This is a genomic window from Staphylococcus sp. FSL W8-1207, assembly GCF_038003745.1.
GTDB lineage: Bacteria > Bacillota > Bacilli > Staphylococcales > Staphylococcaceae > Staphylococcus > Staphylococcus equorum.
The window spans coordinates 1,780,979-1,893,016 of record NZ_JBBOPU010000001.1 but is presented as its reverse complement, the minus strand read 5'-3'; the positions used below and the strand labels follow the sequence as shown (position 1 = coordinate 1,893,016).

Sequence of the window (112,038 nt, the reverse complement as noted above, 5' to 3'; positions counted from 1 at the left end):
AAAAGGATGAAGTGCCTTTAAGACGTTTCTTGTGCGATTTATAAGACATTATAAAGAGATAATTGTATTGAACTTTTTCGTGTTTGTAACAATTAAGTTGCTTGTAGTTATAAATAAATAGACTCAGCTAAAGAGATTTGGAAAATTATGTGGTTCATGTTTGGTATTGTTTGAAATAGTGAAAGTTAAAGTATTACGCTTATTGAAAGATTATAGTATGTTATTAATGTTATTATAATATTCAAGTATTTAAATATTTTTTTATAGTTAAGGAGTGAATCAATTGGCTGAAACTGCACAACATATAAATAAGCATAAACAACAGTCTAAAGATAAGTCTAAGTCTCATGCTTACGGAAAAGTATGGCTCTTTTTTGTCTATTACTGGATTATTTTTGGCATTGGTTGTTACTTCGGACAATACTTGCCGTTGGAATTTAGAAGGCCTTTATCTTTCGTGTTACTTGGTTTAGTTCTTATCACCGTTATTTTTAACAGAGCGCGTAAATATGGTTTAGTAATTTCTCACATATATGCAATTGTAGTAGGATTGCTATCATTCGCAACATTTACGACATATATGCAAAATTTAGGACCTGAAGTATTCTATAAAAATGTGACTCTTGCCATTGCAGGATTTATGGTGTTTGGTATTATAGGCTTTTTTGTAATTGGCAATGCCGCAAGTATGGGTAAATACTTATTTGTAACATTAGTAGCCCTAATTGTTGCAAGCTTGATTGGTATGTTTATTCAAAATTCATTGTTCCACACGATTATTACTGTGGTAGGTCTATTATTGTTCCTGCTTTACACCTTATACGACTTTAACCGTATGAAACGGGGTCAATTCTCACCAAGAGAAATGGGCTTTAATTTATTCATCAATTTATTACACATTATAAAATACGTTTTAAGACTAGCGAATAAATTTAGAAGATAAAGTATGAAGTAATTACAGTTAAAGTACTTGGTTTTTGATAGTTAATTATTTAACATGTTAACACCCTTAAAGTAGATTTTAGTAATCAACTTTAAGGGTGTTTTTTTATATAGCAATTATATAGTGATGACACGATTTAAAAAAGAGCAATCTAATTAGTTCTTATTATAATTTAGTTAAATTAATGAAAAAGTGTTGACAAATTTAAAAATTTTATTCAAAATTGCGTAAAGATAAAAGTATGTTGATTCAAATAAAAAACATAAAAATAAAACAGTGTTATTTTTGTAAGCGTTAGAAACATTCATCATAATTTCATGTGGAGGTGTGATAGCAATGAATGAAGAGAAAAAGGCTCAATTTTTAAATGTTTATAAAAAATATAAAAGTTTAACGCATTACATAGAACAAAAATATAAATTGACAATAAATGATGTAGCAGTTTTAGAATTGGTTCAACAAAATTGTAGTGAAAAATATATGTTGATGCAGCCATTTTTAAAAATAGCTACTGCGGAATTGGATTTGAGTAGAACCAAAGTGCTTGCTTCAATTCGTCGTTTGATTGATCAAGATAGAGTGAGTAAGCTACGTTCAACAGAAGATGAACGTAAAGTATATTTATTAATGAATGAAAAGAACGCTGCACATTACGAAGCATTATTAGATGAAATTGAATCATATACTGAATAAAATATATAGTTTCAAGTAAAGAAATGTCCCTTGTTGATTCATATTTTAAGATGATTTAAAAGACTAGTGGTACACATGAAATTCAATTGTGTATGGCTAGTCTTTTTATTATGTAATATATAAGGTGCGATTATTTGTCATTTATATACGTAGTTCTATGTAATAGAGCGAAATTATTGTATAATATATCATGTTAATAAAAATATTTTTCGAGAAAGTGTGATGAAAGTATGGGACGTAAGTGGAATAATATTAAAGAGAAAAAAGCGCAAAAGGACAAAAATACAAGTCGAATTTATGCTAAATTCGGTAAAGAAATTTATGTAGCGGCTAAATCAGGTGAACCAGATCCGGAATCAAACCAAGCGCTAAGATTAACTTTAGAAAGAGCTAAGACTTATTCTGTACCGAATCATATTATTGATCGAGCGATAGAAAAAGCTAAAGGAGCAAGTGAAGAAAACTACGATGAATTAAGATATGAAGGTTTTGGACCAAATGGTTCAATGATTATCGTAGACGCATTAACAGAAAATGTGAATAGAACTGCTTCTGATGTACGTGCAGCTTTTGGTAAAAATGGCGGTAATATGGGAGTTTCAGGCTCAGTTGCGTATATGTTTGATCATACGGCTGTGTTTGGTATTGAAGGCAAATCAGCAGACGATACGTTAGAAGCGTTGATGGAAAAAGATATCGATGTGAGAGATATCGTTGAAGAAAATGGGTTAACTATTATTTACGCTGAACCAGATCAGTTTGCTCAAGTTCAAGATGCTCTACGTGAAACAGGTGTCGAAGAATTTAAGGTTGCTGAATTTGAGATGTTGCCACAATCAGATATAGAATTATCTGAAGAAGATCAAGAAGCTTTTGAAACACTAGTTGATGCTTTAGAAGATTTAGAAGACGTTCAAAACGTTTTCCATAATGTGGACTTGAAGTAATATGGGTGAAAATATCCAGTATTGGCTTAATCAACTAGATTTACAACCCCATCCAGAAGGGGGCTATTATAAAGAGATTATCAAAGCTAAATCAAATAATCTAAATGAAAGACCAGTATATTCAAGTATTTATTTCTTGTTAACACATGACAATATATCGTATTTTCATCGTATCGATGCAGATGAAATATGGTATTACCACGCTGGAGATTCTTTAACAGTGCATATGATTCATTCAGATGGACGTTATCAAAGTGTGTCAATAGGCAAAGACCTTGAAGCGGGTGATGTTTTACAATATGTAGTTCCAAAAGAAACGATTTTTGCTTCTTCAATTGAAGGTGAAAATGGTTATGCACTTGTAGGCTGTATGTGCCAACCTGCATTTGAATTTGAACATTTTGAACTATTGAGTAAAGAATGGTTGAATAATCAATTTCCAAGTTTAAAAGATATACATGAACGCTATGCTTTATCCGAAAGTGATATAGCTGGAAATTAATTGTTCTTTAATTTAAAAATTTAGATATTAATAAAGGCCTATCAGATTTTAAGTCTGATAGGCCTCTCAATTTTAATATTAATACTTCTTACGAGTTAGTATAGTATGTTTATTTTGCTGTTCCAAAGACTTCGTTTGCAATTTCTACAACGTAAGCTAGTTTTTTCCATTGCTCATCTTCAGTCAGTTTATTGCCTTCTTCTGTTGAAGCAAAGCCACATTGTGGACTTAAACAAATTTGATCTAAATCAACATATTGTTGTGCTTCTTTAACACGTGCAAGTATGGCAGATTTATCTTCTAAGTCACCTGTTTTTGAAGTGAAAAGACCTAATACAGCTGCTGAATTTTCTTTAGGGAAAAAGCGTAATGGCTCAAAATCACCTGAACGATCATCGTCATATTCTAGGAAAAAGCCACCTAAATTTTCTTTGAATAAATAAGGTGCGACTGGCTCATAGCCACCTGAAATTGCCCAAGTTGATTGATAATTACCACGACAAATATGTGTAGTAATGAGTAGATCTTCTGGTAAATCTTGGACTGCTTCATTTACAACACGATATGCAAGCTGACGTGCTGCTTCTTTGTCTGCTTCAGTACGGTCACGGCCACGTGTTTTCTGAGAACCAGAAGTTAGGTTAGCCCAATAAACATCATCTAATTGAATGTAACGTGCGCCTAATTCATAAAATTTGAGCAAACTTTCACGATATGCCTGAGCAACATCATGTGCATAATCCTCGATATCAGGATAGATGTCTTCATTTAAGATATTTGGATGGAACAGTTGGTTTGGACTTGGGATAGATACTTTTGCTGTTGCACGTCCATTAACCTTGTCATATAAAAATTTGAAGTGTTCAAAATGTGGATGATTTGGGTTAAAAGCGACTTTACTCTCAACTTTAACATTATGATTTCTAGTTTCAACGCCTTCAAATGCTAAACCACGCTCAGAAGTATAGCCATTGACACCGTCTAAATTTTCCAAGAAATCGAAATGCCACCAGCTTCTGCGGAATTCACCATCAGTGATGCTATGTAAACCTACTTCTAGTTGTTTCTCTATGATGTGCTCAATTTCTTCGTCCTCGATATCTCGTAATGCTTGTGCATCGATGACTTCATTTTGATAATCTTTACGTGCATCTTTTAGGCGTTGTGGTCTTAATAAACTACCAACATGATCCGCTCTAAAAGGTCTTTGAATGACTGCCATGTTACTATCTCCTTTATTTATAGAATTTTCAGAAAAATATAGATAAAATCTATCAAACTTTATTATAATTGTCAATTTCGCTTTTACACTATGAAATATAGTACAATAATAATAATTAAATTCGTGATACAAAATTGGAAGACGTTCAGTATAATCCATAAGATGACATAAAGTAAACAGTTTTATATAATAATGACAAGGAGTTGGTGACAGTGAAAGTAAAATATATTGATAAGCGTCACTGGCGTCGTATCATTGACAAAGAGTATACAGAAGTCAAAGTAAACAACAACAAGTTCAAGGGTATTATTGGTTTGGTGACGATGAAAAAAGTACGTGAACCATTAGAGGTGACAGTGGTGGGCCAAAATATTATTGTTGCGGATGATAACTATCAATGGCTACAAATCTTGCCCGAAAAAAAACGATATAGTATTACAGTGATGCTAGATGACAAGGGCAACCCATTAGAATATTACTTTGATATAAATATTAAGAATGTTACACAAAAAGGAAACGCACGTACAATAGATTTATGTTTAGATGTACTTGTATTGCCAAATGGGGAATATGAACTTGTAGATGAAGACGATTTACAACGTGCTTTAGATCAAGGACAAATTACTAAAAAGCAGTTTCACGAAGCATATATTATTGCGCATCAATTAATGATAAAAATTGAGGCTGATTTTTCAACGATGAAAGATAAAATCATGTATTGTTATTACAAGATTAAACAAAAATCAAAAAATCAACACCACCCATTACATGGTAAAGCCAAATATAATGAGCAAAAGCATAAACATAAACCATACAAAGCTAAACAACACGATCATAAACATCCAAATAAGCATATTAAAAGTGAAAACCACAATCAACAAAGTAGCAATCACAACCAAAATCATTCAACACATCGCGACTCAGAACCAGAACTTTAAGATTATTTGTACAAATTTAATTGAATGATACATGTATTGTGAATCAGTGTATGAGCATCATGTGAATCATGTTATAGTGACACTGCTAGATGATAAATGTTAAAAACGTATAATTTGAAATTTGAAATTATATTATGAAATGTTAAGTGAACATGAATAATAACCAATCAATGAAATGATTAAAAGTGCTTTTAAAATATAGGGGGATAATATGAAGATTGACGATTATCGCTTGTTAACCACTTTAGATGAAACAAGAACACTAAGGAAAGCAGCAGAAATATTATATATATCACAACCTGCAGTAACACAACGTTTAAAATCAATTGAAAATACTTTTGGTGTAAATGTTTTTATACGTACTAAGAAACAATTGATTACTACAACAGAAGGTTCGATGATTATAGAGCATGCTAGAGATATGCTGAACAAAGAGCGTTTATTTTTAGATAAAATGCAAGCGCACATTGGTGAAGTCAACGGTACGATTTCAATCGGTTGTTCTTCATTAATCGGACAGACTTTATTACCGCAAGTATTAAACTTATTTACACGCCAATTTCCTAATGTAGAGATTCAAGTTCAAGTAGGTTCGAGTGAACAAATTAAAGCAAACCATAGAGATTACCATGTGATGATTATACGTGGTAATAAAATTATGAACTTAAGTAATACACATTTATTTAATGACGATCATTATTTTATTAATCCTAAAAATCGTTACGATGATGTTGATAAAATGCCATTTATTGAATTTCAAGCAGATCCAATTTATATTAATCAAATTAAAGAATGGTATGGGAGTCAAATAGGACAGGATTATCATGCTATGATTACTGTTGATCAAGTGGCCACGTGTAAAGAGATGCTGTTAAATGGTGTCGGTGTAACAATTTTGCCTGAGATCATGATGAAGCATTTAGACCGTGACCAGTTTGAATTTAGACGCGTAAATATAGATGAAAAACCATTGATTCGTTCCACATTTTTAAGTTACGATTCTAGCATGTTACAATTGCCTCAAGTAGAATCATTTATCAATTTAATGATGGAATATGTTGAATAACATCAATAGTAGCTAATACATAATCATTTATACATTGCCTATTTAAGTGATATACGAGAATTGACACCTAATTTAGTAGAATAGAGGTTTGTTATATGTTTAGTGCTTTATTACATATTAAGAATTACAAACTATTTGTAGTCAATATGATGCTTTTAGGTATGGGAATTTCAATCACTGTACCTTATCTTGTTTTATTTGCGACCAATGATTTGGGTATGACTTCTACACAATATGGTCTGCTATTAGCATTAGCAGCAATCAGCCAATTTATAATGAACACAATTGTTGCACGCTTTTCTGATACACACAATATAAATAGGAAAGTCATAATCATTACAGCATTGTTAATGGGTGCTGTTAGTTTTTCTATTTACTTCTATATTCATGAAGTATGGATATTTATTGTTATGTATGCCGTTTTTCAAGGGTTTTTCGCGCCCGCAATGCCTCAAATGTATGCTTCAGCTAGAGAGTCTATCAATGTTTCGGCTTCAAGAGATAGAGCGAAGTTTGCTAATGCCGTATTGCGTTCCATGTTCTCATTTGGATTCTTATTTGGTCCGTTAATCGGCGCTTTATTATTAGGTGTTAATGGTTACGCAGGGTTATTTACTGGAACTGTTACCATTATTTTATTTACACTGATGTTACAGGTATTCTTTTTTAAAGATATCAAAACAAAACAAACCACAACTGATGTGAATCACATTGAGGCGAAAGCACCTAATATGTTACATGATAAGGCCTTATTCGTTCCATTTTTAGCCTTTATTTTATTACATATTGGTCAATGGATGTATACATTGAATATGCCGTTGTTCGTCACTAAATATTTGAATGAAGCTGAAGGGTATGTAGGTGGTTTAGCCAGTCTATGTGCCGGTTTAGAAGTTCCATTTATGGTCGTGTTAGGTATTTTATCTGCGAAACTCACGACACGTGTGCTACTGATGTTAGGTGGATTGTTTGGTGGCCTGTTTTACTTTAGTATTGGTGTGTTCGAAAATTTGGTGATGATGTTTGTCGGCCAAGTATTTTTAGCTATTTTCTTAGCGATATTACTTGGTTTAGGCATCAGTTATTTCCAAGATATTTTACCAGATTTTCCAGGATATGCATCTACACTTTTTGCTAACGCGATGGTGATAGGTCAGTTATGTGGGAACTTATTAGGTGGAATTATGAGTCACTGGGTAGGTTTGGGAAATGTATTCTTTGTATCAGCGACAGCTATATTTTTAGGTATGATATTAATATACTTTACAAAAGATCAAAAATTCACAGAAGAAAGTATGGAGTAGATAAAAATGACAGTAATTTTATGGATATTAATTATCGCATCATTTGTCTTAGCATTTGTAGGTTTAATTAAACCTATTATTCCATCAGTGCTTGTATTATGGGTAGGGTTTTTAATTTATCAATTCGCATTTCATAATGGCAATTTATCATGGATATTCTATATATCAATGATTTTATTCACCGTGTTTATTTTAGTAGCAGATTTTATCATGAATAAATATTTTGTAAATAAATTTGGTGGTTCTAAACTTAGCGAGTATGCGGCGCTCATTGGTGTAATCGTAGGTTGCTTTGTATTTCCACCATTTGGAATTATTATTATTCCATTTATCGCGGTATTAGTTGTTGAAATGATACAAGAACCCAACTTTTCAAAGGCTTTAAAAGCAAGTTTTGGGTCTATCGTAGCATTTTTAGCGAGTGCTGTTGCACAAGGGATTATCATGTTTATCATGGTAGTGTGGTTCTTTATCGATGCATTACTAATTAATTAAAATTAGCGAGTTAGCTATTGTCATAAGAAGGGTAATTGAGTGTTCTAAACACTGTTAACTTTTTTGACGATTGCTAACTTTTTTAATTTTCTTGGTAGTATTATGATGTAAAGCAATTTATTAAATGAATACAGCTAAATTAAATGTAAGCGAATTAATTTTAAAAATAGGAGAAAATCAAGCAACTCCCTTGTTTTTGGCAACTGTATTTTAGTATAATCACAAACATGTGAAAAAAATATGATTTCGGAAGGGAGTCAAAAATGAAATATCCAATTGCTATATGGATGCTTGCAATCGGTGCGTTTGCAATAGGTATGACAGAATTTGTAATTATGGGATTATTACCTAATATTGCACGGGATTTTGACGTAACTGTAAGTCAGGCAGGGCAACTGATAACTGGTTATGCATTAGGTGTTGCAATCGGCGGGCCTATCATAGTTATGTTGACGATTAAATGGAATAGAAAATATTTACTACTAGCTTTAATGGCTATTTTTATATTAGGGAATTTTGCTGCTTCATTTAGTACGAGTTATGGATTTATGATGACAAGTCGTATCATTACATCGTTGGCTCATGGTTCATTCTTTGGTATAGGTTCTATTTTAGCTGCGAATATGGTGCGGCCAGAGAAACGTGCAAGTGCGATGGCACTAATGTTTATGGGATTAAGTTTAAGTAATATTTTAGGTGTACCATTCGGGACATTAATTGGTCAAAACTTTGGCTGGCCGATGACGTTTATTATTATTTCTATTATAGGAACACTAGCACTTATAGGCATTATTATTTTTGTGCCTATGCAACGTGATACAGTAAAATCATCAATGAAAAAAGAACTACAAATTTTAAAAGAAAAACGTTTGTGGTTAACTTTAGCAGTGACATTATTTGGTTTCAGTAGTGTATTTGCATACTTCACTTATATTTCTACAGTATTGACTGATGTATCAAATGTACAAGAAAACTTGATTTCATATCTGTTAATTATTTTTGGGGTAGGTGTTACATTAGGTAACGTCGTTGGTGGTAAACTTGCGGATTGGAATTTAAATAAAGCGTTACAAATTATTTTCTCAATCTTTATCGTTTACTTCTTACTATTATACTTTATACAAATGAATGGTTTCTTAATGGTAGCAGGCATATTCTTCTTTGGTTTAATCGGCTTTAGTATGAGTCCATCATTACAATTTAAAAGTACGATTATTTCTAAAGATGCACCTACGCTTGCAAGTACATTAAACCAATCTGCATTTAATTTAGGCAATGCGCTTGGTGCCTTTATTGGTGGCGTTGTCGTGACGAATTTACCGATAGCATCATTAAGTCTAATTGCGCCAATACTAACTGCAATCGGTCTGATATTCTTGTTTATTAGTATCGCTGTGGAAAGAAAAGAAGGCATGGCACCATAATAACAATGCATATGACGTGACAATACGTACAAGAGTCTAAGATATATTTTATCCAGACTCAAAAAAAGATCTCATCATTAGTATTTAAACTAGTGATGAGATCTTTTTGTTTTAAAATAATTCACTTTTGAAAGTGGGTGCTAGTTGGTACGCAAAATTAGTGATTGAAGATATAGCACTTTATTAATAGGTTAGAGACTGTACCAAATAGCCACTATTATTTAAACAACAAGATTATAAAGATGTATTTGTATCTTTATTTGTATAGTGATGATCAATAAATAAAGCGATGGGTATAACGATAAATGAGATTATAATAAAGGTCCAATTACTTATTAATATATAAGGCCCAAATGCTAAAAATGATTGAGGAATGAAAAATACATAAAATATTGCATATAATAGTAATAAAATGACGACATACGTTAATATCCATGTCCAATGTGATTTTGTAAAGCACTGCATTTGTACAGTTCGGAATATCATCCATATAAATAGAAAAATGATGAAAATTCCTACTAATACAACAAGAGGAAATGAATATAAATATAATCGCTTCGCACCAATGAAAAAGCCAATAAATCCTTTAAGGAAACAAAAAATACCAAATAACAAAAAGATGTGCTGAATTATGTATTTAAATATATTTAAAATTGTTTCATTTGGTAATTTTTTAAGTTCCTTTTTGGCATGTGACTTAGGATCATGTTCAAAGAAATCCATGGCGAGTATACCTTCTTTTTCAGCTTCCAATAATTGATTTAAAATGCGATTCAACATTTTTTCAGAATCGTGAGGATTAACACTTAAATCTGCTCGGACGTATGTCATGTAATTTTCGAATGCATCTCTATCTGTATTATTTAATCGCAAAGCTTTTACATTATTTTCTCGCATTAATTTGTCAGTAGATTTCATTTGAATTTCGCAGTCCTTTTTATAGAATGTAATGATAAGGCTTATTATGACGAATATAACATTATAAATCAACTTTACTTTTTAAAGGAGAAAATATGGAAAAACTTTCACTTAAACAAAAACAATATATTACTGAAATTGCAGACATACATGAAAGTGAACTTGCAAAACAAAATGAAGATTATAGTAAAAGCCGGTTATCTGTTGGATTACGTGAAGAAATGATAAATCATGTGCTGAAATATAATACAGATTTAGTATGGCTCGAAACACAGAAGGAAGAACTTATAGGTTTTATTTGGGCACGCTATTTGAAAGATTATAATAAAGTGATAATAGAAATGCTATATGTTAATGAAGCATTTCGTAAGCAAGGGATTGCTACGCGTTTTAAAAATGAAGTCGAAGCATGGGCAAGAGCAGTAGGCGCTCTAAAAATTGAAAGCACAGTGGACAGTCACAATGTTCAGATGCAACAATTAAATCGAAATATGGACTATCAAATAAGTAAAGTCATAATGACTAAAAATTTAAGGGTAAATAATGAAGATAATAGAGAAAAATGATAAAATTAATTTATTATAATTGCATTAAAAAGGAGTATATATATGAAAAAGTGTTTAGCACTCATATTAGCATCGACGATTGCATTAACCGCTTGTGGTAAAGATGATGAAAAGGCTTCTTTAGAAAAAGATATAGATAAGTTAGAGAAGAAGAATAAAGATTTGAAAAAAGAAAAAGAAAAATTGGAAAAAGAGCAAAATAAATTACAAGACCAGTCGAAAGATTTAGAGAAAGAAATCAACGCTGAAACATAAAACATACGATGTTATAGTGTTTGTTGTTACTATACCTAGGCATTTACCATAGTAATAAATAGTGTGTTTGATTCAAAATTGACGAACAAATTTCTCGAAAAATGAAATATTATTTGTATAACATATAGAAATCACATTTAATGCTATTTCAGATGATATTTCTTTATTTCCTAGGAAATCATTGTATTATGGTTTTAGTAATTGGTATAATGGGTATCATTAAACATAATAAAGATTAATATAAAACATACAAAATAATTTTTTAAAATATGAATTTTGGAATATAGGTCGATTATTATTCAGTGATTTTCACTTCATAGGGCAACTGTAAGAATGAAGTAGATTAATAAGTCGTCTATATAGAAAGAGAGGTAAGCATTATGCATGAACAAGATTTTAATTTATTAGAAGGTCGTTCAATTACTTTACCTGAACTAGGTAGAGAATTAGAAAATATTACAGGTAGAGAAATAAAAGATTCAACAGGTGAAATCAAACGCGTGATTGCGCATTTACCTAACTTTGAATCTGATACAGATACGTTTGTTGCTACTTATAAATTAAACCATAAAAATGATTTTATCGATGCAACATTTACTGCACCGAAAAGTGAACGTAATCGCTTAAAAGAAGTAGCTGTTAATCTTGAATTAATTAGCTATATTACAAGAGCATAAACAAATTATAAAAAACAGTATGGTAGCGCGATATGAAAAGATTCATAACGCGTTACTTTTGTATAGAAAATTATTTTTCCAGTATAGAGGTGTAACATATGACAGTTTATATTGAAACTGAACGTTTAAGGTTACGAGACTGGCAAGAGGAAGACTTATTATCATTCCAACAAATGAATGCGAATCAACAAGTTCGTAGATATTTTCCGAGCTTATTAAGTTATCAACGTTCAGAACACGATATGAATAAAATGAATGAAATGATATTAGATGATGGTATTGGTTTGTTTGCTGTAGAACTTAAAGAAACTAATGGGTGGTTAGGTTTTATAGGCCTGAATTATGTGACAGAAGAGAGCAAGTTCCCATTTGAAGAGTTACCATTTTATGAAATTGGTTGGCGACTCATTCCGGAAGTTTGGGGCAATGGCCTAGCTACTGAAGGTGCAGAAGCGGTACTGAAGTATGCGAAACAACAAGGTTTAAATGAGGTATATGCTTTTACTTCGGAAAGCAATGAGCCCTCACTCAAAGTCATGGAAAAACTAGGTATGGAAATTTATGATTATTTTGAACATCCAGAATTAAGCAAACATCATCCGCTTAATAGACATGTAAGATATTATAAAAATTTAGCTATGTTAGATGATGAAAGCTTAAAATCTAGTAGTTAAATGCGAAAATTTGTGAATACACATGGATTTAGTGTATAAATAATCTTCTTTAAAATAATAGATCTCATCATTAGTATTGAACCTAGTGATGAGATCTTAGTTTTTTTAAATTGAGGAATGAGGAATTGACATGTTACAGCCATTAGCTCATGGGTTCTTACTCGCATTGGGATTAATCTTACCATTGGGTGCGCAAAATGTATTTGTATTTAATCAAGGTGCCAACCATAAGAGTATATATAAAACGTTACCCGTCATTATTACAGCAGGTCTGTGTGATACATTTCTTATTGTGTTAGCAGTATTAGGCGTGTCGGTTATTTTACTCTCATTTCCCATGCTGCAAGTTTCTATCTATTGTATAGGTTTAGTTTTTTTAATATATATGGCTTGGTCGTTATGGAAAGCAAGGCCAGATAAATTGAAGCGTTATCGACCAATGACAGCGAAGAAGCAAGTTGGTTTTGCGATTTCTGTATCGCTACTGAATCCACATGCAATTATGGATACAATTGGTGTCATTGGAACGAGTGGGGCGATATATGATGGTACGGATAAAGTCTTGTTTACTATTTCAACTGTAGTTATATCATGGGTTTGGTTTTTCTTTTTAGCAATTTCTGGAAAAATGATAGGCAACATTGATAAAACAGGAAAATACATTATGATATTAAATAAAGTATCTGCTATTATAATTTTAATTGTTGCGGTTATGATTCTAAAACAATTAATAATGCTTTTACTGTAGTGTAATGAGTGTTCAAATTTTATAATTAGAAAGTGCATAATAACATAAGACGGGGAGTGGGGCGGAAATCAAATTTTGATTTCTGTCCCACTCCCCGTCTATTGAAGTTTAGGATTTATATCCCAACGTTTTGTTTTTTAATACGATATATTTAATCATAAGTTCTAATACCAAGTGGTTTATAATTGTTTATCGCTTCGAATAGTGATTCTTTCGTATTGCACAAAGGAGCGAGGTTTTTGTATTTAGAATCTATGAAACCTTCTTGAATCATGTGATCTAAAAGTGCTTGTAAGGGCTCGAAAAACCCATTGATATTGAACACGGCAATAGGTTTTTCGTGAATACCAATTTGGGACCAACTATACATTTCAAAAAATTCTTCTAATGAACCTGCGCCACCTGGAGCCATTACAAAAGCATCAGCTAATTCAGCCATTTTATTTTTTCTTTCATGCATAGAATCTACTAATATCAACTCGCTTAATTTTCCACTTGTAATTTCTTTTTCATTTAACATATTTGGCATGATGCCTACAGCACGACCGCCATGATCTAATACGCCGTCTTGAATAGCGCCCATGATACCTACAGAACCAGCCCCAAATATTAATTCATAACCTTGTTCAGCCATATACTTACCCAACTGATAAGCTTCAGTAATATAGGTTTCATCGTTTCCTTTACTGGCACCACAATACACTGCAATGCTTTTCATATTTATTCCTCCTTGCTCGACATCTGATTTGCAATGATAGACGAAAAGATAGCTTCAAATTCAGCTACATCTTGCTCAGTAAAAGCTGAGGGACCTTTTGTACGTCCGCCACTTCTTCTAAATTGAGCACTCGCATGACGTTGCTCTAATAATGTATCAATGTTTTGTTGCGTATAGATGTAACCTTTATGATGCATAACTATTTTCGTCTTGTTTAAAAGTAAGCTAGCTAAGCCATAGTCTTGTGTGATCACAATGTCACTAGGGCGTACCAGTTTTACAATTCTAAAATCAACAGCGTCTGGTCCATCGTCTACATAGATAATATTCACGTGGTCTGGTTGTACTACTGTAGAAAAATGACTGAAGCTGCGAACAACAGTAACAAAAATGCCTGTCCCCTCAGTCAATTCAATTACTGAATTGGTTACAGGACAAGCATCTCCATCAATAATGACTTGTGTCATTAGGGTTATTTACCATTTTCTTCTTTGTTTTGTTTAACAACACTTTTGGCCACGTAGTCTTTATATTTTTTGAATTCAGATAAGCGTGCTTTTTTGTTTTTCTCTTGCACTTTTTCTTCTTCTTTATGACGTTTGTCTATATTCTTTTGCAGTAATTTATCAAGTTTGCTTACTTCTTTGCGATTTTCTTTTTCTAGCTTTTCGCCTTTTTTCTCTGTTTCATCATCAAGTTTACCTGGAGTTAAACCAACTTTTTCCATGTGTTTATTTGATTTTTTCATGTCTTTGATACGTTGTTTCTTATTATCTTGACGTGCTTTTTCTTCTTCTTTATGACGTTTGTCTATATTTTTTTGCAGAAGTTTGTTCATTTTATCTGCTTCTTTGCGATTTTCTTTTTCTAATTTTTCGCCTTTTTTCTCAATATAGGCTGGATCATGTTCTTTTGCGATACGTTTAAGTTCACGTTTTTGATCCATGTCATGTTTTTTATCTGCAACGTAGTCTTTTGCGTGAGAAGATTTTTCTACAACATTATCTTTAACACGTACAGATTTATCTGCAACTGCTTTAGAAGCACTAACTGTTGCGTCACTTGCTTTTTTCACATCAGGATGATCCTTAATACGTTTGCGTTCAACGATTAGCGGTACTAAAAACACAGGTGCTACTGTGATGATTGTTTTGATTAATTGCTTTTTGTCCATACTCGTTGCCTCCATTTAATTTTATACTATCTACATATTACCCTATAATACACGAAAATAAACGCTAAATACAGTCTATACAGAAAGTTAAACGTCATTTAGCATAGCGATAATAAAAAGAAGAGGCTAAGACAAATATACGCCTTAGCCTCGATTATTAATTTGGTAGTAGCTGACTGAACTAAAAATACACTTGCATTCTTTTGCTAGTCAACTTTATTAATCTGAGTTTATACAACGAAACTTTATTAGAAAAATTAGATTTCAGTCTCACTGTTTCAAAACATTTAGTTATATTGATGCATAAGCATATATAGTCCATTGAAATATTATTCGCCTGTAATACCTTGTCCAATACCGAAACCGAAATAAAGGATAGCGATAATAATAACTAAAACAATTCTATATATAGCAAAAGGAATTAATTTAACTTTACTAATTAAGTACAGGAATGTCTTAATTGCAATTAAACCGACAACGAACGCTGCGATAAAGCCTAATGCATAAAAACCAAAGTGGTCTAAATGAATATATTCAAAGTTTTTAACGAGTGACAAGCCACTAGCTGCTAACATAACAGGTACAGCCATAATGAAAGTGAAGTCTGATGCTGATTTGTGATCCATCTTCATTAATACACCCGTAGATATTGTAGATCCAGATCTACTGAAACCAGGCCACATTGCAACTGCTTGTGATAGCCCAATTACAAATGCTTGGATATAATTGATTTGGTCAACTGATTGTGGATTTGCAACTTTTTTACTATAAATATCAGCTATGATCATATATATAGCACCAACAAATAATCCAATCATTACAGTTGGAACACTGAATAAGTATTTTTGAATAACGTCATCAAATAATAACCCAAGAATACCTGCAGGAATCATACCGACAATAATATGTAGTAAGTTTAAGCGATTCGGTTTTTGACCAACGCCATCGATAGAAGATGCTTTGTACTTACCAATATGAAGCATTTCGAAATAACGTTCACGGAATACCCATGCACCCGCAAAAACAGAACCAAGTTGTATTACAATTTTAAAGGTGAAGGCTGATTCTGATCCTAAAAATTCACTTGATTTTAACCACATGTCATCGATAAGGATCATATGACCTGTTGAAGAAACAGGTGCAAACTCTGTTAAGCCTTCAACAATACCTAGAATAAGTCCTTTAATCAATTCAAGTATTAACATAATTTACCTACTTTCATATTACTAATTAAATTTCATAGATTTTCATTTTATAATGATAGCACAATAAAAATGTAATGCGCCACATCTAAATGTAATTTTAGACTAAAGACTGAGATTAATATAATAAAAGGAATTCAAGCATTGAAAAAGAGAAAATCCTAATTATGTCTGAAATATGAAATTAGCATAAAAAATTACTAATAATAATGAGCGAATTCATTTAATTTTCAATGAATCAGTTTATAATATGTGGCAGGTGATAATTGTGAAAAGATTAACAAATTTAGCATTTAAATATAAAATATACCCAATGTTTATGTTTGTAATCAGTACATTATTAGCTATTACCGTAGTCGTTCAGAATATTGCTATTGCAGAAATTTTAAATGCAATGTTATTGGAAACGAACCAAAATTTGTTAATACTATTACTGTTTACATTATTTATTTTAATCGCACGCGCAACATTTAATACAATAAATCAAATGATCGGTAATCGCATGTCTACAAAAGTGAAATATGATTTGCGACGCCAACTTATATTCAAACAGTCAAAAGAGCCAATTGGCGTTCAAATGAATACTTTGACTGAAAGTATTGATGGTATTGTTCCATTTTTTAATAGTTATTTCCCACAAGTATTTAAATCAATGATGATTCCATTGTTTATCATTGTTGCTATGTGTTTTATTCATTTAAATACGGCTTTAATTATGATAGTCACTGCACCATTTATTCCTCTTTTTTATATTATTTTTGGATTAAAAACACGTGATGAATCTAAAGATAAAATGACCTATTTAAACCAATTCAGTCAGCAATTTTTAAACAAAGTTAAAGGACTTATCACTTTAAAACTTTTTAATAAAACAGCTCAGACAGAACAAGAATTATATGAAGAAAGTACGACATTCAGAGATTTAACTATGCGTATTTTAAAAAGTGCTTTTCTATCCGGACTCATGCTTGAATTTATTAGTATGCTAGGGATTGGTCTTGTAGCTTTAGAAGCTGGATTAGGATTGATTTTATTCAATAGTATTGATTTTAAAACAGCTGCGATTGCAATCATATTAGCGCCTGAATTTTATAACTCTATTAAAGATTTAGGGCAATCGTTTCACACAGGAAAGCAAAGTGAAGGATCGAGCGATGTTGTGTTCGATTTATTAGATAAACAAGAAAAAACGCTGAAACCTGAGATTCGTACAAATGGACAACAATCTGCATTAATTAAATTAGAGAATGTTAGCTTTAAATATGATGATGCACAACAAAATGCTTTAAATAATATTAATTTGAATATTTCTAGAGGAGAGCAAATTGCGCTCGTCGGGAAAAGTGGTGCGGGTAAATCAACACTTGCACAGGTTATTGTACAACGTTTCGATGCCCAGTCAGGTGAAGTGACTTATCAAAATGCTAATTTGAAATTAGGTTTTTTAAGTCAGATGCCTTATATCTTTAATGCCTCTATACGCGATAATATTACTATGTTTCAATCGATGGATGAAAATAAAATATTAAAAGTATTAGATGATGTTGATTTAAAAGAAAAAGTACTATCTTTAAAGGATGGATTAGATACATGGATTGGAGAGGGCGGTGAGATGCTCTCAGGCGGTCAAATGAGACGTGTAGAACTATCTCGAGTACTAATGATTCAACCAGACGTACTTATCTTTGATGAGCCTGCTACTGGCTTAGATGTGAAAACAGAAAATATTATACAAGATATAATTGCACAACAATTTGTGGATACAACTGTTATTACGATTGCACATAGAGAAAATACTATTAAAAATGCTGATAGACGTATATATATTGAAAATGGCTATTTGACATCGATAGATACACAAGAGAGAAGAAACAATGATAAAGGTGGTGACGTAACATGAAGCCACATATTCAATTTAAAATAGATAGAGATTTGATACTTTCGATTATTGTGGGAGTTATAGGAAGTTTAGTAGCACTTAGCATGTTCTTTTTAAGTGGTTATATGGTAACGCAAAGTGCACTTGGCGCCCCGTTATTTGCATTGATGGTTCTGATAGCTTCAGTAAAATTATTTGGATTTATAAGAGCAATTGCCAGATATATTGAAAGGTTGTTATCACATAGAGCGACTTTTACAATGCTTAGAAACGTTAGGGTTCAATTTTTCAAACATTTAATTCCGGTCGTTCCCGACGTATATCGAAAATTTAATTCTAGTGATTTAATCGCACGAATGATTGGCAGAGTTGAAGCTCTGCAAAATATATACTTGCGTGTTTATTATCCACCTGTAGTAATAGGTGTTACAGCAATCATTTCTACAATCGTAATGATTTACTTCTCATATGTACATGCGATTATCATATGTATTAGTATGATTGCTACCTTAGTAGTTATACCGTGGTTAAGTGCTAAGCGTGCACGTATACTGAAAAGGCAAGTTAACAAAGTTCAAGGCGATTTTTTAAACCAATTTTATGATTATAAAGAAGGTTATGAAGAGTTGGATCGTTTTGGTCGAACAGAATTTTATAAAAAACAAGTGCTTCATCAACTGGATGACTATGAAGCAGCACAAGCAAAAGAGCAACGATTTTTATCACTATACGAATATAGCTTAAATATTGTTTCGATGATTGCACTATTTTTCACACTGTATTTAGGTGTAGTTCAAGTACAAAATCAAGAATTAGACGTTGTTTATTTAACAAGTATCGTATTAATGATGCTGACGCTTTTCGAACAAGCGATACCTATGAGTAATGTAGCTTACTTTAAAGCGGATACTGACGAAGCTTTCCATGATATTGATGAAGTGATTGCTCATCCTATGAAGCAGGGCGTGGAAGCAATGCATTTAGAAGTCTTACCTACCGAGCCATTGTATAAGGTTCGAGACCTCAACTTCAAGTATTGGAATCAATCAAGTTATGTATTACAAGATATCCAATTATCAATTGATAAAGGCGAGCATGTTGCTATTATTGGACCTTCAGGATCTGGTAAAAGTTCGTTATTGCAACTCATGTTAGGTTTGTATCAAAGTGATAAAGGTGAGATACTATTAAATCATCAAGATATTACAAATATTGTAGATGAAGAAAAATATAGTCAAATCAATGCCCTATTACAAACACAACAGTTATTTGACGGTACAGTGAGAGAAAATTTGTTTACTGACAAAGATGATGTTGAACTACGCAACGTTCTAGCTAATTTAGGTTTGGATCATATCGATTTAGATCGATACATTACCATATCTGGTAATACATTATCAGGCGGTGAAATACAGAGACTTGGTATTGCAAGATTATTATTAAGAGACGTACCGATTTGGATCATGGATGAGCCTACAACAGCACTCGACATATATCATACAGATAGTGTAATGGACATCATTCATACCAAAGCTCAAACCTTAATTGTTGCAACACATGATTTAAGGTTGCTACCGTATTTTGATAAAATTGTAGTTATGAGTGAAGGGGAAATCGTAGAAAGTGGAAGTTATCAGTCTCTAATTACAGAAAGAGGCTATTTATATCAAATGGTTGAAATGAATGTTTCTTAAACGAAACGTTACATTATTTTTCTTATAAGTTAAAAAAATGGAGCTCAAACACATTTGTGTTTGAGCTCTCATTATAAATCAAGTATATTTAATGAATAAATTTAGATAGAAGAACTATCTAATGTTTACCATTGCCATTGAAAAATTATTTTGCTTTTTCTTCTGTGAAGGCAGTGATTACTTTTGAAAGTAATCGATTTAGTTCTTTAGATTCATCTGAGCTTAATGAAGATGCTACTGCAACGTCTTGACAAGCTGTATCTAATTCAGGGCGAATTGCTTCGCTCTTATCAGTTAAATGAATGAATACTTCACGTTGATCGATTTCAGAACGCTCGCGTTTGATTAGGTCAACTTGTTCCATTCTTTTAAGTAATGGAGATACAGTACCTGTATCAAGTGCCAATTCAGTAACGACTTTCTTAACATTGACAGGTGACTCAGCCCATAAGATTGTTAAAACTAAAAACTGTGGATAAGTCAATTTGTATTTCTTAAAGACATTATTTGAATAATAGCGATTTACTTGTCTTTGAGCATTATACAAACTGAAACAAAGTTGTTCTTTTAAATTAAGTGGTTCAGACATAAAGTTCTCCTCCAGACATTCTATCCGTTTTCTTCTGTATCGGACCTGAATCCGTCTTATGATGTGTGTGTGACACTTCCTCAAACACTTTTGCACTGTGCCATGCTAAAATGTAGTGTACGTATAAAGTTTAGAAGAAATTTAAAATTTTATCAAGTAAAAGTTTAATTATACGAATAATTGTACTTTTATGCAGACATTTGTATCAAGAAATGAGTGGTTATATGAAAAAAATTAAAAATCCAAAAACGTCAATTACAATCATAACAGGTTTTTTAGGTAGTGGAAAAACTACATTTCTCAGTAATTATGTAAAATATTTACTAAGTAATGATGAAAACCCGAGTATCATCGTAAATGAATACGGTAACTTAGATGTAGATAGCCGTGCAATCAGCGATGATATTGAGGTTGCGTCAATATTAAATGGTTGCGTATGTTGTGACTTGCAACAAGATTTAATAAAACAATTAAAACATTTTCTAAACAAAAGTGCAATGCACCATATTATTATTGAAGCGACAGGTATAGCACACCCAATCGAAATAATTGCGGCATGTCAAGATCCTGAAATCGTCGCAAGCGTTAATCCACCAGTGGTTATTGGCTTAGTCGACGCTCCAAGATTTTTAACCAGAGCCCAATATACTCATAGTACAACACAATTGATGGAAGAACAATTATATGCAAGTCATACAGTTGTAGTCAATAAAATGGATTTAATTGATGAAAAAGAGAAAGAACGTATAAATGAAATTTTTGAAATTAATCCATATGCACCGACATTTTATACGAGTTATGCAAATTTAGATATGGAGCAATTAATTTCAGTAACGCAAAATAAAGGACAAAATATAGAACAACATACACATCATCATGGGATAAATAGTATGCAATATCAGTTTTCTGGACCAATAGATAGGCAACTATTCTATCAATTTATTTTACGCTTGCCAGATAATGTTTTAAGATTAAAGGGATACGTAAAGTTTCGTGATATGCCAAATGATACATATGAATTTCAATATGCGTTTGGTTTGCCAGACTATCAAGTTATTGATGCATCCATGCCTTTAACCATTGTGCTTATAGGTGAACAAATAGATGTTAATCGCATACGCAATCAATTAGACATGCTACAATTCACTTAATTTTTTAAATATTAAAAGGGGTGTTGGTAATATGGATAAAGTAAAGATTAATCAACATGTTTCATTTTCAAAAGTAATACAAGGATTCTGGAGAGCAAAAGATTGGCAGTGGACACCACAACAATTAAATCGTTACCTTAATGAATTAGTAGAACGAGGTATTACTACTATGGATCATGCTGATATATATGGTGGGTACTCATGTGAAGGTATATTTGGAGAGGCATTGAAATTATCTCCTCAATTACGTGAACAAATGGAGATTGTTACTAAATGTGGTATTGTGCTGCCATCAGAACGTATACATGAAGCAGACGGTCACCGTTATGATCATAGTAAGCATCATATTCAAAAGTCTGTAGATCGTTCTCTACAAGAGTTGCAAGTAGATTATCTGGATTCACTACTTATTCATAGACCATCACCTTTGATGGATCCACAAGAAGTGACTGAAGCAATCACTGCTTTAGTTAACGAGGGGAAAGTGAAATCATTTGGAGTTTCTAATTTTAATAAATCAGAATATGATTTATTGAGCAAACATCTTGTTTCTGATAAGTTGCATATTACATTAAACCAATTAGAAATTTCGCCATATACTATAGATGTACTTGAAAATGGCCTAATGAATCATATGTATAAAGATAATGTTAAAATGATGTCATGGAGTCCTATGGCAGGCGGTAAATTATTCGATTTAGAAGATGAAAAATCTGTTCGAATTATGGCCGTGATTTCCCCCCTAGCACAAAAATATCATACTAGTGTGAATGGCATTGTAATGGCATGGTTAAATAAACATCCAGCAACAATAATGCCTGTATTAGGCACTCATAAAATAGAACGTATTGACGAAGCAATAAAAGGTTTAGAAGTTACAATTACAGATCAAGAATGGTTTGATATTTATACAGCGTCCCTAGGCCACGATATCCCTTAAAGTACATATTGAAGGAGCGTAACTAATGAATACACAGAACGAACAACATCAAAGAAACCAACTTAAATTTCAACGTAATTTTATTAATTTCCCATTTTTAGGATTTGCACTTGTCATCGCAATTTTAAATTTAGCATTTCCTGATATAACTTTAATGATGACGCTATTTGGATTGTTTTTCTTTTATAACGCGGGTATTTTATTTGTAGCGTTTATAAAACATTACAAACGTACTGCAATACTAGCGTTAATATTAACGATTTTATCTATGGCATTATTTGGTGCATCACTATATTTATATGCAGCGGCAAATAATTTACTTTAATTTATGAACGTCCAGAGAAATAAAGGTTATGTATTATCGAACAAAATAGGAGGAAGTAAATGGAACAGTGGATTACACAATTTATGGAACAATATGGATATTGGGGCATAGGCCTACTTATCTTTTTAGAAAATATATTTCCACCAATTCCATCTGAAATCATTTTAACGTTCGGTGGTTTTATGACTACCCAATCTGGATTAGGCTATATTGGTGTTCTAGTTACCTCAACAATTGGTTCTGTAGTCGGAGCGATTGTGTTATATGGTATAGGCGCTTGGATTGGTGAACGTAATCTCTACCGTATTGTAGATAAATATGGAAAGATTTTACGTTTGAAGACGAAAGATTTAGATAAGACAATTCAATGGTTTGAAAAATATGGTTATTGGACAGTCTTTTTCTGTCGCTTTGTTCCTTTATTGAGAAGTTTAATTTCAATACCAGCTGGTTTAACACGTATGAATATCCCCTTATTCATACTATTTACTACAGTAGGTACTATCATTTGGAACGCAGTGTTAATTTATTTAGGCCAAGCCGTAGGTGGTAATTGGCACACGATTGTTTATTATATGGATATATATTCTCGTATTATTTATATTATTTTAGCTATTTTAATTATTTTTGTCATTTGGAAATGGTTCAAACGACAAAGAACGCAAAAATAAGATTGATATTCTCCCCAGATTAAATTTTAGATTCTTATGATTTAAATAGCGCGATACATATTTTGAATGTTATAATAAACATACAATATGTATTGACGATATAGGGGGATTGCATTATGACAAAGCAAAAAGTTTCGATAATAGGTGCTGGAAATACTGGCGCAACATTAGCTTTTATTGTGGCCCAACAAGAACTCGCAGATGTCGTACTCATTGACCGTCCAGAGAGTGAAGGCCTTGTGAAAGGAAAAGCACTAGATATATTAGAAAGTAGTCCGATATATGGTTTCGATGTTAATGTAACAGGTACTATTGATTATGCTGATTCAGCGAACTCTGATGTAGTTGTCATCACTGCTGGTGTGGCACGCAAACCTGGTATGAGTCGTGACGATTTAGTTCAAGTCAACGAAGCTGTGATGCACGATGTAACGAAAGAAATTGTAAAATATTCACCTAATTGCAAAATAATCGTACTTACAAATCCTGTAGATGCCATGACTTATTCTGTATTACAAGCCTCTGGTTTTCCAAAGGAACGTGTAATCGGACAATCGGGTGTCTTAGATACAGCTAGATACCAAACATTTATTGCAGAAGCACTTAATGTATCGGTTAAAGATATCAGAGGATTAGTGTTAGGCGGCCATGGCGATACGATGTTACCTTTAATAACATCAACAAATGTAAACGCCGTGCCTCTGAATAAACTTCTGAACAATACGCAAATTACACAGATTGTAGAGCGTACGCGAAAAGGAGGCGCAGAAATCGTAGAATTACTTGGAAGTGGTTCAGCGTATTATGCACCTGCATCAGCGGTCTACAGTATGGTTGAAGCAATTTTAAAAGATCAGAAGCGTTTATTACCAAGCATTGCATTATTAGAGGGAGAATACAGTTTCTCTGATATATGTTTAGGCGTACCAACAATTTTAGGATCTAAAGGTATAGAGCGTATCGTAGAATTACAATTATCTGAAGACGAACAGGCACAATTACAAGTTTCTGCAAACGCAGTTACAGAAGTAAAAAAATCACTCAAACAATAAACAATAGTGAAATATACTAAGAAAGATTATTAGAACTATGAGGCTGAGACAAAATACATGTCTCAGCCTCAATCATTAAATTAGCAGTGGCTGAGTGAATTGAAAATGCCCTTTAGTTCTTATGCAAGAGTTTAAGCTCTTGTATGCCATTTGCTAGGCAGACTTGTGGGGCGGGCATATTAGGTCAAATTACAACTTTTGATTTATGTATTACCACCCGATTTTATTTCAATATAAAAAAGGGCTATTAAGGTTCCGTTATGGAACCTTAATAGCCCTTTATTCAATTTAAAATTATGATCTAGATTTACTTACTTATACTTATAATCCAAATTCGAATTAATTACAATCTAAAAATACAGATGTATAAAGCAACATATTCAAAAAATGTTAATATATACATATATTTTAGTCTTACTCTTACATTTTTTGGTACGTCCCAATTAGGGAAACGGCGTTCGTAATAAAATAATTGTAAATAAAATAATCCAATACCTAAAGGGAGACACATGAGTATGATACTACGAGTATATGAAAATCCTATATCATGCAATAGATGTCCAATAATTAATTGAAATACGATAAGCACAATAAGCAAAATTATAATGTTAAATGTCATCTTGCACTTCGTACCCCTTTCGCAAATAAAATTAATATGCCTTGTAATACTACAAGCAACAGCACAAAGCATATTGCTTCAAGATTTAAATTTGACCATACTTTATTGATAATGCGAAGCGGTTCATTAATAAGGTAGACTGAATGTAAACGTAAGAAACGTCCAATATAAATGCCTAAACCGTTTAAAAACATCATTGCAATGATTATTGTTCTATTTAACCAGAGGTAAGGCGTGAATTTTTCCATTTCTAAAAACATTAAAATTAATAAATACAATGCAAGTAACACTGCTGATACTAGAAAAGTGAAATATGCCCATTCTACTAATATTAAACCTTGATAGAAATTGAATGTAAATTGATTTAAGTGAATTAAATCTGTAACCATATAAAGTGTGTTAGGCACCATAAATAAGAAAATAAGAGCAAAAATAATAAATAGTGGCCATTCATATTTATGTACAGGTTTAAATAGATTTAAGAGTAAGCATAGTTCAAATGGCACATATGCTAGAAATAAATTTAAAGTCATAAATTGATAGTAATCATTAAAGAAAATAGAAATAATGATTAATATTAGAAATACCGTTCTAGCGATATAACGAGCCTTCATAAATACACCTACTTTCTTTCTGAATAAAGCATTTAAATATATTGTGGAAATTACTAGTAATAGCAATTTTATTGAAAAAATGCCAATAAAAATTCCCTCTCTCAATATTAAAAAAGCTAAGGGAAAATTAACTCGTATTTTTGAATATGAGATTATATAATACATTTTTTGAATGTAAATATCAATGATAATGATGAATTGTTATTAACTAAATGATTTACGGTTGAATAAAAAAAGAATGATTGTAGTTATAAATACATTTTAAAAAAACGACTAAATGAAAGGTTAATTGTTTTAGCTAGAAAAGAAGTAAAGACTGATGAATCCATATATGCGGAACCTTTCATCAGTCTTTAATGAGTCGATAGTGCAATTAATCTACGTGTGATCCACTGGTTAGGATGCAGTTATAAATTTAATAAATTAAGTCCAATTGCTTCATCATGTTTACGGTTAATATCTAAGTCGGTCATAGTGATTACAATTTCGGCTGTAGCTGAAACGACCGCTTTCGTTAAATGACCACTAAGTGTTGCGTAAGTTTTAGTCCCAAAGGTTGCATGTAAATGCGCAAATGGTTTGTCATGGATGTGAGAGATATTACCTAAAAGACTAATTAATTCTAATGGTTCTTCAAAGGATTTTTTCTCATAAGTTTTAGTGTCGATGTTATAAAAATTAAGTTCTACATCATCACAAGCACCAATGCCACTTACTGTACCGAATTTACCGCCTTGTTCTTTAGCTATATCTGTCACTGCTTCTACAATGTCTTCGCCACGTTCTAAAACAAGCACAATTGTCTTTCCGTCAACTTGATATACCATGTGAAACCTCCATTCTTAAAATTGATTACAACTATAGTATACAAGTTCTTTTTTATAGTTTATATAAAAGTGTTTAGATGAACAAAATTTTCTATTGTATTTTGATGTATAAATGTTATAAAATACTCTAATATTATATATATATTAAAAGAACGTATCATGATATGAATGGTATAAACGAATGGAGTGAGAAACGTGAATAAGCAATTTGTAATTTTATATTTTAATATTTTCCTAGTCTTTTTAGGTATTGGTTTAGTTGTTCCAGTTCTTCCTGTTTATTTGAAAGATTTAGGATTAAAAGGTAGCGATTTAGGGGTTCTTGTTGCCGTCTTTGCATTAGCTCAAATGGTTATTTCGCCATTTGGTGGGACGTTAGCAGATAAATTAGGAAAGAAATTAATTATTTGTATTGGGTTAGGACTTTTTGCAATATCAGAATTCTTGTTTGCCGCTAGTCATACTTTCTCACTCTTAATTGTGTCTAGAATTCTTGGTGGGTTCAGTGCTGGTATGGTTATGCCTGGTGTTACTGGAATGATTGCAGATATTTCAATAGGTAAAGATAAAGCTAAGAATTTTGGCTATATGTCAGCAATTATTAACTCTGGCTTTATTTTAGGGCCAGGTATAGGTGGCTTTCTTGCAGAATTTTCTCATAGGCTACCATTTTACGTAGCAGGATTTAGTGGCTGTTTAGCATTACTGCTTTCTATTATCTTGATTAAAAATCCTAAAAACGAAACACAAGATGGATTTACAGTGTATCAACCTGAATTACTTACAAAAATTGATTGGAAAGTCTTCCTTACACCAATCACCTTAACACTTGTGCTCGCTTTTGGATTATCAGCATTTGAAACATTATTCCCATTATATACAGCAGATAAAGCACATTATTCACCTTTAGATATTTCATTTGCAATTACAGGTGGGGGTATATTAGGTGCTGTATTCCAAGTATTCTTCTTTGATAAATTTATGAAACATTTTAAAGAACTCACATTTATCAATTATTCGTTGATATATTCAGCAATTGTATTACTCGCTTTGACATTTGTGGATGGTTATTGGTCTATCATGGTAATCAGCTTTATTGTGTTTATTGGTTTTGATATGATTAGACCTGCAATCACGAATTATTTTTCTAATATTGCAGGAGATCGTCAAGGTTTTGCAGGTGGTTTAAATTCCACTTTTACGAGTATGGGGAATTTTATAGGACCTTTAGTGGCTGGGACGTTATATGACGTTAACTTTGAATATCCTTTATATATGGCAGTTGCAGTAATGATACTTGGTATGTTTGTTATACTAGTTGAAAAAATGATAAGAACGAATCTTAGAAAATCATAACTTAAAAAGATAAATAAAGTAGAACGTACGTAGACTCATTCACGTACGTTCTTTTTAATTTATATAATTTTAGCGTTATATGACTCGCAATATGACATTAAGATTAAATAAAGTCATATTGCGTAATATTAATGTTACAGAGATTACGATTGGTTTAAATTGTGGTCTATATAAGTTTTAAGTTAATAAAATATGCTAATATGTAGGAAATATTAAAAAAGTAATGTAAGTAAGGGGATGAATTTGAAAAATTTAATTTTATCAATTATGGCATTCCTTCTTGCTTGTTGTTTATGTTTTCTCTTATTTATAGCTACAAATCAACAAGCACTAGCAAAAGTTCATGAAACAATTTCTAGTTGTTCAAACAATGATAAACGAACTGAAACTAAAGGTGACGACAATCACAACAGTGATAATACTATTAGTGCAGCAGTGAAAGATGTTGAACAAGAAGAACCTTATAATGCCGAAGCATATGTACCAATAGCTAAAAAAACGACACACAATTTAAAAAATAATGAAATCGGGAATTCTAATTTACCCAAGTTCTCCGAAGCACAAAAAGAAGCACAAACACTTGTGAATAAAGATAATAATGCTGCTAATGCATATAATGATTATGGTATTGATCGCACATGCCAAGGTGCCTATTATTATATTTTTACTTTTGAAAACAAAGAACAGCCCAACACTTTTTATAGAGTTACGGTAGATAAAAATAATAAAGCGCACATTTTTGATAAGTCATATCGCGTGAAAGAGCAACAAACTTCTAATACACCTAGTATTTCACCTCAAGAATCAAAAGTAATTGCTGAAAAGTATGCTAAAGATGAACTCGGTGAGAATGCAGTTCTCAAAAATGTTAAAACATCTAAAGAAGGTATGTTTTATACTTTTTATGAGTCTAAAACAGAAAAAGAATATAAAGTGGTAGTAAACAAAGTGGGTGACGTAGTTCGTCAGCCATCGTTAAATTAAAAGTAAAATATAAGTCGCGTAAACTGATGATAAAATGGAGTTGCGCGGCTTTTTTTATGCTATGAAATTAGTATAAAGCAGTAAGTATCAATGTTATGATAATATTATCAATTGAAATGAGTGCAAACTATATAAACCAAGATTAAAATATTTTAATGAAAAGGATGAGCATTTTTGAAAAAGATAAAAAAAGCAATCATACCTGCAGCTGGCTTAGGAACAAGATTTTTACCAGCTACGAAAGCTATGCCAAAAGAAATGTTACCTATATTAGATAAACCTACAATCCAATACATAGTAGAAGAAGCAGCACGAGCAGGCATCGAAGATATCATTATAGTTACTGGTAAACATAAACGTGCAATTGAAGACCATTTTGATAATCAAAAAGAATTAGAAATGATTTTACAAGATAAAGGAAAAACGGACTTACTAGAAAAAGTAAAATATTCTACAGAACTTGCTAATATATTTTATGTAAGACAAAAAGAGCAAAAAGGTTTAGGTCATGCTATTTATTCTGCACGCCAATTTATAGGTGATGAGCCATTTGCGGTGCTTTTAGGTGATGATATTGTTGAATCTGATAATCCAGCCATTAAGCAATTGATAGAAGCTTACGAAGAAACTGGAAAGTCTGTGATCGGTGTACAAGAAGTAGAAGAAGACCAAACACATCGCTATGGTATTATCGATCCATTAGAAAAATTAGGTAGAAAATATGAAGTGAAAGAATTCGTTGAAAAACCGAAACAAGGCACTGCGCCGTCTAATTTAGCAATTATGGGTCGCTATGTTCTTACAGCTGATATTTTTGATTATTTAAAAACTCAAAGCAAAGGTGCAGGTGGAGAAATTCAACTTACGGACGCAATTGAAAGATTAAATAAACATGATCAAGTTTATGCTTACGACTTTGAAGGTGATCGATTCGATGTAGGTGAAAAATTAGGTTTTGTGAAAACTACAATTGAATTTGCTTTAAAAGATGAATCTATGCATGAAGAATTAACTCGTTTTATAAAAAAATTAGACTTAGATAAATAAATCTTAGATTTTAAATAAAAGTATGAATGATATCAGTTATAACTTAGTGAACTATTACTAACATATGATACGAGGTGTTGTAATGAAGGAAGTTAAAACAAATGCAATGCGTATGCTCGATCGCTTGAAAATTGAGTATTGCGTCAATACTTACGAGGTATCAGAAAGTCATATGGATGGAAAGACTGTAGCTGAAAAAGTCGGCGTAGATGTATCACAAGTTTATAAAACACTCGTGTTAGAAAATGCTAAACATGCGCACTTTGTATTTATTATTCCTGTAAATGCCTCTCTTGATATGAAGTCAGCAGCGCAAGCAGTTAATGAAAAGAAATTACAGTTAATGCCACTTGATGATTTAAAAAAAGTGACTGGCTACGTCCGTGGCGGTTGTTCTCCGATTGGTATGAAACGGCAATTCCCAACAATTATTGATCGACAAGTTGAAGAAATAGATGCTATCTATGTCAGTGGTGGAGCACGTGGTACACAAATTAAAATAGATGTAGCGCATTTAATTAGAACAACACGAGCCAAAGTTAAAAAAGTGACACATGATGAACATAATTAAATATTATTAAGCTAATGACCATAAAGTAACGGATTATTTCCTGCTTTATGGTTTTTTGCTTTATGAAATAAAAACTGATTTGATTTTTAAAGCAGATAGCTAAATGAAGAGATTTTGAAAAAATGTGTCATATTTTTGATTGATTTTGATTGTTTTTGGTAAATAATGATTGAAAAATGAAAACGGAAACATTATAATGGTGTTGAGATGAGGTGAAGCGATGATTACGGAAAAACGCCACGAGTTAATATTGGCTGAATTGTCACAAAAAGACTTTTTAACACTACAAGAATTGATTGATCGAACAGGTAGTAGTGCCTCAACAGTTCGTCGCGATTTATCAAAATTGCAACAAATGGGAAAGTTAAAAAGAATACATGGTGGCGCAAAGCTAAATCAATCATCTTTGTTAGAACCTAATTTGGCTGATAAAAGAAGTACTAATCTAAGAGAAAAACAAGAAATTGGGAGATTAGCAGCGAGCCAAATAGATGATGACGATTGTGTGTTTTTAGATGCGGGTTCAACAACTTTAGAAATGATTCCATATATTAATGCAAATGACATTATTGTAGTGACAAATGGTTTGACGCACGTAGAAGAATTATTAAAACGAGGTATTAGAACACTCATCCTTGGTGGAGAAGTGAAAGCAACAACATTTGCTACAGTAGGTACGAGTGCACTGAAGACGCTGAATCGATATCGTTTTGATAAAGTGTTTCTCGGTATGAACGGTATTGACATGAAATATGGACTGACTACACCAGATGAACAAGAAGCAATCATAAAGCACCATGCTATGGAATTAGGAACGCAAGTTTATGTATTAGTAGACCATGCTAAATATGAAAAAGTATATTTCGCACATGTGCCTTTACTAGAGAATGTGGCGTTAGTCACTTCTGCAAAAGCGATGCAAGGCGTGACTTTTCAATATTATGCTGAAAAATATAATTTTATTGGAGGAACATTATGATTTATACAGTAACCTTTAATCCTTCTATTGATTACATTATGTTTTCAAATGAATTTGAACTTAATGGGTTAAACAGAGCAACTGAAACAAATAAATTTGCAGGTGGTAAGGGCATAAATGTTTCAAGAGTTTTAAAAACATTAGGTGTTCAATCTACAGCGTTAGGTTTTACCGGGGGATTTCCAGGTCGATTTATTGAAGAAACATTAAAGCAAGCAGAAATTGATACAGATTTTGTGCATGTTGATGAAGATACGCGTATTAACGTCAAATTGAAAACAGGTCATGAAACAGAAATTAACGCGCCAGGACCTAATATAACTCAATTACAATTCGAAGCCTTATTAACACAAATCAGCAGTACTTCAGAACACGATACAGTTATTGTTGCGGGTAGCATTCCTAAAAGTGTACCTGCTAACGCATACGAACAAATTGCGGAAATCACACAAGATACAGGCGCGAAACTTGTCGTTGATGCTGAAAAAGAACTCGTTGAATCTGTTTTGAAATATCACCCTTTATTTATCAAGCCAAATAAAGATGAATTAGAAGTGATGTTCGATACGACTATCAATTCAGATAAAGAAGTAATGAATTACGGCCGTGAAATTTTGAAAATGGGCGCGACTTCAGTCATTATTTCTCTCGGTGGAGATGGAGCTGTATACGTAGACAAGCAACATAGTTACAAAGCACTTGTACCAAATGGTCAAGTAGTAAATACAGTAGGCTCAGGTGATAGTACTGTAGCGGGGATGGTTGCAGGGCTAAATTCTGGTTTATCTATTAAAGAAGCATTTAAACAGGCTGTATCGGCTGGGACGGCAACAGCATTTAACGATGACTTGGCAACGAGGACGTCTATTGAAAATATTAAATCACAAGTAATGATTACAACATTAGGTGGGAGTGAATAAGATGAGAATAACCGAGTTATTAACAAAAGATACAATTGCAATGGACCTTTCTTCAACAGAAAAAAATGGTGTTATTGATGAGTTAGTGAATCAACTCGATAAAGCGGGCAAACTCAATAATGTAACAACGTTTAAAGAAGCAATTCATAATCGTGAATCACAAAGTACTACAGGTATTGGTGAAGGTATCGCGATACCCCATGCAAAAGTAGCAGCAGTAGACACACCGGCGATTGCATTCGGCAAATCAAAAACAGGTGTTGATTATCAAAGTTTGGATATGCAACCTGCACATTTATTCTTTATGATTGCAGCGCCAGAAGGTGGGGCACAAACTCATTTAGATGCATTAGCTAAGCTATCAGGTATTTTAATGGACGAAAAAGTGCGTGAAGATTTACTTCACGCAAATTCTCCACAAGAAGTGCTTCAAATTATAGATAAAGCAGATGATGAAGCGACCGAAGAGGAAGAAGCAGAAACACAAGCAGCTGCGACTACACCAGCAACAGATTCGGATGAACCCTATATCTTAGCTGTTACGGCATGTCCAACAGGTATTGCACATACTTATATGGCTCGTGACGCTTTAAAAAAACAAGCTGAAAAAATGAACGTAAAAATAAAAGTTGAAACGAATGGTTCAGGTGGCATAAAAAACCACATTACTGATGAAGATGTTCGTCGCGCAACTGGCGTCATTGTTGCAGCAGATGTAAATGTGGAAACAGACCGTTTTGATGGTAAAAATGTTGTGGAAGTACCAGTTGCAGATGGTATTAAACGCCCTGAAGAACTGATCAATATAGCACAAGATACTTCTCGTAAACCATTTGTAGCCAAAGGCAATCATAAAGCATCAAATCAGTCTGGAAGTAATGAAAAACAAGGCTTTGGTAAAACAATTTATAAACACTTAATGAATGGTGTTTCCAATATGTTACCGCTTGTTATTGCCGGTGGTATTTTAATGGCAATCGCTTTCTTATTTGGACCAAACTCGTATGATCCAAATAGTTCTGAGTATAATGCATTTGCTGAACAATTATGGAATATTGGTAATCAGAGTGCCTTTGCGTTAATTATACCAATTCTCGCTGGTTATATTGCGCGTAGTATTGCAGATAAACCAGGTTTTGCAGCTGGTTTAGTTGGTGGTATGTTAGCAATTTCAGGTGATGCAGGTTTTATCGGAGGTATTCTTGCAGGTTTCTTAGCAGGTTATTTAACACAAGGTATTAAGAAACTTGTCAGCGGGTTACCTCAATCATTAGAAGGTTTGAAACCTACATTAATTTTCCCAGTATTATCAGTAACAATCACAGGTTTAGTAATGGTTTATGTATTAAACCCTCCAGCGTCGTGGTTGAATAATTTACTACTTAATGGTTTAGAAGGTTTATCAGGAACGAATATTATGCTCTTAGGATTAGTCATTGGTGCAATGATGGCTATCGATATGGGTGGACCATTTAATAAAGCAGCATACGTATTTGCGACTGCAGCGTTAACAGAAGGCAATGCTGCACCAATTACAGCTGCAATGATTGGTGGTATGGTACCACCAATCGCAATTGCAACAGCGATGTTAATTTTCCGCAAGAAATTTACTAAAGAGCAAAAAGGTTCTATCGCACCAAACTATGTAATGGGATTATCTTTCATTACAGAAGGAGCAATTCCGTTTGCAGCAGCTGATCCACTAAGAGTTATTCCATCAATGATGGTGGGTTCAGGGGTTGCAGGTGCAATCGCATTAGGACTAGGTTCTTCAATTCAAGCGCCACACGGTGGTATCTTTGTGATAGTAGGTACTGATTTCAGTCACGTGATACAATCACTTATTGCAATTGTTATAGGATCAATCGTAGGTGCAATCATTTATGGATTGTTAAAACCAAAAGTGACGGAAGACGAAATACAAAGTTCTTAAGTTACAGCTAACTAGTGTATAAAGTTTTATAAAATGAATAAACTTAGAAAAACCAGTAGAAGCTCACAAGTTAATGAGTATTTCTGCTGGTTTTTATTTATATGTAATACTGAAATTCAAAAACTTTTGAATATAATAAAAGACTTAAGTTTGGTAAAATAAAAAGCGAAGTGTTGAAATAGACACATTGGGTAAAACAAAGAAAAGAAGGTAGAGAAATGGCTGAATATGTGATTGAAAATGGGAGAATTTATACTGAAGAAGAAATAATAGAACGCGGATATATTATTGTTAAGAACGATAAAATTACTGACGTAGGCAAAGGGGATTATGAAGGTGCGTTAACAACTTATGATGCTCAAGGTCAGCATGTTTTACCAGGGTTTATAGATATTCATATGCACGGTGGCTATGGAGAAGATGCGATGGACGCATCATATGATGGATTGAAACATTTAGCAGAATCACTATTATCTGAAGGCACAACAAGTTTCTTAGCCACAACAATGACACAATCTGACGAGAATATTACAAAAGCATTAGAAAACATCATCGAATATCAGAAACAACAGAACGTTCTAAAAGCAGCCGACATCGTAGGCATACATTTAGAAGGACCATTTATTTCTGAACATAAAGTAGGAGCGCAAAACCCAGCCTATGTGCAAAGACCCTCTATAGAAAAAGTACAACAATTTCAAAAAACAGCTAACAACCAAATTAAAGTGATCACATTTGCTCCTGAGGTTGAAGGTGCTCACGAAACATTAGAGGCGTTACATGATCAAATACGTTTTTCTATTGGTCATACGGTTGCAACTTTTGATGAAACAAATGAAGCGGTAGCACGTGGCGCTAAACATGTGACGCATTTATATAATGCTGGAACTCCATTCGAGCATAGAGAACCAGGTGTTTTTGGTGCGGCATGGACCAATGATAGCTTAAGTACTGAACTTATCGTGGATGGTATTCATTCACACCCTACAGCGATTCAAATTGCTTATAAACAAAAGGGGAATACACGCTTTTTCTTAATTACTGATGCAATGAGAGCGAAAGGTATGCCAGATGGTGAATATGATTTAGGCGGACAAAACGTTATAGTAAAAGGTTCTGAAGCTCGATTAGCATCTGGCGCACTGGCGGGTAGCATACTGAAAATGAATGAAGGACTGAAAAATCTAATACAATATACGGGTGATTCACTAGATAATTTATGGCGAGTAACAAGTTTAAATCAAGCAATCGCATTAAATATTGAATCGCAAAAAGGGAGTTTGAAGGTCGGAAAAGACGCAGACATCGTTATAGTAGATGATGAAATTACAGTCCAAACTACTATAAAAGCAGGCGAAATACACAAATTTTCTTAATAACAATCTGAAATTTAACTCACTTTAAAACGTGTTATGTAAAGTGTAAATTGAATCAAAAAGTTGACGCGACTTAAAATTTGCGTTTAAATGTTAAGTTAGAGAAATAAAATTTCGTACGTACAAATTACATGATGACTTAAGATTGTGATAAAATAGAAGAAATGCGTATTTTTCGGGAGGTGTCACAAATGGGAAGGATTTAGTATATAATATGAAAATGCAACATAGCAATAAATCTTATGTACGGTCACCTATTGTGACACGATATTTGGAGGTGAATCCCTAGAAATAGGGAACTAATTGGAAACTGTGACCATAATAAATTTAGCATTATTTGTTTTTTTAATAGCATTAACAACGGTATTCGTAGGATCGGAATTTTCATTAGTGAAAGTCCGCGCGACAAAAATTGAACAACTCGTAGCAGAAGGCAATGGTAATGCACGTATAGTAAAAAAAATGATTAAAAACTTGGACTACTACTTATCAGCGTGTCAATTGGGTATTACAGTGACATCTTTAGGATTAGGTTGGTTAGGTGAACCGACCTTTAGTAAATTATTACATCCATTATTTGAAGCAGTTAATTTACCTGAAGCCTTAACAACGACAATTTCATTTATTGTCGCATTTATTATTGTGACCTACCTGCACGTAGTACTCGGTGAACTGGCACCAAAAACGTTGGCCATTCAACATACTGTGAAAGTAGCATTGATATATGCTAGACCATTGTATTACTTCGGTGCCATTATGAAACCGTTGATCTGGCTAATGAATGGTTCTTCAAGAATGATTATACGTATGTTCGGTGTAGATCCTGATGCGAATAACGATGCAATGTCAGAAGAAGAAATAAAAATTATAATAAACAATAGCTATAACGGTGGCGAAATAAACCAAACAGAATTGGCTTATATGCAAAACATCTTCTCATTTGATGAGAGACAAGCCAAAGATATCATGGTGCCTCGTACACAAATGACTACATTGAACGAACCCTTTAATGTAAATGAGCTATTAGACACAATTAAAGAACATCAATTTACACGTTACCCGATTACAGAAGATGGGGACAAAGACCATGTAAAAGGTTTTCTTAATGTAAAAGAGTTTTTAACAGAATATGCTTCAGGCAAACCTATTAAAGTAGGTAATTACATTCATGATTTACCAATGATTTCTGAAACAACACGTATTAGCGATGCGTTAGTTCGTATGCAACGTGAACATGTTCATATCAGTTTGATTATTGATGAATATGGTGGTACAGCAGGTATCTTGACGATGGAAGATATTTTAGAAGAAATCGTTGGCGAAATTCGTGATGAATTTGATGACGACGAAGTAAACGATGTTGTAAAAGTAACAGACAGCAGATATCAAATTAGTGGTCGTGTATTATTAGACGATTTAAATGATGAACTCGGCATTGAATTTGCTGATTCTGAAGACATTGATACAATCGGTGGTTGGTTGCAAGCACATAATACAAACTTACAACAAAATGATTATGTCGATACTGAATATGATCGTTGGATTATATCAGAAGTCGATAACCATCAAATTATTACTGTTTTATTAGAAGTTGAATACAATGCAACACGTCCCACACCTGAAGATAATGAAGACAATGAAGATAACGATTAATCATTGTCTTATATATTTAAAGCTATCGATAAAGTCTCTGATTTTGTCGATAGCTTTTTTGTATATGTGTTTCACATGAGAAGGCTTAGGTTACTACCATAATAGTGGTGGCGTTGATATTGAAACAATTATGCGTGATACATGTATTACGTATTGCTATAATGATTAGAGTATAACGATATATCTTTATAATAATTTCAACTTAGTTGAAGGGGGATTAATTATGTTAGAAGACGTGTATTATTTAAATAATGGTTATCCAATGCCGAGAGTGGGTCTTGGAGTATATAAAATTGCAGATGAAGAAATGGCACCTGCAGTAACAGCTGCTTTAGAAGCGGGTTACCGTGCATTTGATACTGCTTATTTTTATAAAAATGAAATAGCGTTAGGCAAAGCATTAAAACAATCTGAAATAGCGCGCGAAGATTTATTTCTTACATCAAAAATTTGGAATGATTACCAAGGTTATGACAATACAATCGAATTTTTCACAAAATCGATAGAAAACCTAGGAACAGATTATTTAGATTTATTTTTAATACATTGGCCATGTGAAGCGGATGGTTTATTTGTTGAAACTTATAAAGCAATGGAAAAATTATATGAAGAAGGCAAAGTCCGAGCAATTGGTGTCTGTAACTTTAATGCGCACCATTTAGAAAAATTAATGTCCCAAACTGATATCGTACCTGCTGTGAATCAAATAGAGGTGCATCCATACTTTAATCAACATGAACTACAAACTTTTTGTAATAGGCATGATATCGCTGTGACAGCATGGATGCCCTTGATGAGAAATAGAGGTTTATTAGAACACGAGTTGATCACAGATATGGCAAGCCGCTATGGTAAAACACCAGCCCAAATTGTATTGCGTTGGCATTTGTCACATGATCGCTTAATTATTCCGAAATCAAAAACACCAGAACGCATTAAAGAAAATTACGATATTTTCGACTTTAATTTAGAATTGACAGATATTGCTGAGATAGATCGTTTGAATTGTGATGACCGTCAAGGAAATGATCCAGATAATGTACGTATAGGTAGTTTGAAATAAGAAGTGATACAAGAACCTAGAGCATAAATATTTCAAGCTCAAATAGAAAGCATCAATCTATTAGTTTTTTCTAATGGCTTGGTGCTTTTAATTTTTATAATATGGATTGAGTCAGTAGTTCTGACTTATTCTATTCCTTATGCGCCAGTACTTTTAAAAAGCGATGTGCTATATATATGTATAATAATAAGTATTGAAATAGTTCTAGTAGCGATAATAAAGGGTTTTGTTTCCAAATTCATCAAATAGTTGATAGACTAAAGTTACAAATTATAACTTTTAATGATTTTAATACTGAACAATATTAGTAACCATATTTAAATTTCAATGTATTATCTTATTTTGTAACGCTTAAATCATTTTACTCTGTTTTTTAAGATCTATCTAATTTAAATGATTATATATTTTTAAAAAATAAGTTGTTTAAGTTAAGTTTGGGCAATAAATATTAAGGCTATATAAAGATTGTGTAAATCTAATTGGTTAGTATAGCATTATAGTGATAAAAATTGATAAAGTGAAATTGAAGTAATTGAAATGAAGGTGTTTAATATGCAAATAAGAGTTATAGTGCCCTGTTATAATGAAGGTGAAGTAGTATTAAAGACTTATCAACGTTTGACTGAGATATTATCAAAAGATAGTCAACATCATCAATATGACTATGATTTACTATTTGTAGATGATGGTAGTAAAGATCAAACAATAAAATTTATTCAAGATGTAGCGACTAAGGATAATCATGTGAAATTTATTTCGTTTAGTCGCAATTTTGGAAAAGAGTCTGCGATGATTGCAGGTTTCCAAAATAGTGAAGATTGTGACGCAGCAATTATGATAGATGCTGATCTGCAACACCCGCCTGAATTAATACCCCAAATGATTGCTGGCTATATGGACGGTTATGATCAAGTTGTTGCGAAGCGTGACAGAAAGAATGAAAAACCAACTAGAAAATTCATGACAAGATTGTATTACAAAATGATTAATCGTTTTGTAGAAGATATTAAATTGGAAGATGGTGTCGGCGATTTCAGATTGCTGAGTCAACGTGCAGTGCATTCATTGACTGATTTAGATGAATACAACCGTTTTTCAAAAGGGCTATATGAATGGATTGGGTATAACACCAAAGTGTTTACTTATGAAAACGTAGAAAGAGAAGACGGGGAATCTAAATGGTCATTTGGTAAATTGTTAAATTATGGTATTGATGGCTTGATATCCTTTAATAACAAACCCTTACGTGCAATGATTTATCTTGGTTTTATTGTGTTCTTTATCAGTCTATTGTATATCGGTTATAGTTTTGCAGGAATTGTGTTTAATGGTATTGAAACACCAGGTTATTTCTCAACTATTGCTGCAATATTACTATTAGGTGGTATACAAATGATTTCAATTGGAATCGTTGGTGAATATATTGGACGTATTTATTATGAGGTCAAACAACGACCGAAATATATTGTACAAGCATCGAACTTAAATTGTTCAAGTCAACGAGTGGAACGTAGCTTTGAAGAAACTATGAATGAGCGTTTTAAACAAGATCATCAAAATTATGAAAGTAAGATAAATGAAAGTGAAGAAGAGAAAAAACTTGTTAAAAATAGATAATAATTAAAACTTAGATGTTTTAAAGTGCGAGTAGGACAAAAATTTATTTTTAAATAAGATTTCGTTGTATGAGCCAAGCTCGGCAAAGATGACTAGAAAATGGAATACAAGAGCTGAAGTGCGCGCATAATAACAACTTAACTTTATAGATGAAGTAGTGTGGTTATTTAAAATATTGATATGAGTGCATTTTCAATTCAGTCAGCCACTGCCAAATTAAAAAGTGAGGTTGAGACAAAATACATGTCTCAACTTCACTTTTTTTTGTACACTTTCTGTAGGCGCAGTATCAGCATTTAGTATCCGTCTAGTGCTTTATTAACTAGTAGTTAGGAGTCAGTCATCATCAATAGCCTTTTCAATTGGCATTAAATAATGGAATTAATAAACACAGATTGACTCAAGAGAATTAATAGCTATAAAAAATAAACCAAGTGCCTTTGCAGCATTTGGTTTATCGCCTTGATTTAAATTATTAATGTTTTAGATTAGTAATTTTATTTTTTACGTAATTTACCGAAAATAAATGAAACAATTGCTACTAGAATAATTGTCCCAATAAGTGCTGGGAATATTGCGATGCCACCTAAATGCCAACCCCAATCACCAAGTAACCAAGAGCCTAGTGCGGAACCTACAATACCAGCGATAATATTACCTAAAATACCACCTGGTATATCTTTACCTACGATGCCACCAGCTATCCAACCGATTAAACCACCGACTATTAACATAAGTATAAAGCCCATATTGTTTTGCCTCCTTTATTATTCGTTCGACTTCTAATCTATACCACGAAATATAAAAGGTTAATCATTTATGTGAAGAAAATATATTCTGCCATAATAAGAATGATATAAATAATAAATGAATAATTAAAAAAGCATACCAATAAGGTGTTAATAGTGTCATTACTGATGATGATGCAATAATTAATATTTGGCCCACAAAAATAGGGCGTCGAATACGATTCATAAATTTAAGTTGTTCTTTTTCCTTTGGTTGAAATGTGCTATAAAAAAGCATGATAGCGCCTATGATAAAAATGGCTGGGGCTAAATAAGGAATAGACATATAAAATGAATCATGACTTGTACTATAAGTAAGTATTAAGGATGTACTCATTATAATAGTAAGAACAATCGCAATAAATTTTTGATCTGTTATAACGTATACAGTTACTTTTCTATTTATATACAATTGTAATATGGCCCAAATGATGAGTTGCGCACTTGTATAAAATGCGATGTAGTCATATTCACCGACGAGAAATAAATTGATGAGACCATTTACAGATAAAGCAATGAGTATAGAGCTAAACTTAAGTTGTTTGAAATTCTGACGATATAAATCAATTCCAAGAATAATTAATACCGCAGCTATATTTATAATTATATTTATTAGCATGTTGCTCTCCTAACCTAGATACTTCACTGCAACATTATACCAATTAATATTACGTTAATCATTTAATAACAATTAATTATTTAAATTTACATAAAATATTAGGTCAAATAGAAATAAATATGTTTTTCTTATATATATTAGCAGTGATAGTTATCCTAACGATTTAAAGTCACTAAAATGAGTGACACCGTTATGTGGATAAGAAGCATTATACAACGTATCGTACGAAATACTCAATTTAAACACCTTTTTTATTACTCCATAACAATGTGTGTAACTGTGGTAAGACGTAAACATTATTCATATCACTGCTTGCCATTACACGATCGACGAGTGTTTCATATAATGATAATAACTTTTCAGTATGTGATTCAACGTAATCGCCATCTAGATAAGGATTACCTACTTGTAAATAAAAAGGAATCGTAGGGTATCTATGGTGTATCATTTTAGCAAAATCGTAATCCTGGTCATCAAAAATTACTACTTTTAAATTTAAAGAAGCAGGTATACAATTTTCAATAACTTCATCTAATATTGGTAGATTAGGTTTCATTTTTGAACTTGGGGGTTTCGGACTAATAGTTAAGTCATCAATTTGTGTCATCCAAGGTTGGAATTTACTCCCTTGAGTTTCTAATGCGCTATAAATGTTTTTAGTTTCAAAAAGATCGACTAAATCCTGAATGCCTTTTATAAGAGAAGGGTTACCTCCAGAAATTGTTACGTGATTAAATGAGTCACCAGCAATTTCATAAAGTGAGTCGTATATTTCCTCAGCGGTCATCATGCGTATATCTTCTTTAGCACTACCATCCCAAGTGAAGCTTGAATCACACCAACTACAACGATAATCGCAACCAGCTGTGCGAACAAACATCGTTTTTCGTCCAATCACTCGGCCTTCACCTTGAATTGTTGGACCGAAAATTTCTAAAACAGGAATTTTACTCATATTTGGACTCCTTTGGTCTATAGACCACATAACTTGTTGGCGTTTCTCTAACATAAACTTGTAGACATTTAGGCTGGTTGTCTCGTTCATTTAATGAAGTTTGCACCATTTCATAAATAGTCTGTGCAACGATTTCTGTTGATGGACTCTTGCCTTTGAATTGAGGTAAATCATTGAGTAAATGGTGGTCGAATTGGTCATGAACTAATTTTTTTAAGTCGCTAAAATTCACTAAAAAACCATTATGATCTAATGTGTCGCCACCAATTGTTAAATTTACGAAGTAGGTATGACCATGTGTACGCATACATTTTCCAGCATCTTCACTAGGAATATAGTGGGCTGCAGAAAAGTTGAAGTCTTTATTAAGTTCAAAGCTATAAGGATGTTGAACGTTAGGATAATTTTGTTGGAACACGTTATTCAGCTCCTTTTTCTTTTAGATAAGCGTCTAAACCTCGTGCTCTTAATTCACAAGCAGGGCATTCTCCACAACCTTCACCGATAACACCATTGTAGCAAGTGAGCGTATTGTATCTAATATAGTCTAGTACGCCAAGTTCATCGCTTAGTGCCCAAGTTTCTTTTTTATCTAACCACATTAATGGTGTGTGTATAACGAAATCTTTATCCATAGATAGAGATAAAGTAACATTCATTGATTTTATAAAACTATCTCTACAGTCAGGGTATCCAGAAAAATCAGTTTCACAAACGCCAGTAATAATATGTTTCGCGTTTGTTTGATATGCAAGCGCACCTGCAAATGATAAGAATAAAAGATTTCTAGCCGGTACAAATGTATTTGGCACGCCGTCTTCGCCAACTTCAATATCCATATCATGCTGCGTTAATGCGTTTGGTGTAAGTTGAGAAAGTAAGGACATATCTAATATGTGATGTTTTACATTTTGTGTTTCAGCAATTTGCTTTGCTACTTTAATTTCTGTATCGTGCCTTTGTCCATATTCAAATGTCACTAATTCTACATCATCGTAATGTTGTTTAGCCCAAAATAGGCAAGTCGTGCTATCTTGTCCACCACTGAAAACCACGATGGCTTTATTACTGTTTAAAGATTGTTGCGTCATAATATCTTGCACTCCTTAATAATGTCATACTAGCTTTGACTCATTTTCGCTATGACACCATAAAAAAACGCCTATCCTTATAAAAAAGATAGACGTTGTTTACGTGTCTAGTTTTTTATAGAGGGTGTCAGCTAGGAACCTCTTTATATTCATTTATACGGTGATAAGAATAATACATTTAAACTGTAAAATCAAGTTGAGATTTGGGATAATGAGTATAATAGGTAGTGAAAGATACATAACGAGGTGAAGAAATGATACTAATCATTGATAATAAAGATTCATTTACATACAATATTGTAGACTATATTAATCAAAGTTATAGTGGGACAGTTAATGTAGTAGATGTTGAAGAGGTTACTACTGAGAAGATTACGCAAATGTCTCCAGATGCTATAGTTATTTCTCCAGGACCAGGATCACCTGATGATTATCCTATATTAAATGAAGTTATAAAAGTTTTTTCAGAACAAGTTCCAATTCTAGGTGTATGTCTAGGATTTCAACAAATAACGACTTATTTTGGCGGAGATATTATAAAAGGTGATAAACCGATTCATGGTCACACAACTCAAATTCAACATGATAACAGTGGTATTTTTAAAGGTTTAGCCGATACATTTTATGTTATGCGATATCATTCTTTAATTGCTGATACTAAGACATTTCCAAAAATATTAAAAGTTACAGCAACAAATCAAGAAGGTATCATTATGGCGTGTGCACACAAAACGTTACCTGTTTTTGGTGTACAGTATCATCCTGAATCTATCCTGAGTGAATATGGTATTGAACAAATAAAATTATTTATAGAAATCGTGGAGGGTTCTCATGCAGATACAATTTAATTATCGCTATTTATTAGACGAATCAGAATATGAATCCCATCAATACCAATTTACGCAGTGTAAAGATAAATTAATCGCATATCATTTAGACGAAGTAGGCAGCGTTATACAATTTGCAGAAATGCATCAACACCAAGGTAGCTATGTAGCTTTGTATTTACCGTATGAAGCGGCACCTTTTTTTAATGAACAGATGGCTACAATACAAATACAGGGTGAATATGTTTTTGCAGCTGCTTATGTTTTTGACAAAAAGGAAGATATAACATTAACTGACAAAAAAGATCAATACATACCAAAATGTGATTTTAAATTTCAATTAAATAAATCTCAATTAATTACTCATATTAAAGCAGTTCAATCCGCAATTATTGAAGGTAATACATATCAAGTGAATTATACGACACGTTTGACTGATGACATTCATTATTCGATTTCTACATTATATGAAGTGTTACAGCAGCAAAATCATGGTTTTTATTCTGCTTTAATCGATACAGATGAAGTACAGTTAGCTTCTCTTTCGCCAGAATTATTTTTCCAACGTGGTCCGTTTGAAAATCGGAAAGATGTATTATTAAGTAAGCCCATGAAAGGTACTATAGCTAGAGGACATTCAGAAACGCAAGATCAGCAAAATTTACATACGTTAATGAATTCAGTTAAAGATAAAGCGGAAAATGTCATGATTGTGGATTTGTTACGAAATGATATTAGCCGTATTACAGAGACAGGAACTGTAAAAGTCTATAAACCATTTCATATAGAACGCTACAGCACTGTATTTCAAATGACGTCGATGGTCACAGGGGCGTTACATCAAGAGACTAAACTCATGCATATCTTAAAAGCATTATTTCCGTGCGGTTCTATTACAGGAGCACCAAAAATCAATACTATGAAGTATATTAAAAAGTTAGAGCAAACCCCGAGAAATGGTTATTGTGGTACAGTTGCCTTGTTGTTGCCTGAAGGGAAGTCCATTTTCAACGTGCCTATTCGAACGATTCAATACATGGATAACCAAGCCATATACGGCGTGGGTGCAGGTATTACTATAGACTCTAAGCCTGAAGATGAAGTGCAAGAATTTAAGGATAAAACAAAGATATTGGAGAGGTTATAATGCAGTTATTTGAAACGATGCGTTTGGAAGAAGGAAAGTTTCCGCGCCTGCCTTATCATAAAAAAAGAATAAAACAGTCTGCTGAGCAACTTAAATTTAACTTGGATGAAGCGAAATGGAATCAGTTAATCGAAATGTTAATGGATGATTATCCAACAGGTGCGTATCGCATAAAAATATTATTAGACCAAGATGGATCACTAGATTATGTTGTTGCAACCTTATCTGATAAAAATAAATTTACAGCAAAATTAGTACCTTTACCAGATAATGTAAATAAACCTGAATTAATAAATAAGACAACTATTAGAAAACATTTATCACATAATCATCAGACTGACCTTGTGTTGTTGTATGATTCAAATGGAAAAATATTAGAATTTGATATTGGAAATATCATGATAAAAGAAGATGAATGCTATTATACACCTCTATATAATGAAGATTTCTTGCGTGGTTGTATGAGACAATCACTTATAGATGATGGGAAATTATCACAAAAAAATTATGATATAAATGATTTTAAAGATAAAATATTGAAAAACCAGATACAGGTTTTTCTTATAAATAGTTTGCGAGAGGTTGCCGAGGTTGAAATTTATCTATAGAATATAGAAAGTATAAACATTGGGTTTACTATGAATTCAGAGATGGGACCCATTATAGAAAATCGTCAACGTGAAAATATGTGAGTTGTGACAAATTAGCCTTTGATTTACATAGGTAAAATAAGGCGTATCATAGTATTAAATTTAGTGATACACAAGCATTCCCAATAGACTATATACAAGGGTGCACTTAAATAATTACGTAATAAATTATAAACAGCGAGTGGGGCATAACGATGATATTAGTTTGGATACTGACAATGATTTTAATAACCTTGCTTTCAAAATGGTATGTAAATCGTTTGCTGAAGAAACAACAGATTTATATTGCAAGATTCGTAATTACCATCTCTTGCATGGTTCAATTTGTAATAGTCTATTTTCTAGTGAAAGCACTTGTGGGTTATTTGGTACAAGGGTTAAATGTGTTTTATCATTAGTAAGAATATAAGAGGTGAGCCTATGAAAATATATAGCCAGGGAGACCAAGCAATTGTAGTTTCTATTGAAAAAGAAGTCTCTAAGGATTTAACAGAAGATTTATTAGCATTAAAAACGTATTTATTAGAAAAAGATTATCCTTTTATAACCGAAATTGTACCTACTGAATCAGATATGATGATTTGTTATGATGCGCGAGACATGATCAAACACTACAATATTAAATCACCATTTTTATATATGAACGCATTAATGCAAACCGTACAATTAGAGATTAAACACGAAGAGCAAACGATTGAACCGATGGAAATTCCAGTTGTTTATGGTGGAGAATTTGGGCCTGATTTAGCGGCTTTATTAACGCATTACAAATTAGATTTTGATAAATTTGTGAAGCTACATACGAAACATACGTATTTTGTCTCAATGATGGGTTTTACACCTGGATTTCCTTATCTTACCGGAATGGATAAGCGTTTATTTGTTAATCACACAGGTGGCAAAAAAACATTTATTCCAGCAGGTTCTGTCATAATAGAAGGGAAAAAGACAGGTATTACTACAATAGATACTTATGGCGATTGGTTAGTCATTGGCTATACACCTATTCGTTTGTTTGACCCAGAACTAGCAGATTTTACTAAGCTAAAATTAGGCGATAATGTTAAATTTAAAGCAATAACAGAAGAAACGCTGGATCTAGGAGGCTTCGAACCATGTCAATCATAATAGAAGGTGAAGGATTATTCTCAAGTTTCCAAGATTTTGGTCGTAAAGGCTACGAGCACAACGGTGTTATTCCTGGTGGCGCACTAGATCCATTATCTCATGAAATAGCGAACAGACTCGTTGCAAATGATAAGCGTGAAGCTACGTTAGAGATGACAAATAGAATGGCGAGCATTCGCTTTACTGAATCGACATTGATTGCGTTAAGCGGTGGTAGTTTTAAAGCTAAAACAGAGCATATGAAAGTATTACCAAATAAATTATACTTAATGGAAAAAGGTGACGTACTTGTATTTACAGAGACAAATCGCACTTCTAGAGTATATTTAGCAATCGGTGGTGGTTTCGAATTAGATGAATGGTTAGGCTCAACCTCCACCGACTTCAAAGTCAAAATTGGCGGTTTTCATGGACGTAAATTGCAAAAAGGCGACGAAATTAATATGAAACGCGACTATACTGAACGTCACCTTAAATTGTTTGAAAATCTAGAAGAAAAACATCAAACAGACTGGGGTATTGATGGTTATGCACTTTCCTTTAACTATATGTCCGATGTTTTTCATGTCATTAAAAATAAAGGGACAGAAGACTTCGAACAAGAAGCGTTAAGTCACTTTACGCTTGGAGAATATAAAGTCACGAGTAAAGCAAATAGAGTCGGGATGTATGTAGAAGGACAGCCCGTGAAGGCTTTTTATGAAGATATGCCGGCACATCAGTCTGTTCAAATAGGCACGATACAAGTTAAAAGAGATGGCACACCGATTATTTTACTCAATGACCATTATACAATAGGCAGTTACCCACAAATTGGGACAATAGCGAGTTATCATTTAACTAAGTTGGGTCAAAAGCATCAAGGTACAAAATTAAAGTTCCAATTTATAGATATTGAAACTGCAGAAAAGAATTTAATTAAATATACGAATTGGTTAAACCAATTGCTTCATGGTATTGAATATAGAATGCAGTTAGAGATGTTGAAATAAAAAATAGCAAGTCTATATATTACTGAATAAAGGATAATATATAGACTTGCTGATCAGCTGTAACGCCTCAAGTTAATTTTTCGAGGGTTACAGCTTTTTATATTGCGCATATTTAGATATATAACTTTTGAGTTTTTGTAGAAAGCTTTCTAGAAGGGCATTATTATTTCGTGAAATATTAAAATAAAAATTCATTTCATATACGACTCTAGTCCGATTAATATAAAAACCAAGCAGAGTATAATTAAAAAGCATATTATTTCTTAATGATATATTCACAGCCAATTAACAAGCCTTTAACAAAACGGTGGCAAAACGTTAAATTATGTTTGAAAGTGTGTTTTTACTTGAAATTTGACCGGAATTGCTTTATATTTATACATTGAACTATATGCGTTTTGTTACGGAAACATTACAAAATGATAAAAACTGTGAAGATGACGTTAAGCAATAATCGAAAACGTTAACACAATTTACACTATATAGACAAATGAAAAGTTTCTAAATTAGAATATATAAAACTTAAAATTTCAAAAACTATAACTTTAGTTCACAATTGAACAAGCTAATAAAATTCTAGTGTATAGAAATTTAAATTACATACACAGCTGATCAGGATTTTAAAAAACTTAACCTAAAGAAGATAACTTTTGCCAATAACGACCTTTGTTTAGTTAGGGATACTAACATCGCTAACAACATATTGAACACAGTAACTTTGCCAATTTTTTACTAGGTATGGATTATTTTCCAACCTATATTAATCTATATCGGGGGAAACAAACATGAGTCTACACAAAAAGAAATTAACTCTTTTTGCGTTTTTTATTCTGACCGTGCTTACTGTCGCATTTAAAACGTATTTTTCATATTATGTTGATTTTTCTTTAGGTGTTAAAGGGTTAGTACAAAACCTAATCCTATTAATGAATCCATACAGTTTAATCGCTTTAGTATTAAGTATTTTCTTATTCTTTAAAGGGAAGAAAGCATTCTGGTTCATCTTTATTGGTGGCTTTGTTTTAACTTTCCTACTATACGCGAACGTTGTTTACTTCAGATTCTTCTCTGATTTTATAACGTTTAGTACATTGAACCAAGTTGGAAATGTTGATTCAATGGGCGGCGCAGTGACAGCTTCATTTAAATGGTATGACTTTGTATACTTTATTGATACAATCATTTACCTTTTTATCTTGATATTTAAACAAAAATGGTTAGATAAACGTGTATTCAGTAAAAAGTTTGTGCCAGTAGTTATGGCAGCTGCAATTGCCTTATTCTTCCTGAATTTAGCTTTTGCTGAATCAGATCGTCCTGAATTATTAACACGTACATTCGATCACAAATATTTAGTGAAATATTTAGGACCGTATAATTTCACTGTCTATGATGGTGTGAAAACAATTCAAAATAACCAACAAAAAGCTTTAGCAAATGAAGATGACTTAACTAAAGTGTTAAATTATTCGAAACAAAAACGAGTTGAACCGAACCAAGAGTATTTTGGTGCAGGTAAAAAGAAAAATGTTATAAAAATACACTTAGAAAGTTTCCAAACTTTCTTAATTGATAAAAAAGTCAACGGAGAAGAAGTAACACCATTCTTAAACAAATTATCATCAGGGAATGCAGGTTATAGATATTATCCAAACTTCTTCCATCAAACGGGTCAAGGTAAAACATCAGACTCAGAGTTTACAATGGATAATAGTTTGTATGGTTTACCTCAAGGTTCAGCCTTTTCATTGAAAGGTGATAACACTTACCAAGCATTACCAGCAATTCTTGATCAAAAACAAGGTTATACTTCTAATGTAATGCATGGTGACTACAAAACATTCTGGAACCGTGACCAAGTGTATAGACACTTTGGTATAGATAAATTCTATGATGCGACCTATTATGATATGTCTGAAGAAAATCTTGAAAACCTAGGTCTTAAAGATAAAGAATTCTTTAAAGAATCAGCAGATTACTTAGCTAAAGAAAAAGAACCATTCTATAGTCATTTAATTACATTAACAAATCATTATCCATTTACTGTATCACCGGAGGATGCAACAATAGAATCGCCAAACACTGGAGATTCAACGGTAGATGGCTATGTTCAAACAGCTAGATATCTAGATGAATCATTAGAAGAATTTGTTAATGAATTGAAGAAAAAAGGTCTTTATGAAGATTCCGTTATAATGATTTACGGAGACCACTATGGTATTTCTGAAAACCATAATAAAGCTATGGAAAAATTATTAGGTGAAGAAATTACTCCAGCTAAATTTACTGACTTAAACCGTACAGGTTTCTGGTTGAAAATACCAGGTAAAGAAGGCGCAGTAGATGAAACCTACGCTGGTCAAGCAGACGTTATGCCTACACTGCTTCATTTAATGGGAATTGATACGAAGAATTACCTAATGATGGGTACAGATATGTTATCGAAAGAACATAACGACACAGTGCCTTTCAGAAATGGTGACTTTATAACGAAAGATTATAAATATGTTAATGGCAGAATTTATGATAATAAAACGAATGAACCAGTAACAGAAGAACCGAAAGATTTCGATAAACGTAAACAACAGGCTGAAAAAGATCTACAAATGAGTGACGATTTGATTAATGGTGACTTATTGAGATTCTATGACAATCCAGATTTCGAAAAAGTGAAACCTTCTGAGTACGAATATAAGCCAGGTCCAAAAGGAAATGAGAAAAAATAATAGTTAATTTATAGAGCCCATATACCTAATTTAGGTGTATGGGCTCTTTTTAAATTTCACTTTAGATTCATTCGACTACATATTTAAAAAATGACACAAAAATAGCTATGGTACTTTTTCAAGTGCCATAGCTATTTTTCTAATTAGGTTTATGTCTAAACCATTTTTATTACAAAATTTACGTCCTTATCCAAGTGCGACATCAAGTATCATCATGAGTGTGAATCCTAACATTAGACTTAACGTTGCAAGGTCTGTATTATTACTTGCTTGAGAATCTGGTATAAGTTCTTCAACCACAACGAATATCATTGCACCTGCAGCAAATGCTAAAGCATATGGTAACATAGGGGTGATCATTATCACCGCAGCAGCGCCGACTACAGCAAATATAGGCTCGACGATGGCTGATGCTTGTCCATAATTAAAAGCTTTCCATCTTGATGCACCTGCAGCGCGTATTGGCATTGACAATGCTGCACCTTCTGGAATATTCTGTATCCCGATACCGATGGCTAATCCAACAGCGCCTAAAAATGTTGCTTGGCCATTACCAGAAACAATACCACCAAAGGCTACACCTATAGAAAGACCTTCTGGAATATTGTGTAACGTAATTGCCAATACAAGTAATGTATTTTTGTTGAGTTTTTTAGTACCTACACCTTCATGAAATTGATTAGTGTCTTTGGTATTTGGATGTATATGAGGAATAACTAAGTCTAATCCACGAATAAATAATCCACCCAATAAAAAACCAATAGCAGCAGGTAACCATGGGAAAGCTGTGCCTTCACCATAAGCAATGGCTGGCTGTAATAATGACCAAAAACTTGCAGCAATCATAATGCCTGCAGCAAAACCTTGCATTGAGTTCAATAACTTATCATTAACTCTTTTGAAAATAAATACCGATGCTGCTCCTAATGCAGTAAGTAGCCATGTGATAAGACCAGCTATTAATGCTTGGATATAAGGAGGTAAGTTTTGGAAAAATTCCGACATAAGCTTCTCTCCTTTGTATCATTTGAGTTCAAAAAGGTGTATAATATATAGAACTGAAATTAAGTTTAACAGATATAATTACTATTTTCGATATTTAAAAATTTCGATATTAAAAAGGATGTAGAATGATGGAAGCATACAAAATTGAACATTTAAATAAGTCATATGCTGATAAGACTATTTTCGATGATTTACATCTCTCTATTTCTGAAGGAGAAAAAATAGGACTCGTTGGTATAAATGGGACTGGCAAGAGTACTTTGTTAAAAGTAATAGCAGGACTAGACGAAGATTACGATGCGGAAATATCACATCCCAATTCGTATCGCGTCCGTTATTCTTCTCAAAAACAAGATTTTGATCGAAATATGTCTGTTTTTGAAGCAGTACTAACCTCAGAAACTAAAACACTTCAAGTTATACGTGCATATGAGTCTGCACTGAATCAATATAGTACGACCCAGAGTGAATCAGATTTACAAAAAATGATGCAAGCACAAGATGCAATGGATGCGAATCAAGCATGGGATTACAGTGCAGAAATCAAGACGATACTTTCTAAATTAGGTATTCATGATACGACAAAAGAGGTAAGTGAACTTTCAGGCGGTCAACAAAAAAGAGTGGGTCTTGCGAAAACACTTATTGAACAACCTGATTTATTACTTTTAGATGAGCCTACTAACCACTTAGATTTTGAATCTATCAATTGGTTAATCAATTATGTGAAACAATATCCACACACGGTGTTATTTGTCACACATGATCGCTATTTCTTAAATGAAGTATCCTCACGAATCATCGAATTAGACCGTGGGAAATTACGCACTTATGCTGGTAATTATGAAGCTTATATAGCACAACGTGCAGAAAATGAAATTATCGAACAAAAACAACAATCGAAACAACAATCTTTATATAAAAAAGAACTTGCTTGGATGCGTGCGGGTGTAAAAGCACGAACTACAAAACAACAAGCACGTAAAAATAGATTTAACGATTTAGAACAAGACGTCAAAAATCAGCATCAACAAGATAAAGCATCTTTAAATCTTGCTTATTCAAGATTAGGTAAACAAGTCTTTGAATTCGATGCTCTGACTAAGCGCATAAATGATAAGACATTGTTCGAAGACATCACTCAAATAATTCAAAGTGGTCAGCAAATTGGTATTGTTGGGCCTAATGGTGCTGGTAAAACAACATTGTTAAATATATTGAGTGGCGAAGATCAAGATTTCGAAGGTAATCTGAAAATTGGGCAGACCGTAAAAGTTGCTTACTTTAAACAAAGTGAAGAGCGATTAGATCGTGATGTAAGAATGATTGATTATTTAAGAGAAGAAAGTGAAGTAGCTAAAGAAAAAGATGGTACTTCAGTTTCAATTACACAATTACTCGAACGCTTCTTATTTCCAAGTTCCACACATGGTAAAAAAATATATAAATTATCAGGTGGCGAACAAAAAAGACTATATCTGTTGAGATTATTAGTCCATCAGCCGAATGTCTTGTTATTAGATGAGCCAACAAACGACTTAGATACTGAAACGCTCACAATACTAGAAGATTATATTGAAACATTTGGCGGCGCTGTAATCACAGTAAGTCATGATAGATATTTTTTAAATAAAGTAGCCCAAGAATATTGGTATATTCACGATGGTACAATGGAACGTATTATAGGGACATTTGAAGATTATGAAGCATATAAAAAAGAACAAGATAAAGCCCAAGCACAGCAAAAGCAACAGAAACAACAAACGCATGTAAAACAAAATACGAATAAGAAAAAAGGGCTATCTTTTAAAGAAAAGCAAGAATATGAAACAATTATTGAACGTATTGAAACCACTGAGCAAAGATTAGAAAGCATCGATGAAGAAATGATTGCAGCAAGTTCAGATTACGCTAAAATCAAAGAATTAACTGAAGAACAACGTCGTCTTAACCAGACGTACGAAGATGATATGGCAAGATGGAGTGAACTAGAAGAACTAAAAGAACAATGAGGGATTGTTAACATGGAATCAACATTATCGCATTATTTTGGCTACGATACATTTCGTCCGGGTCAAAAAGAAATTATAACAAAAGTAATGAATCATCAAAATGCGCTAGGTGTATTACCTACTGGCGGGGGAAAATCAATTTGTTATCAAGTTCCGGGATTAATGTTGGGCGGTACGACAATCGTTATCAGTCCATTAATTTCGCTAATGAAAGATCAAGTTGATCAATTAAAGGCCATGGGTATACGCGCGGCGTACTTAAACAGTAGTTTAACTCAGAAACAACAAAAAGAAATAGAGGCACAACTTAGAAAAGGTGAAATCCAATTTCTATATGTGGCTCCTGAACGTTTCGATAATGCTTATTTTGTTCAAATGGTGCAACAATTAAATATACCATTAGTTGCTTTTGATGAAGCACACTGTATTTCTAAATGGGGGCACGATTTTAGACCGAGTTATCGAGATGTGATTCATAAGGTATTTGCATTACCACAAGATTTTACAATTGTAGCACTTACTGCAACTGCGACAATTGAAGTTCAAAAAGACATTATGGATCGCTTGAATATTAATAAAAATGACGAGATTAAAACAAGTACAAAACGTCGAAATCTAGTCTTTCAAGTCAATCCTACATATCAACGACAAAAATTTGTGTTGGAATATGTTAAAAAATATCAAAAAGAATCCGGCATTATTTATTGTTCAACACGAAAACAAGTTGAAGAATTACAAGAAGCGTTAGCGATTAATGATATTAAGAGTACAACCTATCATGGTGGACTATCGAATAAAGAGCGTGAAGCTGCCCAAAATGATTTTGTTTATGATCGTGTACGCGTAGTTGTAGCTACGAATGCTTTTGGTATGGGTATCGACAAATCCAATGTAAGATTTGTTATTCATTATAATATGCCTGGTGATTTAGAATCATACTATCAAGAAGCAGGTCGTGCAGGTCGTGATGGTTTAAATAGTGATTGTATTTTATTATTTAGTGAACGTGACATCGGCTTACATCAGTATTTTATATCTTCATCGAAAGCAGATGATGATTATAAAGATAAGATGGGCGAAAAATTAAATAAAATGATACTTTATACAAAAACTAAAAAGTGTTTAGAAGCAACACTTGTTCATTATTTTGAGCCGAATGAAAAGCTTGAAGAATGTGAACAGTGTAGTAATTGCGTAAGAGAAAATAAAACGTACGATATGACAAATGAAGCAAAAATGATTGTGAGTTGTATTGCACGTATGAAACAGAAAGAAAGCTATAGCGTCATTATACAAGTATTAAGAGGCGAAGAATCTGATTATATTCGCTACTGTGATTATAATGAATTGTCGACACATGGTATTATGAAAAACTACACTACATCAGATTTAAGTCATCTTATTGATGAATTGAGATTTAAAGGCTTTTTAAATGAGTATGATGAAATATTAACTTGTGATAACTCTGTGAAAAGTTTATTGAGTGATCAAGTCACTATATTTACGACGCCATTTAAACGTAAAACTACAGAAAAAGTTAATATCAATACCGTTGAAGGTGTGGATCGTGCACTATTTGATGAACTTATAGCTGTACGTAAACAGCTAAGTGAGGACTTGAGTATTCCGCCAGTAAGTATCTTCTCTGATTTTACACTAGAAGAATTTGCTAAAAGAAAGCCAGAATCAAAACAAGATATGATTTTAATTGATGGCGTCGGTAGTTACAAATTAAAACATTACTGTCCAATGTTCTTAGAAACCATTCAATCATATAAAGCAAAAATATAATCAAGTTAGTTGTTGTAGTGCCACATAGCTTTCTGCTTTTAATAAATATAACCATAACCGCGAAGTTAAATTTCAAATTTTAATATACTATGTAACAAAAATCATAGGTATATTTTTGATTTGAGTTAACTTCGCTTTTTTGTAAAAACAAGTTATTAATGAAGTAAAACAAAAACTTTGATAATTGCTTGATAAATACATGAATTATATGAAAATAGGGTATAGTTGTAGTAAATGTGAATTTAATCTAATTTTTTAAAATAGAGGACAGTAAAGTGAAGGTGACAAAGTGATAGAATTTAAAAATGTAGTGAAAAAATATGGAGATAAAACTGCAGTCGATGACATCAGTTTTAATATAAAAAAAGGCGAATTTTTTGTGCTAATTGGTCCTTCAGGTTGTGGAAAAACAACGACCTTAAAAATGGTCAATCGCTTAATTTCGTTATCTGAAGGATATATTTATTTTAATGATAAACCAATTAGTGATTATTCTATTTATGAAATGCGTTGGGATATTGGCTATGTACTGCAACAAATCGCACTTTTCCCCCACATGACAATCAAAGAGAATATCGCTCAAGTACCACAAATGAAAAAGTGGAAAGAAAAAGATATTAATCAACGCGTGGATGAATTATTGAATATGGTGGGTTTAGAACCTGAATTATATAAAAATCGTAAACCAGATGAGTTGTCAGGAGGTCAGCAGCAACGTGTAGGCGTGGTTCGTGCATTGGCTGCCGATCCGCCAGTGATATTAATGGATGAGCCATACAGTGCGCTAGACCCGATTAGCCGTGAAAAGTTACAAGATGATTTAATTGAATTACAACAAAAAATTAAAAAAACGATTATTTTCGTAACACATGATATTCAAGAAGCAATGAAACTGGGCGACCGTATATGTTTATTAAATGAGGGTCGAGTTGAACAAATTGATACACCAGAAGGGTTTATTAAAAATCCTAAAAATGACTTTGTGAAACAGTTTATGGGAGATAAAGTAAAACGTACGGTTAATGATATGAAATTATCTGAACTGGTTAGCAATTTACCAAACAATAAATCAGAAATGGCTCATGAAAGTTATCCCGTTGTACAAAGTGATTATTTTGTACGCGATATTTATGAGCATTTAATTGACCATGAAGCAATTATTGTCGATGACGAAGCAGCTTCTACACAACATGTGCTAAAACGAGAAGATATATTTAAAGTTTTGTCAGAAGGCAAAGGAGGTCATAATGGATGAATGAATTCATTAACACTCTTGTAGAGCGCAAAGGTCAATTATTAACAACTATTTTTGAACATATGCAAATATCATTTATTGCTTTATTAATAGCGACTCTGATTGGTGTTCCCTTAGGCATTCTGCTTACAAAAACGCGTAAACTTTCTGAAGTCGTGATGAATATTGCTGCTATACTACAAACGATACCATCACTTGCTTTACTCGGTTTGATGATACCGCTATTTGGTATAGGTAAAGTGCCAGCCGTGATTGCTTTAGTCGTTTATGCTCTACTACCTATTTTGAGAAATACATACACGGGTATTAACGAAGTTGATGCTTCGTTAATAGAAGCAGCAAAAGGTATAGGTATGAAACCAGGACGCCGTTTGAGTAAAGTAGAATTGCCAATTGCGATGCCGGTAATTATGGCGGGTATTCGCACAGCTATGGTATTAATCATTGGTACGGCAACATTAGCAGCTTTAATTGGTGCAGGTGGTTTAGGTGACCTTATATTATTAGGTATCGATAGAAATGATACGTCATTAATACTTATCGGTGCCATTCCAGCGGCCTTGCTCGCAATCTTATTTGATTTAGCCTTACGCTTTATGCAAAAAATGTCATACAAAAAATTACTGATTGCATTAGGTGCTATCGTATTAATCTTATTATTGTTTATAGTTGGTCCGTTGTTAGCGCAAAAAGGAGATAAAGTGACTTTAGCAGGTAAGCTTGGTTCAGAGCCTTCAGTGATTACCAATATGTATAAAATTTTAATTGAAGAAGAAACAGATCATACTGTTGAAGTTGAAGACGGATTGGGTAAAACAGCTTTCTTATTTAACGCCTTAAAATCAGATGATATAGATGGTTATCTTGAGTTTACAGGGACAGTCCTCGGTGAATTAACGAAAGAAGATCTACAGTCTAAGAAAGAAGACGAAGTATACGAACAAGCTAAATCGAGTTTAGAAAGTAAATATGATATGACGATGTTAAAACCAATGGAATACAATAATACGTATGCCTTAGCAGTGAAAAAAGACTTTGCAGAAGAGCATGATATTAAAACAATTGGTGATTTAAATAAAGTCAGTAGCAAAATCAAGCCTGGCTTCACATTAGAATTTAATGATCGTGAAGATGGCTATCCAGCTGTGAAAAAAGCATATGACCTTGATTTAGGAGACGTCAAAACGATGGAACCTAAATTACGTTATCAAGCAATTGAAAGTGGCGATATCAATTTAATAGATGCATATTCAACAGATGCTGAATTAAAACAATATGATATGGTCGTTCTAGAGGATGATAAAGATGTCTTTCCACCATATCAAGGTGCGCCTATGTTTAAAGAATCCTATTTAGAAGAACATCCTGAGATTAAAGCACCGCTAAATAAATTAGCAGGTAAAATTTCAGATGAAGAAATGCAACAAATGAACTACGATGTGACTGTGAAAAAAGAAGACCCATATGAAGTTGCAAAAGCATATCTAGAAAAGCATAATTTAATAGATTAAACATTAACTCTTTTATTACGGGTTCGGATGATGAGCGATAAGAATAACACGCTTAATTTATCTGAACTCGTTTTTTTACTAATTACAAATCAAACTGTTTGATGAGGACACATTGATTTTAAACTATTATTGGGTTTATAATAGTTATTAAGTTTTGAAATTTCTGTAAATTTAAGGAGGTCCGAAGCAACAATGAAAAAGCAAATTGAACAATTATCAGCATATGAACCAGGTTTATCGCCTAGAGCATTGAAAGAAAGTTACGGGATTGAAGGTGAATTATATAAATTAGCTTCAAATGAAAATTTATATGGTCCGTCACCAAAAGTTAACGAGGCGATTCAAGCACATTTAGATGAATTGCAATTTTATCCTGAGACCGGTTCTCCATTAATCAAAGAAGCAATCAGTAAGCACTTAAATGTTGATGCATCACGCATATTATTCGGAGCAGGCCTAGACGAAGTCATTTTAATGATTTCACGTGCGGTACTCACTCCTGGAGATAAAATAGTAACAAGTGAAATGACGTTTGGACAGTATTATCATAATGCAACCGTAGAAGCTGCAAATGTAGCACAAGTGCCTATGCAAAATGGATGTTTTGATTTAGAAGGTATATTAGCAGAGATTGACGATGATACGAAACTCGTATGGTTATGTAATCCAAATAATCCAACAGGCACTTATTTTACGCATGAAGAGTTACAACATTTCTTAACACGTGTACCAAGTCATGTTCCAGTAATTATAGATGAAGCCTATGTAGAATTTGTAACTGCGGAGGATTTCCCTGATACATTAGCCTTACAAGAGCAATTTACAAATGCATTTTTATTACGCACATTCTCTAAAGCATATGGCTTAGCAGGCATGCGTATTGGTTATGTCGTTGCAGCTAAAGAAGCGATCGAAAAATGGAATATTATACGTCCACCATTTAATGTAGGACGCTTATCTGAGTATGCAGCGTTGGCAGCATTAGAAGATCAAGAATACTTAGCATCTATTCGCGAACATAACGCGCAAGAGAGAGCAAAATTCTTTGAATTAGCTGTAAGTGATAGATTTTATCCAAGTCAAACAAACTTTGTCTATATCAATACAGACAAACCGCATGATTTATATGAAGCATTTTTAAATGTTGGTTGTATTACAAGAGAATTTCCTAAAGGGGTTCGAGTGACAATCGGTTTTCCAGAACAAAATGATAAAATGATCAAAGTACTTAAAAGCTTTGAATTTTAATTATAATCAATGATGATGACGTTCAACGAGACTAAAGTGTGTATGTAAAGATAAATATAATAAACCAATTCATTTAAGATGATGAGAAGTGTTATGTGAATAGCATTTAACATGGTTTAAATTATATTTATAAGTACAATTTTGGTTTAGTTGAACGTTATTTGCTATACTTAGAAGTGAAAAAAGGAGTTATATGTAGTCGCTTTTTACATAGTGTTTAGGCTATATATAATAAAGATTGAAGCTATTGAAAAGGGAGTAGAGTAGTAAATGACGAGAAAATCGATTGCTATTGATATGGATGAGGTACTTGCTGATACAGTAGGTGCATTACTTGATGACGTGAATAAACGCACGGATTTAGGGATTACATATGAGATGTTAGACGGGATAAAATTAAGACATGCAATGCCTGAGCATGATGGCTTACTAACAGAAATTTTAAGGGAACCTGGCTTTTTCAGAAGATTACAAGTTATGGATGATGCACAAGATGTCGTTAAAAAACTAACTGAGCATTATGATGTATATATTGCAACTGCGGCAATGGATGTACCGACTTCATTCCATGATAAGTATGATTGGTTAAGACACTTCTTTCCATTTTTAGACCCTCAGCATTTTGTATTTTGTGGTCGAAAAGATATTGTTAAAGCGGATTATTTAATCGACGATAATCCTAGACAGTTGAGCATCTTTACTGGTACACCGATTATGTATACTGCAACGCACAATATCAATGATGACAGATTTGATCGTGTGAATAATTGGAAAGATGTTGAGAATTATTTCCTAGGAGATAGTGAGTACAACATTTAACCATTTAAGTGTTTGAGATATGCGTTTTAGATACAAATATATAACAACATAAAAACGGTGTTTTCTACTTTATTTCACGTAGAAAACACCGTTTTTTTAGTTAATTGAGAAACTTATATCTCAGCCACTTTGCTAGTTAAAATATAACGATTTTTGAAACTAAGTGGTTGTTTGTAATTTAAAACATCGCGTTAAAGCTTAATTATTCTGATTCAGTATCGGTCACTTGTTTATGTTCTGGAAGTGTTAGTATTTGAATAGCATCAGGCACAACTTCGATTTGAAGCGGTGTTTTTAAGTCAACTTCACCATCAATGTCAACTTTCATCTGTGGGTCAGTAGCGATGGTGATTTTCTTCGCTAATACATGTTTAATACCATCCGTCATATCATTCCAATTCATACTGTCACGTTGCTTAAATATATCGTTTAAGACACTGGTTCTTTCTTCTGTGAAGATAAATGTATTTAAATAACCATCATTGGGAGATAAATCAGTTAAAGGTATACGACTGCCACCTATGAACGGGCCATTCGCTACTACAAGCATTGTGGTATTACCTTCAATTTCATTTTCATCGACAGTTATTTTATAGTCAAAGTGTTCTGGATTAAGTAATGTTTTCACTGTAGAACCAACGTAACTTAGTTTACCAAAGACATCTTTGTTACCGTTTTGTACATTCTCTGCGTTTTGTACAATCAGCCCCATGCCTACAAAGTTTAAAGCATATTCATCATTTACTTTCATAACATCATAAGATCTTAGTTCTGCTTCTTTAAGTTGTTCACTTGCTACTTTATGACGTGGGTGCAAATTTAATGTTTTTACAAAATCATTAAACGTCCCGCCAGGTATAATACCGATTGGGATATCGAGCTGACTTTGCATCATGCCATTAACGAGTTCATTTACCGTGCCGTCTCCACCTAAAATAAAGATAATATCTACATCATCACTATAACTTTGTTCTTTTATTTTTTTACAATAAGTAATTATGTCTCCTTCATTTTCACTTAATTGGATAGAGAGATGTTTACAAAATGTTGTCAGTGAGGATGCTACATCTCCGAGCCCGTTATATATATCTTTTATACCTGAGTGTTCATGGTAAAATAATACGCCGTGTTTAAATTTTGATTGTGTCAATTTATTCACCATATTTCTTAGAATTTTGATTTACCTATTAAGTTTACCCGATTTTCACTAAAAATAAATAAAAAAGAGCGGAGAATACGAAATCAAAACTTGAAATTTGATTTCGTATTCCCGCTCTCATAGGGCTGACTAAATATCGGGCAGCTACTGTGCAAACTTAAATCATTAAATTATTATTTAACCCCGCGCATACCTTTGACGATTTTTGGTACAAAGGCAAGGATGATTAGGCTGACTACAATCGCAATTACTCCTAGGAATAGGAAATAATTTTTATAGCCAAGTGGTTCGATAAGTTTTACTAAGGTACCGTTAATGGCTTGAGCACAGGCGTTTGTTAGTAACCATAAGCTCATCATTTGTGTGTTAAAGGCTTTAGGTGCAAGTTTTACTGCTGCACTATTACCAGTAGGTGATAAACATAATTCACCAATTACACAAATAACATATGACAAGATAATCCAGTTTACACTTATCATTGCACCACCGGATGAAATGCCAATTAAGCCAATCATTATGTAAGAAGCCCCAGCTAAAAATGCACCTAAGACAAATTTCGTAGCTAAACTTGGCTGACGTCTTGCCATTTTAGCCCAGATAATTGAAAGTACTGGCGCAAGTAATACGATGAATAGAGGATTAATAGATTGGAACCAGGTTGGTCCAAAATCTGTTGTCCATCCAAATATATTTAAAGACATATCACTACTTTCAAGCGCGAAAATGTTGAGCACATTTGCACCTTGTTCTTGAATTGACCAGAAAACCACACCTAAAATAAATAGGGGGATGAAGGAAATGACACGTGAACGTTCATCAGATGTAACTTCTTTACTGCGAATCATAATTGTAAAGTAAATGATAGGTAACGCGACCCCAAGTATCAATACAGTGGTACTTACAATGTTAAATGAAAGTGTTCCAGTTAATCCAGTGATGATTAATACGGCTGCAATAACTATGGCTGAAGCTGCGAATATTAGACCGTATTTCTTTTTCTCACTTTGATTTAAAGGATTCGTAGGCTTCGTTCCTACATCGCCAATGTTTTTCTTATTGAAGATCATATACCAAACTAAACCTAGTGCCATACCCACTGCTGCAATTAAAAAGCCAGCATGGAAATCGCCTGATTTAACAAATTGATCTAATATTAATGGTGAAAGTAGCCCACCTAAATTTACAGACATATAGAAAATAACGAATCCAGCATCCATACGTGTATCATTCTCAGGATATAGTCTACCTACAATATTAGAAATACTTGGTTTCATTAATCCTGAACCCACGATAATAAAGAACATGGAGATGAATAAACCGACGATATCTAACGGTAAACTTAAGAATATATGTCCAATGATGATCAATACGCCACCGTAAAATGTGGCTGAACGCGTACCAGTGATTCTATCAGATATCCAACCACCAAGTACTGAAGTCATATAGATTAGAGCACCATAAACAGCCATGACTGATTGTGCAGTACCCTTGTCCATGCCGAGTCCACCATCTTTGATTGCGAAATACATATAAAAGATAAGTAACGCGCGCATCCCGTAATAACTAAATCTCTCCCAAAATTCAACGAAAAATAAAACCCCTAGACCTTTAGGGTGACCAAAGAATCCTTTTTGTGGAATGGATTGGATGGCTTGGTCTTGGGTTTTGTCCTGATTTTGCATAAAAATTCCCGTCCTTTATTGCTCCCAATAAAAAAATGTATAAAATAGATTTTACTCCTAATAAAACTAAATTTCAATAATATTCTCACAATAACAATATTCGGAAAATTCTGTTAATATTTTAAAGTTATTTTATTTGATTTTAATTTTAAAGCATTAACATTTAGTAAAATTAGTCTTTGTTGATAATGTACACAAAAAAGTAGTGGCACAATGAAGTGACACTACTTTTTTAAATCGTATTTAGTTTTGATTGTTTAGTAAACGCCTTTCATAGCACGTCTTACTTTTGGTGAAATCATAAGTAATAGAATACCAATGATTACAGCGATAAGACCTGAGTACATAAAGTAGTCACTTTGATTCATCTTTGTATAGACAACAACAAGTTGAGCGTTAAGCCCTTGTGCAGTTGCATTACTTAGCATCCATAGGCTCATCATACGTGCAGTGAACGTTAGTGGTGCTAATTTAGTAGTTGTAGATAAACCTACTGGTGAGATACAAAGTTCACCAATCGTAATCAATAAGAAACTTAGTACAAGCCATAATGGATTGATTAACGCGTTGCCTGTAGCTAATGGAATAATCATAATTAAATAGGAGAAGCCCGCGATAATCGTGCCGATAGCAAATTTATGTACGGTAGGCGGGTTGTACTTTCCTAATTTCATCCAAAGTGTTGCGAAAATTGGCGCCAAGAGCACAATGAAAATTGGATTTAATGACTGCGCCCATGCTGCAGGTATTGAAAAATCAATTAAACCATTTGTTAATTCTGACATTTCTAATTGTGTTTTTTTATCTGCAAATGTTGCAAGTATCGTTGAACCTTGTTCTTGAATCATCCAGAAAGCCACGGAAGTAATATATAAAGGTACATAACTATAAACACGTGAACGTTCATCTTTTGTTATATTCTTACTTAATATCATATTAAGGAATATGTATACCGGTAATACAATACCTAACAGTGTAATTAAGAAACTAAAGTTACCTAATGTTAAGGCATTATTTAAATGTAGAATCCATAAATATATTAAGAATAATACGATAACGCCAACAGTAATAAGTACGAATTTTTTGATTTCTGGTCTTGTTAACGGTATTGGCACATTGCGACCAGCTAACCCTAAATTCTTTTTACGTTTGAGTGCAAAAACGATTAGACCAAAAAACATTCCAATTGCTGCTGCTAAAAAACCAGCGTGGAAACCAATTCTAGTTTGCAATTGCCCAGTAATTAAAGGTGAAAGCAAAGCCCCTAAATTAATCCCCATGTAAAATAACGTAAATGCTGCATCACGTCTTGGATCATTGCGTTCGTATAATTCACCAACGGTAGTAGAGATATTTGGTTTTAATAACCCTGTACCTGCGATAATTAGAAGTAAAGCTATCATTGCTGCTGTTAAATTACCCGGAATGGATAATAGGATATGTCCAAACATGATGAGGAACCCACCATAGAAGACGGCATCTTGCGTTCCAGTAATCCGATCTGCAATCCACCCTCCGATAAGACCAGACATATAAATTAAAGTTCCGTAAATAGCAACAATTTGCATAGCGACTGCTTGGCTAAGCCCGAAGCCACCGTCAGCAACACTATAATATAGATAGAAAATTAATATGGCTTTCATACCATAGTAACTGAATCTCTCCCAAAACTCAGTCAAGAATAGTGTGCTTAGTCCTTTTGGATGTCCGAAGAAACCTTTGTTTGGAATGCTTTTCATGATTTCTTCGTGACTATGATTAACTTTTTTCATAATTTCCCTCCCCTTAAATGGTTGGATTTATTCTATACTGTTTTCATAAAAAAAACAAGTGTGTCCCTGAATTATTCAAATGTAAGTAAATTTTACACTATACATTTAAAAATTATAAAAATAGGGTGAGAATATCATATTAGAGTTTAGTAATTTATCCCCGTGAAAGCATACAAAAAACCATCGGCTAAATCATGTGACTTAGTCGATGGTTTAATGATGGTAGACATATATTAATATCCCAAAATTTCAATCCTTGTAGGTGAGGAGTAGAAAAAAATAGTAATTTATTATCTATTATCTATTTTTTCTGGATAAAGGTCATGATTCATTAAACGATGTTCTGCCATTTTTTCATACTTAGAATCAGGACGGCCATAGTTTGTATATGGATCTATTGAAATACCACCACGCGGCGTGAATTTGCCCCAAACTTCAATATAATGTGGATCCATTAAATCAATTAGATCATTCATTATAATGTTCATACAGTCTTCGTGGAAGTCACCATGGTTTCTAAAACTAAATAAATAAAGCTTTAACGATTTAGATTCTACCATTTTAATATTAGGAATATAAGAAATATAAATCGTTGCGAAATCAGGTTGGCCTGTAATAGGGCATAATGATGTGAATTCTGGACAATTGAATTTCACAAAATAATCGCGTCCAGGGTGTTTGTTATCAAATGATTCTAAAACATCAGGTCTATAATCAAAATCATATTTATTGTTTTGATTACCTAATAATGTAATATCTTCTAATTCTTCTTTATTGCGTCCTTCAGTCATTGCATATCGCTCCTTTAGCGTTTAGGTTTTTGTTCTTCTTTTTGAATTGTAAGTGGTTGTCGACGTGCTTTTTCAAACATATAGTAACTGGCACCTATAATAATAATATAGCCTAAGATAGCGAATGAATCTGGTGTTTCGCCGAATAATATAAAACCAAATACTGCGGTAAATATAATAGATGCATACGTGAATATTGAAATATCTTTAGCTGGTGCGTAACTATAAGCCAGTGTTATACCAATTTGTCCTGCAGCAGCTGCTAATCCTGCACCGATTAAATAAACAACTTGCATCGTAGACATGGGTTCAAATGTAAACACAGTAAAAGGTATCAATACTATAATGGAAAAGAATGAAAAATAAAATACAATAGTGTAAGGTGCTTCACGTGTACTCAATGCTCTGACACACGTATAAGCACTTGCTGCAAAAATACCAGAGAATAACCCGCCCAATGCAGGAATCATAGTGGAGGAGAATTCTGGTTTAACAACAAACAACATACCAAAAATGGCTACAATCATAGCTACAAATTGATAATTACGTACTTTCTCATTTAAGAAGATAATACTTAGTAGTATCGTCCAAAATGGATTGAGCTTCATTAATGTATCTGCATCACTTAAAAGCATGTGATCGATAGCGTAGATATTAAGTAACACACCAATCAATCCCAACGTTGAACGAGAAATCAATAAAGGTTGACTACTTAATTTGCCAAATAAGGGCTGTTTATACTTTAAAATAAAATATAATGGTATAAACATTGCTACTAAATTTCGAGCGAGAGACTTTTGAAATACAGGCAAGTCACCGGCTAATCGGAAGAAGACAGTCATAAAACTAAAGCCAACTGCTGAAACTAAGATAGCAATGATACCTTTAACTTTAGGATTCACATGTATCGCCTCAATTTTTAATTTTTAACGTATTCATATTAGCATATATGCTCTGAAGATGTATATATGGTTGAAAATCGAAGAGAAATATATTAAGATATAAATACGAACAAACGTTCTATTATTTAGGGTGAATCTTTTACTTATAAGAATAGAATATATGATATTGACACATTGTATTTCACACAATGTATAAAATGATTTTGTGTAAAAGACGACACATCAAGCATTGCAAGATTTTTATGAAAAGCAAATAATAAAACCTTAAAATCACAAAAAAATAATTTTTGATTCATGAATATCACTTTAAGGTTGAATTGGTGCCATTTCTATTGATTATTCAACATTTTGTCGTAAATAAAAGCCTTTTAATAATCTTCTGAGTTATGTATAATGAAACACATAATATAGTATTGATGACTAGGACGAAACACAATATATAGTGTTTTATTACGTGGTCAATTTATTTATAATAAATCAAAATTTATGTAAAATCACACTGTTTTAGGCTCTTAAACATGACAAATCAAGCATTAATACTTAATTATTGAGTTTTTACATAACTACATATAGATATAGAAATTACTATATATTGTGGTTAGTTCGAGAAACTAAGTTATTTTGATTTTTCAAAGTGTCTTTAAGCATTTAAATATAATACATGATTTTATCATAATAAGATAAATATATTTTAGAAAGTAGGTGATCCGATGAAGGTTGTATATTTTTCATTTTCTGGCAATGTGCGTAGATTCATAAAGCGAACTGAACTTACCAACGTAATGGAAATCACACAAAATAATTGTTCTGAAAGAATGGATGAGCCTTTCATATTGGTCACTGGAACAATAGGGTTTGGCGAAGTACCGCCACCTGTTCAGTCATTTTTAGATATTAATCACGACTTATTACAAGCTGTTGCAGCTAGCGGAAACCGAAACTGGGGACAAAATTTTGCAAAAGCTGGGCGATCTATTTCGGAACGGTATCAAGTTCCATTATTAATGAAGTTTGAATTACATGGCACAACGAACGATATAAGCGAATTTAAAGATAAGGTGGGGCATTTCAATGAAGATTATGGACGAGAAGAAATACAATCATATTGAATTAAATAACGAAGTTACCAAGCGCAAAGAAAATGGTTTTTTTGATTTAGAAAAAGATCAAGAGGCATTAGCAGTCTATCTAGAAGAGATACAGGATAAGACAATTTATTTTGATACTGAACTTGAACGTCTTCACTATCTCGTTGATAATGATTTCTATTTTGATGTATTTGCTAAATATTCAGTGGCAGAATTAGAAGAAATCACTGATTATGCTAAAAGCATTCCATTCAATTTTGCGAGCTACATGTCTGCAAGTAAGTTTTATAAAGATTATGCATTGAAAACGAATGATAAAAGTCAATATTTAGAAGACTACAAGCAACACGTTGCAATTGTTGCATTATATTTAGCAAATGGACATAAAGCTACAGCTAAACAGTTTATTTCTGCAATGGTTGAACAACGTTATCAACCTGCAACACCAACATTCTTAAACGCTGGACGCGCACGCCGCGGAGAACTTGTATCTTGTTTCTTACTTGAGGCAGATGACAGTTTAAATTCTATCAACTTCATTGATTCCACAGCGAAACAATTAAGTAAAATTGGTGGCGGTGTTGCGATTAACTTGTCTAAATTACGTGCGCGTGGTGAAGCAATCAAAGGTATTAAAGGTGTAGCAAAAGGTGTACTACCTGTTGCAAAATCACTTGAAGGTGGCTTTAGTTACGCAGATCAACTAGGACAACGCCCAGGTGCTGGCGCAGTATATTTAAATATCTTCCACTATGATGTTGAAGAGTTTTTAGATACGAAAAAAGTAAACGCTGATGAAGATTTACGTTTATCTACAATATCAACAGGTTTAATCGTGCCGTCTAAATTCTTTGATTTAGCAAAAGAAGGTAAAGATTTCCATATGTTTGCACCACATACTATTTATAAAGAGTATGGTGTGACATTAGATGATATTGATCTTGATGCATATTACGATGAACTTGTCGCAAATCCAAATATTGATAAAAAGACAAAAGATGCACGTGACATGTTAAACACAATTGCTCAGACACAATTACAATCTGGTTATCCTTATTTAATGTTTAAAGATAATGCTAATAAAGTTCATGCAAACTCAAACATTGGCCAAATTAAAATGAGTAACTTATGTACTGAAATTTTCCAATTACAAGAAACTTCAATTATTAACGATTATGGCACAGAAGATGAAATTAACCGTGACATCTCTTGTAACTTAGGTTCGTTAAATATCGTTAACGTAATGGAATCAGGTAAATTCAAGAATTCAGTACACACGGGTATGGATGCATTGACTGTAGTAAGTGATGAAGCAGACATTCAAAACGCACCAGGTGTAAGAAAAGCAAATAGTGAGTTACATTCAGTTGGTTTAGGTGTAATGAACTTACATGGTTATTTAGCGAAAAATAAAATTGGCTATGAGTCTGAAGAAGCAAAAGACTTTGCTAATATCTTCTTTATGATGATGAACTATTATTCCATTGAACGCTCAATGGAAATTGCTAAAGAAAGACAAGAAACTTATAAAGACTTTGATAAATCAGATTATGCCAATGGTAAATATTTTGAATTCTATACTTCACAAACATTCGAAGCGAAATTTGAAAAAGTACGCAAATTATTTGATGGTTTAGAGATACCATCTCCAGAAGATTGGAAAGCATTGCAAAAAGAAGTTGAAGCAAATGGTTTATTCCATGCATATCGTTTAGCAATTGCGCCAACACAAAGTATTTCTTATGTACAAAATGCGACAAGCTCTGTTATGCCAATCGTCGATCAAATTGAACGTCGTACTTATGGTAATGCTGAAACATTTTATCCTATGCCTTTCTTATCACCAGAAACAATGTGGTACTATAAATCAGCATTTAATACAGATCAAATGAAATTAATCGATTTAATCTCAACGATTCAAACACATGTGGACCAAGGTATTTCTACCATTCTTTATGTTAATTCAGAAATATCAACGCGTGAACTGTCTCGACTATATGTTTACGCACATCACAAAGGATTAAAATCGTTATATTATACTAGAAATAAATTGTTAAGCGTTGAAGAATGTACAAGTTGTTCGATATAGAATTTTAAGTAACGGATAAGCAATGTGGTTTTTTACAAACAGCCTAGTCTTTTATATAGATTAGGCTGTAAATCACTGCTTAATTAAATTTTTACTGGATAGGGGAATTTATCTAAATGAAAGCAGTCAATTGGAATACGCAAGAAGACATGACAAATATGTTTTGGCGACAAAATATTTCACAAATGTGGGTAGAAACAGAGTTTAAAGTATCAAAAGATATTGCAAGTTGGAAGACTTTATCTGACGCAGAAAAGAACGCCTTCAAAAAAGCTTTAGCAGGTTTAACAGGATTGGATACACATCAAGCAGATGACGGTATGCCACTTATCATGTTACACACAACGGATTTACGTAAAAAAGCGGTCTATTCATTTATGGGTATGATGGAACAAGTCCATGCTAAAAGTTATTCGCATATCTTTACAACGTTACTACCTTCCAGTGAAACGAACTATTTATTAGATAAATGGGTTTTAGAAGAACCACATTTAAAATACAAATCAGATAAAATTGTAAATAACTATCACAAACTTTGGGGTAAAGATGCGTCTGTATATGATCAATATATGGCACGTGTATCAAGTGTATTTTTAGAAACATTCTTATTCTATTCTGGTTTCTATTATCCACTTTACCTTGCAGGACAAGGAAGAATGACAACATCGGGTGAGATTATACGTAAAATCCTATTAGATGAATCTATCCACGGTGTATTTACAGGTATGGATGCACAAAGTATGCGTAATGAACTGTCAGAAAGTGAAAAACAACAAGCAGATCAGGACATGTATAAGTTGTTAGATGACTTGTATAAAAACGAAGTAGCGTACACACATTCACTATATGATGAAGTAGGAATAGCAGAAGATGTACTAAATTATGTTAGATATAATGGTAATAAAGCATTAGCTAACTTAGGCTTTGATTCATACTTTGAAGAAAAAGAATTTAACCCAATTATTGAAAATGCGTTAGATACTTCAACGAAAAACCATGACTTTTTCTCAGTTAAAGGTGACGGTTATACGTTAGCGTTGAATGTTGAAGCATTAAAAGATGAAGACTTTGTATTTGAAGATTAAAATAAAATTGTTGCAGTTATGTAATTTGGTTAAGTCTGTTTAAGACTGCCCAGATAACATGACGCTACAAGAAAATACTAGGAACAATGCTTCCTATTTTAAGAGCTGCTAGATTTTCCGAAAGGAGAATTTGGTGGCTTTTTATTTGGTGAAAATAATTTGGAAGGTCATTTTTTTACATAATTTACGAATACTTTTACTAAAATGGCCTATTGCTATTGAATTTACCGCCAAAAATGTTAAAATTTTAATATAACTATTGATAATGATTATCAAAACCAATAGTGTTTATGAATTTATTGTACATCGAAAGGATTAGGTTACCTCATTATGAAATTCTTACTTAATGGTATTGTCCTATTTATCATTTTATTATTATTAACTATCCTTTCTCTATTTATTGGTGTCAGTAATGTTTCAATTACAGACATATTCCACTTATCTAAAGAGCAAATAAACATAATTGTATCTAGTAGGATTCCGAGAACGGTAAGTATATTAATTTCTGGAAGCACGTTGGCACTTGCGGGATTGATTATGCAACAAATGATGCAAAATAAATTTGTTAGTCCAACAACTGCAGGAACGATGGAGTGGGCTAAGTTAGGTATTTTATTATCGCTGATCCTATTTCCAGAAGCAAATATTATTATTAAATTAGTATTTGCGGTCACGCTAAGCATTGGTGGCACCTTCCTGTTTGTGAAATTAGTTCAATTTATTCGATTTACTGATGTCATTTTTATTCCACTCTTAGGGATTATGCTCGGTGGTATCGTTTCTAGTTTCGCTACATTTATTGCCTTAAGAACGAATGCGGTACAAAGTATCGGAAACTGGATGAATGGGAATTTTGCCATTATTACAAGCGGGAGATATGAAATATTATACTTAAGCATTCCTTTATTAATACTTACATATATATTTGCGAATCAATTTACGATTGCTGGGATGGGGAAAGATTTTAGTAATAATCTAGGTGTTAATTATGAAAGAATAATTAACGTCGGTTTATTTATTACTGCAACAATTACTGCATTAGTAGTTGTGACAGTTGGAACACTTCCATTTTTAGGTTTGATTGTTCCCAATATCGTTTCTATATTCAGAGGAGATCATTTAAAAAACGCATTGCCACATACAGCAATGTTAGGTGCTATTTTTGTAATGTTTTCAGATATAATCGGCAGAATTGTTGTGTATCCTTACGAAATCAATATTGGATTAACAATTGGTGTTTTTGGCACTGTTATTTTTATAATCTTGCTGATGAAAGGACGACATAACTATGCAAACTAGCCCTAAAACAAAACTATCTATTTTATTTGCAGTAACAGTGGTAGCTGCAGGTCTTTACCTTGTGATAGGTATTGATTTTGATATTTTCCAGTATCAATTTTCTAGCCGATTAAGAAAATTAATACTGATGATATTAGTCGGAGCCGCAATCGCAGCTTCAGTAGTGATATTCCAAGCGATTACAAGTAACCGGTTACTAACACCTTCAATTATGGGACTTGATTCTGTATACATGTTTGTGAAGGTTCTAATCGTGTTTGCATTTGGCGTACAGTCTGTATTTGTTACTAACTTGTATCTCAGTTTTGCTATTTCATTATTAGTAATGATTGTTTTTTCATTACTTTTATTTCAAGGTATCTTCAGAATTGGTGATGTTTCTGTTTATTTCATCCTACTCGTAGGGGTTATACTCGGGACCTTTTTCAGAAGTATTACTGGATTTTTAGAATTAATAATAAACCCAGAAGATTTCTTGGCTGTACAAAGCTCCATGTTTGCAAACTTTGACGCATCTAATACTAAATTAGTAACGCTCTGTGGTGTTATATTAGTTATTCTCATTTTGATTACGATGCGGGCTATACCATATTTAGATGTGCTTTTATTAGGAAAAGATCAAGCAATCAATTTAGGTATTTCATATAAAACGTTAACGAGATTATTGCTAATACTCGTTTCAGTGCTTGTATCTGTTTCAACAGCACTCGTTGGTCCGATTACATTTTTAGGATTATTAACTGTTAACTTAGCACATGAATTGATGAAGACATATGAACATAAATACATATTACCAGCAACTATTCTAATGAGTTGGCTAAGTCTATTCATAGCACAAGGTGTAGTAGAGAATTTATTCCAAGCAACGACGCAAGTAAGTATAATTATTGATTTAGTAGGTGGAAGTTACTTCATTTACTTATTAATAAAAAGGAGACATGCGAATTGATACGAGTACAAGGGCTTAATAAAAATATTCAAGATAAAGAAATTTTAAAAGATATTAATGTTGATATAAATAAAGGACGACTCACTTCTATGATTGGACCAAATGGCGCTGGGAAAAGTACATTGTTAGCCGCAATTACACGCCTAATGGACTTTGAAGATGGCTCTATAGAAATCGAAGGTAAATCAATTAGTGATTATAAAAGTAATGAATTAGCTAAAAGATTATCGATACTTAAACAATCTAATCATACCGAGCTCAATATTACGGTAGAGCAATTAGTCAATTTTGGACGATTTCCATATTCTAAAGGTCATCTCAAACAAGAAGATAAAGAACAAGTTGAATATGCGTTGGAATTGTTACATCTTAAAGAGATTAGAAATCGCTATATAAAAACACTATCTGGTGGGCAACGTCAACGTGCATATGTAGCCATGACAATTGCGCAAAATACAGATTATATCTTGTTAGATGAACCATTGAATAATCTTGATATGAAACATTCAGTTCAAATTATGCAAACATTACGACAACTCGCAAAAGATTTAAATAAAACTGTAATCGTTGTTATTCACGATATTAACTTCGCTTCTTGTTATTCAGACGATATTATCGCTTTAAAAGACGGTGAAGTTGTCAAAGCAAGTACAAAAGATGAGGTTATTCAAACAGATACATTAAAAGCTTTATATGACATGGATGTAAGAATTGAAGAAATCCGCGGTCAACGCATTTGTGTGTATTTCGATGAGCTCACAGCAACTCAAGATTTAGAGCTCGCATACTCAATGTAATTCCATTCGTAACATTTGAAGGGAGTGATGCAACTGTAACGTGGTTATACTTTTTAAGGGCATAAAAGGAATACATCATTAGGAAAATCAGGAGGCGTAAGAAACATGAAAAAATTATCTTTATTATTAGTTGTAGGTTTAATGTTTTTATTAGTAGCATGTAGTAATGGTGGATCAGAGGATAAAAAATCATCTGATGCAAAATCAGAAAGTGAAGGTTCAAATAAAACTGTAAAAGTTGAAAATAATTATAAGGCTAGTGGGGAAAAACGTGATGGCAGTGATGCTAAAACGGTTAAAGAAACAGTAGAAGTGCCTACAAACCCTGAAAAAGCAGTTGTTTTTGATTATGGTACATTAGATACATTGAAAGAATTAGGACTTGAAGATAAAGTTAAAGCACTTCCTAAAGGTGAAGGAGCTAAGTCACTACCTGATTTCTTAAGCGATTTTAAAGATGAAAAATACTTAAACACAGGAAGCCTAAAAGAAGTTAATTTCGACAAAGTTGCAGAAGCTAAACCAGATGTAATTTATATTTCTGGGCGTACAGCAAATCAAAAAAATCTAGATGAATTCAAAAAAGCAGCACCAGATGCAAAAGTTGTATATGTTGGCGCTGACGACAAAGACCAAGTGAATTCAATGAAGAAAAACACTGAAACATTAGGTAAAATTTACCAAAAAGAAGACGAAGCAAAATCACTTACTAAAAAATTAGATGATAAAATTGCTGGCATCAAAGAAAAAACAAAAGACTTAAAAGATGAAAAAGCATTATTCTTATTAGTTAACGAAGGTGAATTATCAACATACGGTGCTGGAGAACGATTCGGTGCAATGATTTTTGATACAATGGGCTTCACAGCTGCAGATGAAAATATTAAGAGTAGTAAACACGGTCAAAACGTAACGAATGAGTATATAGCAGAAAAAAATCCTAATATCATCTTTGCTATGGACCGTGGACAAGCAATTGCTGGTAAGTCAACAGCTGAACAAGCTTTAGGTAACGACGTTATCAAAAATGTAGATGCTATAAAAGAAAACAAAGTTTATGAATTAGATCCAAAACTTTGGTACTTCGCAAGTGGTTCTACAACTACATCAATTAAACAAATTGAAGAAGTAGAAAAAGCAATTGAAAAATAATATTTAAAAAGGATAATCGTGGGGGATACAATTCCTTTCAGAAAGTCGACAAAGCCATATGGCTTTGTCGACTTTTTATGTTTCAAGAAGATAGTTTGGGGTGGCTTGGAACTTTAGATTAAACATTTTCTTTGTTATGCTAAAAATGAATTGATTAAGTACGTGAAAATTCATTTTTAAAACTTGTATAATAAACTAAAGAAAAGGGTGAGTGAAGTATATGATTTTAGATAATGTAAATCCAAGTGATTTATTTCCAACTGAGAAAAAGGGGCCAAGTGTATTAGGAACAATAGAATATTCAGTTCAAGGTTCTTCAGAATTTGAAGGTGCTTTTATTGCAACAAATGAACGTATTATTTTAAATGTTGATATGAATGGGGAATTTTATTACAGAAGTATTGCTTATAAAGAAGTAGAACAAATTAGTTACGATGGTGAAAAAATTGATTTTACTTTTAATATTGGACCAATGCCAATGAAGCAAATACAAAAAGGTGATGCAGAAGCCTTTGTACAATTTGTAAAAGAACAAATAAAATAGTATGAGAATTTTAAAATAAAGTACATAGTGCCAAGCCTTAAAGTTATTTTATATTTGTTTGCTTAGTTAAGCATGTACTTGAAAATCGGTATAAGTCTATTTTAAATATATAAAAAGGTACTAATCCATTAATTAACGGATTAGTACCTTTTTCAATTCATTATTAAGCATAACGCATGAAATTTATATAGAAAAATAAAGATGGTAATGATATTTACAACGATTATTAAAGTGGCCATCACACTTAGGACAGGCTTCAATCATCATATATTCATTGATTGTCATTTCATGTCTACATACACCACATAAAATTGCTTTTTCATTAAATTCACTAGAATCCCATCTTTTTATAGCATGTGATTCATGTTCGTTATGACATTTATAGCATGGATAGTATTTACCGCAACACTTAAATTTAATTGCGATGATGTCTAATGGTGTTGGATAATGCGTGCAACGTGCTTCATTGTCTACAGTAGAACCATATATATTAACCATAATCAATTCTCCTAATTATCGTTTGGGTGTTCGCCAATAATTCTAACTTCTCGATGTAGTTCAACATCAAATTTCTCTTTTACTACTTTTTGAACGTGGTGGATTAGATCTTCATAGTCTGTTGCGCTTCCATTGTCTACGTTCACCATAAAGCCAGCATGTTTCTTAGACACTTCGACGCCACCAATACGATGACCTTGTAGTTCAGCATCTTGAATCAATTTACCGGCAAAGTGGCCAGGAGGACGTTGAAACACACTACCACATGATGGATATTCTAAAGGTTGCTTAGATTCTCTTCTTTCCGTTAAATCATCCATTTTTTCTTGGATAGCTTGTTTGTCACCAGGCATTAAAGTGAATGCTGCTTCGAGAACGACTAAATGTTCTTTTTGAACAATACTATTACGGTAATCTAACTCTAAATCTTTATTAGTTAATGTAATGAGTTCACCTTTATCATTTACACACAGCGCATAGTCAATGCAATCTTTGATTTCGCCGCCATATGCACCAGCATTCATAAAAACAGCGCCACCAATTGATCCTGGGATACCACAAGCAAACTCTAAGCCAGTTAGCGCATGGTCTCTAGCAGTACGAGATACATCGATAATCGCTGCACCACTGCCTGAAATAATAGCATCATCTGAAACGTCTATATAATCTAGTGAGAGTAAGCTAATTACAATGCCTCTAATACCGCCCTCACGAATAATAATGTTTGAGCCATTGCCTAAATAAGTGACCGGGATATCATTTGTATATGCATAGTGAACGATAGATTGGACATGTTCATTTTGGGTAGGTGATAAATAATAGTCTGCTTGACCACCAGTTTCAGTATATGTATAACGTTTTAATGGTTCGTCTATTTTAATAATTTCTTTTGGAACAATTGCTTCTAATTCTTTTAAGATGTCATCTTTATGCAAGTCTAGAACATCCTTTCCTGTTGAATTCATTTTGTTTATTATACCAATGATTACCCGTCTTTGCTAAATAGTAAAGCAATTTATTAAAGGTTTTATAGTTTTATTCAAATTTTATGCTGTTGATTAAATTAATAAGTCATCATAAATCATTTTAATAATGACTTGTGGTCTGTTTGTTCAATGAATTGTTGAAATAACATTAGTTTGTGTTTTCATAATCACGAATGGTTACGTTATGACTTGCTAAACGCTGTTTTTTTATTATTAAAATGCATAGCAATCATACTGTTTGAAGCCAGTAAATCATCCATCTCTAAATAATCAGTGTAGAGTGGCGTGTCTTTTTGAATAATATGTAGTCGTGTGATTTGTTTTAACTCTATAAGATTGTTAAATTGAGCCATGACTATTTTTTCTTATATGGATGGTGTAATCGATATAAGCCTTCATAATTCAAACGCTTTTCGTCTAAAGAAGTCACGTTATGTAAATTATTTACCCCAACTAAAATATCTAATATAGGTTCAGTAGGATACATGAAGTGTCTTGTGCCTCCGATGTGATGTGTTGATTTGACAGGTTTATCTAATAAAATGAATAAAACATTTTTGAGATAATTATATCGCTAGGTGAAATGATTATTATTATCTTCAGTTATAAATAATAGTCTGCGTGAATACATATAGGTTGACCACTCCTTTAAATGTTATTATATAACTGTTAAACTGTAAATTCTGAAACAATATATCATATATCATTTTCAAGTTAAATAAGTTTCTGTATAATATGGAATGATAAGGAGTTCAGAAATGAAAAAAATACTGTACATTGTTTTATTAGTTTGTTTTTCTATTTCACTAGCTGCTTGTAACAACGAAGGAGAAAACGAATTCAAAGATTTTGATAGTTCGTTAAATGACGTGAAAAATAAAGAAAAAGAACTAAGAAATGCTATGGATGACATACAATTAAAACGTTTAGATAATTTGAGTAAGACAGATATGACAGATAAAAACAAGAAAGCATTTAATGATTTGCAAAATGAATTAAATAGCAAATTGATTCCTAAACTAGAAGAATACGAAACAGCAGCAAAAAATTTACCAACGAGTTCAAATGAAACAAAAGAGCTTAAATCTACTTATTTAGATTCAGTAAAAAAGAAAAAATCAGCAATCAATGAATTGAAAACGTTTATTGATTTATGTAATCAATCGATTAAAGCAAATGAAGATATCTTAGAATACACAAAACTATTTGAGAAAAACAGATCACAAGTAGAGGACAATATACAAAAAGCTAGTACAGTTGGTAATAGTACAGATGTTACTAATTTCAAAAATAAATTAGAACAAAACAATAAAGACTTAAAAAACACTGCAGAAGAAGAGGCTGATTCTACAGATTCAAATGAAATAAAAAAATCTATTAAAGAGCAAATTATGCCATTAATTACTAAGCAAATTAGAGACTTGAATAAAGCTGAAATAACAGATGCCTATGTCAATGACGCTCGAAAAAATGCTATTGAGATGTATTATAGCTTGCAAAATTATTATGAAACAAGAGAAGAAACTATTGAAATTAGTGAGCAATTAGCGAAAATAGATTACAATAAGTTACCCCAAAAAGGTGAAGAACTAGAACAGTATGAAACTACTTTTAATAAGAAATATCAGCAAGCTAATGATAACTACAATTAATAGATGTATAAGTTAAGTTATAAGAATTTGAATAAACTGTTAACAATAAAAAGAGAATTGTGTATAATTGGAAACAATGATATGAGAATATCGTGGAACTTTCACACTTGGTGAGACTTAGGGTGTGTTAAATATTTTTAGAGGTGAATAGAATGGCTATAAAGCTGAGTTCGATTGACCAGTTTAAGCAAATTATTAAAGAAAACAAATATGCATTTGTATTGAAGCATAGTGAAACATGTCCGATTTCAGCAAATGCAATGGACCAATTCAACAAATTTTTATATGAAAGAGATATGGATGGTTACTACTTAATCGTACAACAAGAGAGAGATTTATCTAATTATATAGAAGAACAAACAGATGTGAAACACGAATCGCCACAAGCATTTTATTTTGTTGAGGGACAAGCAATTTGGAATGCAAGTCATGATAAAATTAATGTTGCTTCTTTGGCAAACGCTGAAGAGTAAAACAAATTTAATTACATTTAGAAACGCTTGTTAATCTTTTATCAACACTAAGAGATTAGCAAGCGTTTCTTTTAATGTGAAAAATTTCCTAATGGCATGTATAATAAATAAGTGAATGAGAAATATAGACTGCTATTTGGTAGTGAACGAATTTATAGAGCTAAACTTTATAATTTATAGCGTTGGTTATGAGTTAGAACGCTTAATTGCAAAGCAAGTGTGTTTTAAATGCTCGCATAGGGATATAAACCAACATATGTACTATTATAATAAATAAGTCTACAGAGGGAAGATGATTTTCTTAGAGTTATGTATAATCATCATAAAATAACAGTTATTAACAAAATAATTTGAGGTGACAAATATGAAAGTTTTAGTAGCGATGGATGAATTTAATGGTATTATATCTAGCTATCAAGCCAATCGTTATGTGGAAGAAGCGGTAGCTAGCCAAATAGAAAAAGCAGATATTGTTCAAGTGCCATTATTTAATGGTCGTCATGAACTTATGGATTCTGTCTTTTTATGGCAGTCAGGTACGAAATATAAAGTGCCAGCACATGATGCAGATATGAATGAGGTAGAAGCGGTTTATGGCATTACTGATAACCATATGACCATTATTGAAGGTAACTTGTTTTTAAAAGGGGACAAGCCAATCATTGAGCGTACAAGTTATGGTTTAGGCGAAATTGTGTTAGATGCATTAGATAATGATGCAGAACATATTATTATGTCTTTAGGTGGCATAGGCAGCTTTGACGGTGGTGCAGGTATGTTACAAGCACTTGGAGCTAAATTCTATGATGATGAGGCTCAAGAAGTGGATTTACGTCAAGGTAGTAAGATGTTGAAATATATACGTAAAATAGATATTTCTGGCATTCATCCACAATTGAAAAATGTACGTTTTCAGTTAATGTCTGATTTTGACAGTAAACTATATGGTAAAAATAGTGAAATTATGCAAACATATGAACTATACGGAATGACACGTCAAGATGCTGCTGAAATAGACAATTTACTGTGGTATTTAAGTGAAATTTTCAAAAGTGAGCTAAAACTGACAATGGGTCCTGTTCAAAGAGGTGGCGCAGGTGGTGGTATTGCTGCAGCCTTAAATGTACTTTATGATGCCGAAATTATGACAAGCCACGAACTTGTTGATCAAATTACTCATTTAGATAATTTGATACAACAAGCGGATTTAATTATATTCGGTGAAGGTGTAAATGAAGCAGACCAAATCTTAGAAACAACAACAGTGCGTCTTGCAGAGTTAGCAACCAAACATAATAAACCATCTATTGCCATATGTGCAACAGATGACAAATTTGATTTGTTTGAATCAATGGGTGTTACTGCTACATTTAATACGTTTATAGAAATGCCTGAAAGCTTTACAGACTTCAAGATGGGTATTCAAATCAGACACTATACAGTACAAGCAATTAAATTATTGAAAACACAGTTTGAAGTGTAAACAGATAGGTGTTAATCATTTTAAACACATGCTAAATAAATGATTGTAAGTAGACACGGAATGAATGTAAGTATATATGAGTAATAGAAAAAGCGTAGATTTCTCAAAGTGAGAATCTACGCTTTTTATTGAACATGGATCTATATAACAAATTCATTTTACTTTTTATAAGTGTTTACGACTTCTTGCGCAATGCCAATAATGACATCTACAGCTTTTTCCATAACATCAATGGAAGCATATTCAAAAGGGCCGTGGAAGTTAGCGCAACCTGTAAAGATATTAGGGGTTGGTAGTCCCATATATGAAAGTTGAGACCCGTCTGTTCCACCACGAATAGGTGCTGTATTAGCAGGGATTTCTAACTTTTCAAAGACACGTTTAGGTATATCAATTACATGTGGGTTTGGTTCGATTTTTTCACCCATATTATAGTATTGATCATTGATTTCGATTTCTATTGGTGCATCAGTATAATGCGTATTAATATCATTTTTAATCTCAACAAGACGCTTCTTACGTAATTCAAAATGATTTCTATCATGATCACGAATAATATAGTGTAATGTCGTTTTTTCAACATCACCGTTCATTTTCATTAAATGATAGAAACCTTCGTAATCTTCTGTTCTTTCGGGTACTTCATTTTGTGGTAATAATGAATTGAATTGTTGACCCAAGAGAATAGCGTTAATCATAGCATTTTTAGCAGAACCAGGATGTACATTGACACCGTGACACGTAACGATTGCTTCTGCTGCGTTGAAACTTTCATATTGTAATTCGCCCAATTCACTACCATCCATAGTGTAGGCGAAATCCGCATTAAAGCGCTCAACATCAAAGGCATGAGGACCTCTGCCAATTTCTTCATCTGGCGTAAAAGCAATACGAATAGGTCCATGTTTGACTTCTGGATGTTCTGTTAAATACTTCATTGCTTCCATGATTTCAACGACACCAGCTTTGTCATCAGCACCTAATAGTGATGTGCCATCTGTGACCATTAACGTATGACCTTCTACGTGTTTCATAGCAGGAAATAGATCTTGGCTCAATATACGACTCGTTTCACCTAATTTGATAGGTTGGCCATCATAATTTTCTATAATTTGTGGATTTACCTTTGATGCATTGAAATCAGGTGAAGTATCAACATGTGCCAAAAAGCCAACAGTAGGTAAAACTTCGCCAACATTACTTTCTAATGTTGCGAATAAATAACCTTGTTCATCAATGTCAGTTTCTAAACCTAAATCCGTTAATTCGTCATTTAACAAATTTAGTAAATCCCATTGCTTCTCAGTAGAAGGCGTAGTATTAGACTCTGGATCAGATTGTGTATCTATTGTTACATATCTTGTTAATCTATCAATTATATCAGTTTTCAAAAAAACACCCCTTAAGCTCTATTGTTCATATTGTAAGATTTTTTATATGTTTTACCATTCATTCTACCATAATGTTGTTTAATCCGTGTATTGAGATGATAGATGATTTCTGCACATAGAATACCAAAAGCAATCGCGCCTGAAATCAACGTGACTTCAAGAAATGTATTTGTAGCGAGTGTATATTGATTACTAACTAAATAACGCGTCGCTTCATATGCTAAACCACCTGGTACTAATGGGATAATTCCTGGAACAATAAAGATAATAACAGGTCGTTTGTAACGTCTACTCATTACGTGACTCATAATTGCTAAAATAAAGCTTCCTAAAAATGAAGCCATTACTTTACCGAAATCCAAGTCCACAGTAAGTTTGAAGATAATCCAGCCCATTGCGCCAACGAAACCACAAGCTAAAAGGAGTCGACGTGGTGCGTTAAAGATAATCGAAAAAAGCATTGTTGCTAAAAAGCTGACAATAAATTGTAAAACATAATAGCCGATGAGCATATAAGCACTCCTTTTTAAAATATTAATAAAACAATGGCAACTCCGGCACCAATTGCAAATGCTGTGAGAGCTGCTTCAACGCCACGAGACATACCAGCAATCAATTCTCCAGCCATTAAATCACGAATAGCATTGGTGATTAATATTCCTGGTACAAGAGGCATGACGCCAGCTATGGTTATAAAGTCTTGGTTTTCTGCCAGACCTAATTTAGTGAATGTGGCGGCGACCGTTATAACAACTACTGCACTAAGGAATTCTGAAAAGAATTTAATTTGAATATAGCGTTGTACAAAATCAAAAGTTAAAAACGCACCAGCTCCGGCAATAATTGCGAAAAAGAAGTCGTTAATTCCGCCGCCAAACATGATTAAGAAGAATCCACATGCGACTGCTGCTGCGAAGAATTTTGTAATAGATGAAAATTGTAAAGATGCGTGATGCAAATGTATGAGCTCTGATTTTGCCTCGTCTATATCTAATTGATTATTTGAAATTTTACGCGATAAACTATTGGTTAAGGCGATCTTTTCTAAATCAGTCGTTCTTTCACGAATACGTACGAGTCGTGTGTTCGTACGATCATTAAGGGAAAAAATAATTGCTGTAGAAGTTACAAAGCTATATGTATCATCTAAACCATAATTGGCAGCAATTCGTGTCATCGTATCCTCGACACGATAGGTTTCAGCGCCACTTTCTAGCAAAATTCTTCCCGCAATAAGTACGACGTCAATCACTTTGTTTTCATCGATGATAGTGATTGTATCTGACATAGTTGGTCACCTCCTGAAATGATTTTATAACAATTGAAAGTTTACAGCGTACAACAGTAACTTTCAATAATGATTCATACTATGTTATTAATTTTTGAACTTTCATTATATATTGTAACAAACATAATTTTGCAATTGTTGTTTTTAAGTTAAAAAAATAACAATTGAAATATGCGCTTGAATCTAGATTTTAATTTTAACATATAGATTCTTTGAGTGTTGACTGTGTCTGTTTTAGACGTATTTATTTTTTTGAAACTGGAGATAAATTAAATGATTTGAAACGTCTCTACAAAAAGCGAGCACAAAAAAAGAGTGGATGTATGAAATCAAAGATTGAACCTTGATTTCATACATCCACTCCCAGTTTGAACAGTGTTAAATTTGGTAATATTTTTATAATTTAACAATTGGATTAAACATAACTTGATTACGGCCTTCATTTTTTGCCATATGCAGCATGTCATCCGCAATTTTGAATACTTTACGTTGAGATTTGTAATCTTCTTGAGTTAAGTAACCTACACCAATGGATACAGATAATTTGATGACTTCTTTATTTGGCATATGGAAAGTAGATTGTTCAACCCCTGAACGAATATTTTCACTAAGTTTTACACATTGATCTAAAGTATAATCGTATAAAACAATTGAAAATTCTTCGCCGCCATTACGATAAATACTAAATTGTTGAGGTACATAATTTTTTAATAGTTGAGCTACTTGTCTAAGCACGGCATCGCCAGATTTATGTGAAAATTTATCATTTACATCTTTGAAACCATCTATATCAATGAGCAATAATCCTAAGCTCTCATTGTTTTCTTCAGCGATACGCGTCGTTTCATTTAGATGTCTGTCAAATTCTTTAACATTTCCCAAGCCAGTTAAATAGTCCAGTTTATCTTCATTTTCATAACGATTAACTAATGAGAAAAAATGCCAAATATCAACAAATGTGATAGAAGAAGTAATCGTTAAAATAAAGGATAAGGGTATTAAGAACAACACTTCTGTTAATTCATAATAAGGGCTAATAAGTGATAAAATAACCAAAATAACTAATGTAATTGCATTAAGGATTTGTAATGAAACAATATCGCTTTGTTTTAAAAATGGTCCAACTGCACCAACTACGATGGCTATAACAATGAGAATCGTAGCAATAATAATAGTGAAATCACCAATTAGCACATTGACTACAGAGACAATGACTGCGGCTAGAACGGTGTATACCATATTTGTGTATCTACCTAAGAATAAAATAGGCACAAATGATAAATAGAGTGCGTATTCATTGAATAGTGGCACTGGATAGGCGGATAGTAAAAGTGCTACTATCGTCATTAAAATAGTGACGTATTCTTTTGAAAAAACCATGTTTTTATTTTCTGAATACTGTAAGCGATGGAATAAGTAAATTCCTGCCACAATAACAGAGATATTGTAGATAATAGCTTCAAACATTTAACGTTACACTCCTTTGAATAAACACTTAGTTATTGTAAGTGAAAACTTACATTTTGTCATCACTATAGAAATAGAAATTTATAACATTCACTTAATATTCATGTTAAAATATTTGTCTGAGTGATTATATAAAAATCACTTAGTTTATAATTAAAAATCAAAACGAATTCGTTTATAGATTATTAATTATCTCATTACTATTTGTATAAGTAAAAGCGTATGAGGTATTATGGTATTAAGTGCATAAATATTTAAATATGGTAGGTGTGCAATTTATTAGAGTTGCATCAACATCACAGACCATTTTATAGATAATATAAATTTGCAGTTTAAAGTTAAAATTATTTTCAATGTAACGACTTTGAAATTCAAAATAATCAAGAATTATATTAATGAAGGTGAACTGATGTATACATTATTATTAATCATTTTTTCAATGATTGTCAGTTTAATACTAACACCAATAATTATAAAGGTTTCTCATAAACTAGGCATTGTAGATAAGCCGAATTTTAGAAAAGTACATACAAAACCCGTTTCTGTATTAGGCGGAACTGTAATACTTTTTGCGTTTCTATTAGGGATATGGCTAGGACATCCGATAGAAATCGAAGTTAAACCGCTTGTTATTGGATCAGTATTAATCTATTTGGTGGGACTTGTAGATGATATCTATGATTTGAAACCCGTTTTAAAATTAATTGGCCAAGTAATTGCAGCACTCGTCGTTGTCTATTATGGAGTGACGATTGATTTTATCTCCTTACCAATTGGGCCTACGATACATTTTGGCGTATTTGGGATCCCTATCACAGTGATTTGGATTGTAGCCATCACTAATGCAATTAACTTGATCGATGGATTAGATGGATTAGCGTCTGGTGTATCGATGATTGCCTTAATGACAATTGGCTTTATAGCAATATTACAAGCAAATATTTTTATTATGATGATTTGTAGTGTCTTAATAGGTGCGCTTTTAGGATTCTTATTCTTCAATTTCCATCCAGCTAAAATATTTTTAGGTGATAGTGGTGCATTACTTGTAGGATTTATTGTAGGATTCCTATCATTACTCGGATTTAAGAATATAACTTTCATTTCACTATTCTTCCCGATTGTTATCTTAGCAGTTCCGTTTATTGATACGTTGTTTGCGATGATACGTCGAGTGAAGAAAGGTCAGCATATTATGCAGGCAGATAAATCGCATTTACATCATAAATTATTAGAATTAGGTTATTCACATCGCCAGACCGTAGTACTTATATATTCTATAGCATTACTATTTAGTCTTGCTAGTATTATATTATATTTGTCTCAACCATGGGGTGTACTCATGATGCTCATTCTTATTTTAGTTACAATTGAGCTTATTGTAGAATTTACTGGTCTCATTGATGATGATTACAGACCTTTAATGAAATTAATTGAAAACAAACAACAGAACAAAGACGATGAACATCATTAATAAAGAGGCTTCCAAGACGGAGGCCTCTTTATTTTATACTCACATACGTATAATTTGGATTTTAAGATTAGGAAGTAGGAATATCGAACGGTAAGCGTACCACTTCATTTTCTATTAAATCGTAATTCCCTGAAGTGTTACGATTTAAAAAATCTATAAATTGATCGTAGTCTGTTTTAACAACATCAATGTGATAACTTACTTTATCGGTATAATTTGTTTCGCGTAATAAGTAAGGTGTGCTCGCGAGTTCATATTCAAACTTACCCGTTAAATCATAAGCAATGGTAACCGTTGTAGGTATAGCAGGACGCATAGCTACTCTACCAATATCATAAATTACATCTCGTACTGCACCACTATACGCACGTATTAATCCGCCACCGCCTAATTTAATACCACCAAAGTAGCGTGTAACAACCACGGCAGCATTATGTATCTCTAATTTCTTTAAAATATCGAGCATAGGAACTCCCGCTGTGCCACTTGGTTCGCCATCGTCGTTTGCTTTTTGGATATTCATTTGGTCTCCAATCGTATATGCTGAACAATTATGAGTTGCTTCTCGGTGTTCAGATTTCACTGCGTCGATAAAAGCTTTAGCTGCATCTTCAGATTCAACAGGTTTAATGTGCGCTATAAAACGTGATTTACTGATTATATTTTCAATTGTATGTTCTTGTTTAACTGTGATTATTGCATCATCCATTTATCGTCACCTCATCTTTGTATAGTCAGACAATCATTTATGTATGTTTTAAAAATTCATTAATTACACATATTATACACTGTATTGTATTATAGATTAAATACAAAAATAAATTTTCTTTTTACTTAAAATAGGGTATCATAGTTGTGAGTATAATTGAGGAGGATTAAGATGAAGATTGCTGTCTTGACAGATTCAACGAGCTATCTATCTCAAACACTAATAGAAAAATATAATATAAGAATTGCGCCGCTAAGCGTAACTTTCGATAACGGTGAAAACTTTGTGGAAAATGCAACAATATCAACGGAAGCATTTTATAAAAGAATGGAAACTTCAAATACAATTCCTACGACAAGTCAACCTGCCATTGGAGAGTTTATAAAACATTTTAAAGAACTCCGAGAGGAAGGTTATACAGATGTCATATCTGTTTTTATATCATCTGGAATTAGTGGCAGTTATCAAACAGCTACGCAAGCAGGAAAAATGGTGGAAGGAATCAATGTGCATACATTTGATTCAAAATTAGCTGCGATGGTAGAAGGTGGTTATGTACTACTTGTAGTTGAAATGATAGAACAAGGATATGAGCCCCAAGATATTATTAAAGAGCTTGAAGCTATGCGTGAAGTGACTGGTGCAATCTTAATGGTAGATGATTTGAAAAATCTACAGAAAAGTGGTCGTATCACCGGAGCGCAAGCATGGGTAGGTACAATGTTGAAAATGAAACCTGTTTTAACATTTGATGACGGCAAAATTGTACCAGAAGCAAAAGTCCGTACTAAAAAACGTGCACTCAATGAAATAATTAATAAAGTTACCGCTCAAGTGAAAGATTATGATGGAGTAACATTATATATTATTGAGGGAGATAAACCAGAAGATGCAGATTGGATGGAAAAGGAATTATACGAAAAATATCCACAATATAATCTTCACCGATCTAAGTTAGGACCTGTTATTGCAGCGCACTTAGGTTCTGGTGGTATGGGACTAGGATTTACAGGGAGAAACATACGTTTATCATAAATATTAACTCGTTTAAAGACATGTTGTGCCAAGAATGGTATGCATGTCTTTTTTTATTGGAGGTTATTTGAAATAAAACATTATGGAAAATTAATCATCGAAAAAAATATGTTATCAAATGAGAAAATCAGACATATTTCTCCTGGTGTGATAAACAAAAAAGGGTGTTGGTATTGTATACAGTGTCATACACAAGAGAAACGTCATTTTTACAAATACTTTTCAACATTATTAGATAAAGAAGTTGTGTATTGTAGAAATTGTATCAATTTGGGCAGAATGGATAATATTAATGAAGTATATATTACTGAAACAAATGTAAATATTTCCCAAGGGATATATCATTTACCATTTAAATTGTCAGAACAACAACGTTTTGCTTCAATTAAAATTTTAGAAGTGGTTAAAAATTTAACGTCTATTTTATTATATGCTGTGACAGGCGCAGGTAAGACAGAAATGATTTTTGAAGGTATTAGCTTTGCGAGAAGAAAAGGCTATAATGTTGCGGTTGTATCGCCCAGAGTTGATGTTGTTATAGAAGTGAGTTTGCGTATTAAAGCAGCTTTTAGAGATGAAGCAATAGATGTACTCTATCAAGGTCAGAGACAATGTCATAATGGACACTTTGTGATTGCTACGGTGCATCAATTATATCGATTTAAACATCACTTTGACTTGATTATTGTAGATGAAGTTGATGCATTTCCATTATCAATGGATCCAATACTCTTTGATGTCATAACACATGCTTCAAAAGAACATCATGGCCACATTTATATGACTGCAACACCGCCAACTAAATTACTTAGAAAAATGAAAGAAGGGTCTATAATAACGCTACCCGCCCGTTTTCATAGGCAACCTTTGCCAGTTCCTCAGTTTAAATATCACAAAATAAAATTTCACAAAATACAACGCTTTCTAATGAAACTATTGAAACAACAAATTGAGGCAGATAGATATACGCTCGTGTTTTTTAATGACATACAGCATATGAAACAAATGTATCATTGTTATAAAACAGAAATAACTTCATTGACCTATGTGCATAGTGAGGATGTACTTCGTTTTGAAAAAGTGAGCGCTTTAAGAAAAGGTGAATATAAAGTTATGTTTACCACTACAATTTTAGAAAGAGGATTTACTATGGAAAACTTAGACGTTATTGTGCTCAATAGTCATATGTTTGAAAGCAGTGCACTTGTTCAAATTGCTGGAAGAGTGGGTCGTAAATTAGAGGCACCATCAGGATTAGTATTATATTTACATGAGGGAATTACGATGGACATGCTTAAAGCACGAAAAGACATTAAGAAAATGAACGCATTAGCGCATAACAGGGGATGGTTAGATGGCTAGATGTATTCAATGTCATCATACTTTTTCTGAAGCGTTTAATGCTTTTACATTTTATAAAAAAGCATCTAAATTATGTGAATCATGCATAGAACAATGGGATGATATCAATATTAACCCCCTCAATCGCTGTGTCAGATGTTTAAAGAAATTAGACGAAAATGAGAAGAATTGCTTAGACTGTTTATTTTTAGCAACAAAATATAACTTAATGAATCAGTTATATTGCCAATACCAATATAAAGGTATGTTAAAGACGCTTATTCATCAATATAAATTCAAGAAAGATGTCGCAATTTGTGAAATATTAGCAACACAGCTTCAGTTCCCTAAAATATCATATGATTACATTGTACCTATACCGTCACCGTTAGTTAGAGATAAGGAGCGAACGTTTAATCCCGTGCTGGCCGTGTTAGATGAAATGGGTGTGAATTATGAACCTTTACTATATACACGGGTCCGTCCAAAGCAATCACTTTTAGGAAAACAATTACGCGCGCAATCAAAAAATCCATTTGAAATCGTAAAAAATATAGATTTAGAAAATAAAAATATTTTACTTGTAGATGACATTTACACTACAGGATTAACAGTTCATAATGCCGCAGAGTTGCTGTTTGTTAGAAAAATCAGAAAATTCGATGTGTTTACGTTTGCACGGTAGGAGAAACATGGTATTATAAGAGTAAGCAATATTACCAATATAGAGGTTTTAAAGGAGTCGATTATTATGATCAGATTTGAAATTCACGGGGAGAACCTCACTATTACTGATGCGATTCGCAACTATATTGAGGAGAAAATTGGTAAATTAGAAAGATATTTTAACGATGTGCCAAATGCAATCGCACACGTTAAAGTAAAAACGTATCAAAATTCGGCAGCAAAAATCGAAGTAACTATTCCATTGAAAAACGTTACTTTAAGAGCTGAAGAACGCCACGATGATTTATACGCTGGTATTGATTTAATTAACGGTAAACTTGAAAGACAAGTTAGAAAATACAAAACGCGTGTAAATCGTAAAAATCGAAATCGTGGAGAACAAGAAGCATTTGCATCATTACCACAAGAAAGTGAAGCAGAAGAAATTCAAAATGATGACAATGAAAGTGATATCGAAATTATTCGTTCAAAAAATTTCAGTTTGAAACCTATGGATTCAGAAGAAGCAGTATTACAAATGGATTTATTAGGACATGATTTCTTTATTTTCACAGATCGTGAAACTGATGGTACGAGTATTGTTTATAAAAGAAGAGATGGAAAATATGGTTTGATTGAAACAACTGAATAATTTGTTTTAATTAAGTCCAATATTAAACTAACCGTAGCGTTCATGATTGAGTTAAATCATGGACGCTCATTTTTTGTTGTGTTACTATGAAATAATTTGAAAGTTAGGTAAGATCTTGTGTATATTTTTATTGGATAAGAGATAAAATAAAAAACGAAAACTATTAATAAATAAAAAATAGCATTAACAAGCGAGAAAACTGTTTAAATGGAAAGTTAATAAGTGTAAATTTAAGCTTATAAATGATATCATAAATTGTTGTAAGCAAAGAGTTAAAAAGCTAAAGGAGCGAACAAAATGGGTTTTTTATCAAAGATTGCAGATGGCAATAAAAAAGAAATAAAACGCCTTGGTAAATTAGCCGACAAAGTCCTTGCGTTAGAAGAGGATACGTCGATATTAACTGATGAAGAAATTAGGGAGAAAACAAAAGCATTTCAAAAACAATTACAAGCAGAAGAAGATATAAAAAAACAATTTAAAATGCTCGATGATATTTTACCGGAAGCCTTTGCGCTCGTAAGAGAAGGTTCAAAACGTGTGTTCAATATGATTCCATATAAAGTTCAGGTTATGGGTGGTATTGCAATTCATGGTGGCGACATTTCTGAGATGAGAACAGGTGAAGGTAAAACGTTAACTGCTACAATGCCAGTTTATTTAAACGCATTGTTAGGTCGTGGTGTGCATGTTATTACAGTAAACGAATATTTATCTAGTACGCAAAGCGAAGAAATGGCAGAACTATATGAATTTCTTGGGTTATCTGTAGGATTAAACATCAATAGTATGACAACAACTGAGAAGCGAGAAGCATACGCAAGTGATATTACGTATAGTACGAATAATGAGTTAGGATTCGATTATTTACGTGATAATATGGTGAACTATGCAGAAGAACGTGTTATGAGACCTTTAAACTTTGCTATCATTGATGAAGTTGACTCAATTTTAATTGATGAAGCACGTACGCCACTGATCATTTCAGGTGAAGCTGAGAAATCGACTTCGCTTTATACACAAGCAAATGTCTTTGCTAAAATGCTTAAAAATGAAGACGACTATAATTACGATGAGAAAACAAAAGCTGTTCAATTAACAGAGCAAGGTATTGATAAAGCAGAACGCATGTTTAAGATTGATAATCTATATGATGTGAATAATGTGGATATTATTAGCCATATTAATACTGCGTTACGTGCACATGTAACATTGCAAAGAGATGTGGATTACATGGTGAATAATGGTGAAGTCTTAATTGTTGACCAATTTACTGGTCGTACAATGCCAGGACGTCGCTTTTCAGAAGGCTTACACCAAGCCATAGAAGCGAAAGAAGGCGTGAAGATTCAAAACGAATCTAAAACAATGGCCTCTATTACATTCCAAAACTATTTCAGAATGTACAACAAACTTTCTGGTATGACAGGAACAGCTAAAACTGAAGAAGAAGAGTTCAGAAACATTTATAATATGACTGTAACTCAAATTCCTACTAACAAACCGATACAACGTGTGGACAAACCAGACTTAATATACATTAGTCAAAAAGGTAAATTTGATGCAGTTGTTGATGATGTTATTGAAAAACATAAACTAGGTCAACCTGTACTATTGGGTACAGTTGCAGTTGAAACCAGTGAATATATTTCTAATTTATTGAAAAAACATGGCATACGTCATGACATTTTAAACGCTAAAAATCATGAACGTGAAGCAGATATAGTTGCTAATGCAGGTCAACGTGGAGCGGTTACTATCGCTACGAACATGGCAGGTAGAGGTACAGATATTAAACTTGGCGCAGGTGTTGAAGAAATTGGCGGCCTTGCAGTAATCGGTACAGAGCGACATGAATCTCGTCGTATTGATGACCAATTACGTGGTCGTGCTGGACGACAAGGTGATAAAGGGGACAGTCGCTTTTACTTATCACTACAGGATGATTTAATGGTACGTTTTGGTTCGGAACGTTTACAAAGTATGATGAATCGTTTAGGTATGGATGATTCTACACCGATAGAATCTAAAATGGTGTCACGTGCTGTTGAATCTGCTCAAAAACGTGTAGAAGGTAATAACTTTGATGCGCGTAAACGTGTACTTGAATATGACGATGTATTACGTAAACAACGTGATATTATCTATGGTGAACGTAACCGTATTATTGATAATGATGAAAGCGGAGATTTAGTAAATGAAATGCTCCATTCTACATTAGATAGAAGCGTTCACTATTATATAAATGAAGATGAAGAAGATTTAGATTATGAGCCATTTATCAACTATATTGATGATGTATTCTTAAATGAAGGTGACTTAAAACTAGAAGATATCAAAGGTAAGGATCAAGAGGATATCATTGATATTGTTTGGTCGAAAGTTGAAGTCGCTTTAAAAGATCAAAAAGAGAAAATTGGTACGCAATTTGATGAATTCGAGCGTATGATTTTACTTCGTTCAATCGATTTACATTGGACAGACCATATAGATACAATGGATCAATTACGTCAAGGTATCCACTTGCGTTCTTATGGTCAACAAAATCCATTACGTGATTATCAAAACGAAGGACACCAACTTTTCGATACAATGATGCAAAACATCGAAGAAGATGTCAGCAAATATATCTTGAAATCAGTAGTTACCGTTGAAGATGACTTAGAACGTGATAAAGCAACAGATTTCGGTAAAGCTGAACACGTATCTGCAGAAGATGGTAAAGAAAAGGCTAAAGCATCGCCTTATGTTAAAGATGAACATATCGGTAGAAACGATCCTTGCCCTTGCGGTAGTGGAAAAAAATATAAAAACTGCCATGGTGCATAATTTGAAAATGATTTTAAATAAAACCGGAAGCCTTGATAAAGCATATATCAACTTCCGGTTTTTATTTATCAAAATTAAAATTAACTTGTTTTGATAAATAAAAATAGCGGCAGAGTTGTAATTAAACTGCAAACTTTTGTAGAATAGATATATTGAATAAAATGACATAATTTAATAGTAGTATTTCAATCGTACGATAACAGGAGAGATGCAGTGATGGAACTATCAGAAATTAAACGTAATATAGATTATTATAATGAAAAATTAGAGCAACTTAGGGGGTCTCTTTGACTTAGAAGAAAAAGAGACAAATATTCAAGAATACGAAGAAATGATGGCTGATCCTACTTTTTGGGATGATCAAGATAAAGCACAGGAAATTATTGATAAGAATAATGCTTTAAAAACGATTGTAAATGCATATCGAGGATTAGAATCTGAAATAGAAGACATGGAAACAACAAGAGAACTATTATTAGACGATGACGATGATGATATGAAGTCAGATTTGGAACAGAACGTAATAGATTTTAAAGCAAATTTAGATAAGTTTGAACTACAATTATTACTTGATGGTCCATATGATGCGAACGATGCCATTATGGAACTACATCCTGGCGCAGGCGGTACAGAATCGCAAGATTGGACAAATATGCTTTTAAGAATGTATCAACGGTATTGTGAACAAAAAGGGTTTAAAGTTGAGATTGCAGATTACCTACCTGGTGATGAAGCGGGCGTTAAAAGCGTTACACTAATTGTTAAAGGTCATAATGCCTACGGTTATTTGAAAGCTGAAAAAGGCGTGCATCGACTTGTCCGCATTTCACCGTTTGATTCGTCAGGACGTAGACATACGTCATTCGCTTCTTGTGATGTTATACCGCAATTCAATAATACAGAAATTGAAATTGATATCAATCCAGATGATATTAATGTTGATACATTTAGAGCGTCTGGTGCAGGTGGTCAACATATTAATAAAACAGAATCAGCAATTAGAATTACCCATCAACCTACAGGCATTGTAGTAAACAACCAAAATGAGCGCTCTCAAATTAAGAACAGAGAAGCTGCAATGAAAACATTGAAAGCTAAGTTATATCAATTAAAAATTGAGGAACAAGAGCAAGAAATGGCAGAAATTCGTGGCGAGCAAAAAGAAATTGGCTGGGGAAGTCAAATAAGATCTTATGTTTTTCATCCTTATGCAATGGTTAAAGATCATAGAACAAATGAAGAATCAGGTAAGGTAGATGCAGTTATGGACGGAGATATAAGTCCATTTATAGAAGCATACTTACGTAGTCAAATGGATCATTCAGAAAGTTAAGCAAATGAAAATTAGAAATCTCGTCGTTAGTATTTAAACTAGTGACGAGATTTTTTGTTTTTTTAAGAATGAATAAAAGCATGTAAAATGCAATTTTAAATATTACACGTTAGATTTGGATGATGTATGTATATAGCCTCTATAAGGTTGTAATATCAATGTTTTAAGCGCTATTTAAGCTAATTGAATTGACCCATATTAAGTATCAATTGTCTATTACATTACAGTATAATAACAACCGCAAAAGACGAAATGTTTTATGCTATATTATGATTGATTAAAATTTAAGACAGTAAAGGGTTGAACATGTAATGAAGAAAGGATTAACATTTTCTGTAACATCGGCAGCATTGTTTTTTGGTTTTAATGGTATTGCATCAGCAGACCAAATTCACACAGTAAAAGAAGATGCTAAATTATCTGATATAGCGCATGCATTTGCCACAACAACAAATGAAATTCAGTCATTAAATCAATTGAATGAAAGAGTAACTGTACAAGCAGGAGAACAATTAGTACTTCCAGACAAAGATATAGTGGAAATAAAACATGGAGATACAGTTTTAAATATTGCTGAAAAATATCAACTTAATTTAGAACAAATTTATCAGTTAAACCCAAATCTAGGTGAAGTTATTTACCCAGGCCAATTAGTGGCAGTATCTGAAAAGGGTTCAGCACATTTAAATAACCAGCTTCATAGTATTTTTAACGAACAACAAGTACAGAATGAAACAAGAGAAGGTAATGATGTTCCAGTAACATCAAATAACCTTGTACCAACGACACAACATACTTGGAATTACGTGGAAAAAGAAGCAGCAAATAATCAAAATGAAAGTAAACAAATGTATTCTAGTCAATATAAACCAACACAAGTCGCTTCAAATGGTAGTAATTATTATAGTTGGGGACAATGCACATATTATGCATTTGATCGCCGTCAACAATTAGGAAAATCAGTAGGTAACCTTTGGGGTAATGCGAATAATTGGGCTTCAGCAGCTAGTAATAGTGGCTACAAAGTTAACCATACACCTGAAGTGGGTGCGATTATCCAAAGTAATGCCGGTAACTATGGCCATGTAGGTGTTGTAGAACGTAAAAACCCAGATGGCTCAATTGTAGTATCAGAAATGAATTGGCAAGGTGTAGGACAAAAATCTTATAGAACGATTCACAACACTGGTCAATATAATTATATTCATTAGCAAATCATAAATTGGTATATACCTACAATATCATCTGAATACCTAAAGAAAAGGTGCTTAATAGTGAGATTATATTAGAGGTAAGTTTTGCTGAGTATAATAAATGGTACATCATAGAACCACTCCTGCATGTTTTGGAGTGGTTCTATGTTTATAGATCAATGTATTTAAATAATATCATTAATAAGGTAATGGGAGAGAAATATAATTTTTCTAATAATATTTCGTAGTATATGCCCAGCCAATTACTGTCAAAATAACAACGGAGGCTGAGATATAAGTTTATGTACTAGACACCCCATAAATTGAATTAGTTAAATTCAATTACATTGATAAGACATTTTGATTGTTGAATGATATTATAAAATTAAGTATAATCATTCATTAAACAAACTAGGAGGCGATGTCATGGGAGTACATCAATATTTTAAACGCTTGTCTGATTTAGAAAAATTAATTAGATTACCGGGAAAATTTAAATACTTTGAGCATAATGTCGCTGCGCATTCATTTAAGGTGACAAAAATTGCCCAATATTTGGCTACAGTAGAGGAATACCATGGTAATGAAGTAGATTGGAAAAGTTTATATGAAAAGGCGTTAAACCATGATTTTGCTGAAATTTTTACGGGTGATATTAAAACACCAGTTAAATACGCAAGTGGCGAATTAAAAAAACTCTTCTCACAAGTAGAGGAAGAAATGGTAGATCATTTTATAAATGAAGAAATTCCAGAAGCCTATCAAGATATATATCGAGAAAGACTTCAAGAAGGTAAAGATGACTCATTAGAAGGTCAGATACTTTCTGTAGCTGACAAAATAGATTTATTATATGAAACATTTGGAGAAATACAAAAGCGTAACCCCGAACAACTATTTTTTGAAATATATGAGATGTCCTTAGAAACGATTATGCAATTTGATCATCTAAGTTCGGTACAAGATTTTATAGATAATATTATTCCAGAAATGTTAACGGAAAAATTCATCCCAAGATCAGAATTACGTGAAACAACAATGGCTATTTTAAATAATAGGAATGGGTGAAGTGAATGATTTGGTATGTGCTCGCATCCTTTTTTCCATGTATTTTCGTGGTATTTTTTAGCGTGCTAACACGAAGTAAATGGGTAGGAACGATTTTAACATTAATTATAATTGGTGCATCCGTTCAAAAAGGTTTTTTTCATAATGAATGGATCATTTTTATAGATGTCGCCTCGTTGCTGGCTGGTTACCTTATTATCGATCAATTAGAATTTCATAAAAAAGAAGATGACTGAGTAATAAATGTTAAGCAACTTAATTGCTATAGTTAAATATGCATTTTATAATTGTATAACTTCAACAATATAGTTTATTTTAGAATAAACAAATATAACTTAGGCAAACATGGTGACAGAACTATGTTTGTTTTTCTTTATATATAGCAAGATAAAAGCGAACAAATGTTTGCTTTTTCGTTTGTAAATCTGTTAAAATATGTAACGAGAATATGAATCTGCAAACTTGATGCAGACACACAGCAACAGTAGTATATACATTTTAAACATAGACACATCAGGTATGTTCGTATCGTTAGAAATTATATAGGAGGCATGTGTCACTATGGAACATCATCAATTTAAATTACAATCTGATTTTACACCTCAGGGTGATCAACCAGATGCGATAAAGAAAATAGTTGAAGGCGTTAATGAGGGCAAACGTCATCAAACCTTACTCGGTGCGACAGGTACAGGTAAAACCTTTACGATGAGTAATGTTATTAAACAAGTAGGCAAACCCACACTCATTATCGCCCACAATAAGACATTAGCAGGTCAATTATATAGTGAGTTTAAAGAATTCTTTCCAGAAAATAGAGTAGAATACTTTGTTAGTTATTATGATTACTATCAACCAGAGGCATATGTGCCATCAACTGATACATTTATTGAAAAAGATGCTTCAATAAATGATGAAATTGACCAATTACGACATTCAGCGACAAGTTCACTTTTTGAAAGAGACGATGTCATTATTATTGCGAGTGTCAGTTGTATATATGGTTTAGGTAATCCAGAAGAATATCGAGATTTAGTAGTCAGTGTTCGCGCTGGTATGGAAATGGACAGAAGTGAACTTTTAAAAAAATTAGTAGACGTTCAATATTCGAGAAATGATATTGATTTTAGACGTGGTACATTTCGTGTAAGGGGAGATGTAGTTGAAATTTTCCCTGCTTCGAGAGAAGAAATGTGTATTCGTGTAGAATTTTTTGGTGATGAAATTGATCGTATCCGTGAAGTAAATTATTTAACGGGTGAAGTTTTAAGAGAGCGTGATCACTTTGTGATTTTTCCAGCATCCCACTTCGTAACACGTGAAGAGAAAATGAAATCTGCAATACAAAGAATTGAAAATGAACTAGAAGAAAGCTTAACAGAATTACGCTCAGAAAATAAATTATTAGAGGCACAACGACTAGAACAACGTACGAATTATGATTTAGAAATGATGCGAGAAATGGGCTTCTGTTCTGGTATTGAAAACTACTCTGTGCATTTAACACTAAGACCAATGGGTTCAACGCCATATACGTTATTAGATTATTTTGGCGATGATTGGCTTGTAATGGTTGATGAATCACATGTGACATTACCTCAAATTAGGGGTATGTATAATGGAGACCGTGCACGTAAACAAGTACTTGTAGATCATGGTTTCCGTTTGCCGAGCGCTTTGGATAATAGACCTTTAAAATTTGAAGAATTCGAAGAAAAAACCAATCAACTCGTTTATGTATCTGCTACACCTGGTCCATTTGAGTTAGAACATACAGATGAAATGGTACAACAAATTATTCGTCCAACAGGTTTATTAGATCCTGAGATTGAAGTGCGACCAACGGAAAATCAAATTGACGATTTAATAAGTGAAATTCATGAGCGCATTGAACGTAATGAACGTGTGCTAGTTACAACATTAACTAAAAAAATGAGTGAAGATTTAACTACTTATTTAAAAGAAGCTGGCGTTAAGGTCAATTACCTACATTCAGAAATTAAAACATTGGAGCGTATAGAAATTATTCGTGATTTACGTATGGGAACTTATGATGTCATTGTTGGAATTAACTTATTAAGAGAGGGTATCGATATACCAGAAGTATCTCTTGTTGTTATTCTTGATGCTGATAAAGAAGGTTTCTTACGTTCACATAGATCACTTGTTCAAACAAGTGGACGTGCAGCACGTAATAGTCGTGGTGAAGTTATTATGTACGGTGACAAGATTACAGATTCCATGCGTTATGCCATTGATGAGACAGAGCGACGTCGTACAATTCAAAAAGCATATAACGAAAAACATAATATTACGCCTACTACGATTAATAAGAAAATTCATGATGTTATTAGTGCAACTGTCGAAAATGATGAAACAAATGAACAACAACAAACTGAAGTACCTAAGAAAATGACGAAAAAAGAACGCGAAAAAACAATCGCAAATATAGAAAAAGAAATGAAACAAGCAGCTAAAGATTTAGATTTCGAAAAAGCAACAGAGCTTAGAGATATGTTGTTTGAATTAAAAGCAGAAGGGTGACAAATATGAAACAACCATCCATTGTAGTAAAAGGGGCTCGTGCCCATAATTTAAAAGGTGTAGATATTGAAATACCGAAAGATAAACTCATCGTGATGACGGGACTGTCTGGATCAGGAAAATCTTCACTTGCCTTTGATACAATATATGCTGAGGGTCAGCGTAGATATGTAGAGTCATTAAGTGCTTATGCAAGACAATTTTTAGGTCAAATGGATAAACCAGATGTTGATACGATTGAAGGTTTATCACCTGCGATATCAATTGACCAAAAGACTACAAGTAAAAATCCAAGATCAACTGTAGCGACAGTAACTGAAATATATGACTATATACGGTTGCTCTACGCACGTATAGGCAAACCATTTTGCCCCAATCATGGTATTGAAATAGAATCGCAAACTGTACAACAAATGGTAGACCAAGTGATGCAACTTGAAGAGCGTTCTAAAATCCAACTATTGGCTCCTGTGGTTTCTCATAGAAAAGGTGCACAAGAAAAACTCATAGACGACATTAGCAAAAAAGGCTATGTACGTGTACGTGTTGATGGTGAAATTATGGATGTAAACGAAGTGCCAAATTTAGATAAAAATAAAAATCATACTATCGAAGTCGTAATAGATCGCTTGGTGGTTAAAGCAGGTATTGAAGGACGTCTTGCTGATTCTATAGAAACTGCGATTAGACTTGCTGAAGGTACATTAATCGTTGATATAATTGGGGGAGAAGAATTAAAATTCTCGGAAAACCATGCCTGTCCGATATGTGGTTTTTCAATTGGTGAACTAGAGCCTCGTATGTTCAGTTTTAACAGCCCCTTTGGTGCATGTCCAACATGTGATGGTTTAGGATTGAAATTAAAAGTAGATTTAGATTTAGTGGTTCCTGATACAAACAAAACTTTAAATGAAGGTGCAATCATAGCTTGGGAATCTTCAAGTTCTGATTTTTATCCAACATTATTAAATCGTGTTTGTGAAGTATATAAAATTAATATGGATAAACCATTTAAAAAATTAACAGATAGACAACAAGATATCATTTTAAACGGTTCTAAAGGTAAAGAAATTGAGTTCACTTTTAAACAACGCAATGGTCAAACACGTAAACGAACAATGGAATTTGAAGGTGTGATTAATAATATTAATCGTCGTTATCATGACTCACCATCTGAACTTGTTAGAGAGATGATGAGTAAATATATGACTGAGCTACCTTGTGAAACTTGTAATGGTAAACGTTTAAGCCGTGAAGCGTTATCTGTATATGTTTCTGGTCAGAATATTGGTGAAGTTGTTGAACATTCAATTAAAGATGCTTTGCATATGTATGAACATATTGAATTGTCAGATCAAGATAGAAAAATTGCAGATCAAATATTAAAGGAAATTAACTCACGTTTAGAATTTTTATACAACGTTGGTTTAGAATATTTAACACTCAATCGTGCATCAGGATCATTATCAGGTGGGGAAGCGCAGCGAATTCGTCTTGCTACACAAATTGGTTCTAGACTGTCAGGTGTACTTTACGTGTTAGATGAGCCTTCTATCGGACTTCACCAAAGAGATAATGATCGACTTATAAGTACATTAAAAGAAATGCGTGACTTAGGTAATACTTTGATCGTTGTAGAACACGATGAAGATACAATGCGTGCGGCTGATTATTTGGTTGATGTAGGACCAGGTGCAGGTGAACATGGTGGCGAAATTGTCGCGAGTGGTACACCTAAACAAGTAATGAATCAGAAAAAATCACTCACTGGTCAATATTTAAGCGGGAAAAAACTGATAGAAGTACCTGAGGAACGCCGTGAAATAACTGATCGTAAAGTCAGTGTTAAAGGCGCAAGAAGTAATAACTTAAAAGATATCGACGTAGATTTTCCATTATCAACAATGACAGTAGTTACAGGTGTTTCTGGTTCAGGTAAGAGTACGTTAGTTAATGAAGTGCTGTATAAATCATTAGCAAAACACATTAATAAATCAAAAGTAAAACCAGGTGATTGTGACGAAATTCAAGGAATAGAAGAACTTGAACGTATAATCGATATTGATCAATCACCTATTGGAAGAACACCGAGATCAAATCCAGCAACTTATACAGGCGTATTCGATAATATTAGGGATATCTTCGCGCAAACAAACGAATCTAAAGTAAGAGGATATACTAAAGGCCGTTTTAGCTTCAATGTGAAAGGCGGTCGTTGTGAAGCTTGTAGAGGTGACGGTATTATAAAAATTGAAATGCATTTCTTACCAGATGTGTATGTACCGTGTGAAATTTGTGGTGGTTCTAGATACAATAGAGAAACGCTAGAAGTCACGTATAAAGGTAAAAACATTGCAGATATTTTAGCAATGACAGCTGAAGAAGCGACTAATTTCTTTGAAAAAGTGCCAAAAATTCATCGTAAATTGAAAACATTAGTTGATGTTGGACTAGGATACGTTACACTCGGACAACAAGCAACAACACTTTCTGGTGGGGAAGCACAACGTGTTAAACTCGCATCTGAATTGCATAAACGTTCTACAGGTCGCTCCATCTATATTCTTGATGAACCAACGACTGGTTTACATGTTGATGATATTGGTCGGTTATTAAAAGTACTCAATAAACTAGTGGAAAATGGTGATACTGTGGTTATTATTGAGCATAACTTAGATGTTATTAAAATGGCAGATCATATTATTGACTTAGGTCCAGAAGGTGGCGATGGGGGCGGTACGCTTGTAGCTACCGGTACGCCAGAACAAATTGCAGAAGTAAAAGAAAGTTATACAGGACAATACTTAAAGCCTGTGCTAGAAAGAGATACAGTAAAATAAACAATATAAGTATGTAACTCCACTCAAAAAGGCGGGAACATAAGTATAAATGGCTCTCTTCAAGGTAAGTACTTTAACGTGCAAACTTTGAAGGGGGTATTTTTGTATTTATTACCAACAAATACCTAGAAAATGATTTGTAGTAAATTAAATGAATAAATTGAAAATATAATCAGTCACTGGTGTGTGATATCGTTTATAATTGATATAATGATAGATATTATAGATATGTGTTGAATTATCGATCTTCTACACTTTTTGATATGGATTATCATTTCTTTTTGATATGATAATATCATATTGCAAATGTAAGAGAAATACTGATAGAGGTGAACTATGTTAACTACCAAGAGTTTAGTAGACCGCTTTGAACTTGATCTTATTGTTGGAGAAGCAGGTTTAAACAAACAAATTAAAAATACAGATATTTCAAGACCAGGTTTGGAAATGGCAGGTTATTTTTCTCACTATGCTTCTGACCGTATTCAATTATTAGGTACGACGGAATTATCTTTTTATAACTTATTACCAGATGAAGAACGTAAAGGTCGTATGAGAAAGTTATGTCGTCCAGATACACCAGCGATTATTGTGACGAGAGATTTAGAACCACCAGAGGAACTTATCGTTGCAGCAAAAGAACTCGACACCCCTTTAATTGCGTCGACGATTGCTACTACACAATTAATGAGTCGTTTAACTACATTTTTAGAACATGAACTAGCACGAACAACATCACTGCATGGAGTACTTGTCGACGTTTATGGTGTAGGTGTACTGATTACTGGTGATTCTGGAATCGGTAAAAGTGAAACGGCATTAGAATTAATAAAACGTGGTCATAGATTAGTAGCAGATGATAATGTGGAAATTAGAGAAATTAGTAAAGACGAATTGATTGGGAGAGCACCTAAATTAATAGAACATTTATTAGAAATTAGAGGCTTAGGTATCATTAATGTAATGACATTATTTGGTGCAGGCTCGATTTTAACTGAAAAACGATTGCGTTTAAATATTCATTTAGAAAACTGGCATAAAGACAAATTATATGATCGAGTCGGCTTAAATGAAGAAAAATTACGTATCTTAGATACTGAAATTACGAAAAAAACAATTCCTGTACGACCTGGACGTAACGTAGCGGTTATTATTGAAGTTGCGGCAATGAATTACCGACTGAATATTATGGGCATCAATACAGCAGAAGAGTTTAATGATCGCTTAAATGCTGAAATATTACGAAATGGTAGCAATAGTGAGGAGAAATAGGTAATGATGACATTAAATTATATCAATCCAATTGCACTTGAGCTTGGGCCTATTTCAGTACGTTGGTACGGAATTATTATCGCTGTTGGGATACTCTTGGGTTATTTTATTGCTCAAGAAGGTGTGAAACGAATTGGCTTTGATACAGATACATTAGTTGATATCATTTTTTGGAGTGCAATATTTGGATTTATTATGGCGAGACTTTATTTCGTTGTATTCCAGTGGCCGTATTATATTCAAAACCCAATTGAAATTCCGATGATATGGCACGGTGGTATTGCAATACACGGTGGCTTAATAGGTGGATTTGTTACAGGGATTATCATCTGTAAACAAAAAAATATTAACCCGTTTCAAATTGGTGATGTCATTGCACCAAGTATGATTTTAGGCCAAGGTATTGGAAGATGGGGCAACTTTATGAATCATGAAGCTCATGGCGGTCCTGTTTCAAGAACATTCTTAGAAAACTTACATATTCCAGATTTTATTATTAATAATATGTATATTAATGGCAAATACTACCAGCCAACATTCTTATATGAATCTATTTGGGACATTTTAGGCTTTGTTATACTAATCTTTCTTAGAAAACATTTACGTATAGGAGATACTTTCTGTCTATATTTGATATGGTATTCAATCGGCAGATTTTTCGTAGAAGGCATGCGTACAGATAGCTTGATGTTAACTAGTGATATTCGAGTAGCGCAGTTAATGTCTATTATACTGATTATAGTAGGTATTGTGATTATGATTATAAGAAGAGTGAAATATAACGCACCAAGATATAAAGATGTTGGCCCGTTAACTTGGTCAAATCAAAAAGTGAAGTGATAAAATATCATGCGTAATTTAAAAAAGGTTAAAGTTAAAGGCAATAACCCACTTTGGCATATGTATCGTTATATTAGATACTTTAAAATATTTAAACAAACGATAATTATTGAAATTTGCAGGTACTTGCCTCACGTGAAATTAAAACATTGGGCGTATCGCAATTTATTGAAAATGAATATTGGTAAAAACACAGCATTTGCTTTTAAAGTAGTTCCCGATTTATTATACCCAGAGTATATTTCCATAGGGGAAAATTGTGTGATTGGCTATAATACTACAATTTTGACTCATGAATTTCTCGTTGATGAATTTCGAACGGGGCGTGTGCAAATTGGTGATAATACTTTAATTGGCGCGAATGTTACAATATTACCAGGTGTAAGCATAGGATCAAATGTTAAAGTCGGAGCGGGTGCTGTTATTTCAAAAGACATACCTGATTCGGCATTAGCATATGGAAATCCCATGCAAATAAGAACTTAATTAATATTTAGGAGGTGATAATGGATGGCGCATAACGGCAAAGTAATACCAATGAAATTAGATAGTCAATTTTATAAAAAATTGGGAGACCAAAAATTTCTGCACCAAGATTATAAAAAGGCAGCAGAATATTATGGCAAAGTGCTGGATATGTCACCTCAAGATTTTGATGTAAAAGTAAAATACGCGGAATGTCTTGTGAATATAGGACTAAGTGGTAAAGCAGAGCATCTATTTTATGAAAGTATTGCGCAACAAGAGTTAGTAGAAGAAAGTTATTATCAGCTTAGTCAATTAAACATTACATTAAATGAAGCAAATAAAGCATTTTTATTTGGTATAAATTATGTCACGATGTCTAACGATGAAGATTATAAAGAAGAACTTGAAGAAATGTTTGAAGTTTCTTATAATTCAGCTGAAAAAATAGAGATAGAAAGTCAGCTATTTGCAGTACAACTTATTTTCCAATACCTATTTTCTCAGGGAAGATTACCCGAAGCACGAACATTTATCTTAAATCAAAACGATGAAATTCAAGAACATCGCGTAGTGCGTAATTTACTTGCGATGTGTTATTTATACATGAATGAATATGACATTGCTAAAGAAATGTTTGAGCGATTGCTTAGTGAAGATAATACGGATGTACATGCATTATGTCATTATACTTTATTACTTTATAATACGAATGATAAAGAAAAATACCAACGCTATTTAAAAATTTTAAATAAAGTCATGCCGATGAATGATGATGAATCATTTAAGCTAGGCATCGTTTTATGTTACTTAAAACAATATGAAGCTTCGCAAAAAATATTACAGCCACTTTATAGAAAAGGAAAATTCCTTTCCATCCAAATGTATAATGCGTTAAGTTATAATAGTTACTATTTAAACAATATTGAGGATAGTAAATATTATTGGTCGAAGTTGCAAGATATGACTAAAGTAGATGTAGGTTATGCACCTTGGGTTATTGCAGAGAGTAAAATGTATTTCGATGAACAAGTATTACCATTATTACTCCATGACGATAGCCATCATAGGTTATATGGTATTTTCTTATTAAACCAGTTAAAGGGACGCGAAGTGCTTTTGACACAAGAAATTTGGGCAGTTCTAGAATCTATGGAAGATTACGAAAAGCTATATCTTACCTATATTATTCAAGATTTAAAATTAAACAAATTAGATTTCATTCATAGAGGCTTATTGATGTTGTATGGTGTGAAATCATTGAAAAATAATGAGGATTTATTTATTGTATGGATTGATCAAGCAGAAGCGATTATATCTGAAAAAGTAGATTTAACAAATGTAAATGAATATATTGCAGCATTTGTGTATATGTATTATCGTAATGCTGATAGTAAAATAACAAAACAACAAGTAATCGAATGGTTTGATATATCTTCTTACCGTTTAAATAAAACGATAGATTATTTAGTGAGCATATAAGTTTAAGAAATGCAAGAAATCATATATACTGCGCATAATGAATTATTAAACAGGAGGCAATTTAAATGGCTGAACAAGTGGATTTTGATGTGGCAATTATAGGTGCCGGACCAGCAGGAATGACTGCTGCAGTTTATGCATCACGTGCTAATTTAAGCACAGTAATGATTGAACGTGGTATGCCAGGTGGACAAATGGCAAACACAGAAGAAGTTGAGAACTTCCCAGGATTTGAAATGGTAACAGGTCCGGACTTATCAACGAAAATGTTTGAACATGCGAAAAAATTTGGTGCTAAATATCAATATGGCGATATCAAATCAATAGAAGATAAAGGTACTCATAAAGTGATTAACCTTGGTAATAGTGAAATTACAGCTCGCGCCGTAATCATTTCAACAGGTGCAGAATACAAAAAAATTGGTGTACCTGGTGAACAAGAACTTGGCGGTCGTGGTGTAAGTTATTGTGCCGTATGTGATGGAGCATTCTTTAAAGGTAAGAAATTATTTGTTATTGGTGGCGGAGACTCAGCCGTAGAAGAAGGAACATTCCTTACAAAATTTGCTGATAGCGTAACAATTGTTCACCGTAGAGATGAATTACGTGCTCAAAAAATCTTACAAGATCGTGCATTTAAAAACGATAAAATTGATTTTATTTGGAGTCACACTTTAAAAACAATTAATGACAAAGATGGCAAAGTTGGTTCGGTAACATTAGAATCAACAAAAGATGGCACAGAACAAACACTAGATGGCGATGGCGTATTTGTGTACATTGGTATGAAACCATTAACAATACCTTTCCAAGATTTAGGTATTACTAATGAAGTTGGCTACATTTTAACGAATGAAGACATGAGTACAAGTGTACCTGGTATATATGCAGCAGGCGACGTACGTGAAAAAGGGTTACGTCAAATTGTCACTGCAACTGGTGATGGAAGTATTGCTGCACAAAGTGCCATTGCATATATCGAGCATTTACACGATACAATTGAAGCATAAATAAATTGAATCATTGATGGGATAAAGTCATAGATTATAAAATATTGTATAAAATATCATAGATAAATTCAGTCATAGCTAGAATGTTATACTTACGATCTATAGTAAGTTATAACATTCTAGCTTTTTTACATAATGAAACAACTATAGCGTTATAATATTGATAGATAAAACTACTACCTTAGTCGTTTTTCATGTAAAATATAATGTGATAATATTAACTCGTTAGACTTATATTGAGAAAAATGAAAGATATTGTATAAATGCCAATATAAATAAGCTATTAACAGCGTAGAACTAATTTTGCGATTAAAATAATCAATGGATGGTGTAAAGAGATGCAACGAGAAGAAAAAGAAATAGTAAAGAGTGAATTGTTGGTTGTAACTGGTTTGTCAGGCGCCGGAAAATCTGTGGTCATTCAGAGTTTAGAAGACATTGGATATTTCTGTGTAGATAATTTACCACCGATTCTTTTACCAAAATTTGTAGAATTAATGGGGCAAGGAAATCCTTCTTTACAAAAAGTAGCGATTGCTATTGATTTAAGAGGTAAGGAACTATTTAAATCTTTAATTAAAGAAATGGACCAAATTAAGAGTAACTCAGATGTTATTGTTGATTTAATGTTCTTGGAAGCATCGAATGAAAAACTGATTTCTCGTTATAAAGAAACACGTCGTGCACATCCTTTAAATGAAAAAGGTCAACGTTCATTAATTGAAGCTATTGAAGAAGAACGTGAGTTGTTGACTGAAATACAAAGTTTAGCGAATTATACGATTGATACATCGCAAATGACACCGAAAGAATTGCGCAAACGTATGGGAGATTATTTTAATCAAAGTAACTATCAAACATTTAATATTAATGTAATTAGCTTTGGTTTTAAACATGGTATACAAATAGATGCGGATCTTGTATTTGATGTAAGATTTTTACCTAATCCGCACTATGTTGATGAGTTGAGATCATTAACTGGCGAAGATGAAGCAGTATATAAATATGTAATGAAATGGAAAGAAACAAACATTTTTTATGAAAAATTAATGGATTTATTGAAATTTATGATACCAGGATATAAAAAAGAAGGAAAATCTCAACTTGTTATTGCAATAGGTTGTACTGGTGGCCAACATCGTTCTGTCGCACTAGCCAAACGTATCGGAGCAGAACTCAGGGAGAGTTTTGACTATAATGTGTATGTACAACATAGGGATGCACATGTAGAAAGTGGCGTGAAACAAAAAAATGAAAAGAATTAAACTTGTACTTATAGGTGGAGGTACGGGTTTATCCGTTTTAGCACGTGGTTTAAAGGGTTATCCGATCGATATTACGACGATTGTCACAGTAGCTGATGATGGTGGTAGTACGGGTAAAATACGAAGCGAAATGGATATACCTGCTCCAGGAGATATACGAAACGTTATTTCGGCATTAAGTGAAACAGAATCAACAATAGAACAATTGTTTCAATATCGTTTTAAAGAAAACCAAGTCGAAGGTCATTCTTTAGGTAATCTACTCATTGCTGCATTAACCAACATCAATAACGATTTTGGACATGCAGTGAAAGAACTAAGTCAAATTTTAAATATTAGAGGACGTGTTATTCCTTCTACCAATACGAGTGTACGTTTAAATGCGGTGATGGAAGATGGAGAAATTGTATATGGCGAATCTAATATTCCAAAAAAGAATAAAAAGATTAAACGTGTATTTTTAGAACCAGAAGATGTTGAGCCAATGGAAGAAGCAGTTGAAGCAATAGAAGAGGCAGATTTAATCGTATTAGGCCCTGGCTCACTTTATACAAGTGTGATTTCTAATCTATGCGTGAAGGGTATTTCTAATGCACTGCTAGGTGGAGATGTTCCTAAATTATATGTTTCAAATGTTATGACACAACCAGGTGAAACAAATAGTTACACTGCAATCGATCATGTGAACGCAATACATGATCATGTTGGTCAGAACTTTATCAATTATTCTATCTGTAGCACCCAATCATTTACTGAAGATGTGTTAAAGCGCTACAGGGAAGATGGAGCATCACCAGTGAAATGTAATATGGATCATATGGAAGAACAAAATATTAAAGTATTTACACATCCTAATTTAGTAGAGGTTTCTGAAGAATACTACGTGCGTCATAATACTGAAGTATTATCTAAAATGATTTATGAAATAGCTATGAGAGAAACTGACACGATTGAATTTACGCGTGAGAAAGAAAATGATAAATAATAACTAAGTGATTTCATTTAGTTAAAGAAGGGACTGATTAATCTATGAGCTTTGCATCCGAGATGAAAAATGAACTGACTAGAATAGAAGTAGATGAAGAGAATGCAAAAGCAGAGCTCAGTGCGCTTATTCGTATGAATGGTGCACTCAGTCTTTCCAACCAACAATTTGTTATTAACGTACAAACCGAAAATGCTACTACGGCAAGACGTATATATTCGTTAATTAAAAAAGTATTTAATGTTGAAGTGGAACTACTTGTGAGAAAGAAAATGAAATTAAAAAAGAACAATATTTATATCTGTCGTATTAAAGTACGTGCCAGAGAAATATTGGATGAATTAGGTATTTTAAAAAGTGGTGTCTTCACGCACGAAATTGATGAAGCATTGATTCATGATGATGAAATGAGAAGAAGTTATTTACGTGGTGCTTTTCTTGCTGGTGGCTCTGTAAACAATCCAGAAACGTCATCTTATCATTTAGAAATATTTTCATTATATGAAGATCATTCTGAAGGTATAACGCAGTTAATGAATAAATATGAATTGAATGCCAAGCACCTCGAACGAAAAAAAGGTAGTATTGCCTATTTAAAAGAAGCGGAAAAAATTTCTGATTTCTTAAGTTTAATCGGGGGATATCAAGCACTTTTGAAATTTGAGGATGTTCGTATCGTACGTGATATGAGAAACTCTGTTAACAGATTGGTGAATTGTGAAACTGCTAATTTGAATAAAACAGTAAGCGCTGCTATGAAACATGTAGAAAGTATTCGTTTAATTGACCAAGAAATTGGTCTGGATAATTTACCTGAAAGATTACGTGAAATTGCAAAACTCAGGGTAGAGCACCAAGAAGTGTCTCTTAAAGAATTAGGAGAAATGATGACTTCTGGCAATATATCTAAATCTGGTGTGAATCATCGATTAAGAAAGTTGAATGAAATGGCGGATAAATTGAGAACTGGCGAACCAATTGAACTGAAATAATATACTTTACAGTTTTATATTTTACCTTGGACTCTTCAATTCTGCCTTCGAGAAATATTAGTGGCATTATTAAAAATAAATCTAGTCATACGTGAATTAGTTGTGCTAGTATTATTATAAAATAATTGTATAATTTAATTTTGATTATTAACGCCTCTATAAAGAGGTGTTTTTTTATATAATTAATACAATTTGTGATGCGTAATAGCAATAGAATTATGCTTAAACCCTATTGTTGTTGGAGTCGAAGGAGTGAGCTAATGTCAAAACTGTTTAATAAGCATTCTAAAAATATTATTCTTTGTATAATAGGTACGTTTATTAACGCAATAGGTGTCAATTGTTTTTTACTTGGATCTAACTTAGGAGACGGGGGCACTGTCGGTATATCTTTAGCATTATTATATTCATTTGGATTGTCGCCGGCTTGGACATCATTAATTATCAATACACTCGTTGTATTAATTGGTTGGAAATTTTTGAGTAAAACAACTGCAGTCTATACAGTTATAGCAAATACGTCACTTTCACTGTTCTTACATTTAACTGAAAATATAAATCTTGGTGTGGATAATTTCGTGATTAATGCTGTGTTTGGTGGGGCTA

104 protein-coding genes and 1 pseudogene (1 of these 105 running past the window's edge) are annotated in these 112,038 nt (G+C 32.9%); 76 read left to right on the top strand and 29 right to left on the bottom strand.

Features of this window, described 5'->3' with window-relative positions; all coding sequences use genetic code 11:
* The first annotated feature begins 283 nt into the window (after positions 1–283).
* From NSR03_RS09605 to NSR03_RS09590, 4 genes are all read left to right on the top strand, one after another.
* Positions 284–943: a Bax inhibitor-1/YccA family protein gene (locus NSR03_RS09605; protein WP_340719217.1), complete on the top strand. Its 660-nt coding sequence runs from the start codon at positions 284–286 to the stop codon at positions 941–943.
* 336 nt (positions 944–1,279) lie between these two features.
* Positions 1,280–1,636 (top strand): transcriptional regulator, SarA/Rot family, encoded by a 357-nt coding sequence (locus NSR03_RS09600; protein WP_021339392.1) that lies wholly within the window; start codon positions 1,280–1,282, stop codon positions 1,634–1,636.
* A 230-nt stretch (positions 1,637–1,866) separates the two neighbouring features.
* Positions 1,867–2,583: a YebC/PmpR family DNA-binding transcriptional regulator gene (locus tag NSR03_RS09595; RefSeq protein WP_002508365.1), complete on the top strand. Its 717-nt coding sequence runs from the start codon at positions 1,867–1,869 to the stop codon at positions 2,581–2,583.
* 1 nt (position 2,584) lies between these two features.
* Positions 2,585–3,085: a cupin domain-containing protein gene (locus NSR03_RS09590; protein WP_340719216.1), complete on the top strand. Its 501-nt coding sequence runs from the start codon at positions 2,585–2,587 to the stop codon at positions 3,083–3,085.
* A gap of 109 nt (positions 3,086–3,194) precedes the next feature.
* Here NSR03_RS09590 and NSR03_RS09585 read toward each other — a convergent pair whose 3' ends face one another.
* Positions 3,195–4,307 carry a 5-methyltetrahydropteroyltriglutamate--homocysteine S-methyltransferase gene (locus NSR03_RS09585; RefSeq protein ID WP_064783115.1) on the bottom strand — a complete coding sequence of 371 codons (1,113 nt, stop codon included), beginning with the start codon at positions 4,305–4,307 and terminating at the stop codon, positions 3,195–3,197.
* Positions 4,308–4,519: 212 nt separating this feature from the next.
* On the opposite strand from NSR03_RS09585, the gene NSR03_RS09580 reads away from it, so the two are divergent.
* The 5 genes from NSR03_RS09580 to NSR03_RS09560 all read left to right on the top strand — a co-directional run bounded on the left by NSR03_RS09580 (position 4,520) and on the right by NSR03_RS09560 (position 9,534).
* Complete coding sequence (locus NSR03_RS09580; RefSeq protein ID WP_064783114.1) at positions 4,520–5,245, top strand: DUF402 domain-containing protein; 726 nt, start codon at positions 4,520–4,522, stop codon at positions 5,243–5,245.
* Between the two features lie 211 nt (positions 5,246–5,456).
* Positions 5,457–6,311 (top strand): LysR family transcriptional regulator, encoded by an 855-nt coding sequence (locus tag NSR03_RS09575; RefSeq protein WP_002508361.1) that lies wholly within the window; start codon positions 5,457–5,459, stop codon positions 6,309–6,311.
* A 95-nt stretch (positions 6,312–6,406) separates the two neighbouring features.
* Entirely contained in the window at positions 6,407–7,615 is a 1,209-nt protein-coding gene (locus NSR03_RS09570) for a sugar efflux transporter (protein WP_021339395.1), read from the top strand.
* Positions 7,616–7,621: 6 nt separating this feature from the next.
* On the top strand, positions 7,622–8,110 hold the full coding sequence (locus tag NSR03_RS09565) for a DUF456 domain-containing protein (RefSeq protein WP_064783113.1): 489 nt from the start codon (positions 7,622–7,624) through the stop codon (positions 8,108–8,110).
* A gap of 263 nt (positions 8,111–8,373) precedes the next feature.
* The gene (locus tag NSR03_RS09560; protein ID WP_069801654.1) at positions 8,374–9,534 is read left to right on the top strand and encodes an MFS transporter; all 1,161 of its coding nucleotides are present in this window, start codon (positions 8,374–8,376) and stop codon (positions 9,532–9,534) included.
* Positions 9,535–9,768: 234 nt separating this feature from the next.
* Here NSR03_RS09560 and NSR03_RS09555 read toward each other — a convergent pair whose 3' ends face one another.
* Entirely contained in the window at positions 9,769–10,452 is a 684-nt protein-coding gene (locus NSR03_RS09555) for a DUF1129 family protein (RefSeq protein ID WP_002508357.1), read from the bottom strand.
* Positions 10,453–10,547: 95 nt separating this feature from the next.
* On the opposite strand from NSR03_RS09555, the gene NSR03_RS09550 reads away from it, so the two are divergent.
* From NSR03_RS09550 to NSR03_RS09530, 5 genes are all read left to right on the top strand, one after another.
* The gene (locus NSR03_RS09550) at positions 10,548–11,018 is read left to right on the top strand and encodes a GNAT family N-acetyltransferase (RefSeq protein ID WP_064783111.1); all 471 of its coding nucleotides are present in this window, start codon (positions 10,548–10,550) and stop codon (positions 11,016–11,018) included.
* Positions 11,019–11,060: 42 nt separating this feature from the next.
* Complete coding sequence (locus NSR03_RS09545; RefSeq protein WP_064783110.1) at positions 11,061–11,273, top strand: SA0632 family lipoprotein; 213 nt, start codon at positions 11,061–11,063, stop codon at positions 11,271–11,273.
* A gap of 380 nt (positions 11,274–11,653) precedes the next feature.
* Positions 11,654–11,950: a hypothetical protein gene (locus NSR03_RS09540; protein WP_002508354.1), complete on the top strand. Its 297-nt coding sequence runs from the start codon at positions 11,654–11,656 to the stop codon at positions 11,948–11,950.
* 98 nt (positions 11,951–12,048) lie between these two features.
* Positions 12,049–12,624 carry a GNAT family N-acetyltransferase gene (locus tag NSR03_RS09535; protein WP_002508353.1) on the top strand — a complete coding sequence of 192 codons (576 nt, stop codon included), beginning with the start codon at positions 12,049–12,051 and terminating at the stop codon, positions 12,622–12,624.
* Positions 12,625–12,754: 130 nt separating this feature from the next.
* Positions 12,755–13,372 (top strand): LysE/ArgO family amino acid transporter, encoded by a 618-nt coding sequence (locus NSR03_RS09530; protein ID WP_002508351.1) that lies wholly within the window; start codon positions 12,755–12,757, stop codon positions 13,370–13,372.
* A gap of 151 nt (positions 13,373–13,523) precedes the next feature.
* On the opposite strand, the gene NSR03_RS09525 is transcribed toward NSR03_RS09530, so the two are convergent.
* The 4 genes from NSR03_RS09525 to NSR03_RS09510 all read right to left on the bottom strand — a co-directional run bounded on the left by NSR03_RS09525 (position 13,524) and on the right by NSR03_RS09510 (position 16,469).
* Complete coding sequence (locus tag NSR03_RS09525; protein ID WP_002508350.1) at positions 13,524–14,090, bottom strand: LOG family protein; 567 nt, start codon at positions 14,088–14,090, stop codon at positions 13,524–13,526.
* Positions 14,091–14,092: 2 nt separating this feature from the next.
* Positions 14,093–14,557, bottom strand: a complete 465-nt coding sequence (locus tag NSR03_RS09520; protein ID WP_064783108.1) for a YaiI/YqxD family protein — start codon at positions 14,555–14,557, stop codon at positions 14,093–14,095.
* Positions 14,558–14,562: 5 nt separating this feature from the next.
* Positions 14,563–15,264: a hypothetical protein gene (locus NSR03_RS09515; protein ID WP_069820622.1), complete on the bottom strand. Its 702-nt coding sequence runs from the start codon at positions 15,262–15,264 to the stop codon at positions 14,563–14,565.
* Between the two features lie 329 nt (positions 15,265–15,593).
* Entirely contained in the window at positions 15,594–16,469 is an 876-nt protein-coding gene (locus NSR03_RS09510; RefSeq protein ID WP_064783104.1) for an undecaprenyl-diphosphate phosphatase, read from the bottom strand.
* A 265-nt stretch (positions 16,470–16,734) separates the two neighbouring features.
* Here NSR03_RS09510 and NSR03_RS09505 point away from each other — a divergent pair, with 265 nt between their 5' ends.
* Both NSR03_RS09505 and cydC read left to right on the top strand, forming a co-directional pair.
* Entirely contained in the window at positions 16,735–18,366 is a 1,632-nt protein-coding gene (locus tag NSR03_RS09505; protein WP_021339405.1) for an ABC transporter ATP-binding protein/permease, read from the top strand.
* On the top strand, positions 18,363–20,039 hold the full coding sequence (gene cydC, locus NSR03_RS09500) for a thiol reductant ABC exporter subunit CydC (protein ID WP_021339406.1): 1,677 nt from the start codon (positions 18,363–18,365) through the stop codon (positions 20,037–20,039). The genes NSR03_RS09505 and cydC overlap by 4 nt, the downstream gene beginning before the upstream one ends.
* A gap of 145 nt (positions 20,040–20,184) precedes the next feature.
* Here cydC and NSR03_RS09495 read toward each other — a convergent pair whose 3' ends face one another.
* Positions 20,185–20,628 (bottom strand): MarR family winged helix-turn-helix transcriptional regulator, encoded by a 444-nt coding sequence (locus NSR03_RS09495; protein ID WP_021339407.1) that lies wholly within the window; start codon positions 20,626–20,628, stop codon positions 20,185–20,187.
* A 224-nt stretch (positions 20,629–20,852) separates the two neighbouring features.
* On the opposite strand from NSR03_RS09495, the gene NSR03_RS09490 reads away from it, so the two are divergent.
* From NSR03_RS09490 to mdh, 5 genes are all read left to right on the top strand, one after another.
* Positions 20,853–21,779, top strand: a complete 927-nt coding sequence (locus NSR03_RS09490; RefSeq protein WP_069820623.1) for a CobW family GTP-binding protein — start codon at positions 20,853–20,855, stop codon at positions 21,777–21,779.
* Positions 21,780–21,810: 31 nt separating this feature from the next.
* A complete protein-coding gene (locus NSR03_RS09485; protein ID WP_002512085.1) occupies positions 21,811–22,719 on the top strand; it encodes an aldo/keto reductase in 909 nt (302 codons plus the stop codon).
* A 25-nt stretch (positions 22,720–22,744) separates the two neighbouring features.
* Positions 22,745–23,044: a hypothetical protein gene (locus NSR03_RS09480; protein ID WP_002508341.1), complete on the top strand. Its 300-nt coding sequence runs from the start codon at positions 22,745–22,747 to the stop codon at positions 23,042–23,044.
* 59 nt (positions 23,045–23,103) lie between these two features.
* Positions 23,104–23,715: a DedA family protein gene (locus tag NSR03_RS09475; RefSeq protein WP_069820624.1), complete on the top strand. Its 612-nt coding sequence runs from the start codon at positions 23,104–23,106 to the stop codon at positions 23,713–23,715.
* Between the two features lie 116 nt (positions 23,716–23,831).
* Positions 23,832–24,767: a malate dehydrogenase gene (gene mdh, locus NSR03_RS09470; RefSeq protein WP_064783101.1), complete on the top strand. Its 936-nt coding sequence runs from the start codon at positions 23,832–23,834 to the stop codon at positions 24,765–24,767.
* Between the two features lie 343 nt (positions 24,768–25,110).
* On the opposite strand, the gene NSR03_RS09465 is transcribed toward mdh, so the two are convergent.
* The 3 genes from NSR03_RS09465 to NSR03_RS09455 form a co-directional block, all read right to left on the bottom strand.
* The gene (locus NSR03_RS09465) at positions 25,111–25,386 is read right to left on the bottom strand and encodes a hypothetical protein (protein WP_021339412.1); all 276 of its coding nucleotides are present in this window, start codon (positions 25,384–25,386) and stop codon (positions 25,111–25,113) included.
* Positions 25,383–26,000, bottom strand: a complete 618-nt coding sequence (locus NSR03_RS09460) for a DUF1361 domain-containing protein (RefSeq protein WP_021339413.1) — start codon at positions 25,998–26,000, stop codon at positions 25,383–25,385. The genes NSR03_RS09465 and NSR03_RS09460 overlap by 4 nt, the downstream gene beginning before the upstream one ends.
* Before the next feature lie 407 nt (positions 26,001–26,407).
* Complete coding sequence (locus NSR03_RS09455; protein WP_069820625.1) at positions 26,408–26,827, bottom strand: PPC domain-containing DNA-binding protein; 420 nt, start codon at positions 26,825–26,827, stop codon at positions 26,408–26,410.
* 195 nt (positions 26,828–27,022) lie between these two features.
* Here NSR03_RS09455 and norA point away from each other — a divergent pair, with 195 nt between their 5' ends.
* The 11 genes from norA to NSR03_RS09400 all read left to right on the top strand — a co-directional run bounded on the left by norA (position 27,023) and on the right by NSR03_RS09400 (position 40,326).
* Complete coding sequence (gene norA / locus NSR03_RS09450; protein ID WP_064783100.1) at positions 27,023–28,183, top strand: multidrug efflux MFS transporter NorA; 1,161 nt, start codon at positions 27,023–27,025, stop codon at positions 28,181–28,183.
* Between the two features lie 243 nt (positions 28,184–28,426).
* Positions 28,427–29,167, top strand: a complete 741-nt coding sequence (locus NSR03_RS09445; RefSeq protein WP_002508335.1) for a hypothetical protein — start codon at positions 28,427–28,429, stop codon at positions 29,165–29,167.
* 174 nt (positions 29,168–29,341) lie between these two features.
* Complete coding sequence (gene galU, locus NSR03_RS09440) at positions 29,342–30,214, top strand: UTP--glucose-1-phosphate uridylyltransferase GalU (protein ID WP_069820626.1); 873 nt, start codon at positions 29,342–29,344, stop codon at positions 30,212–30,214.
* 82 nt (positions 30,215–30,296) lie between these two features.
* Positions 30,297–30,785: a Cys-tRNA(Pro) deacylase gene (ybaK, locus tag NSR03_RS09435; RefSeq protein ID WP_002508333.1), complete on the top strand. Its 489-nt coding sequence runs from the start codon at positions 30,297–30,299 to the stop codon at positions 30,783–30,785.
* A gap of 220 nt (positions 30,786–31,005) precedes the next feature.
* The gene (locus NSR03_RS09430; protein ID WP_069820627.1) at positions 31,006–31,764 is read left to right on the top strand and encodes a DeoR/GlpR family DNA-binding transcription regulator; all 759 of its coding nucleotides are present in this window, start codon (positions 31,006–31,008) and stop codon (positions 31,762–31,764) included.
* A complete protein-coding gene (pfkB, locus tag NSR03_RS09425) occupies positions 31,761–32,684 on the top strand; it encodes a 1-phosphofructokinase (RefSeq protein WP_046465068.1) in 924 nt (307 codons plus the stop codon). The genes NSR03_RS09430 and pfkB overlap by 4 nt, the downstream gene beginning before the upstream one ends.
* A 1-nt stretch (position 32,685) precedes the next feature.
* The gene (locus tag NSR03_RS09420) at positions 32,686–34,617 is read left to right on the top strand and encodes a PTS fructose transporter subunit IIABC (protein ID WP_021339417.1); all 1,932 of its coding nucleotides are present in this window, start codon (positions 32,686–32,688) and stop codon (positions 34,615–34,617) included.
* A 218-nt stretch (positions 34,618–34,835) separates the two neighbouring features.
* A complete protein-coding gene (nagA, locus tag NSR03_RS09415; protein WP_046465069.1) occupies positions 34,836–35,993 on the top strand; it encodes an N-acetylglucosamine-6-phosphate deacetylase in 1,158 nt (385 codons plus the stop codon).
* Positions 35,994–36,296: 303 nt separating this feature from the next.
* Positions 36,297–37,646: a hemolysin family protein gene (locus tag NSR03_RS09410; RefSeq protein ID WP_002508328.1), complete on the top strand. Its 1,350-nt coding sequence runs from the start codon at positions 36,297–36,299 to the stop codon at positions 37,644–37,646.
* Positions 37,647–37,869: 223 nt separating this feature from the next.
* The gene (locus NSR03_RS09405; protein WP_069820628.1) at positions 37,870–38,709 is read left to right on the top strand and encodes an aldo/keto reductase; all 840 of its coding nucleotides are present in this window, start codon (positions 37,870–37,872) and stop codon (positions 38,707–38,709) included.
* A gap of 552 nt (positions 38,710–39,261) precedes the next feature.
* Positions 39,262–40,326, top strand: a complete 1,065-nt coding sequence (locus tag NSR03_RS09400) for a glycosyltransferase family 2 protein (protein WP_064783094.1) — start codon at positions 39,262–39,264, stop codon at positions 40,324–40,326.
* Between the two features lie 497 nt (positions 40,327–40,823).
* On the opposite strand, the gene NSR03_RS09395 is transcribed toward NSR03_RS09400, so the two are convergent.
* The 5 genes from NSR03_RS09395 to queC all read right to left on the bottom strand — a co-directional run bounded on the left by NSR03_RS09395 (position 40,824) and on the right by queC (position 43,779).
* Positions 40,824–41,075, bottom strand: coding sequence for a GlsB/YeaQ/YmgE family stress response membrane protein (locus NSR03_RS09395; protein WP_021339421.1), 252 nt, complete (start codon positions 41,073–41,075; stop codon positions 40,824–40,826).
* Positions 41,076–41,139: 64 nt separating this feature from the next.
* Positions 41,140–41,733, bottom strand: coding sequence for a hypothetical protein (locus NSR03_RS09390; RefSeq protein WP_064783093.1), 594 nt, complete (start codon positions 41,731–41,733; stop codon positions 41,140–41,142).
* A gap of 238 nt (positions 41,734–41,971) precedes the next feature.
* The gene (gene queE / locus NSR03_RS09385; protein WP_069820629.1) at positions 41,972–42,688 is read right to left on the bottom strand and encodes a 7-carboxy-7-deazaguanine synthase QueE; all 717 of its coding nucleotides are present in this window, start codon (positions 42,686–42,688) and stop codon (positions 41,972–41,974) included.
* The gene (gene queD, locus NSR03_RS09380; protein WP_021339423.1) at positions 42,681–43,106 is read right to left on the bottom strand and encodes a 6-carboxytetrahydropterin synthase QueD; all 426 of its coding nucleotides are present in this window, start codon (positions 43,104–43,106) and stop codon (positions 42,681–42,683) included. The genes queE and queD overlap by 8 nt, the downstream gene beginning before the upstream one ends.
* A 1-nt stretch (position 43,107) precedes the next feature.
* Positions 43,108–43,779, bottom strand: coding sequence for a 7-cyano-7-deazaguanine synthase QueC (queC, locus tag NSR03_RS09375; RefSeq protein WP_021339424.1), 672 nt, complete (start codon positions 43,777–43,779; stop codon positions 43,108–43,110).
* Positions 43,780–44,033: 254 nt separating this feature from the next.
* Here queC and NSR03_RS09370 point away from each other — a divergent pair, with 254 nt between their 5' ends.
* From NSR03_RS09370 to ltaS, 6 genes are all read left to right on the top strand, one after another.
* Positions 44,034–44,627 carry an anthranilate synthase component II gene (locus tag NSR03_RS09370; protein ID WP_021339425.1) on the top strand — a complete coding sequence of 198 codons (594 nt, stop codon included), beginning with the start codon at positions 44,034–44,036 and terminating at the stop codon, positions 44,625–44,627.
* Positions 44,611–45,753 (top strand): chorismate-binding protein, encoded by a 1,143-nt coding sequence (locus NSR03_RS09365; protein ID WP_069820630.1) that lies wholly within the window; start codon positions 44,611–44,613, stop codon positions 45,751–45,753. The genes NSR03_RS09370 and NSR03_RS09365 overlap by 17 nt, the downstream gene beginning before the upstream one ends.
* A complete protein-coding gene (locus NSR03_RS09360; protein ID WP_069820631.1) occupies positions 45,753–46,361 on the top strand; it encodes an aminotransferase class IV in 609 nt (202 codons plus the stop codon). The genes NSR03_RS09365 and NSR03_RS09360 overlap by 1 nt, the downstream gene beginning before the upstream one ends.
* 462 nt (positions 46,362–46,823) lie before the next feature.
* On the top strand, positions 46,824–47,531 hold the full coding sequence (pxpB, locus tag NSR03_RS09355; protein WP_002508317.1) for a 5-oxoprolinase subunit PxpB: 708 nt from the start codon (positions 46,824–46,826) through the stop codon (positions 47,529–47,531).
* The gene (locus NSR03_RS09350; RefSeq protein WP_069820632.1) at positions 47,519–48,523 is read left to right on the top strand and encodes a 5-oxoprolinase subunit C family protein; all 1,005 of its coding nucleotides are present in this window, start codon (positions 47,519–47,521) and stop codon (positions 48,521–48,523) included. Before pxpB ends, NSR03_RS09350 begins: the two co-directional genes overlap by 13 nt.
* Before the next feature lie 785 nt (positions 48,524–49,308).
* On the top strand, positions 49,309–51,249 hold the full coding sequence (ltaS, locus tag NSR03_RS09345) for a polyglycerol-phosphate lipoteichoic acid synthase LtaS (protein ID WP_021339430.1): 1,941 nt from the start codon (positions 49,309–49,311) through the stop codon (positions 51,247–51,249).
* Positions 51,250–51,435: 186 nt separating this feature from the next.
* Here ltaS and NSR03_RS09340 read toward each other — a convergent pair whose 3' ends face one another.
* Positions 51,436–52,254, bottom strand: coding sequence for a ZIP family metal transporter (locus NSR03_RS09340; RefSeq protein WP_069820633.1), 819 nt, complete (start codon positions 52,252–52,254; stop codon positions 51,436–51,438).
* Positions 52,255–52,382: 128 nt separating this feature from the next.
* On the opposite strand from NSR03_RS09340, the gene NSR03_RS09335 reads away from it, so the two are divergent.
* The 6 genes from NSR03_RS09335 to NSR03_RS09310 all read left to right on the top strand — a co-directional run bounded on the left by NSR03_RS09335 (position 52,383) and on the right by NSR03_RS09310 (position 60,890).
* Positions 52,383–54,266 (top strand): ABC-F family ATP-binding cassette domain-containing protein, encoded by a 1,884-nt coding sequence (locus NSR03_RS09335; protein ID WP_069820634.1) that lies wholly within the window; start codon positions 52,383–52,385, stop codon positions 54,264–54,266.
* 12 nt (positions 54,267–54,278) lie between these two features.
* A complete protein-coding gene (gene recQ / locus NSR03_RS09330; protein ID WP_002508312.1) occupies positions 54,279–56,057 on the top strand; it encodes a DNA helicase RecQ in 1,779 nt (592 codons plus the stop codon).
* A gap of 289 nt (positions 56,058–56,346) precedes the next feature.
* The gene (locus NSR03_RS09325) at positions 56,347–57,312 is read left to right on the top strand and encodes an ABC transporter ATP-binding protein (RefSeq protein WP_065337518.1); all 966 of its coding nucleotides are present in this window, start codon (positions 56,347–56,349) and stop codon (positions 57,310–57,312) included.
* Entirely contained in the window at positions 57,309–58,823 is a 1,515-nt protein-coding gene (locus NSR03_RS09320) for an ABC transporter permease/substrate-binding protein (RefSeq protein WP_002508310.1), read from the top strand. Before NSR03_RS09325 ends, NSR03_RS09320 begins: the two co-directional genes overlap by 4 nt.
* A gap of 192 nt (positions 58,824–59,015) precedes the next feature.
* Entirely contained in the window at positions 59,016–60,071 is a 1,056-nt protein-coding gene (gene hisC, locus NSR03_RS09315; RefSeq protein ID WP_069820635.1) for a histidinol-phosphate transaminase, read from the top strand.
* A 270-nt stretch (positions 60,072–60,341) separates the two neighbouring features.
* Entirely contained in the window at positions 60,342–60,890 is a 549-nt protein-coding gene (locus tag NSR03_RS09310) for a 5' nucleotidase, NT5C type (protein WP_002508308.1), read from the top strand.
* A 202-nt stretch (positions 60,891–61,092) separates the two neighbouring features.
* Here the strand turns inward: NSR03_RS09310 and NSR03_RS09305 are convergent, their stop codons facing one another.
* The 5 genes from NSR03_RS09305 to NSR03_RS09285 all read right to left on the bottom strand — a co-directional run bounded on the left by NSR03_RS09305 (position 61,093) and on the right by NSR03_RS09285 (position 67,196).
* Positions 61,093–62,052 carry a diacylglycerol/lipid kinase family protein gene (locus NSR03_RS09305; RefSeq protein WP_069820636.1) on the bottom strand — a complete coding sequence of 320 codons (960 nt, stop codon included), beginning with the start codon at positions 62,050–62,052 and terminating at the stop codon, positions 61,093–61,095.
* Between the two features lie 170 nt (positions 62,053–62,222).
* Positions 62,223–63,731, bottom strand: a complete 1,509-nt coding sequence (locus NSR03_RS09300) for a peptide MFS transporter (RefSeq protein WP_064783082.1) — start codon at positions 63,729–63,731, stop codon at positions 62,223–62,225.
* 257 nt (positions 63,732–63,988) lie between these two features.
* Positions 63,989–65,503, bottom strand: a complete 1,515-nt coding sequence (locus NSR03_RS09295) for a peptide MFS transporter (protein ID WP_021339439.1) — start codon at positions 65,501–65,503, stop codon at positions 63,989–63,991.
* 290 nt (positions 65,504–65,793) lie between these two features.
* Positions 65,794–66,294: a preQ(1) synthase gene (gene queF, locus NSR03_RS09290; RefSeq protein WP_002508304.1), complete on the bottom strand. Its 501-nt coding sequence runs from the start codon at positions 66,292–66,294 to the stop codon at positions 65,794–65,796.
* 14 nt (positions 66,295–66,308) lie between these two features.
* A complete protein-coding gene (locus tag NSR03_RS09285) occupies positions 66,309–67,196 on the bottom strand; it encodes a DMT family transporter (protein ID WP_021339440.1) in 888 nt (295 codons plus the stop codon).
* 710 nt (positions 67,197–67,906) lie between these two features.
* Here NSR03_RS09285 and nrdI point away from each other — a divergent pair.
* The 8 genes from nrdI to NSR03_RS09245 all read left to right on the top strand — a co-directional run bounded on the left by nrdI (position 67,907) and on the right by NSR03_RS09245 (position 76,199).
* Positions 67,907–68,305, top strand: a complete 399-nt coding sequence (gene nrdI, locus NSR03_RS09280) for a class Ib ribonucleoside-diphosphate reductase assembly flavoprotein NrdI (protein WP_002512096.1) — start codon at positions 67,907–67,909, stop codon at positions 68,303–68,305.
* On the top strand, positions 68,268–70,373 hold the full coding sequence (nrdE, locus tag NSR03_RS09275) for a class 1b ribonucleoside-diphosphate reductase subunit alpha (protein WP_064783080.1): 2,106 nt from the start codon (positions 68,268–68,270) through the stop codon (positions 70,371–70,373). Before nrdI ends, nrdE begins: the two co-directional genes overlap by 38 nt.
* A gap of 116 nt (positions 70,374–70,489) precedes the next feature.
* The gene (gene nrdF / locus NSR03_RS09270; RefSeq protein WP_002508300.1) at positions 70,490–71,458 is read left to right on the top strand and encodes a class 1b ribonucleoside-diphosphate reductase subunit beta; all 969 of its coding nucleotides are present in this window, start codon (positions 70,490–70,492) and stop codon (positions 71,456–71,458) included.
* Positions 71,459–71,788: 330 nt separating this feature from the next.
* Positions 71,789–72,757 carry an ABC transporter permease gene (locus NSR03_RS09265; RefSeq protein WP_021339443.1) on the top strand — a complete coding sequence of 323 codons (969 nt, stop codon included), beginning with the start codon at positions 71,789–71,791 and terminating at the stop codon, positions 72,755–72,757.
* Positions 72,747–73,706, top strand: a complete 960-nt coding sequence (locus NSR03_RS09260) for an iron chelate uptake ABC transporter family permease subunit (protein ID WP_069801674.1) — start codon at positions 72,747–72,749, stop codon at positions 73,704–73,706. The genes NSR03_RS09265 and NSR03_RS09260 overlap by 11 nt, the downstream gene beginning before the upstream one ends.
* Positions 73,703–74,503 carry an iron ABC transporter ATP-binding protein gene (locus tag NSR03_RS09255; RefSeq protein WP_021339445.1) on the top strand — a complete coding sequence of 267 codons (801 nt, stop codon included), beginning with the start codon at positions 73,703–73,705 and terminating at the stop codon, positions 74,501–74,503. The genes NSR03_RS09260 and NSR03_RS09255 overlap by 4 nt, the downstream gene beginning before the upstream one ends.
* Positions 74,504–74,608: 105 nt before the next feature.
* Positions 74,609–75,655: a ferrated catecholamine ABC transporter substrate-binding lipoprotein SstD gene (locus tag NSR03_RS09250; protein ID WP_064783079.1), complete on the top strand. Its 1,047-nt coding sequence runs from the start codon at positions 74,609–74,611 to the stop codon at positions 75,653–75,655.
* Positions 75,656–75,875: 220 nt separating this feature from the next.
* Positions 75,876–76,199, top strand: a complete 324-nt coding sequence (locus NSR03_RS09245; protein ID WP_002508294.1) for a PH domain-containing protein — start codon at positions 75,876–75,878, stop codon at positions 76,197–76,199.
* Between the two features lie 183 nt (positions 76,200–76,382).
* Here NSR03_RS09245 and NSR03_RS09240 read toward each other — a convergent pair whose 3' ends face one another.
* The 3 genes and pseudogenes from NSR03_RS09240 to NSR03_RS09230 form a co-directional block, all read right to left on the bottom strand.
* A complete protein-coding gene (locus NSR03_RS09240; RefSeq protein ID WP_002508293.1) occupies positions 76,383–76,697 on the bottom strand; it encodes a CHY zinc finger protein in 315 nt (104 codons plus the stop codon).
* An 11-nt stretch (positions 76,698–76,708) separates the two neighbouring features.
* Positions 76,709–77,662: a UDP-N-acetylmuramate dehydrogenase gene (murB, locus tag NSR03_RS09235; protein ID WP_071562036.1), complete on the bottom strand. Its 954-nt coding sequence runs from the start codon at positions 77,660–77,662 to the stop codon at positions 76,709–76,711.
* A gap of 169 nt (positions 77,663–77,831) precedes the next feature.
* Positions 77,832–78,314, bottom strand: a pseudogene (locus NSR03_RS09230) (GrpB family protein).
* A 127-nt stretch (positions 78,315–78,441) separates the two neighbouring features.
* On the opposite strand from NSR03_RS09230, the gene NSR03_RS09225 reads away from it, so the two are divergent.
* From NSR03_RS09225 to NSR03_RS09215, 3 genes are all read left to right on the top strand, one after another.
* Positions 78,442–79,335: an EMYY motif lipoprotein gene (locus tag NSR03_RS09225; RefSeq protein ID WP_069820637.1), complete on the top strand. Its 894-nt coding sequence runs from the start codon at positions 78,442–78,444 to the stop codon at positions 79,333–79,335.
* Positions 79,336–79,487: 152 nt separating this feature from the next.
* Positions 79,488–79,808, top strand: a complete 321-nt coding sequence (gene ytxJ / locus NSR03_RS09220) for a bacillithiol system redox-active protein YtxJ (RefSeq protein ID WP_002508289.1) — start codon at positions 79,488–79,490, stop codon at positions 79,806–79,808.
* Positions 79,809–80,172: 364 nt separating this feature from the next.
* The gene (locus tag NSR03_RS09215; RefSeq protein ID WP_064783076.1) at positions 80,173–81,291 is read left to right on the top strand and encodes a glycerate kinase; all 1,119 of its coding nucleotides are present in this window, start codon (positions 80,173–80,175) and stop codon (positions 81,289–81,291) included.
* A gap of 158 nt (positions 81,292–81,449) precedes the next feature.
* Here the strand turns inward: NSR03_RS09215 and pepT are convergent, their stop codons facing one another.
* The 4 genes from pepT to gdpS form a co-directional block, all read right to left on the bottom strand.
* Entirely contained in the window at positions 81,450–82,682 is a 1,233-nt protein-coding gene (gene pepT, locus NSR03_RS09210; RefSeq protein WP_069820638.1) for a peptidase T, read from the bottom strand.
* A gap of 11 nt (positions 82,683–82,693) precedes the next feature.
* Positions 82,694–83,194, bottom strand: coding sequence for a threonine/serine exporter family protein (locus NSR03_RS09205; protein ID WP_002508286.1), 501 nt, complete (start codon positions 83,192–83,194; stop codon positions 82,694–82,696).
* Between the two features lie 14 nt (positions 83,195–83,208).
* The gene (locus tag NSR03_RS09200; RefSeq protein WP_002508285.1) at positions 83,209–83,970 is read right to left on the bottom strand and encodes a threonine/serine exporter family protein; all 762 of its coding nucleotides are present in this window, start codon (positions 83,968–83,970) and stop codon (positions 83,209–83,211) included.
* 396 nt (positions 83,971–84,366) lie between these two features.
* The gene (gdpS, locus tag NSR03_RS09195) at positions 84,367–85,437 is read right to left on the bottom strand and encodes a GGDEF domain-containing protein GdpS (RefSeq protein WP_069820639.1); all 1,071 of its coding nucleotides are present in this window, start codon (positions 85,435–85,437) and stop codon (positions 84,367–84,369) included.
* A 409-nt stretch (positions 85,438–85,846) separates the two neighbouring features.
* On the opposite strand from gdpS, the gene NSR03_RS09190 reads away from it, so the two are divergent.
* Positions 85,847–86,911: a glycosyltransferase family 4 protein gene (locus tag NSR03_RS09190; RefSeq protein ID WP_069820640.1), complete on the top strand. Its 1,065-nt coding sequence runs from the start codon at positions 85,847–85,849 to the stop codon at positions 86,909–86,911.
* Between the two features lie 67 nt (positions 86,912–86,978).
* Here the strand turns inward: NSR03_RS09190 and NSR03_RS09185 are convergent, their stop codons facing one another.
* The gene (locus tag NSR03_RS09185) at positions 86,979–87,620 is read right to left on the bottom strand and encodes a YigZ family protein (protein ID WP_021339451.1); all 642 of its coding nucleotides are present in this window, start codon (positions 87,618–87,620) and stop codon (positions 86,979–86,981) included.
* A 171-nt stretch (positions 87,621–87,791) separates the two neighbouring features.
* Here NSR03_RS09185 and fakB1 point away from each other — a divergent pair, with 171 nt between their 5' ends.
* The 20 genes from fakB1 to NSR03_RS09085 all read left to right on the top strand — a co-directional run.
* Positions 87,792–88,655, top strand: a complete 864-nt coding sequence (gene fakB1 / locus NSR03_RS09180) for a fatty acid kinase binding subunit FakB1 (RefSeq protein ID WP_069820641.1) — start codon at positions 87,792–87,794, stop codon at positions 88,653–88,655.
* A 39-nt stretch (positions 88,656–88,694) separates the two neighbouring features.
* Positions 88,695–90,017 (top strand): DEAD/DEAH box helicase family protein, encoded by a 1,323-nt coding sequence (locus NSR03_RS09175; protein WP_069820642.1) that lies wholly within the window; start codon positions 88,695–88,697, stop codon positions 90,015–90,017.
* Positions 90,010–90,681 (top strand): ComF family protein, encoded by a 672-nt coding sequence (locus tag NSR03_RS09170; protein ID WP_069820643.1) that lies wholly within the window; start codon positions 90,010–90,012, stop codon positions 90,679–90,681. The genes NSR03_RS09175 and NSR03_RS09170 overlap by 8 nt, the downstream gene beginning before the upstream one ends.
* 66 nt (positions 90,682–90,747) lie before the next feature.
* On the top strand, positions 90,748–91,314 hold the full coding sequence (gene hpf, locus NSR03_RS09165; RefSeq protein ID WP_002508278.1) for a ribosome hibernation-promoting factor, HPF/YfiA family: 567 nt from the start codon (positions 90,748–90,750) through the stop codon (positions 91,312–91,314).
* Positions 91,315–91,611: 297 nt separating this feature from the next.
* A complete protein-coding gene (secA, locus tag NSR03_RS09160; protein ID WP_069820644.1) occupies positions 91,612–94,143 on the top strand; it encodes a preprotein translocase subunit SecA in 2,532 nt (843 codons plus the stop codon).
* 216 nt (positions 94,144–94,359) lie between these two features.
* A protein-coding gene (gene prfB, locus NSR03_RS09155; protein WP_102134914.1) for a peptide chain release factor 2 occupies positions 94,360–95,476 on the top strand; the annotation gives its coding sequence in 2 pieces (ribosomal slippage) (positions 94,360–94,431 and positions 94,433–95,476; 1,116 coding nt in all).
* Positions 95,477–95,787: 311 nt separating this feature from the next.
* Positions 95,788–96,687: a COG3942 and LysM peptidoglycan-binding domain-containing protein gene (locus NSR03_RS09150; protein WP_046465080.1), complete on the top strand. Its 900-nt coding sequence runs from the start codon at positions 95,788–95,790 to the stop codon at positions 96,685–96,687.
* A 408-nt stretch (positions 96,688–97,095) separates the two neighbouring features.
* On the top strand, positions 97,096–97,737 hold the full coding sequence (locus tag NSR03_RS09145; RefSeq protein WP_002508274.1) for a YfbR-like 5'-deoxynucleotidase: 642 nt from the start codon (positions 97,096–97,098) through the stop codon (positions 97,735–97,737).
* A gap of 5 nt (positions 97,738–97,742) precedes the next feature.
* Positions 97,743–97,973 carry a CsbA family protein gene (locus NSR03_RS09140; RefSeq protein WP_002508273.1) on the top strand — a complete coding sequence of 77 codons (231 nt, stop codon included), beginning with the start codon at positions 97,743–97,745 and terminating at the stop codon, positions 97,971–97,973.
* 325 nt (positions 97,974–98,298) lie between these two features.
* Positions 98,299–100,281 carry an excinuclease ABC subunit UvrB gene (gene uvrB, locus NSR03_RS09135; protein WP_069820645.1) on the top strand — a complete coding sequence of 661 codons (1,983 nt, stop codon included), beginning with the start codon at positions 98,299–98,301 and terminating at the stop codon, positions 100,279–100,281.
* 5 nt (positions 100,282–100,286) lie between these two features.
* On the top strand, positions 100,287–103,121 hold the full coding sequence (gene uvrA, locus NSR03_RS09130; protein ID WP_021339457.1) for an excinuclease ABC subunit UvrA: 2,835 nt from the start codon (positions 100,287–100,289) through the stop codon (positions 103,119–103,121).
* 336 nt (positions 103,122–103,457) lie between these two features.
* Positions 103,458–104,393, top strand: a complete 936-nt coding sequence (gene hprK, locus NSR03_RS09125; RefSeq protein WP_069820646.1) for an HPr(Ser) kinase/phosphatase — start codon at positions 103,458–103,460, stop codon at positions 104,391–104,393.
* 3 nt (positions 104,394–104,396) lie between these two features.
* The gene (gene lgt / locus NSR03_RS09120; RefSeq protein WP_069820647.1) at positions 104,397–105,233 is read left to right on the top strand and encodes a prolipoprotein diacylglyceryl transferase; all 837 of its coding nucleotides are present in this window, start codon (positions 104,397–104,399) and stop codon (positions 105,231–105,233) included.
* A gap of 9 nt (positions 105,234–105,242) precedes the next feature.
* Positions 105,243–105,719 (top strand): acyltransferase, encoded by a 477-nt coding sequence (locus tag NSR03_RS09115; protein WP_021339459.1) that lies wholly within the window; start codon positions 105,243–105,245, stop codon positions 105,717–105,719.
* Positions 105,720–105,743: 24 nt separating this feature from the next.
* Complete coding sequence (locus tag NSR03_RS09110) at positions 105,744–107,180, top strand: tetratricopeptide repeat protein (protein ID WP_002508267.1); 1,437 nt, start codon at positions 105,744–105,746, stop codon at positions 107,178–107,180.
* Between the two features lie 65 nt (positions 107,181–107,245).
* Positions 107,246–108,190, top strand: a complete 945-nt coding sequence (trxB, locus tag NSR03_RS09105) for a thioredoxin-disulfide reductase (protein WP_002508266.1) — start codon at positions 107,246–107,248, stop codon at positions 108,188–108,190.
* Positions 108,191–108,528: 338 nt separating this feature from the next.
* On the top strand, positions 108,529–109,455 hold the full coding sequence (gene rapZ, locus NSR03_RS09100; protein ID WP_069820648.1) for an RNase adapter RapZ: 927 nt from the start codon (positions 108,529–108,531) through the stop codon (positions 109,453–109,455).
* Complete coding sequence (locus NSR03_RS09095; RefSeq protein ID WP_021339460.1) at positions 109,442–110,440, top strand: gluconeogenesis factor YvcK family protein; 999 nt, start codon at positions 109,442–109,444, stop codon at positions 110,438–110,440. The genes rapZ and NSR03_RS09095 overlap by 14 nt, the downstream gene beginning before the upstream one ends.
* 44 nt (positions 110,441–110,484) lie before the next feature.
* Complete coding sequence (gene whiA, locus NSR03_RS09090) at positions 110,485–111,432, top strand: DNA-binding protein WhiA (protein WP_002512107.1); 948 nt, start codon at positions 110,485–110,487, stop codon at positions 111,430–111,432.
* 260 nt (positions 111,433–111,692) lie between these two features.
* Positions 111,693–112,038 carry the start of a YitT family protein gene (locus NSR03_RS09085; protein ID WP_021339461.1) on the top strand. 500 nt of this gene lie beyond the right edge of the window, so the window shows 346 of its 846 coding nt (coding positions 1–346); the start codon lies at positions 111,693–111,695; its stop codon lies off the right edge, out of view.

What these genes read in the sequence shown, in the direction of transcription:
- NSR03_RS09600 (WP_021339392.1), top strand. Translation starts at nt 1,280, where the DNA reads ATGAATGAAGAGAAAAAGGCTCAATTTTTAAATGTTTATAAAAAATAT.
- NSR03_RS09595 (WP_002508365.1), top strand. Translation starts at nt 1,867, where the DNA reads ATGGGACGTAAGTGGAATAATATTAAAGAGAAAAAAGCGCAAAAGGAC.
- NSR03_RS09590 (WP_340719216.1), top strand. Translation starts at nt 2,585, where the DNA reads ATGGGTGAAAATATCCAGTATTGGCTTAATCAACTAGATTTACAACCC.
- NSR03_RS09585 (WP_064783115.1), bottom strand. Translation starts at nt 4,307, where the DNA reads ATGGCAGTCATTCAAAGACCTTTTAGAGCGGATCATGTTGGTAGTTTA.
- NSR03_RS09575 (WP_002508361.1), top strand. Translation starts at nt 5,457, where the DNA reads ATGAAGATTGACGATTATCGCTTGTTAACCACTTTAGATGAAACAAGA.
- NSR03_RS09570 (WP_021339395.1), top strand. Translation starts at nt 6,407, where the DNA reads ATGTTTAGTGCTTTATTACATATTAAGAATTACAAACTATTTGTAGTC.
- NSR03_RS09565 (WP_064783113.1), top strand. Translation starts at nt 7,622, where the DNA reads ATGACAGTAATTTTATGGATATTAATTATCGCATCATTTGTCTTAGCA.
- NSR03_RS09560 (WP_069801654.1), top strand. Translation starts at nt 8,374, where the DNA reads ATGAAATATCCAATTGCTATATGGATGCTTGCAATCGGTGCGTTTGCA.
- NSR03_RS09555 (WP_002508357.1), bottom strand. Translation starts at nt 10,452, where the DNA reads ATGAAATCTACTGACAAATTAATGCGAGAAAATAATGTAAAAGCTTTG.
- NSR03_RS09550 (WP_064783111.1), top strand. Translation starts at nt 10,548, where the DNA reads ATGGAAAAACTTTCACTTAAACAAAAACAATATATTACTGAAATTGCA.
- NSR03_RS09545 (WP_064783110.1), top strand. Translation starts at nt 11,061, where the DNA reads ATGAAAAAGTGTTTAGCACTCATATTAGCATCGACGATTGCATTAACC.
- NSR03_RS09540 (WP_002508354.1), top strand. Translation starts at nt 11,654, where the DNA reads ATGCATGAACAAGATTTTAATTTATTAGAAGGTCGTTCAATTACTTTA.
- NSR03_RS09535 (WP_002508353.1), top strand. Translation starts at nt 12,049, where the DNA reads ATGACAGTTTATATTGAAACTGAACGTTTAAGGTTACGAGACTGGCAA.
- NSR03_RS09530 (WP_002508351.1), top strand. Translation starts at nt 12,755, where the DNA reads ATGTTACAGCCATTAGCTCATGGGTTCTTACTCGCATTGGGATTAATC.
- NSR03_RS09525 (WP_002508350.1), bottom strand. Translation starts at nt 14,090, where the DNA reads ATGAAAAGCATTGCAGTGTATTGTGGTGCCAGTAAAGGAAACGATGAA.
- NSR03_RS09520 (WP_064783108.1), bottom strand. Translation starts at nt 14,557, where the DNA reads ATGACACAAGTCATTATTGATGGAGATGCTTGTCCTGTAACCAATTCA.
- NSR03_RS09515 (WP_069820622.1), bottom strand. Translation starts at nt 15,264, where the DNA reads ATGGACAAAAAGCAATTAATCAAAACAATCATCACAGTAGCACCTGTG.
- NSR03_RS09510 (WP_064783104.1), bottom strand. Translation starts at nt 16,469, where the DNA reads ATGTTAATACTTGAATTGATTAAAGGACTTATTCTAGGTATTGTTGAA.
- cydC (WP_021339406.1), top strand. Translation starts at nt 18,363, where the DNA reads ATGAAGCCACATATTCAATTTAAAATAGATAGAGATTTGATACTTTCG.
- NSR03_RS09495 (WP_021339407.1), bottom strand. Translation starts at nt 20,628, where the DNA reads ATGTCTGAACCACTTAATTTAAAAGAACAACTTTGTTTCAGTTTGTAT.
- NSR03_RS09490 (WP_069820623.1), top strand. Translation starts at nt 20,853, where the DNA reads ATGAAAAAAATTAAAAATCCAAAAACGTCAATTACAATCATAACAGGT.
- NSR03_RS09485 (WP_002512085.1), top strand. Translation starts at nt 21,811, where the DNA reads ATGGATAAAGTAAAGATTAATCAACATGTTTCATTTTCAAAAGTAATA.
- NSR03_RS09480 (WP_002508341.1), top strand. Translation starts at nt 22,745, where the DNA reads ATGAATACACAGAACGAACAACATCAAAGAAACCAACTTAAATTTCAA.
- NSR03_RS09475 (WP_069820624.1), top strand. Translation starts at nt 23,104, where the DNA reads ATGGAACAGTGGATTACACAATTTATGGAACAATATGGATATTGGGGC.
- mdh (WP_064783101.1), top strand. Translation starts at nt 23,832, where the DNA reads ATGACAAAGCAAAAAGTTTCGATAATAGGTGCTGGAAATACTGGCGCA.
- NSR03_RS09465 (WP_021339412.1), bottom strand. Translation starts at nt 25,386, where the DNA reads ATGACATTTAACATTATAATTTTGCTTATTGTGCTTATCGTATTTCAA.
- NSR03_RS09460 (WP_021339413.1), bottom strand. Translation starts at nt 26,000, where the DNA reads ATGAAGGCTCGTTATATCGCTAGAACGGTATTTCTAATATTAATCATT.
- NSR03_RS09455 (WP_069820625.1), bottom strand. Translation starts at nt 26,827, where the DNA reads ATGGTATATCAAGTTGACGGAAAGACAATTGTGCTTGTTTTAGAACGT.
- ybaK (WP_002508333.1), top strand. Translation starts at nt 30,297, where the DNA reads ATGAAGGAAGTTAAAACAAATGCAATGCGTATGCTCGATCGCTTGAAA.
- NSR03_RS09430 (WP_069820627.1), top strand. Translation starts at nt 31,006, where the DNA reads ATGATTACGGAAAAACGCCACGAGTTAATATTGGCTGAATTGTCACAA.
- pfkB (WP_046465068.1), top strand. Translation starts at nt 31,761, where the DNA reads ATGATTTATACAGTAACCTTTAATCCTTCTATTGATTACATTATGTTT.
- NSR03_RS09420 (WP_021339417.1), top strand. Translation starts at nt 32,686, where the DNA reads ATGAGAATAACCGAGTTATTAACAAAAGATACAATTGCAATGGACCTT.
- nagA (WP_046465069.1), top strand. Translation starts at nt 34,836, where the DNA reads ATGGCTGAATATGTGATTGAAAATGGGAGAATTTATACTGAAGAAGAA.
- NSR03_RS09405 (WP_069820628.1), top strand. Translation starts at nt 37,870, where the DNA reads ATGTTAGAAGACGTGTATTATTTAAATAATGGTTATCCAATGCCGAGA.
- NSR03_RS09400 (WP_064783094.1), top strand. Translation starts at nt 39,262, where the DNA reads ATGCAAATAAGAGTTATAGTGCCCTGTTATAATGAAGGTGAAGTAGTA.
- NSR03_RS09395 (WP_021339421.1), bottom strand. Translation starts at nt 41,075, where the DNA reads ATGGGCTTTATACTTATGTTAATAGTCGGTGGTTTAATCGGTTGGATA.
- NSR03_RS09390 (WP_064783093.1), bottom strand. Translation starts at nt 41,733, where the DNA reads ATGCTAATAAATATAATTATAAATATAGCTGCGGTATTAATTATTCTT.
- queE (WP_069820629.1), bottom strand. Translation starts at nt 42,688, where the DNA reads ATGAGTAAAATTCCTGTTTTAGAAATTTTCGGTCCAACAATTCAAGGT.
- queC (WP_021339424.1), bottom strand. Translation starts at nt 43,779, where the DNA reads ATGACGCAACAATCTTTAAACAGTAATAAAGCCATCGTGGTTTTCAGT.
- NSR03_RS09370 (WP_021339425.1), top strand. Translation starts at nt 44,034, where the DNA reads ATGATACTAATCATTGATAATAAAGATTCATTTACATACAATATTGTA.
- NSR03_RS09365 (WP_069820630.1), top strand. Translation starts at nt 44,611, where the DNA reads ATGCAGATACAATTTAATTATCGCTATTTATTAGACGAATCAGAATAT.
- NSR03_RS09360 (WP_069820631.1), top strand. Translation starts at nt 45,753, where the DNA reads ATGCAGTTATTTGAAACGATGCGTTTGGAAGAAGGAAAGTTTCCGCGC.
- pxpB (WP_002508317.1), top strand. Translation starts at nt 46,824, where the DNA reads ATGAAAATATATAGCCAGGGAGACCAAGCAATTGTAGTTTCTATTGAA.
- NSR03_RS09350 (WP_069820632.1), top strand. Translation starts at nt 47,519, where the DNA reads ATGTCAATCATAATAGAAGGTGAAGGATTATTCTCAAGTTTCCAAGAT.
- ltaS (WP_021339430.1), top strand. Translation starts at nt 49,309, where the DNA reads ATGAGTCTACACAAAAAGAAATTAACTCTTTTTGCGTTTTTTATTCTG.
- NSR03_RS09340 (WP_069820633.1), bottom strand. Translation starts at nt 52,254, where the DNA reads ATGTCGGAATTTTTCCAAAACTTACCTCCTTATATCCAAGCATTAATA.
- NSR03_RS09335 (WP_069820634.1), top strand. Translation starts at nt 52,383, where the DNA reads ATGGAAGCATACAAAATTGAACATTTAAATAAGTCATATGCTGATAAG.
- recQ (WP_002508312.1), top strand. Translation starts at nt 54,279, where the DNA reads ATGGAATCAACATTATCGCATTATTTTGGCTACGATACATTTCGTCCG.
- NSR03_RS09320 (WP_002508310.1), top strand. Translation starts at nt 57,309, where the DNA reads ATGAATGAATTCATTAACACTCTTGTAGAGCGCAAAGGTCAATTATTA.
- hisC (WP_069820635.1), top strand. Translation starts at nt 59,016, where the DNA reads ATGAAAAAGCAAATTGAACAATTATCAGCATATGAACCAGGTTTATCG.
- NSR03_RS09310 (WP_002508308.1), top strand. Translation starts at nt 60,342, where the DNA reads ATGACGAGAAAATCGATTGCTATTGATATGGATGAGGTACTTGCTGAT.
- NSR03_RS09305 (WP_069820636.1), bottom strand. Translation starts at nt 62,052, where the DNA reads ATGGTGAATAAATTGACACAATCAAAATTTAAACACGGCGTATTATTT.
- NSR03_RS09300 (WP_064783082.1), bottom strand. Translation starts at nt 63,731, where the DNA reads ATGCAAAATCAGGACAAAACCCAAGACCAAGCCATCCAATCCATTCCA.
- NSR03_RS09295 (WP_021339439.1), bottom strand. Translation starts at nt 65,503, where the DNA reads ATGAAAAAAGTTAATCATAGTCACGAAGAAATCATGAAAAGCATTCCA.
- queF (WP_002508304.1), bottom strand. Translation starts at nt 66,294, where the DNA reads ATGACTGAAGGACGCAATAAAGAAGAATTAGAAGATATTACATTATTA.
- nrdI (WP_002512096.1), top strand. Translation starts at nt 67,907, where the DNA reads ATGAAGGTTGTATATTTTTCATTTTCTGGCAATGTGCGTAGATTCATA.
- nrdE (WP_064783080.1), top strand. Translation starts at nt 68,268, where the DNA reads ATGAAGATTATGGACGAGAAGAAATACAATCATATTGAATTAAATAAC.
- nrdF (WP_002508300.1), top strand. Translation starts at nt 70,490, where the DNA reads ATGAAAGCAGTCAATTGGAATACGCAAGAAGACATGACAAATATGTTT.
- NSR03_RS09265 (WP_021339443.1), top strand. Translation starts at nt 71,789, where the DNA reads ATGAAATTCTTACTTAATGGTATTGTCCTATTTATCATTTTATTATTA.
- NSR03_RS09260 (WP_069801674.1), top strand. Translation starts at nt 72,747, where the DNA reads ATGCAAACTAGCCCTAAAACAAAACTATCTATTTTATTTGCAGTAACA.
- NSR03_RS09250 (WP_064783079.1), top strand. Translation starts at nt 74,609, where the DNA reads ATGAAAAAATTATCTTTATTATTAGTTGTAGGTTTAATGTTTTTATTA.
- NSR03_RS09245 (WP_002508294.1), top strand. Translation starts at nt 75,876, where the DNA reads ATGATTTTAGATAATGTAAATCCAAGTGATTTATTTCCAACTGAGAAA.
- NSR03_RS09240 (WP_002508293.1), bottom strand. Translation starts at nt 76,697, where the DNA reads ATGGTTAATATATATGGTTCTACTGTAGACAATGAAGCACGTTGCACG.
- murB (WP_071562036.1), bottom strand. Translation starts at nt 77,662, where the DNA reads ATGAATTCAACAGGAAAGGATGTTCTAGACTTGCATAAAGATGACATC.
- NSR03_RS09225 (WP_069820637.1), top strand. Translation starts at nt 78,442, where the DNA reads ATGAAAAAAATACTGTACATTGTTTTATTAGTTTGTTTTTCTATTTCA.
- ytxJ (WP_002508289.1), top strand. Translation starts at nt 79,488, where the DNA reads ATGGCTATAAAGCTGAGTTCGATTGACCAGTTTAAGCAAATTATTAAA.
- NSR03_RS09215 (WP_064783076.1), top strand. Translation starts at nt 80,173, where the DNA reads ATGAAAGTTTTAGTAGCGATGGATGAATTTAATGGTATTATATCTAGC.
- NSR03_RS09205 (WP_002508286.1), bottom strand. Translation starts at nt 83,194, where the DNA reads ATGCTCATCGGCTATTATGTTTTACAATTTATTGTCAGCTTTTTAGCA.
- NSR03_RS09200 (WP_002508285.1), bottom strand. Translation starts at nt 83,970, where the DNA reads ATGTCAGATACAATCACTATCATCGATGAAAACAAAGTGATTGACGTC.
- gdpS (WP_069820639.1), bottom strand. Translation starts at nt 85,437, where the DNA reads ATGTTTGAAGCTATTATCTACAATATCTCTGTTATTGTGGCAGGAATT.
- NSR03_RS09190 (WP_069820640.1), top strand. Translation starts at nt 85,847, where the DNA reads ATGTATACATTATTATTAATCATTTTTTCAATGATTGTCAGTTTAATA.
- NSR03_RS09185 (WP_021339451.1), bottom strand. Translation starts at nt 87,620, where the DNA reads ATGGATGATGCAATAATCACAGTTAAACAAGAACATACAATTGAAAAT.
- fakB1 (WP_069820641.1), top strand. Translation starts at nt 87,792, where the DNA reads ATGAAGATTGCTGTCTTGACAGATTCAACGAGCTATCTATCTCAAACA.
- NSR03_RS09175 (WP_069820642.1), top strand. Translation starts at nt 88,695, where the DNA reads ATGCATGTCTTTTTTTATTGGAGGTTATTTGAAATAAAACATTATGGA.
- NSR03_RS09170 (WP_069820643.1), top strand. Translation starts at nt 90,010, where the DNA reads ATGGCTAGATGTATTCAATGTCATCATACTTTTTCTGAAGCGTTTAAT.
- hpf (WP_002508278.1), top strand. Translation starts at nt 90,748, where the DNA reads ATGATCAGATTTGAAATTCACGGGGAGAACCTCACTATTACTGATGCG.
- secA (WP_069820644.1), top strand. Translation starts at nt 91,612, where the DNA reads ATGGGTTTTTTATCAAAGATTGCAGATGGCAATAAAAAAGAAATAAAA.
- NSR03_RS09150 (WP_046465080.1), top strand. Translation starts at nt 95,788, where the DNA reads ATGAAGAAAGGATTAACATTTTCTGTAACATCGGCAGCATTGTTTTTT.
- NSR03_RS09145 (WP_002508274.1), top strand. Translation starts at nt 97,096, where the DNA reads ATGGGAGTACATCAATATTTTAAACGCTTGTCTGATTTAGAAAAATTA.
- NSR03_RS09140 (WP_002508273.1), top strand. Translation starts at nt 97,743, where the DNA reads ATGATTTGGTATGTGCTCGCATCCTTTTTTCCATGTATTTTCGTGGTA.
- uvrB (WP_069820645.1), top strand. Translation starts at nt 98,299, where the DNA reads ATGGAACATCATCAATTTAAATTACAATCTGATTTTACACCTCAGGGT.
- uvrA (WP_021339457.1), top strand. Translation starts at nt 100,287, where the DNA reads ATGAAACAACCATCCATTGTAGTAAAAGGGGCTCGTGCCCATAATTTA.
- hprK (WP_069820646.1), top strand. Translation starts at nt 103,458, where the DNA reads ATGTTAACTACCAAGAGTTTAGTAGACCGCTTTGAACTTGATCTTATT.
- lgt (WP_069820647.1), top strand. Translation starts at nt 104,397, where the DNA reads ATGATGACATTAAATTATATCAATCCAATTGCACTTGAGCTTGGGCCT.
- NSR03_RS09115 (WP_021339459.1), top strand. Translation starts at nt 105,243, where the DNA reads ATGCGTAATTTAAAAAAGGTTAAAGTTAAAGGCAATAACCCACTTTGG.
- NSR03_RS09110 (WP_002508267.1), top strand. Translation starts at nt 105,744, where the DNA reads ATGGCGCATAACGGCAAAGTAATACCAATGAAATTAGATAGTCAATTT.
- trxB (WP_002508266.1), top strand. Translation starts at nt 107,246, where the DNA reads ATGGCTGAACAAGTGGATTTTGATGTGGCAATTATAGGTGCCGGACCA.
- rapZ (WP_069820648.1), top strand. Translation starts at nt 108,529, where the DNA reads ATGCAACGAGAAGAAAAAGAAATAGTAAAGAGTGAATTGTTGGTTGTA.
- NSR03_RS09095 (WP_021339460.1), top strand. Translation starts at nt 109,442, where the DNA reads ATGAAAAGAATTAAACTTGTACTTATAGGTGGAGGTACGGGTTTATCC.
- whiA (WP_002512107.1), top strand. Translation starts at nt 110,485, where the DNA reads ATGAGCTTTGCATCCGAGATGAAAAATGAACTGACTAGAATAGAAGTA.